The sequence below is a fragment of the Tenggerimyces flavus genome (assembly GCF_016907715.1).
Classification (GTDB): domain Bacteria; phylum Actinomycetota; class Actinomycetes; order Propionibacteriales; family Actinopolymorphaceae; genus Tenggerimyces; species Tenggerimyces flavus.
The window spans coordinates 1-111,464 of the sequence record NZ_JAFBCM010000001.1 but is presented as its reverse complement, the minus strand read 5'-3'; the positions used below and the strand labels follow the sequence as shown (position 1 = coordinate 111,464).

The following is a 111,464-nucleotide window of genomic DNA, read 5'->3' as shown; positions in this document are numbered from 1 at the left end:
CGCGATCCAGCAGCCGCTCGGCTCCACCGTTCAACGCTGGTTGGAGAACGTCGACCTGCTCCGCGGCTGGGACGACAAGCGCCTGCTCGGCGAACGACTCACGCTCCGACCCGAGATCGACCAGGAGCAGCTCGGCCGCCCGGGCGCGCAGGACCCCGAACACCTCGTCCTCCGCCAGCGCGGCGGCATGTGCCGAGCGATCCGCGTCGATACCGCGGAGGCCGGGTTCGTCGGCGCGTGCGACGGCAGCCTGACCGTCGGCCAGATCAGCGACGCGCTGGCCGAGCTGCTGTGGGAGGACGTCGACCCGCTGCGGCACCGCCTGCTCGGACGGGCCCGCGAGCTGATCCTGGACGGCTTCCTCGACCCGGTCAGCTCGGCGGGCTGACCACCGCGTACATCAACGAGGCATCGCCTGCATCACGTCGTCCGTGACGAGCCGGGTCCACTCCTCGAGCCTCTCGTCCGACGGGTTGGGCTTCGTCTCGGTCCAACCGAAGTCCCGCGCGCGCAACTCGACCGAGATGGTGAACGCCCGGTAGGCGGCCAACCCGTTGCCCTCGTGGTCGTCGACGACGACCGCTCCGCCGCCGAGCGTCGAGTCCGGCGAGACCTGCCAGCCGTGGCTGAACTGGCGGGCCGTGGTGCCCGCCCGTTCGGTGCCGCGGAATCCCCACTCGCCGCCGTAGGACTGGATGTCGACCGAGAGGTGGCGCGAGAACCGTTCGCCGGGCTTGTGCCCGATGTTGTCCACGCTGAGGTCCCAGGTGCACTGGGTGTTGCCGAACGAAGGCGTCCCGAGCGGGTGCGCGGTCTCCGGGTCGACGCCGACGATGGCGAGCGTCTCGCCCTTCACCAGCTCACAGGCCTCGGGCGGCTCGGGTCCGTCGCTGCGCTTGGGCATGAACTGGTTGATCGTGACCGGCCGCGCCTCGTCCCAGCGGTCCAGGACCTCGCGACCGAGCCGGACCAGCGTGTCCTCGTACGCCGAGTCCTGCACCGACACCGCCTTGCTGGCTTGCCAGTCCACGGCCCACCAGGTGACCTTCGCGAGCTGGTGCGCGCGGCAGAACTTCAGTACGCCGCCTTTCACCGACAGGTCCAGCACCGCTTTGTCGCCGAGGCCGCTGACCGCCGTCGCCCGCTTGCCCGGCTTGACCTCCGCGCAGGGGTCGCCCTTCCAGGTCTCCGCGTCGATGTGCAGCTGGCGTTCCCGCGGCCGGCGTACGTCGTCGGAAGCCTTGGTGTCCAGGCCGAACGACCAGCTGCAGCTCCCCGTCGTCTTGTCCGGCAGCCCGTACCCGCCGACCGTCAGCGGCAGGCTCGGCCCGACCACGTCGGCGATCGTCGTCGGCGCGACGAGGTCGCACGGGTTCGGACTCGCCGGCGGGGTCGCGGCGTCCTTCGCGGCCTGCCTGTCGGCGCCGCACGCCGCGAGGGCGAGGACGGCGACCACCAGCAGGCTGGCGGACTTCCACGGACTCATTGCTGTGCCCTTTCTACTGCGGGAGCGCCTTGGCGGCGTCCCGTATGACGCTGGTCGCGAACTCCTGGAGCCGTGGATCCGACCCGTCCAGGTCGGTCATGGCGACGTCGAGTTGGAACGCGCCGACCGCGGCCCTGCCGTCGACGTGGAGCGAGTCGCCGAAGTACGCGCCGTCCTTGGTCGGTTCGACCTGCCAGACGTACGCGAACTGCTCGACCGCGACGTTCGCGAACGCACTGCCAGGGCGGCCCTGGCCGTTGCCGTACGGGGTGAAAACGAGCGCGAGCGACCGGTCGCGACCGTCGTTCCAGACGCACTTGGTGGAGACGCCGATGTCGACCGGGTCCTGGGCTCGCGGAACGCGAGCGGCTCGCAGCGTCGCCGGCGCGACCAGGTCGCAGACGTTCTTAACGGGCTTGGGCGTCGCGGTCTGCGTACGGGCCGGGTCCGGCGCGAGCCGCTTGGCCGTCGTCCGGCGCTCGTCCACCTCGCGGACCACGCGCTGCAGGATCAGCTCGACCTGCGCCTTGTCCGGTGCGACGTCCTGCCCGCCGAGGTCGTCGACCGCCTCGTACGTGACGTCGGCCGTGCCGTCGTTCCAACAGAAGCGGAGCGTCGACCCGTTCTGGCTCGGGAGGGGCGTGCTGGTCGCCTCGCCGCAGTCGTTGCTGGCGGTGGTGCGAATCTGCAGGAGGCGGCGGGTGGGCCGGCGTACGACGTCGCTGACGTCGCCGATGTCGACCTCGAGGCGCCAGGAGCAGATGCCGGTGGTGAGGTCGCCGGCCAGTCCGTCCCACGGCGAGGCGAGCGCGGGTCCGACGACGTCGGCGACCGTGGTCGCGGAGACGAGGTCACAGGGGTCGAGGGCGACCGGCTCGGCCGTGGTGTCGGGGGTGGGTTCGCCGGGGCTGCAGGCGACGGCAAGGGCGAGGACGAGCGCGGCCGTCCAGGCCCAGCGATCGGTGCGCACGGCGGTCCTCTACCCCAATATGACTCACTGCCCCGTTTGTCCCCCTGCGAGGCCTCACCCTAGCCGGTCGCTTTCTAGGGCTTTTCGCCTCGGCGGGTTAGACCTGGGACATGCGCCGTCGGGAGTTCGCCGTGGGGCTGGCCGCGCTCGGCGTGGCCGGATGCACGGCGCCCGAGGAGAACGAGCCGGCGAGCCCTACTCCCACGGCCCCGAGTCGTCCGCCTTCCGCCTCGCCGACTCCTTCGGCCTCGCCGACGCCGACGCCCACAGCAACGCCGACGCCTTCGCCGGTCCCGCGGCCGGCCAGGTTCGAGGTCGCGACCGCGGTCGCCGTCATCACCGAGCTCGCCGGTCGAATCGGCCCGCGCGAAGCCTCGTCGGCCGGGTACCGCGAGGCGGCGACGTACGTCGAGGGCCGGTTCACCGCCGCGGGGCTGGACGTCCGGCGGCAGACCGTCCGCGTGCCCGCCGGCGTCTCGTGGGGCGTCCGCGTCCCGAGCGGGCAGGCCGACAACCTGATCGCGACGTCGCCCGGCTTCGACGGCACCCGGCCGCACCTCGTCGTGGGCGCGCACCTCGACACCGTTCCGCAGGCACCGGGTGCGGAGGACAACGCGTCCGGCGTCGCGATCGTGCTCGAGCTCGCCCGGATGGCCGTCCTGCGACCACCGAGGCTGCCGGTGCTGTTCGCGGCCTTCGCGGCCGAGGAGCCACGCGGCGACGGCGACCTCCGGCACCACTACGGCTCGCGGCACTACCTGGCCCAGCTCCCTGCCGAGGAACGTCGCGCAATCCGCGGCATGGTGTCGCTGGACCGGGTCGGAACCGGCCCGAACGTACGCGTCCGGACCGGCGGTCGCGCGGCGCTGACCGTCGCCGACGCGCTGGTCGCGACCGGCCGGCGGGTGCGGATCGCGACGTCGCGCGGGACGAACCGGGGCAGCGACCACTGGTCGTTCGAGAAGGTGGGGATCGCGGCGGCCCGGGTCGGCGGGCACGGGTACGCGGGCTATCACAACGCGAACGACAAGCCGAACCTGATCAGCCGTCCACAGCTGACGCGCACGGCTGCGCTCGTCTGGGCCTATCTTCTGTAGTCGTGCCGACCAAGTCGCGCCCCTTCTTCGCCCGGCAGTACCAGCGCGTCAGCGCCGCGATGGACCGCGCCGGCGTACTCGAGCACCGCCGCGCGCTCGTCGCCGGCCTGTCCGGGCGGGTGATCGAGATCGGCGCCGGCCACGGCCTGAACTTCGCGCATTACCCGCGCCAGGTCACCGAGCTCGTCGCGGTCGAACCCGAACCGAACCTGCACGCCGCCGCGGTGTTGGCCGCCCGTTCCGCGCCGGTGCCCGTGACCGTCGTCGACGGCGTGGCGGACGACCTGCCGTACGACGACGCTGTGTTCGACGCGGCGGTCACCTCGCTGGTGCTGTGCAGCGTCCCCGACCAGGCGAGAGCGCTGGCCGAGATCCGGCGGGTGCTGCGACCTGGTGGCCAGCTGCGGTTCTACGAACACGTCGCCGCGCCGTCCGGCAGCCTGCTCCATGGGGTGCAGCGGTTCTTCGACGCCACGATCTGGCCGTACGTCGCGGGCGGCTGCCACACCGGCCGCGACACCGCGGCCGCGATCGAGGCGGCCGGGTTCGTCCTGGACGAGGTGCACCGCTTCCGCTTCCCCGAGCGCGGCCCCAACCCCGCCTCGCCCCACGTCCGAGGCAGCGCGACCCGGCCGTGACGGCCTCGTTCTGGCAGGCACTCCTGGAGCTGCGGTATACTCGGCGGTATGATTAGCACGACCATCAAGGTGCCCAAGAGCACGCGCGACCGGCTGCATCAGCTCGCCGCAAGGGACGGGCTGACGCTCGCCCAAGAGATCGAGAAGCTGATCGACAAGAACGAGCCTCAGCCCTTGCCCAGGCTTGGCGGGTTCCGCAGCGCCAGGTCGCTCACGGCAGAGGAGATGGACGCCAAGCTGCGGGAGGGTTTCGGTCGCTGATGGCGATCATCGTCGACGCTAGCGCGATCGTCGCCTGGTATGACGAGGGCCAGGCCGAGCACGACGCGATCGTCAGCATTCTTCCTCGCCTGGTCCGCGAAAGACGCGAGAAGCTCATCGTCTCGCCCATGATCGTCGTTGAGGCTGACTACTTGTTGGCGGATGAGCTCGGTCCGAGGGGCGCGCGATATTTCGCCGAGGATCTCGTGAACGGTGCGTTCGAGCTTGCCACCTGGTCGGTGAGTGACCATGCCGTGGCGCTCGGCGTCATCGACAGCTATCACGGGGACTACGTCGGCATCGCCGATGCGTCGAACGTCGTGCTGGCCGATCGTTACCGGACGACCGAGCTGATGACCCTGGACCAGCGGCACTTCCGCATGCTCCGCCCCATCTGGGGCGCCAATCACTTCAGGCTGTTGCCGTACGACGAGGTCAGCGAAGGCTGAACGGTGGGCCGCTCGTCGACCACAGGTCGGAGAGGATCTCCGAGCCGCCGTTCTCCCAGGAGACGAAGCGGGGCGCGAAGTCCGAGTTCGTCGCGATCCGGTACGGGACGAAGCGCATCGACTTCAGCGCCGGGCCCCAGTACGTCAGCTCCAGCACCAGGCCCTCGCGGACCTCGTCCTCCCAGTCCATGTCGAAGACGAAGTTGCCCAGCGAGTGCACGATGAACCGGCCCTTGTAGACCTCCACCCCCTGCACCCAGTGCGGATGGCCGCCGACAACCAGGTCCGCGCCGGCGTCGATGGCCGCGCGGGCGACCGTGCGCTGGTCGGGCACGGGGGAGTGCGTGTACTGCGTGCCCCAGTGCGGCACCACGAGCACCACGTCCACGGAAGGTCGCAGTGAAGCGATGGTCGTACGCAGCCGTGCGACGTCCGAGGCGTTCAACGGCCCGGTCCGCGGCTCCATCCGCACCGAAGCCGCACCCGGCCGCGTCGAAGCCCGTGGCGTCTCGCCGATCGCGTTGAACGCCACGATCCCGAACCGCACCCCGTCCCGTGCGATCACCGCCGGCCTCCACGCGTCGGCCAGCGAGGCGCCGGCCCCGACCGTCGCGAACCCACCGCGATGCAGCAGCCGCTGCGTCACCGTCAGCGACTCCAGGCCGTAGTCGCCGACGTGGTTGTTGCCGAGGGACACCACGTCGAACCCGGCCAGCTTCAGCCCCGCCAGCACCCGCGGGTCCGCGCCGAACGAGTCGTCGCCCTGCGTACGCGGCCCCAGCCGGGACAGCGTGCTCTCCAGGTTGCCGATCGTCAGGTCCGCCGCGGCCAGCCGCGGTGCCGTCGGGCGCAGTGGCCGGGCGAAGTCGCCGCCCAACGACGCACCGACCCGCCGCGCCAGCATGATGTCGCCCACCACCGACACCGTCGTCACCTGAGCGGGCTGCCCCGAGCCCGGCACGCGCAACGGATACCGAGCGGGGTCGCGCAGCGGGTCGACGCCGTCCACCAGCACCGCCGACACCCCCGGGCCGACCCGCGTGGCCGGTGCCACGGCCAGGACCGCACGGGATTTCTGCGCCGCGCTCAAGGCCGCCGAAGACCGGTCCAGCACCAGCCGCCCGGCGACGTCACCCAGAGCACTCCAGTTGGTCGTCTGACCTGCGAGAACGGACTCGGCCACCGCAAGCGAGATCGACAGCGGCCGACGCGTCGCGTGCGTCGCCAGCACCAACGGAACGGTCGACGCGGGGGTCGACGGCGCGGCCGGCCGAGGTGTCACCGACGCTCTCGTGGGAACGCTCGGCGAAGGGGTCACGGACGGTGACGGGGACCCGGAATCGGTCGGCGTGGAACAAGCTGACAGGACCACGGAGAGGACACCGAGTGTGAGAACGGTGGCGGTTCGACGTACTCTCACCTCTCGGATGCTAATGAGCGACCCCCGAAAGGCAGCCGAAGGGAAACCCGCGCAATGTCGCCGGGTACCCGCGAAATCGAGGGGCTGCCCGTACGGTTACGGTCTAGCGGGCCTCGACCGCATGGAGTGAGGCCGAACAGCTCGTTACAGCTCGTTAAGGAGAGTGGAGAAGCGTGCCCGCCAACGACAGGTCGACCGAGGGTGGTCCGCGCCTGGTGATCGTCGAGTCGCCAGCCAAGGCGCGAACGATCGCCGGCTACCTCGGCAACGATTACGTCGTGGAGTCCAGCGTGGGCCACATCCGCGACCTCCCCGGCGGCGCCTCCGAGGTGCCGGCGAAGTACAAGAAGGAGCCCTGGGCCCGCCTCGGCGTGAACGTCGACGACGGCTTCCAGCCGCTCTACGTGGTCCCCGCGCGGCAGCGCCCAACGCTGAAGAAGCTGAAGGACGTCCTCGCCGACGCCGGCAGCGTCTACCTCGCGACAGACGAGGACCGCGAGGGCGAGGCCATCGCGTGGCACCTGCTCGACGAGCTCAAGCCCAAGGTCCCCGTCCACCGGATGGTCTTCCACGAGATCACCCCGGAGGCGATCGAGGCGGCCGTCGCCAACCCGCGCTCGATCGACGACCACCTCGTCGACGCGCAGGAGACCCGGCGCATCCTGGACCGGCTGTACGGCTACGAGGTCAGCCCGGTCCTGTGGAAGAAGGTCATGCCGCGGCTGTCCGCCGGCCGCGTGCAGAGCGTCGCGACGCGCATGGTCGTCGACCGGGAGCGCGAGCGGATGGCGTTCCGCGCCGCCACGTACTGGGACGTCGTCGCCGAGCTCGACTCCGGCGCCGGCCGCGAGCCCGCCGCGTTCATGACCCGGCTGGCCAGCGTCGACGGCAGGCGCGTCGCCACCGGCCGCGACTTCGCCTCCGACGGCACGCTCAAGCAGGCGAGCCAGGGCAACGTCGTCCACCTCGACGAGAGCGCCGCGACCACGCTCGCCGCGGGGCTGCGCACCCAGACCTTCGAGGTCCGCGGCGTCGAGTCCAAGCCGTACAAGCGGTCGCCGTACGCGCCGTTCCGCACCACGACCATGCAGCAGGAGGCGTCCCGCAAGCTCGGGTACGGCGCCGCCCGCACCATGCAGATCGCGCAGCGGCTGTACGAGAACGGCTACATCACCTATATGCGTACGGACTCGATCACGCTGTCGGAGACCGCGATCAACGCGGCCCGCGCGCAGGTCCGTCAGCTGTTCGGCAGCGACTACCTGCCGGACAAGCCGCGCGTCTACACCAGCAAGGTGAAGAACGCGCAGGAGGCGCACGAGGCGATCCGCCCCTCCGGCGACGTCTTCCGGACGCCCGCCGAGACCGGGCTGACCGGCGACGAGTTCCGGCTGTACGAGCTGATCTGGATGCGTACGGTCGCCTCCCAGATGCGCGACGCCGAGGGCCGCAGCGTCACGATCCGCGTCGGCGCCCGTTCGACCGAAGGCCAGGACGCGGAGTTCACCGCGAGCGGCAAGGTCATCACGTTCCACGGCTTCCTCAAGGCGTACGTCGAGGGCGTCGACGACGCGTCGACCGAGTCCGACTCCGCCGAGCGCCGGCTGCCCGACGTCGCCCAGGGCGACCAGCTGTCGGCGAACCGGGTCGACCACGAGGGCCACGAGACCCGCCCGCCGGCACGCTTCACCGAGGCCACGCTGATCCGCGAGCTGGAAGAGCGCGAGATCGGCCGGCCGTCGACGTACGCGACGATCATCGGCACGATCACCGGCCGCGACTACGTCTACAAGAAGGGCCAGGCGCTCGTCCCGACCTGGCTCGCGTTCGCTGTCGTGCGACTGCTCGAGCAGCACTTCGCGCACCTCGTCGACTACAACTTCACCGCCGGCATGGAAGACGCGCTCGACGAGATCGCGAGCGGCCGCGACGACATGCAGACCTGGCTCGCCCGGTTCTACTTCGGCAACGGCGAGGACGGGCTGAAGCAGCTCGTCACCGACCTCGGCGACATCGACGCCCGTGAGATCTCGACGTTCCGGCTGCGCAACGCCGACGGGTCCGAGGACGGCGTGGTCGTGCGCGTCGGCCGGTACGGCCCGTACGTCGAGGACGACGCGGGCAACCGCGCGAACGTGCCGGACGACCTGCCGCCGGACGAGCTGACGCCGGAACGCGCGGCCGAGCTGCTCAGTCAGCCCGCCGGCGCGGAGGTCGCGCTCGGCACCGACCCGGAGAGCGGTCGCGAGGTCGTGGCGAAGGCCGGACGCTTCGGCCCGTACGTCACCGAGGTGCTGCCCGAGGACTCGCCGAAGGATCTCAAGCCGCGCACCGGCTCGCTGTTCAAGTCGATGGCGCTCGACACGGTGACGCTGGACGAGGCGCTGCAGCTGCTGTCGCTGCCGCGGTCGCTCGGCAAGGATCCCGACAACGGCGAGGAGATCACCGCGCAGAACGGGCGGTACGGCCCGTACGTCAAGCGCGGCTCGGACTCCCGTTCGCTCGGCGCCGAAGAGGAGCTCTTCACGGTCACGATCGAGCAGGCGCTGGAGCTGTTCAAGCAGCCGAAGGCCCGCGGCCGCCGCTCCGGTGCCGCGACGCCGCCGCTGCGCGAGTTCGCCGCCGACCCGGTGTCGGGCAAGCCGGTGGTGGTGAAGGACGGCCGGTTCGGTGCGTACGTGACCGACGGGGAGACCAACGCGACGCTGCGCAAGGACGACGACGTCGAGAAGCTCACCTTCGAGCGCGCGATCGAGCTGCTCGCCGAGAAGCGTGCCCGCGGTCCGGTGAAGCGCCCGGCCAAGAAGGCCGCGGCGAAGAAGAGCACCGCCAAGAAGACGGCGAAGAAGACCACGAAGAAGGCCGCTGCCAAGCGTTCGTAGGTTGGCCCGAAGCGCGTAGATCGCCCGAAGTAGACCGAAGGGTGCCGCTTCGGGTGTGATGCCCATATAGTGCTGGAACGTGACGGTTGCATCGCGCTTGGTAGTCGCGCTCACGGTCGGCAGCATCCTCGTCGGCGCCGGGGTGGGTCAGGCCGCGCCAGCGCCGACACTCGCGGTCAAGGTCAAGCTCGTCGACCGCACCGGCAACCTGGCGAAGACGGGCTCGGCGACGTTCCAGAGCACGAACGGCACGTACGTCGTCGCCCAGGCCGGCGAGACCGTCCAGCTCACCGGCGGCCGGTACCTGGTCGTCGCGACTGTCGAGTCCCCGAGCCCCGGCAAGCTCGAGCCGTCCGTCACGATGCTCGCCCAGCCCAACCTCGACGTCCGCCGCAACCAGACCCTGACGCTCGACGCCCGCCGGGCGAACCGCGTGCGCTTCGGCGTCGACCGACCCGACGCGCGGATCTTCCGCGTCGCGATGGTGAGCCGGAAGAACGGGATCCAGGGCGAGGAGGGCGTCGAGCTCGCCGGCACGTTCGACGATCTGTACGCCGGCAACGTCGGGCCGGTGACGGCCGGTTTCGAGTTCTACGTCCGCGCCCAGCTGACCGCGACCGACGTCACCGTCGCCGCGCCGGGGCTGGACCTCGACGTCTGGTGGCTGCCGTACCAGCCGCACCTCGTCGGCAAGGAGGAGCTGAAGCTCGTCGACGTCGGCGCCGGGGCACCCGCCGAGATCGCCAACCGCGGCGTGCGGGGCAAGGCGGTCGTCGTCACGCCGACCGAGGACTCCGACCTCAGTGCCACGATCCGTGCGATCGCGAGGAACGGTGGGCGACTCGCGATCGTCTGGTTCCGTCCGGGGCTGATCAGCGGCGCCGACGGACGGATCCTTCCGACGCTCTACACCACCCGCGCCGGTGGCGCGAAGCTCGTGCAGCTCGCCAAGCAGGGCGGGAAGATCTCCGTCGAAGGCGAGCCGGCGAGCCCGTACCGCTACGACCTCGTCGCCCCCACGGCCGGAACGATCCCCGCGGCGCCCGGAGGGACCTTCCACGACGCCGACCTCGCCCGCGTCGACGCGAGGTACGTGAACGCCTCGCCGTTCGACGCGGTCGGCTACACCTACGACAACCTTGCCATCAGCGGGCGCCAGTACTCCTTCCCCGCGGGCGATCTCTCCTCCGAGGAGTTCGCGCTGCCGCTGGAACGGACGGAGTTCTCGACGCCGGGAACGTGGTACGCCCGCTCCTCCTGGGAGTCGGTCGGCGGGCCCGCGTCGGAGGACACGACCGGCAGCGGGTACGAGGCGATTCGCGCGCTGCAGAAGGGGAAACCGAAGTCGATCACGGTCGGGGCGCCGGTCATCGGGCCGGGCTTCGGCGCACCGTTCGACAAGGTCGTCCATCCGCACTGGGTTTCGCGCGACGGCACCGACGTCGAGGCCGTGATCCCCTTGCTGGCCGACGGATCCGGGCAGGTCGACGACCCCGACATCGACCAGACGCTGACCGTCGACAAGGGCTTCACGAAGCTGTTCCGCAACGGCACGCTGGTCAAGACCATCAACCAGGCCGGGCGCGGCGGCTTCACGATCCCGAACGGTGCGGCGAAGCTTCGCATCGACACCGAGCTCGCCCGGAAGGCGCCCTGGTGGCCGACCTCGACGAAGATCACCGCGAGCTGGACGGTGTCGTCGAACGGTTCGGGCGTGCTCCCGTTGATGGCCGTACGGTTCCATCCCGAGACCGACCTGCGTGGCGAGGTCTCGGCGAAGGACGCCTACGAGCTCCCGATCTGGATCCAGCGCGAACGCGGCGCACCGGCGGCGGAGGTCACCAAGCTCGCCGTACAGATCTCCTACGACGACGGCCTGACCTGGACCGAGGCGCCGGTCACCAAGCACCCGGCGTCGTGGACGGCGCGGATCGCGACGAAACCCCAGTCGTACGTGACGCTGCGCGCTCAGGCGACCGACGCCGCCGGCAACACCGTGCACCAGCGGATCTACCGCGCGTTCCGCGTTCGGGCCGCCGACCCGTCGCCCAGCCCCACTCCCTCCCCGAAACCCAGCCCTACCCCCACGCCCAGCCCCACCAGCTAGGGGCTGACCCGGAACGTTCCCTGACCCGGGAGCGCCAGACCGACCGCGAGACGTTGGGCTAGGCATGCACGAGACCGATCTGCACCTGGAGCCCAACGAGGCCTCTGACCTGTCCCGCGTCTTCAGCCAGCCGACCCTCGACAGGCACGGCTGGGACCGCGCGTTCGTCACGGTGCTCGACGAGGCGGCCGCGGAGGACGCGCTCGCCCTGCTCGTGCACACCAAGGGCGCCGCGCTCGACGACGGGTGGCAGGCGATCCGCGTGCACGCCGACCCCGAGCCACCCGAGGACCGCGGCCGCACCGAGGACGCCGAGGCCTGTGCCAGGCGCGACGGCACCATCTACATTCTCGGCTCGCAGTTCGGCAAGAAGGCTGGCCCGCTGTCGGCCAAGCGGTCCTGGATCGCTCGCGTGAGCGAGGAGGAGCTCGAGCACGCAGCGACCGCGGGCCGTACCAAGCTGGAGATCGCCCGCCGCAGGTTCGGCATCCACCGCGCGGTCAACGACGCCATCGCCAGCCTCGACCTGATCCCGCTCGGTGCCGGAGCCAAACAGGCGTACGTCGACGCCACCATCGCAAAGGCGAACGCGAGGCCAAACGCTGGAACGGCCGACTCCGCCCCGAGGACCACCCGATCAACATCGAGGCCGCCGAGTTCCGCGCCAACGGCAACCTGCTGCTCGGTCTCCGCTATCCCGTCACGGCCGACGGCCACCCGATCCTCGTCGAGCTGCACGACATCGACGCCCTCTTCACCGACCCGGACGCCACCCCGACCCACGGCAACGTCTGGGTCCTCACCGACGTCGGCAGCAGGGAAGCGCCCGCCGGTGTCCGCGGACTCGACAGCGCCGGCGACGACACGTTCGAGGCCGTGATCGGTGATCTGGACGCGACCGGCAAGTCCGCGACCGTGCTCGACGACCACCCGCACGGCGCCATCGCGGCGTCGGAGCACGTTCGCTTCACGCTCCCGGACACCGACGGCGGAGGAGTGGGCAGCAAGGCCCTCCACCACTTCGGCGACCTCCGCCGAGTCGAGGGCGTCGCGCTCGACGACGAGGGCCACGCCCACTACGTCATCGACGAGGAGGGTCGGGTCGCCCTTCGCACATTGATCTTTGACTAGGCCGTGTCTGGCAAAGATCGCCCGGCGCGCGACACCCCACATCCCGTCTGGACGCGGTGCACCTCGTCACCCATATAACCAATATGAGTTCCTCCTGCACCACGCCCATACGGGCGCGGGGCGCCGCGCGCCATCGCGCGGAGCGCGATGACCGGCGCTATTTGCCAGACACGACCTACGCGAACCGCTGCTACCGTGACCCGGCGGGCGAGGGGGAAGCCGGGGAGGAACCGATGGTCGTCAGCGACGCGAACAGGCCGGGGGAGCGCGTACGGCTCGCGGACGTGGCCAGACACGCGGCGGTCAGCCCGACGACGGTCTCGCACGTGCTGTCCGGCAAACGCCTCGTGAACGCCGCGACCCGCGACCGCGTCCAGGACGCCATCCGCGAGCTCGGCTACCGCCCGAACCAGGCCGCGCGCCAGCTGCGTACCAACCTGTCGCGCATGGTCGCGGTGATCGTCCCGGACCTGACCAACTCCTTCTACGGCGTCCTCACCCGAGGCCTCGCCGACCACATCGGCGGCCAGGAGTACGGGACGTACGTCTGCAACACCGACGGCTCGGCCGACCGGGAACGCAAGTTCCTGCACGACGTGCTCGACCGCGGCGTCGACGGCATCGTGATGGCCGCGGTCAACGCCGCGATCGAGCCCGACCTCGCCCAGGCCCGGCTCGCGACGCCGATCGTGTGCGTCGGTACGCCGAAGGACGACCTCGGCGTCGACTGGGTCTCGACCGACGACCGTTCTGGAGCCCGCGACGCGACCGCGCACCTGCTCGAGCGCGGCCGCCAGCGGATCGCGATGATCCAAGGGCCGCCGGGGACGGGAACGCCGAGGACCGAGGGCTACCACGACGCGATGCTGCGCGCGGGCCGCGCGGTCGACGGCCGGATGCTGTTGCAGGGCGACTGGACCCGCGCCGGCGGCCAGGCCGCGATGCGGACGCTGCTCGCGCTCGACGAAAGGCCGGACGCGGTCTTCTGCGCGAACGACCTGTCCGCGATCGGCGCGATCGACGTCCTCCGCGCGGCCGGGCTGACCGTGCCCGATGACATCGCGCTGGTCGGCTTCGACGACATCGACGCGGCGACGATGGTCATGCCGGCGCTGACGACGGTCCGCAACCCCGCGTACGAGATCGGCTCCAACGCGGGCGAGCTGCTGCTCGGCCGGATGAACGGCGACTTCACCGGCCCGGCCCGCACGGTCAAGCTGCCCTGTCCGCTGGTCGAACGCGCCTCGGTCTAGCGCCCCAATGCCCGGATGATCTCGGCGAACAGGTCGAGGTCCGCGACGAAGTCCTCCGGACTGGTCTTCGGGGCGAAGCCCTCGGTGATCGCGCGGTGGAAGTACTCCAGCTCGTGCGTGTACGGATCCTTCAGATGCGGCCGGGTGACCGTGCGGGTGAACGCGTCGCCGTTCGTCTCCTCGATCGTCAACGTGGTCGGGAGATGGCGGACGAACGGCGTGTCGTACTGCACGCGCAGCGACGACGTCGCGCCGTACACCTCGAGGTGGGCGTCGAAGCGGCGCTGGTCGTCGACGCCGGTCTCGTACGTGGCCACGAAGTCGCCGTAGTCGAGCAGCGCCGTGAGGTACGTGCCTCCTCGCCACCCGCGCGCCGCGACGACTCCCTTCGGCCGGCCGACCAGCTCGCGCAGCGCCGACAGGTCGTGGCTGCCAAGCCCGCAGAGCATGCGGTACGTGCGCACGAGCTCGCCGGAGACGTCGCCGAGCGCTTCGGTGACAAGCTCTCGACCGCGCGCCGTGCGTTCGTCAAGCGTGGCTTGCGGGAGGTCCGATGGCCGGTCGACTCGGGCGGTCGGCTCGATGAACAGCCCGTTGCGGCCGATGATGTCGCGGACCCGCACGTAGCGGATGTCTCCCAGCGAGGGGACTTTCTCCTTGGCTGCAAGGAAAGCCGGCGCGAACCGCCGCATGTACCCGACCATGACCGTCGCGCCGCTCGCGTCCCTGGCCGCGATGACGCGTTCGGCCTCGCGCGGGCTGAGGCACATCGGCTTCTCCACCAGCACGTGCACGTCCTGCTGGAGCGCCGCGACGACCGCGTCGGTGTGGTATTCGTCGCTGTTCAGCACCAGCACGCAGTCGAGGTCCTCGCCGGCGAGCAGCTCGTCGACGCTGGTGTAGCGCGCCTTGACGCCGTACCGGTCGCCGACCGCGCCGAGCAGGCCGGGGGAGAGGTCGCAGATGGCGCGGACCTCGAACTGGTCCGGGAGCGTCTGCAGGACGGGGAGGTGGATCACCTGGGCGACCTCGCCGGCCCCGACGATGCCGGTGGAGAGAGTTCTCGCCATGAGTCTGGACCGTATCACCATGCCCTGTTCACGATTCGTCGTCAGCCGAACGCGCAGCGTCGTGGGGCACCGGCAATGGCGAGGGGTTTCCCCGATTCACCACGGCCCGCCCCCGGCCAGGCTTGGTGTACGTACGGACGACTCGTGCACGTCAGGGGGGTGCACGAGCTGTCTCGCCTTCGGGAGGGGAACCACAGGAATGCAACGCAACGTGGCGCGGGCGCTCGCACTCGTCCTGATCACCATCTATCTCCACGTGGTCGCCGTCGTCGCGACCGGCGGCGCGAACGCGGCCGTGACGCTGGAGGACGCGGAGCCGGCCGCGGTGACCGCCGCCGCCGAGCACAGCGTCCAGCTCAAGCCGGTCGGCTCGCTCGGGCCGGTCGACGGCGGCGGACTGATTGCCCACTGCGACACCTGCGTGCCGGACGACCTGTTCGACTGCGGTGGCTGCGAGGTCACGGCCGGCATCAAGATCAAGGCGATCTCGCGGCTGGACTGGGCGAACTCGCAGGTGCCCGTCTTCACCGTCGACCCAGCCGAGGTACGGCAGGGATCGACCGCGACCGTGTTCAACCGGATGGGCCGAGGTGAGGGCGAGGGGCTGAAGCTCGCGTTCGAAGGCACCTACGCGTTCGGCATCTTCGTCTGTGGCGGGGACTTCAAGCCCTGTGGGGACAAGGGCTACGACGACTGGCAGGAGACGAACGAGTACACCCGCACCGCGACGAAGACGATGACCGCCCCGACCGCCTGCACGCCGCAGGCCGGCGCCGTCCTGTGCGACTTCAGCACGAAGATCGACGGGTTCGTCCCGGAGACCTGCTTCCTCCCCGGCTGCCCGGTCGACCTCACCGTCAACCTGCACGCCGACGGCCAGGTGCAGGCGACCAAGGAGGGCATCGTCGTCGCGAGGACGGCGACCTTCAACACCAGCGCGGGAAACGTCGACGCGAAGAAGTCCGTGTGGGCCAAGGCCGAGAACGTTGCGGACGAGGTTCCGGTGCCGTGCACCGCGACGCCCGGCTCGAAGCTGAGGTACAAGGTCGGCGCTCCCGCCCTCTACGCGCCCGACGTCGCCGCCACGGGATCGTTGAAGTTCTACCTGGACATCGACGGCCCCGGGCCGCTGAACTCGCACACCTGGCACACGCTGCGCGAGGGCGTGCTGCTCAAGGGCAGCATGAACATGTTCGACCACGCGACGGCCGCGACGTACGAGGTCGGCACGGTCCTGCCGGACGACGTGAAGCCGCGGATCACCGGCCTCGACCAGACCGGCGCTTTCGTCGAGGGCTCGCCGGTGACGTTCACCGCCGGCGCGGAGGACAACTGCCTCGACGGGCTGACGTACGACTGGACGTTCTCCGACGGCACGACGGCGTCGGGCAAGACCGTAGAGCACGTGTTCGCCGACAACGGGACGTACAACGGCACGCTCGTCGTCAGCGACGCGGGCGGCAACGTGGCGGAGCAGCCGTTCGACCTGCGCCAGCCGATCGAGAACGCGGCGCCGGTCGTCGCGAGGCCCGCGGACGTCAAGCAGGAGTGGGGGCTGCCGGCCAGCTTCCACGCGGAGGCGACCGATCCGGGGCCGGCCGACCAGGCGACGCTGAAGTACCGCTGGGAGTTCGGCGACGGCACCCAGGCGGACGGCGCCGACGCGACGCACACCTACGCCAAGCCCGGCACGTACACCGCGAAGGTCACCGTGACCGACAAAGACGGCGCCTCGGCCTCGGCCGAGGTGGTCGCGACCGTCACCGCGCGGGCCACGAAGACCACGTACACCGGGCCACGGCACTCCCTGCCGCTGCTGCCGATCAACCTGTCGGCGACCGTGGTGGACTCGCAGGGCAAGCCCGTCGCGAACGCGGAGGTGACGTTCAAGATCGGCGGCATCGACGTGCAGGACAGGACGGACTCGCGCGGCCGGGCCGCGGCGCTGCTGATCGCGCCGCTGCTGCTGGGCGACACGACGGTCGCGGCCGTCACCGCGGGCGGCAACCTCTACGCGGGGTCGACGGACGGGCCGTACCCGTACCGGGTCGGCCTCACTCCGCCAGCCATCGCCGCGCCGTAGCGGCACTGGCGGCCATCGGCGGGGGGACCGATGGCCGCCAGTGTTGAGTGCGGTGTCAAAAGCGAGGGGTTTCCCCGATTCGTCCGCGGGACGGGTACGGGATGGTAGGCAGGCGGGCCAGCTGGGGTCTGGTTCGTGCGGGTCAGGGGACGAACGGAAAGGGGGCACCTGATGGGTACGAGAGGTGGATCGATCGCGGCCGGCCTGGCCGCGCTGGCGCTGGGACTCGCGGTCCTGGGAACGGGAACGGCTTTCGCATCGAACGAGGCTCCGTGCGACGACTCGCTGCCGGGCTCGAACTGCGCGCCGAGCTCGCTGCCCGGCTCGGACCTTCAGCCAGCCCCACCTGCCTAGCGCGTCGCGGCGGCGCGGACGGCGAGGGTGTCGTTCATCGCCCGGAAGCCGGGCAGGGTCTCGCCGCGGAGCATGCCGGTGAGGAACGGGACGAGCGCGCCCTTGAACGTCTCCTCCTGGACGAGCCGTACCCGGCCGGGGCCGAGCTCCTCGATCACGAACGAGTGCTCGCCATCGAACAGGCCCGGGACGTACAGCCGGCCGATCCAGCGCAGCTCGCGGCCTGGCGTGACGGCGAGCAGCGTGGGCGTGAACGTACGGTCCGTTCCGCCGCTGCGCATGACGTTCGTGATGGTCGCGCCGACGGCAAGCTCGCCCTCGGAGCGGACGATGAACGGGTTCCACTCAGGGTAGGCGGCCCGGTCGGCGAGGACGTTCCAGACCTGGTCGGCGGAGGCTTCGATCTCGGTCTCGACCCGCAGGACGAGGGGATTCGCGCGCTGCCAGACGATCGCGCCGGCGAGGACGACGACGAGGGCGCCGATGACGATGAGTACCCGAGGCATGGTGGTGGTCCTGTTCAACTGGTGGGTTCGTGGGTACCGAGCACGCTGTCGACCAGCCTGGTCGCGTACTCCGGTGTGAGCGGATCGCCCGTGATGAGCAGGCGGTAGTAGAGCGGGCCGACGAGCTGGTCGACGAGGATCTCCGCGTTCGATGCTCGAGGCAGGTCGCCGCGGTCGCGGGCGGCCCAAAGGATCGTGATCGCCGCTCCGCGCCAGGCCTTGAACAGCTCGCGGATGCCGAGCGCCACGCTCGAGTCGCGGGCGACCGCGGCGGCGAGGTCGGCGACCAGGGCTGCCCCGACCGCGTGCAGCCGGACGGTGATGCCGCGCACGAGCGCGGTCAGGTCGTTGCGCAGGTCGCCGGTCTCCTCGAGCCGTACCTGGCCCTGCAGGTCGGCGACCAGCTCGATCACCAGGTGCGCCTTGCTCGGCCAGCGCCGGTACAGCGTGGTCTTCGCGACGCCGGCGTGCTCGGCCACCCGGTCGACCGCGAGCGCCTCGTAGCCGTCGGTCGCGAGCAGCTGGCGGGCCGCATCCAGGATGCGCCGATCGGCACCGGGGTCGCGGGGGCGGCCGCGCCGGCCGGGCTGCTCGGTCAGCTCTGGGGTCATCTCTGTGGCTCCCACTTTTCGCTACCTCGGTGTCGTAATGCCGACTGTAGGTCGCGTCCGTGGATTACGCAACTGCGGTAGCGGAAGTCGCTCGGGCGCGTCGTTCCCCCACTCGCCAGGCTTTCGGGGGAGGGCGTCGTTACGCTGACAGGGTGTCCGAGCAGGCCCACCCAGAAGGCGACAGCAGCAACGGCGGCGACGCGGCCCGCACTGCCGCGCCGCCGGCGCACGCGCTCGGCGCGGTGCTGAAGATCGCCGCGTTCCGCAAGCTCTGGATCGCGCTCGGCCTGTCCAGCCTCGGTGACTGGCTCGGCCTGCTCGCCCTCACCGCGATGGCGAGCCAGCTCGCCCAGGGCGACTACCGCGCGCAGAACTTCGCGATCGCCGGCGTGCTGCTCCTCCGCCTGCTCCCCGCCGTGGTCGTCGGCCCGCTCGGCGGCTACATCGCCGACCGGCTGGACCGGCGCTGGACGCTGGTGATCGGCGACGTACTGAGGTTCGGCCTGTTCGTCTCGATTCCGATCGTCGGCAACCTGTTCTGGCTGCTGACCGCCACCGTCCTCATCGAGTGCGTGAGCCTGGTCTGGCTCCCCGCCAAGGACGCCGCGGTCCCCAACCTCGTCCCGCGCGAACGCCTCGCGGTCGCCAACCAGCTCTCGCTCGTCACGACGTACGGCTCCGCGCTCCCCGCCGCGCTGCTGTTCACCCTGCTCGCGCTGCTGAACAAGTCGCTGTCCGCGACGCTCAACTGGTTCGCCAGCCCCGTCGACCTCGCGCTCTACTTCAACTCCGCCACGTTCCTCGTCGGCGCGATCGTCGCGAGCCGGCTGCACGAACTGTCCGGGCAGGGCGCAGGCAACGGCTCGGAGGAACGCCAAGGCGTGCTCCGCGCGATCTTCGTCGGCTGGAAGTTCGTCGCTCGCAACAAGCTGGTCCGAGGTCTCGTCATCGGCGTGGTCGGCGCGTTCGGCGTCGGCGGTGTGGTGATCGGGCTGGGTCGTACGTACGTCGCCGACCTCGGCGGCGGCGAGGCCGGCTACGGCGTGCTGTTCGGCGCGGTGTTCCTCGGCCTCGCGGGCGGCATGGCGTTCGGCCCGCGGCTGCTGACCGGCTTCTCCCGCAAGCGCATGTTCGGTCTCGCGCTCACCGGCGCGGGCGGGTCGCTGGTGATGATGGCGCTCGTCCAGAACATCGTGCTGGTCTCCGGATTCACTGTCCTGCTTGGCTTCTGCGCCGGCATCGCGTGGATCACCGGCTACACGATGCTGGGGATGGAGGTCGACGACGCGATCCGCGGCCGCACGTTTGCGTTCGTCCAGTCGCTCACTCGCGTCGTCCTGGCGGCCGTCCTCGCGGCCGCGCCGGGCATCGCCGGCGCGATCGGCGCGCACCAGATCTCCTTGCTGGGCAAGGGAACGATCACGTACAACGGCGCCTCGATCACGTTCCTCATTGCTGGCTTGGCGGCCACGTTCCTCGGCGTCTTCAGCTACCGGCAGATGGACGACCGGCGGAAGGTCTCGCTGATCCGCGACCTGCGCGGGGCGTTCAGCGGGCACGAGCGTGGCGTGTTCTCCGACACGGGGTTGTTCATCGCGTTGGAGGGCGGCGAGGGTTCCGGCAAGTCGACCCAGGTGCGCCGGTTGGAGGCGTGGCTGGTCGAACGTGGGTTGCGGGTCGTCGCGACGCACGAGCCGGGCGCGACGCCGGTCGGTCAGACGATCCGTTCGATCGTGCTGGGCAACGCGACCGGCAGCCTGTCGCCGCGGACCGAGGCGTTGCTGTACGCCGCGGACAAGGCCGAGCACGTCGACACGATGGTCCGCCCGGAGCTCGACGAGGGCGCGATCGTCATCACCGACCGGTACATCGACTCCACCCTCGCCTACCAGGGTGGCGGACGTGATCTCGCGCAGCGCGAGGTGCTGCGGCTGTCGCGGTGGGCGACGAGCGGATTGCGGCCTCATCTCACCGTCCTGCTTGACATTCCGCCCGAGGTCGGGCTGGCGCGGGGTGCGGCGAACGGGCCGGCCGACCGGATCGAGAGCGAGTCGCTGGAGTTCCATCAGCGCGTACGGCAGGGGTTCCTCGACCTCGCGCTGCTCGATCCGGACCGCTACCTGGTGGTCGACGCGACCCAGCAGCCCGCGGAGATCGCGGACCAGATTCGCGCCAGGGTCGAGTCGTTGCTCGAGCCCGTCGCGACCGAGTCCGACGTCCCCGTTCCGGTGGATTCCCCTGAGGAGGCACGGCGATGACGGCGCCGGCAGAGTTGATGGCAGGCGTCTGGGCGGACCTCACCGGGCAGGAGCCGACGGTCGAGACCCTGGCCAACGCGGCCCACGCGGCGGCGGCGCGGTTGGCCGGCGTCGAGGGGATCTCGGGCATGACGCACGCGTGGCTGATCACCGGCCCGCCGGGCTCGGGGCGGTCGAACGCGGCACGCGCCTTCGCGGCGGCGTTGGAGTGCCAGAACGAGGGGTGCGGTGAGTGCAACGCCTGCCGTACGTCGTTGAGCGGAACGCACCCGGACGTGACGCTGGTGCGGACCGAGCAGCTGTCGTTGCGGGTGGACGAGATTCGCGAGCTGGTGTTGAAGTCCGCGATGTCGCCGGTGGGCGCGCGCTGGCAGGTGCTCGTGGTCGAGGACGCGGACCGGCTGACCGAGCAGGCGGCGGACGCGCTGCTGAAGAGCCTGGAGGAACCGGCCGCGCGTACGGTCTGGCTGCTGTGCGCGCCGACCGTCGAGGACGTGGTGCCGACGATCCGGTCGCGGTGCCGGCTGCTGGTGTTGCGTACGCCGTCGACGTCGGCAGTAGCGTCGTTGTTGGAGCGGCGTGGGGTCGAGCGTTCGATGGCGCTCTTCGCGGCGCGGGCGTCGCAGGGGCACATCGGCCGGGCGCGGGCCCTCGCGCTGAAGGAAGAGGTGCGCGACCGGCGTTCTGAGGTGCTCTCGATCCCGTCGCAGGTGGGCACGTTGTCGGGTTGCGTGCACGCGGCCGCGGCCCTGGTCGAGCGGGCCGCGGAGGAGGCGAAGGCGGCGACGACCGAGCTGGACACGCACGAACGTACCGAGCTCGAGAACGCTCTAGGCGTGGGCGGAAAGGGCGCGAAGCCTCGTTCTTTGCAAGCAGCGTTGAAGGATCTGGACGACCAGCAGAAGGTCCGGGCCAAGCGGCTGCAGCGTGACGCGCTGGACCGGGCGCTGCTGGACCTGATGTCGTACTACCGCGACGTCCTGGCGGTCGCGCTGAACACGGGAGCAGAGCTCGTCAACCTCGAGTTGCGCCCCGACATCGCCCGCGCCGCAGCGTCCACCCCGCCCGAAGCCGTGCTGGCCAAGGTCGACGCCATCCTCGCCTGCCGCGAAGCCATCGCCGCCAACGTCGCCCCCTTGCTCGCCGTCGAAGCGATGACCATCAACCTGCGCTGACCTGCGCCGATGGCCGCTACCAGAGTTCGCCGTCGCGCCAGTCGCAGATGAGGTCGCCGGCGAGGTCGAGGTGGGCGGTGGCGGGGAGGACGTAGATGCCGCCGTCTTCGTCGGCTGTGCGCTGGACGCCCGCGGGGGTGAGGGCGAAGGTCGCGCCTTCCCAGTTGCGCCAGCCGCGGCGGGCGTAGAACTCCAGGGCATCCTCGGTGGAGCTGAGCGCGCCGAGGACGTAGGCGGCGCGGATGATGCTTTCGAGCTCGGTCATGATCCGCGCCCCGACGCCGTTGCCGCGCAGGTCGGAGCGGACACCGACGCCCTCGACGTAGCCCGTACGCAGCGCCTTGTCGTCGTGGATGAGCCGCCGCTGGACCACCGCGCCGTGCCCGACCAGCGACGCGCCGTCGAACGCGAGGACGTGCACGCCGCCGAGCGAGTGCTCCCAGTCGTCGTCGGTCCAGTCGCCCTCGAACACGTCGACCAACAGCTGCCGGGCCCGGTCGAGCACCTCGGCGTCGAGCGCGGAGGTGTGCGCGACCTGGATCTTCGCTCCCATGCGGAAAGCCTAGGTCGTGTTTGGCGAATAGCGCCGGTCATCGCGCGTAGCGCGATGGCGCGCGGCGCCCCCGTCCGGACGGGATGTGGGGTGCCTTACCTGGCCAGTGACCGCTCTACCTGGCGTCCACCCCACGTAAAGCGGCCAATGATCAGGTAAACATGATCATTGGCCCCAGGGCGGGCCGGACCGGGCGAACCCACCGCCGGACGAAAGATCGAGGCTAGGGTGCGATGTCGTGATCGAGGTGCCGGAATCGTTCGTCAGTGCGGTGATCTCTCGCGAAGGCGAGGCCGGCCGAACGTGGCTCGCGGCGCTGCCCGAGCTGGTGGCGGACCTGCTCGACCGCTGGCGGTGCATCCCGACCACCCCGATCACCCGCGGCGGCGTGGGAGTCATCCTGCCGGTGAAGCGATTCGACGACTCGCCCGCGGTGCTGAAGGTGTCGTTCCCGCACCCGGGCAACCGCTACGAGGCCGACGCGTTCGCCACCTGGGGCGGCCGCGGCGCGGTGCTGTTGTACGAACGGGACGACGCGAACTTCGCCATGCTGCTCGAACAGGGCGAGTGGGAGACGTTGGACGCTGCCGGCGACGTCGACAACCAGACAGCGCTGATCGGGCAGCTCGCCCGGCGGCTGGCCGTACCCGCGCCGCCGCACCTGCCGCGGCTGGCCGAACGGGCGCCGGAGTGGGAGGACGCGCTGCGCACAGACGATGCCCAGCTGGGCCAGCCGCTCTCGAAGCGGGCCCTGGACGCGGCGCTCGCGACCGTGCGGGAGCTCGGCTCGAAGCAGCCCGACACGATGGTGCACGGCGACCTGCACTTCGGGAACGTCGTCCGCGCGCAGCGCGAGCCCTGGCTCGCGATCGACCCGAAGGGTTGGGCCGGCGATCTCGCGGTCGACGCCTTCAAGGTACTGGTCGGCGGCCGCCACAGCCTGTTCGCGGCGCCCGACCTGCGCGCCGAGTTGCTGCGCCGGCTGGCGATCTTCGCCGATGCCGCGGAGGTCGAGCGCGAGCGGGCGGTCCGGTGGGCTCAGTACGACGCCGTGTCCGGCGCCCACTACAGCCGCCGGGCGGGAGATCCGGCCGAGACCGTCGGCGCCTACGAGGCCGTGGCGGAGCTGCTCAGCTAGCTCGGCCGGCGGTACCCGGTCGTTCCGTCGATCAGCTCGCGGAGACTCGCCTTCTCCGCGTCAGTCACGCGCCTCAGCGACCCAGTCCATGCCGGTCACGCCGTTCTGGCCGAGGAAGAACGTCAGCTGCGACGCGTGCTCCTGCGTGTGCCGCATGCTCATGAGCTGCAACCGCAGGTACGGCGCGCCCCAGGTGGCCGGTGAGTGCACACGTTCGGCGGTCAGCGACCCCATCGCGGACTGGACCTTCTCACGCGTCGCCTGCAAGTAGGCACGGACGGAGTCCCGCGCGTACGGCTCAGTGGGCAGCCCGGTGACGAACGGCTCCGGCAGCGGACAGTCGCCCGCGCTGGCCGAACCCGAGACATAGACGTCGAGCCAGCGGCTGGCGTGGTACGCGATGAACCAGTAGTCGCCGTACCGCTGGTCCTCCTCGTCGTCCCACAGGTGCGCGGTCCACAGCGAGTCCGGGCACAGCGTCAGCGCATCGTCCAGCATGTCGATGGCGCCGCCGAACTGTTCCCACAGATACGTCCTGGTCAGAGCGTCCATCCGCAGAGACTAGAAGCAGCCCTTGTGGATGGCTACGCCCCGAACGCAGGGAGAACGTTTAGGCTGGCCGGCATGGGCATGGTGATGGCTGTCGCGTTCGAGCGCTACGGCCGGCTGTACTACCTCGACCCCGGGCAGCATCAGCCCCGGGTCGGGGACAAGGTGCTCGTGCCCACGGACGACGGACCCGAGGTCGCGGAGTGCATCTGGGCGCCGCAGTACGTCACCGACGACATCGGCGGTCTGCCGACGCTCGCCGGGCTGGCGTCCGACGACGACCTGACCCGCGACGAGGCCAACCGCCGAAGGCGCGCGGAAGCCAAGATGATCGCCCGGCGGATGATCAAGAAGCACGAGCTGCCGATGAAGATCGTCGGCATCGACTTCGTCGACCGGCGGGCCGACGTCGACCAGCTGATCATCATCTACTTCTCCGCCCCGCACCGCGTCGACTTCCGCGCCCTGGTCAGGGAGCTCGCAAGGGAGCTCAGGGCGCGCATCGAGCTCAGGCAGCTCGGCGCCCGCGACGAGGCCCGCCTGCAGGGCGGCATCGGACCGTGCGGCCGCGACCTGTGCTGCGCGACGTTCCTCAAGGACTTCGAGCCGGTCAGCGTCCGCATGGCCAAGGACCAGGACCTGCCGCTCAACCCGCTCAAGATCTCCGGCGCCTGCGGCCGGCTGATGTGCTGCCTGAAGTACGAGCACCCGCTCTACCAGGACTTCAAGTCGACCGCGCCGGCGTACGGCAGCAAGGTCGAGACGCCCGAGGGCGAGGGTACGGTCGTCGGCCACAACGTCCCCGCCGACAAGGTCGTCGTCAGGCTGTCGTCGAACGGGCGGCGCTGCGCCTGCCCGAAGGCCGACGTGTGCGGCTCGCGGCAGGAGTACGAGCAGGCGGTCTCGACCGGGGCGCGTCCCACGGCTGACGTCGAGATCACCACTCGCCCTGCCGACGAAGGCAGCGACGAGTGAGGCTGGCGCACCGAGTCGGAGCCGCGTTCGTCGGTCTCGCGCTCCTCGCGGGCTGCACGCTGGCGCCCTCCGCCGCCGACACGGTCAAAGCGACCGCACGCGGCGGCCCGCCCGACCAGCTCGGCCCCGACAAGCAGTCGCCGAACGATCCGCAGCCGACCCGCGAGCCGGCGCCGGCGCCCTCGGACGCCTCGCCCGCGCTGGCGAAGTTCTACATGCAGAAGCCGAAGTGGTCCGACTGCGGCGCCGGCGGCTTCGAGTGCGCGACGATCCAGGTCCCGCTCGACTACGCCAAGCCCGAGGGCAAGTCGATCGAGCTCGCCGTGCTGCGCCTGCGGGCGCGCAAGCCGTCCCAGCGGATCGGCTCGCTGCTGGTCAACCCGGGCGGGCCGGGCGGCTCCGGCGTCGAGTACGCGCGCTACTCACCGCTGATCCTCGGTCAGCCGGTGCTCGACAGGTACGACATCGTCGGCTTCGACCCGCGCGGCGTGGGGCAGTCCACCCCGGTCGACTGTGTGTCGGACGAGGACCTCGACAAGATCATCGCCGCGGACGGTACGCCGGACTCGCCCGAAGAGATCAACGAGCTGTTCGATCAGACCCGCGCGTTCGGCCAGGGCTGCCAGCAGAAGTCGGGCGACCTGATCGCGCACGTCTCGACGCAGGACGCGGCCCGCGACATGGACGTGCTGCGCGGACTGCTGGGCGACGAGGAGCTGTACTACCTGGGCAAGTCGTACGGGACGTTCCTCGGCGCGACGTACGCCGAGCTGTTCCCGAAGCGCACCGGGCGGCTCGTGCTGGACGGCGCGCTCGACCCGCAGCTCACCGGCGTCCAGCTCGGGCTGGAGCAGGCGAAGGGCTTCGAGGTCGCGCTGCGCGCCTTCCTCGAGGACTGTGTGAAGCGTTCGGACTGCCCGCTGGGCACGTCGGTCGACGCGGCGTACGCCAAGCTCCGGTCGTTCCTCGACGAGCTCGACCAGGACCCGCTGCCGGGGTCGGACGACCGCGAGGTGACGCAGGCGCTCGCGACGGTCGGCGTGGTGATGCCGCTGTACGTGAAGTCGTACTGGCCGCGGTTGCGCGCCGCGCTCAAGGCCGGCCTCGACGGCAGCGGCGAGCGGCTGCTGAGCATGGTCGACGAGTACAACTCGCGTGGCCCGAACGGGTACAAGGACAACTCCGGCGAGGTGATCTACGCGGTCAACTGCCTCGACCGGCCGGACCTCACGTCGGTCGCGGACGCCGAACGGGAGCTTCCGTCGTTCGAGGCCGCGGCGCCGCTGTTCGGCCCGTACATCCTGTGGGGATCGCTCGCCTGCGCGAACTGGCCGGTGAAGCCGACCGGCACGCCGCACGCGATCCGCGCGACGGGCGCGAAGCCGATCCTGGTGGTGGGCACGACCCGCGACCCCGCGACGCCGTACCGCTGGGCGCAGGCGTTGGCCTCGCAGCTCGACTCCGGCGTGCTGCTGAGCCGGGACGGCGACGGCCACACCGCCTACAAGGAGGGCAACAGCTGCGTGGACGAGGCGGTGGAGAAGTACCTGCTGGAGGGCAAGCCGCCGGAGGCGTCGCTGCGCTGCCCACCCGGCTGACCCGATACTCGTTGCCGGTCGCGGGCAACCGTTCGGTATGCTTGCTCGCCGTTGCCGCCTTAGCTCAGTCGGTAGAGCGATTCACTCGTAATGAATAGGTCGTCGGTTCGATTCCGACAGGCGGCTCCACCACGCTGACCAGCCCGTTTGGGCTGGTCAGCGTCGTTTTACCAGTCGGCGCTGAGGCGCTGGACGGTGCTCAGCCAGCCCCGGACGCCGCCGAGCCGGTCGGGCCGGTAGGCCCAGCCGGAGGCCATCGCGAGCCCGTCCAGAACGAGCATCAGCTTGCCTGCCTCGATCGCGTCCAGAGCCTCGTTCCTGGTCAGGCCGTAGCCGTCGAGGAACGCCGCCACCCTGCTGTCCTGGATCGTGGTCGGGGCGGTCTCGAAGATCTTGATCAGCTCCTGGGCGATGCCGATCCCGCTGAACGCGAGGCCCCAGTCGAGCACGGTGATCCGGTCGCCGTCGACCATGACGTTGTCGAGCCGGTTGTCGTAGTGCGTGAGCTGAGGTCGCACGGGCCACGTCCGTGCCGCGCGGACCCTGGCCTCGACGCGGCCGAGGTCGCGTTCGTCGACGAGGTCCTGGGCGAGGAGCTGGTCGAGCGTCTTGGCGTTCTCCGGACCGCGCACGAGGAACAGCTCGAGATAGCGGTCCAGATAGTCGGGCCAGGTGGCGAAGCGGCCGCGGAACCCGTTCGCCTCGTCGGGTGTGAACGTTCCGAAGCCGATGGTCTCGACGTCGTTCGCCTTCCGAATCTCCTGTCCCAGTTGGGCGTACCAGCCGACCGCCCGCTCGCCAACCTCTGCGTGCTTGGACGCCAGCGTGCCTCGGACGGGCTCGATCAGCGCGTACGGGCGCGGCTCGTCGCCGACGGCGAGAATCCGCGGCGTCCGCATCCCCTGGTCGGCCGCTCGGGTGGACATCCACCACGGCGCCGCGTACTTGTTCAACGGGGGAACGACGTCCGGGCCGGGGAGCGTGTGCCCGGTCAGGTCCTCGGTGTACGCGCTGACGTCGGCGTTGCAGAGTAGGACCGCGATCTCGCCGGTGCCGTAGCAGGTGCTCTGCCCGCCCTCGCCGAGCAGCTCCAGCCGCGTCGCGTCGTACCCATGCCGGGCCAGGATCTCCAGCGCTTGGTCGATCACGCCGACGACCCTATCCAGCCGCGCCATCGGTTTGGCTCTATTTAGAGGTGTCAACCGTGCCTTGACAGTGGCGGTTTGGGAAGGCTTCCCGAAACCGATCTCGGACAGATCCGCGCGTCGGTGAGTCCGGACCTGGCCAGCCGTTCTAGGGTGATGCGCAACGTCTCGACCACCATGCGTGCTTACGTCACTGAGTGACGACAGAGGGTAAGCTCATGACCGTACCCGACTCGCCGGCTTTGTCAGAGCTTGCGACAGTCGCTGAACAGATCACCGTCCCTGAGGGCTACCGCGTCGAGATAGTCGGGGAGGTCATCGTCGTGTCGCCGACCCCATCCACGCGACATGCGCGAGTGATCTGGGTCTTGGAGGGTGTCCTTCGATCGACGCCCGTGGATACGGCTGCCGTTCAAATGGTGACCATTGAGCTACCGCTGTCGGGAGAACGGTACGTGCCCGATCTTCTCGTTCTCCCCACCGAGGTACTCACGCGGGAAGATATCACCTGGATTGTGCCAATTTCCGAGGCGCTTCTCGCGGTCGAGGTCACCTCGCGGGCCACGTACGGGCACGACCGCGGCAGGAAACTGCGGGGATACGCCGCTCACGCGGTCCCCTTCTACCTGTTGGTGGACGTCCTGGCCTCTTCGGTGACCCTCTACAGTGAACCGGGGCAGGGCAGATATCACGAGGCGATCAAAGTCTCGATGGGCGAGCAATTGGCGATCCCCGAGCCGTTCGACATCGTGGTCGACACCGCCGCCTTCCTTTGAAATCAAGGAAAGTCCCTCTTCGAGGCGAAACTGTTGGCGACCGCTGCGTGGAGATTCGTCAACCAGTGAAAGAAGAACTCGCGAAGAGAATGTGGATTCCCTGCGTATATTGACGATGCTCGTCAGTTCCGCTTGCGATCCGCCCACGTCCGGCGCTTACCGGCGCTGGCTGTCAGACTGCTCGACGATGAATTCGATGAGCCGCTGGTACCGCGCCGCGCTCGGGCCGTCCTGGTCACCCGTGGGCCTCGACCGCATCCGGGTGGCGGTCGGTGGTCGGGTCGTGCTCGTCACAGGCGCCTCGTCGGGCATCGGCGAGCAGACCGCGGAGCTGCTCGGTGCGGCCGGAGCGACCGTCCTGCTCACCGCACGCCGCGGCGACCTGCTTGCCGCGTTGGCGGAACGGATCGTTTCGCGCGGCGGACGCGCGATCCCGTACGCAGCGGACCTGGCCGATCCCGAGGCGGTCGACGAGCTCGCGACGCGCCTGCTCGCGGACCACGACCGGATCGACGTCGTCGTGAGCAACGCGGGCAAGTCGATCCGCCGTTCACTCACGGACACGGCGGACCGGTTCCACGACGTGACCCGCGGCAACGCCGTCAACTTCCTCGGACCGGTGCGGCTGCTGTCCGCGCTGCTCCCGCGGATGCGCGCGCGGCGCAGCGGCCAGGTCGTCAACGTGAGCAGCCTGAGCGTCGACCTGCCGGCCGCGAACTTCGCGGTCTACAGCGCCACGAAGTCCGCGTTCGAGGCCTGGCTTCGCAGCGTCGCCCCGGAGCTGCGCGCCGACGGCGTCGCGACGACCTCGATCCACTTTCCCTTGGTGCATACGGCGATGAGCGCGCCGACGTACAGCACCCGACTTCCCGGACTGACCGCGCGCCAGGCCGCGGAGGTGGTCGCCCGCACGCTGGTCACCAGGCAGCGCCTGCTGGTGCCGTGGTGGGTGCGGCTCGCCGGCGTCCTCACCAACAACGCGCAGGGACCGTACGAAGCCGCCTCCGCCGCTCTGCTCCGGCGGCGCTCGTGATCCGCGCCGAGGCGGTCGCCGACGTCGCCGTCGGGCTCACCCGGCTGCTCCGTGCGGTACGACCGTGGCGGCCGAGCGTCGCGCGGACGATCCGCCGGTACGGCCTGACGCTCGGCGCCCTCGTCGAGGTCGCCGCCCTGCGTCGCCCTGCCGCGGTCGCGCTGGTCGACGACCGAGGCGCGGTGACGAACGCCGAGCTGCTGTCGGCGGCCGACGAGCTGACGGATCGCCTTGCAGGCAAGGGCAATCGGCTCGGAGTCCTCGCCGCCAACACGCGCGACTTCGTGATCACGGTCGCCGCGGCGGCGCGTGTCGGCGCGGACGTCACGCTGTTCAGCCCCGCGCTGCCGCCCGCCGAGCTGGAGGCGCTGATCGAGGAAGAACGCCTCGACCTGGTCCTGCCTGGCGACGCACCCGCGAGCCGGGCGATCCCTTCGGGGAGGGGCCGCCGGCGGGGGCGGCTGGTGGTGCTGACGTCTGGCACGACCGGTCCGCCGAAGGGCGCGCACCGTACGTTCCGGCTCCTGCAGGCGATCCCGATCAGTACCCTTGTCCATCGAATCCCCATGCCAGCAGGGGAGTCGATGCTGCTGACGCCGCCGCTGAACCGCGGTTTCGGGCTCGGCTTCCTCGCGCTGGGGCTGACGTTCGGCGTGACCGTGCTGCTCGGCCAGACCACGGACGACCAAGCCCGGCTGCTGACCGAGCGCGAGCCCGCGCTGGTCGTCGGCGTCCCGCCCGTCCTCGCCAAGCTCGCCGATGCGGTCGGTCGTCAGCGGGTCCGAGCCGTGGTCAGCGGCGCGATGCCGCTCGACCCCGAGGTCGCCGCCTCGCTCGGGGAGTCGTTCGGCCCGGTGTTCAACCTCTACGGCGCTACCGAGCAGGGCTGGTCCACGCTCGCGACGCCCGCCGACCTCGCCGCCGCTCCCGGCACGGTCGGCCGACCGGCAGCGGGCGTGCGGCTGCACGTCCTCGACGCCGAGCACCGTCCCGTCGCGCCCGGCGTGCGCGGCCAGCTGTGGGTGCGGAGCACGCTCGCGTTCTCGCGCTACTCCAACGGATCGGACCGCCCTCGCCTCGGCCGGCTGATCGCCTCGGGCGACCGCGCGCACCGCGACGCGCAGGGCCGCTACTTCATCCACGACCGCTTGGGTTGACCTCAACCGTGGTTGAGCTTGCAGGCTGGCAAGCATGCACGCGATCAGGCAGCACGAGTTCGGCGCCGCCGAGAACCTCCGCTACGAATCAGCACCTGACCCCGCTCCGGACCCCGATCAGGTAAGGATCGCCGTGCGAGCCGCCGGCGTCCATCTCGTCGACACCGAGATCAGGTCCGGCCGGACGAGCGGACCGTGGCAGCTTCCCCAGCTGCCGATGATCCCCGGCCGCGAGGTCGCCGGTGTGGTCGACCAGCTGGGCGCCGACGTTCCTCAACGCTGGTTGGGCAAACGCGTCGTCGCGCACCTCGGGATGGCGAGCGCCGGGTACGCCGAGCTCGCGGTCGCGAACGTCGACGCGCTGCACCAGCTGCCGGACACCCTCGCGTTCGACCACGCCGTCGCGATGATGGGCACCGGCCGGATGACACAGGGCATCCTCGCGCTCGCCCAGCCGGCCGCGGGCGAGACCGTTCTCGTCACTGCCGCGGCGGGCGGCATCGGCACGCTGCTGGTCCAGGCCGCGCGCAACGCCGGCGCGTTCGTCATCGGCGCCGCGGGCGGCCCGGCCAAGGTCGAACGCGTCGAAGCCGACCTCGCCGTCGACTACGCCGAGCCGGACTGGACCAATCGTCTCGGCGACCGGCAGATCGATCTCCTGCTGGACGGTGTCGGCGGCGCGGAGGCGCGCGCCGCGTTCGAGAGACTCAAGACTGGTGGGCGCATCGTGCTGTTCGGTTGGTCCTCGGGCAAGGAGCTCGCGTTCTCCTCGAGCGAGGTCTACGAGAAGCTGCTGACCGTCACGGTCGCGCTCGGACCGTCGGTCCTGCGACAGCCCGGCGGCCTCCGCGCGCTGGAGGAGCGCTCCCTCGCCGAGGCGGCCGCGGGTCGGCTGGTGCCCGCGGTGCAGACGTTCCCGCTCGCCGAAGCCGCGACCGCCCACCGTGCCCTGGAGAGCAGGGCAACGGTGGGCAAGGTCGTCCTCCTCCCCTAGCTACAGCGTCCAGAGCGCCTCGGTCGGCGACATCCGTGCCGCCCGCAGTGCCGGCAATAGGCCCGCGACCGCACCGACCAGGACGGTCGCGGCCAGCCCGCCGACCCAGGCGATCGTGGGGACGACGATCGTCCAGTCCTTCGTACTCGCGTAGATCGCCGTCGCCGCGATGCCCGCCGCCACCCCGACCGCGCCGCCGAGCACCGCGAGCAGGATCGCCTCGGCGAGAAACTGCACCCTGATGTGCCCCCGTGTCGCACCGAGCGCGCGCCGCAGACCGATCTCCGGTCGGCGTTCCAGCACCGAGATGATCATCGTGTTGGCGACCCCGACCGCACCGACGAGCAACGCGACCGCGCCGAGTCCGAGGAACAGCGAGTCCAGCGCGCTCTGCGCGGCGGCCCGCGCCTCGAGCGCGTCCGACGGGCGGCTGACCTCGACCTCGTCCGGCGCCTCCGGGTTCGCCGTCTGGGCGAGCACGGAGTGCACGGCCTCGACCTGGGCGGTGTCCGACCGTACGTAGATCATGGTCGGGTGCCCGTCGAAGTCGAGGTACTTCTCAGCGGCCGGAAAGCCCACCAGCACCGCGGTGTCGATCTCCGGCGCGAGCACCGCCGGCTCCAGGATCCCGACGATCGAGAACCAGTGCCCGCCGATCCAGATCCGCTGTCCTGGATGGATTTTCGTGATCCCGAGCCGCTTCGCCGCGGTCGCGCCGAGGACGGCGACCGGGACCTGTTCGGTCGCGGCGTTGAGGTAGCGCCCCTGCGCGAGGCTCGTCCCCACGGTCTTGGGCAGGTCCAGCGTGGCCGCCTGGACCGAGAGCCCGTTCGTCCGTACCTCGGGGATCAGCGACGACCGGTACGCGTTGATGTCGGGCACCTTGCCCGTCGCCTGGACCTCGCTGACCGGCCCGATCCGGCCGATCATGCCCGGCGCCTGCGTCGGCAGCGACGCCTCGTCGCCGAACATCGTCTGCCCGTTCGACACCGTGAGCAGGTTCGTGCCCAGCTTGTCGATCTGCGCGAGCAAGCCTGCTTGGGACGACGCGGACAGGCCGAGGACGGCGACGATCGCGGCGACTCCGATCGCGATGCCCAACGCGGACAGGCCGGCTCGCATCTTGCGGGTACGGATGCCGACGCTCGCGACCCGCGCGACATCGCCCGCCCGCATGCGCCCCGACGTCGGAGCGAGCGTGGTGGTCATCGCGACCACCTCGCCTCGTGGTGGGGGATGCTGGTGTCGCCGACGATCTTGCCGTCCAGGATCTCGACCTGGCGGTCCATGTTGGCCGCGACGTCGCGATCGTGGGTGATGACGACGATCGTGGTGCCGCCCTGGTTGAGCTCGTTCAACAGGCCGAGAATCGACTGTCCTGTCGCGTGATCGAGGTTTCCGGTCGGTTCGTCGGCGAGCACGATGGTCGGCTCGCCGATGAGTGCGCGGGCGATGGCGACGCGCTGCCGTTGCCCGCCGGAGAGCTGCGTCGGCCTGGCGTGGTGTCTGGCCGGGAGCCCGACGGCGGCAAGAGCGTTGGCGGCGAGCTTGCGTCGTACGCGCTGCGGGGTGCCCGCGTACAGCAGCCCGTCCGCCACGTTGTCGAGGATCGTCGCGTGCTCGGCGAGGAAGAACTGCTGGAACACGAAGCCGATCCTCGTCGAGCGCAGCCTGGCGACCTGCCGGTCGGTGAGCTTGGAGACGTCGAGCCCGGTGAGGCGTACGACCCCGCTGGTGGGCCGGTCCAGCGTGCCCATGAGGTGGAGCATCGTGGTCTTGCCCGACCCCGAGGGGCCGACGACGGCGACCAGTTCGCCTTGCCTGATGGTGAGATCGACCCCGCGCAGGGCGGTGACGGGCGGCTCGCTCCCGTACGTCTTGGTCACCGCCTCGAACTCGAGGACCGGGCCGCGGAAGCCGTTGTCAACTCCCGCTTGCGGACCGATCGAGTAGGTGGGGCTGGTCGTCGTACTCATGACGAGGGCACCACCACTCGGTCGCCCGGCTTCAGCTCGGTGTCGGTGACCTGGACGACGCTCGCGTCGTCGTCGAACAGCCCGAGGCTGACGCGGATCAGCTTGTGCTCGCCGGTCGCCGACACCCGTTCGACCGCGTAGCCGCCGCCAGCAAGGGAGAGCAGCGCCTCGACGGGGACCACGGTCGCGTCCTTGGCCTGGTCGGTGATGATGTTCACCTCGACGGGCGCCTGGTCGAGGCTGCCGGTCGCCTTCGGATCGGTCGGGGTGATCTGGACCTCGATCGTCGGGGTGTCGTCCTCGGACTGCGGCGTGCTCGCGACCTTGCCGACCGACGTGACCTTGCCTGGCGTGGTTTCTCCATTGGGCAAGGTGATCGTGACCGCGTCGCCCACTTTCAGCTCGGACTGCTGCGAGGTGTCGAGGTTGACAGTGACGAGCCGGCTGGACGAGCTGGCCTGCAGGACGGCGCCGCCGGCCTGCCCGCCGAGCGTCGCCTTGACGTCGGTCACGCGTACGGGGCCGGGTAGGAAGATGACCTGCCCGCGCTCGATCTCGCCGGTGTCGTCGACGCCCAGCGCGTCTTGCAGATCCTCGACCGCCTCCCTGGTCCGCCAGCTGTAGTCGTCGGAGTCGGGGTCGAGCTCGTAGTCCTCGCCGTACCCCATCGCGACCAGGTTCTGGTTGAGCTGCTTGACGTCCTGGCCGCTGACGTCGTCCGCGTCGTCGCCCGCGGCGAGGTCGCGGTAGACGGGCATCGTTCCGTACATGAGGAGCACCGGCTCGCCGTCGACGCGGTAGAGGATCCCGCCCCGCTTGATGATCTGGCCCTCTTCGGGCAACCAGGTCACGGTGCCGTTGAGGCTGCCGAGGACGGGATAGCTGTCCGCGTACCCGAGCGTTCCGTCCACGGTGGTCTGCGCCGACAACGTCTGCTTGCCTACGGTGCTGAGGCTCTCGCTCTTGTCGTTGTTCTGCGGTTGATTCGTCGGCGTGGGCTCGGGAGTCGTGAGGCTCGCGAGGGTGACGCCGAAGACGTTCGTACGGTCCGCCGCGACGATGGCACCGGCCAGGATTCCTACCGTCACGCCGGCGATGATGAGGCGCCGGCCGTGGCGTTTCGGAGTCGCGACGGGCTCCGGGGTGTCGGGAGGTGCGGAGGTCATCCTTCCTCCACGTTCGTCTCGCCGGCGCCACCCTTGGCGCCGCCGGGCATCAACGACTTGCAGGCCTCCTGCGCCTTCTTGAACTTCGGCGACTCCGGGTCGAGGTCGGTGCCCTTCTTCATCCTGAGCAGCATGCCGCCGTCGGGGTTGGGGTCGGGGAACTCCTTGATGCCGTTCTCCCGCATGCACTGCGCGTACTCGAGCCCCTGGGCCTTCATCTGCTGCTTCTGGCCCTCCGACGGCTCGGGTCGCAGCGACTTGCAGGCTTCCTCGGCCTTCTTCCACGCCGGCGAGTTCGGGTCCAGCTTGCTGCCCGGCTTGGCCTTGAGCGTGAGCTTGCCGCCCTCGGGGTCGGGGAACTCGTCGATGCCGTTCTCCCGCATGCACTGCGCGTACTTCAGGCCGCCGTCCTTGCCGCCGCTTGCTTTGCTCTCGGAAGAGGCGGTGGGGGAGGGGGTGTCGCCGAGGCTCGCGACGCCCTGGGCCTGGGGCTGCTGGCCGCCGCACGCCGCGGCGACGAAGGCGAGGCCGATCGCCAGGGTGGCGAGGGTCACCTTGCGGTTGCGTTGACTGAGCTTGCTGTCCTTCATCGTCGTCGTCCTTTGGTCCGGGGATGTGGGACCAGTTCTACGAAGACGGCGGTTTCGGGACGGTATCGCGCGAACGAAACCGTCCCGAAACCGTGCACTCGGCGATACTGGCTCCTGTGCGCGTGTTGGTGATCGAGGACGACGAGGAGCTGGCCGAGACGGTCGCTCTGGGGCTGCGTCGAGCCCAGCTGGCGGTGGACGTGGCGTACGACGGTTCCTCTGGCCTGGAACGTGCTGAGCTGAACTCCTACGACGTGATCGTGCTGGACAGGGATCTACCCGGGGTGCATGGCGACGCGATCTGCGCACAGCTGTCTGCCTCGGGGTCGCGGAGTCGGATGCTGATGCTGACGGCCGCGGGGTCGGTGGACGATCTGGTGGACGGGTTGGCACTGGGGGCCGACGACTATCTGGCCAAGCCGTTCGACTTTCCCGTGCTGTTGGCGCGGATCTTTGCGTTGATGCGTCGCGCGCAGCCGGCGCTGCCGCCGGTGCTGCGGCACGGCGACGTGCTGGTGGACACGGCTAAGCGGGTGGCGCGGCGGGGGTCGCGGGTGTTGGAGCTGGCGCCGAAGGAGTTCGGCGTCTTGGAGCTGCTGTTGGCGTCGCGCGGCCGTACGGTGTCGGCGGAGGAGCTGCTGGACCGGGTGTGGGACGAGTCGGCGGATCCGTTCACGAACGCCGTCAAGATCACGGTCAGCCGGCTGCGGGCCAAGCTGGGGGAGCCGCCGGTCATCGAGACGATCGCGAAGTCGGGCTACCGAATCTAGAGGTGAGTATGGCAATGCGTTGGCGACTTCCTCGGCAGACGGTTCGGTTCCGGCTGACGCTGATCTATGGTGGGCTGTTCCTGGCTTGCGGGATCTTGTTGGTGGGGATGACGTACTTTCTGGTGGCTCACAACACGAAGGGCTTCCTCTATCAGGCGCCGGACGGCAGCAGCCTTGCCATGTTCAACGGGGACGGCAAGCCACCTCCGGGTGAGTCCGGGCGCATGCTGCATCTCAAGCAGACCGTTGAGGGCCTGCCTGTGGAGATCCAGCAGAAGGTGGCCGAGAACGTCAAGCAGGAAACGATGGCGGTCCTGAAGCAGCAGCAGCAGAAACAGATGAACACCTTGCTCGGGATGTCCGGCTTGGCGCTAGCCTTGATGACCATCGTGGCGATGGGCGCGGGCTGGATCGTCGCGGGGCGAGTGTTGCGGCCATTGCGTTCGATGACGTCGACGGTGCAGCGGATCTCGGCTTCGCGATTGCACGATCGGTTGGCACTGCGCGGGCCGGACGATGAGCTGAAGGAGTTGGGGGACACGTTCGACGCCCTGTTGGCGCGGCTGGAGTCCTCGTTCGAGGCCCAGCGGCGGTTTGTGGCGAACGCGTCCCACGAGCTGCGTACCCCGTTGGCCCGTCAACGCGCGGTTGCGCAGGTGGCTTTGGCCGATCCTTCGGCTTCGGTTCTGTCTTTGCGCGATGCGCACGAACGGGTGTTGGCTTCTGGGGCCGAGCAGGGGCGGCTGATCGACTCGCTGTTGACGTTGGCGCGGGGGCAGGCTGGGCCCTCACGGTTGTCGACCTTCGACCTGGCTGCTTTGGCGCGGGACGTGGTGAAGGTGCGCCAGCCGATGGCCTCCGCGCGTTCGTTGCATGTGGACGCCCGGCTGCGACCTGCCGTCCTGTCTGGCGATCGGCGGTTGGTGTCGCAGCTGATTGTGAACCTGGTGGAGAACGCCATCCGCCACAACGTGGAGGGCGGCTGGCTGGAGATCTACACGGGGGCTCATGAGGGGCGCGCTGTTCTGGTGGTCTCGAACGGTGGTCCGGTGGTGCCTCCTGGGGAGGTGGAGCAGCTGTTCGAGCCGTTCCATCGGTTGGGCGCTGATCGTACGAACCGGGCTGACGGGCACGGGTTGGGGTTGTCGATCGTGCAGGCCATTGCGACGAATCATCAAGCCATGTTGACGGCTCGAGCGCATGCCAAGGGTGGGCTGGAGGTGGAGGTGAGGTTTCCACCCGTGACGTGATGGGGTGAGTCGCTGCCCTCTCTCGCTGGTTTCCGAGTCGGGCCAGTCGATCGCGCTTTGGCGCGCTCGTCGCTTGTGTGGTGCTGTGCATCGTCATTCTCGTCCGCCATGGTCCGGCCGCGTCGGAAGGGCGCATGGACGAGAACGACGCCGCGCCTGGTCGACGAGCGTGCTCCGGCCGGTGCGCGGGTGCGGGTTTGTTGTGGTTGCTGGGTTGTGCTTGTGGATGGAATCTGTGGACAGGAAACCCATTTCTCAGTGGCCTTAGGGTCGTGGTCTGCCTACGCTTGTTCTATGGAATCGACCACACGTTCGACACTCGCCGCGGTGAAGGAACAGCTCCTCGCCGCCGCGAACAGCAACGTGCTGTCCACGAATCCAGCTGAACTTGCCGCCACCGTCGGGGTCCTCACCGAGATCCGCAACATCTGCGACGGCCTCGAACTCAAGGTCATCCACCAAGCCGAAGTGTGCGAGGTCGCCAAAGCCGCTGACGCCTCCTCCACGACCGCCTGGCTCGCCGACAAACAGGGCATCGACCCCACCCGCGCCAAGAAGAAACTCACCCTCGCCCGCATGGTCGAACAACACCTGCCGACTGCTGGGGCTGCCCTGTGTGCGGGGGAGATCTCCGTCGACCAGGTCCACGCCATCGCCCACACCGTGGCGAAGCTGCCCAGCGCCGCACCCCTGGCTGAGGTCGACAAGACGTTGACCGACCACGCCCACACGTTGGGACCGACACCGCTGCGGAAACTCGGCAACCACGTCCTCGAACTCGTCGCCCCCGACATCGCCCACCAGATCCTGCAAGCCCAAGTGGAACGCGAAGAACGCGACGCCGACAAGACCGCGTACTTCCACCTCAACCAAGACCCAGACTCCGGCATGTGGCGATTCAACGGCCGCACCGACAAAGACACCGGCGAACGCCTCCACCTCCTGGTCGACGCACGGTCCCGCCCCGTCAAAGGCGCCGACGGCCCCGACCTACGCACCGCCGCCGCACGCCGCGCCGACGCGTTCGGCCAGATCATCGAACTCGCGCACAACCACTCCACCACCCGCCACGGCGGCAACCGCACCCAAATGGTCGTCATGGTCAACCCCGACACCGGCATCGGCACCACCCTGCACACCGGACAAGACCTCTCCCCCGAACTCACAGCCCGGATCATGTGCGAAGCCGAAGTCAGTCACCTCCTCCCCGACCACCTGATGCCCGGGCACCTGCACCTGACCGACCCCGAACGGCTGTTCACCGGCAAACTCCGCCGGCTCCTCGAACTCCGCGACCGCGGCTGCGCCTTCCCCGGCTGCGACCGCCCACCCGGCTGGACCCACGCCCACCACATCAAAGCCTGGTCAAAGGGCGGACCCACCACTCTCAACAACGGCGTCCTGCTCTGCACCCACCACCACCGAGTCATCCACCGCGGCGACTGGGCCATCCGCATGGCCCTCGACGGCAAACCCGAGTTCATCCCACCCCCATGGATCGACCACCACCAAACACCCATCCGCAACCCCATCCACGCCTAGACCCAGCCAACCCGACCGCCGGGGAAACCACCCCGCGGCCGGGTCAGGCTGCCCTCGAACGAATCTGTCGATTCCGGGAGACTCGTTCGTCAACACCGACGAAGGCCCCGACCACGAGAGGACCCCGCATGATCGACGAGGCGTTTCCCATCATCTCCACCCCCGACCTGGGCAAGGCCCTCGCGTTCTACCGCGACCTGCTCGGCGGCACCGTCACCTACCAGTTCCCGCCCGAGGGCGACCCCGGCTACGTCGGCCTCCAGCTCGGCACCTCCCACCTCGGCATCGGCCTCGACCCCGCCGTCCAACCCGGCGCAGGCAACCAGCGCCTGTCCCTCTGGGTCTACACACCAGACTGCGACCAGGCGGTCGACAAGCTCCGCAACGCCGGCATCAAGATCGTCCAAGACCCCACCGACCAGCCCTGGGGCGAACGGATGGCCATCGTCCAGGACCCCGACGGCAACACGATCACCGTCGGCCAGAAGCCCGCTACGTAGCGCCGTACGTAGCCGGCCGCCAGCCAGATCCCAGCATCTCCGGCTACACCAGCACGGTGACCACCACCCACGAGTACCTGCTCGGCCACACCGATCCCGAGCTCGTCCGGCTGGCCCACCAGGCCAAGCTGATCGCCCCCGCCACCAAGGCGATCCTGACCCTCGCTGGCCTCACTCCCGGCATGCGCGTCCTGGACCTCGGCACCGGCATCGGCGACGTCGCCCTGCTCGCGGCCGAGCTCGTAGGTCCCACCGGCAGCGTCGTGGGGATCGACCGGGAGGAACGCGCGATCGCGACCGCCCGGCGCAGGACGACCACCACCAGCAACGTCAGCTTCGAGCGCGGCGACATCCTCGAGTGGCGCGACCCCAGCGAGCAGCCGTTCGATGCCGTCGTCGGCCGCCTGGTCCACATGCACCATCCCGATCCCGCCGCGGTCGTACGGCACCAGCGCCAGGCGCTACGCGAGCACGGCATCTACGTAGCGATGGACTGGGACTACCTCACTACCCGCGCCGATCCGGCCAGCCCGCTGTTGCAGCGCACGCTCGCGATGATGTCCGGCGCCGCGCGGCTCGGCGGCGTCGACGCGGCGTTCGGCGCCCGGCTCGACGAAGTCCTCGCCGGCGGCGGCCTCGAGGACGTCCAAGCGCTCGGAGTTCGCCCGTTCGCCAACGTCGAGGACGGCGCCCGCTCGGTCTGCGACCTGGCCGAGAACTTCCACCCCGGCGCCGTCCGCGGCGGCGTCGTCGGCCCCGACGACCTCGGCATCGACACCCTGCGCCAGCGCATGATCGCCGAGATCGACGCTGCTCAAGGCACGTTCGTCATGCCGACCCTCGTCGGCGCCTGGGGCCGTCAGCCATAAGCGAACGACCCTGCCGAAGTCCGGAGCGCCATGCCAGGTTGAGAGCCATGCGCCAATGGGCAGTGCTCCGATCGCATCGGGACTTCCGCAACCTGTTCGCCGGGACGACCGTCGGTACGTTCGGCGCGAACCTCAACGCGATCGCCCTGCCGCTCACCGCGGTGATCTTCCTCGACGCATCGCCCTCCCAGATGGGCGTTCTCGGTGCCGTCGCGCTCGCTCCGTTCCTCATCTTCGGGCTGCCCGCCGGCGTCTGGGTGGATCGCATCCCGTATCGAACGACGCTGCTCGCCTGCAACATCGCCGCCGCCGTCCTGACCGGCACGGTCCCGCTGCTGGCCGTGCTCGGCGTCCTCGCGATGTGGCAGCTCTACGTCATCGGCTTCCTCACCGGCATCTGCGTGCTGTTCAGCTCGCTCGCGTCGACCACGTTCGTTCCCCTGCTCGTGCCGAAGGACCAGCTCCTGCAGGCGAACGCGGCACTGTCGCAGAGCGGCACGATCATGGGCGTCAGCGGTTCGGCGGCGGGCGGGGCGCTCGTCCAGGTGCTGACGGCGCCGATCGCGCTGGTCGTGGACGCCGTGTCATCGCTCATAGCCGCCGTCCTGCAGGGGCTGATTCGGCAACCCGGCAAGGTGATCGAGAAGACCGTCAGGCGCCAACGGCTGGGCGCGAGCATCGTGGAAGGCTTCCGCACGGTCTACGCGCAGCCGATCCTCCGGGTGATGCTGGTCGCGGCGACGCTGGGAGCGCTGGCCGGTCAGGTCCAGACCGTCGTGCTGATGCTGTTCTTCGCCAACGACCTCGGCCTCGAAGCCGGCGCGATCGGCCTGCTGGTCGCGGTCGCCGGAGTCGCCGGCGTGGTCGGGGCGCTGATCGCCGCACCGTTCACCGAACGGGTAGGCCACGGACCCACGTTCCTCGCCGGCACGCTGATCGCCTCGCTCGCCGGCATCGTGCTCGCGATGGCCGGCGGACCGCCGGCAGCGATCCTCGTGGTCGCCGTCGCCAGCCAGGTCCTGCGTGGGCTCGGTCAACCGCTCTACAGCGTTAACCAGGTGACTGTCAGGCAAGCGTTGACGCCGCCGGACATGCTCGCTCGCGTCAACGCCACCTGGCGATTCCTCGTCTTCGGCATGCAACCCATCGGCGCGCTCGTCGGCGGCGTCCTCGGCGAGACCGTGGGTCTGCGCGCCACGATCCTGCTCAGCGGCGCCGGCATGCTGGTCGCCGTGGCGTTCACCGCACTGTCGCCGATCCGGAGCCTCCGGACGCTGCCGGCTTGACGTGACCGGTCGGCGGACGGTCGCGTTCCAACCCGATGCCGAGGTCCACGAGCGACGCGCGGGGCAGCGAGGGCAGTTGGGCCAACGGGATCCAGGCCGCCTGGTCGGTCGAGCCGCCCACCTCGTCCCGCAGCGAGCCGCCGACGATGCGCACGCTGTAGTAGACGCCGAGGTGGTGTACGTCCTCCTCGTGCCCGTTGAAGCTCTGCCGCCGCGGCCGCGAGTCCACGCCGAGCAACTGCTCGACCTCGACCTGGTACCCGGTCTCCTCGGCCACCTCACGGACGACGGCGTGCGAGGGATCCTCGCCGAAGTCGATCCCACCGCCCGGCAACGTCCAGTGCCGGTCGGCACCATCGGCCGACACGAAGTGCGCGAGCAGCACCTCGTCGGCTCGATGGCAGATGGCGTACGCGGCGACTCGGGTTCGGCGTTCGATCGTCACGACGGTGAACGATAAACCGGCGTGACGGCCAGCGCGAACTCCGCTTAGGCTGACCGATTGTGCCCCAACACGAGCTCGTCGACTTCGTCAACGAGCGAGCTGGTTGTGGACTCGAGCTGATCGGCATCGCCCCGCAAGGACAGTCCGGCGGTGCCGCGTTCGTCCGCTGGCCCGACGGCCACCAGAGCGTCGTCACCACCGCGATGGCCTCGCTCGATCACATGCGCCAGACCGCCGAGATCCTCGCGTACGCCAAGGGCCTCGGGCTCCCCGTGCCACACCACGAGCTCCTGCTCCCGCGCGACGACGGACTGGTCGCCGTCGTCCAGGAACGCCTTCCCGGCAAGCCGATCGCCGCGTCCGACGCGTCGACCATCGACGCGATGGTCGCGTTGAACGAACGGTTCGCCCATCTGCTCGCCGACCGGACCGACGTGCCGATCCCGCCCCTCTGCCTGCGCGAGAGCGGCGACCCCGTACCGAGGCACGAGCCGCTCGAGCAGCACAGCGACCGGAGCCGCCGCCTGCTGAAGCGGATCAAAGAGCTCGGCGCGGCGGACATCCACGAGATGGACGGCGACGACCTCGTGCACGTCGACCTCACCGTGCCCAACATCCTCTTCGACGACGAGGGCAACCTCAGCGGCGTCGTCGACTGGAACTTCGGCGTCGCCCGCGGCGACCGCCGCTTCGGCCTGGTCAAGCTGCTGTTCGACCTCACCTGGGCGGCCGGGTCGCCCGGCGAAGAGCAGGCGCCGCGGCCGGACGCACTCGAACGTGCCGCCGAGGCGGTCGACGCCATCGAGCCGGAGAAGCTGAAGCTGTACTGGGCGCACTGGACGCTCGCGATGCTGTACTGGACGATCCGCTCGGGCTACGAAGAAGTGATCGCCATCCATCTCGACCTCGGTGAGAGCAGGCTATGAGCTGGCAGTGGGATCCGACGCTCTACGAGGGCAGTGCCGAGTACTACGCCGTCGGCAGAATGCCTTACCCACAAGCGATCGCGGACGCCATCCGCGACGCACTGGACCTCGACGGCACCGGCGGCTACCTCGACATCGGCTGCGGTCCGGGCTCGCTCACCACCCTGGTCGCGCCGCTGTTCGAACGCGCCACCGGCGTTGACGCCGACCAGGGCATGATCCGCGTCGCCAAGGCCAACGCGCCCGAGATCGACTGGCGCTGCATGCGCGCCGAGGAGCTCCCCGCAGACCTCGGCGACCAGCGGCTGATCACGTTCGCCCAGTCGTTCCACTGGTTCGACCGCCCGCTCGTCGCCGGCATCGTGCGCGGCATGCTCCAGCCCGGCGGGGCGGTCGTGCACGTCGGCGCCACCACGCACGAGGGCATCGAAGGAAGTACGACGCCGCGCGACGAGATCCGCGGGCTCATCACGGAGTACCTCGGCAGCACGCGCCGCGCCGGCCAGGGCGTCCTCACCGACGGGACCGCGGGCGGCGAGAACGCCATCTTCGCCGCGGCCGGCTTCGACGGCCCGCAGGTCGTCGAGGTCGAACGAGGCGAGCTGCTCGAACGCAGCGAGGACCAGATCGTCGCGTCCGTCTTCTCGCTGTCCGGCGCCGCGCCGCACCTGTTCGGCGACCGGCGCGAGGCGTTCGAACGGGACCTGCGCCAGCTGCTCCGCGACCACAGCCCCGAGGGCACGTTCGTCGAACGCGCCCGCGGCATCACGCTGAGCGTCTGGCGCTGACTCACCAGGGATCGACGCCGAGCAGCTTCCTGCCGAGGTCCGACATCGCCGCGATCTGCAGCTCGTTGTACAACCCCGCCGCGGGCTTGCTGCCCGCGCCGTGCGGGTGGTCGTCGCGGACGTACCGCAGGAACTGCGCCACCCGCGCCGTCGGCCGCCGGTTGTGCGAGGCGCCGTGCGGCATCAGGTGGTGCAGCAGCGCGAAGTCGCCGGCCTCGCCGGTCACCTCGACGCTCTGCAGGTGGTGGATCTGCTTCCAGTCGTTGTGCAGGTGCCGGCCCTGCGGGTCGGCGCGCGACTCCGACTCGACGATCCGGTGGCCGCCGGGCACGACGTGGATGCCGCCGCCGTCAGGCTGGACGTCGGTGAAGTAGAAGCAGCCGCCGAGCTGGACTTCCTTCAAGGTGAACAGGAAGTTGTCGAGGTCGGTCGGTACGGACGCGTCGATGTGCAGCGTCTGGCTGCGGGAATTGTCCCGTTGGTCGTCGTTGCGCACGGTGATGCCGATCGAGCCGTCGAACGAGCGCAGCCGGTGGGACTGGAGCAGCTGGGCGACGACCGCGTACAACTTCTCGTTCTGGAACAACGGGATGAAGTCCGGCGAGTCGTAGGTGTGGTTGCCCGGCGTGAAGTGCGGCTTGATCCGGCCGGAGGCGACATGCCAGTGCTCGGGGATGTCGAGGTTGGGCGGGATCAGGCCGAGGATCAGGTTGCGGTAGTACTCGGCCTCCTCCTTGGAGAACACGCCCTTGACGAGGAAGTAGCCCTGCTCCCAGAACTGCTCGACCTCGGAGTCGCTGAGTACCTGCGGGAGGTTGATCGTGTCGGTCACCACATCATCAGACGAGCACGACGCGGTGCCTGTCAACGAAAGGTGCGCAACCGGTCACGGCCGGCGGCTTACCATCGGGCCATGGACCTGCTGGCCAAGGGCTCGGTGACGGGCGAGGGGATCACCCGGGACGAGCTGCGGCTCGCCGCGCGCAACCACGCGCTGCCGCTCGAGGCGCTGCGGTACCCGATCACGCCGGTGGGCCTGCACTACCTGCTGACCCACTTCGACATCCCGGTGGTCGACGCCGGCACGTACCGGCTCGAGGTCGGCGGGAACGTCGACCAGCCGCTGAGCCTGTCCATGGACGACCTGCGTGCCCGGGAGCGGCTGACGGTGCCCGTGACGTTCGAGTGCGCCGGGAACGGGCGGGCGCTGCTCGAGCCGCGCCCGGTCAGCATGCCGTGGCTGACCGAGGCGGTCGGCACCGCCGAGTGGGGCGGTACGCCGCTGAAGCCGCTGCTCGACGAGGCGGGCGTCCAGGCGAACGCGATCGAGGTGCTGTTCACCGGCCACGACCGTGGCGTGGAGGGCGGGGTCGCCCAGACGTACGAGCGCTCGCTCCGGCTGACCGACGACGCCGTCGAGCAGGCCCTGCTCGTCGACGAGATGAACGGCGCGCCGCTCCCGCCCCAGCACGGCTTCCCGCTGCGGCTCGTCGTGCCCGGCTGGTACGGCATGGCGAACGTCAAGTGGCTCGCGCGCATCACGCTGCTCGCCGAGCCGTTCGACGGCTACCAGAACAAGGTCTCGTACCGCATGTACGACAACGACGGCGTCCCCGGCGAGCCGCTGCACCGGATGCTGCCGCGCTCGCTGATGCTCCCGCCCGGCGTGCCGGAGTACATGACCAGGCGGCGCCACCTGGCGCCCGGCCCGGTGACGCTGACCGGGCGGGCCTGGTCGGGGCGCGGCCCGATCGAGCTCGTCGAGGTGTCCGTCGACGGCGGCGCCACGTTCGCCGCGGCCGAGCTGGACGAGCCGCTCGGCCCGGCCGCCTGGCGCGGCTGGCGCTTCGGCTGGGACGCGTCCGCCGGCGAGCACGTCCTCTGCCCGCGGGCGACCGACGCCGCCGGCAACGTCCAGCCGGTCGAGCCGATCTGGAACCCCAAGGGCTACGTCAACAACGCGGTCCAGCGGCTCGACGTCACCGTCGCCTGAGCCGTTGCCCAGAGCTTTCCCAGAAGTTGCACATCGGGGTAGCTCAGAGTGGTGTTGGCCGAGCGTTCCAGTAGCCCAGGTCCCCAACCGCCCGACTGGAACGCTCGGCTCCCTCTGTCCGCAAGACCCACGCCGGGCTGGCCGGAAATCGCCAGCTCCGGGGGTTTGGTACCGGGCATTGAGTGGGTACGGGGCGGTTTCGGACGAACCGGTACGTCGCCGCTTGGGCTTGCCCAGGTACCCCCTCACCAGGCGAGACGGTAAGGTCCCGTCGAGATCGCATGGGTAGGAGGACGGTAGATGTCCGGCGAACGATCCACCGAGAGTCTGCTGCCGGAGCTCGTCGAGCACCTGAGGCAGAACCGCACGTTCCTGCGCGAGGAGTGGGCGCGCCGGATCACCGACACTCGCCTGCTGACGGCGATGACGCCAGAGGAGATCTTCTCCGAGGCGACGTCGGTGTACGACAACTACGTCGAGGTGCTCGAGACCGGTAGCGTCGAGGCGCTGCAGGACTACGCGCGCGACCTGTCCGAGCGGATCATCCCGCGAGGCGTCGAGACCGACGAGGTCCTCGGCATCGTGCTGCTGCTGCGTGACGTTCTCGCGCGCAGCCTGTTCGAGAAGTACCAGGGCGACTTCGAGCTGCTGAACCGCGTGCTCGACGCGTACGAGCCGGCCGCGAACCGGATCGCGAACACCGTGGGCGTCTCGTTCGTCCAGGAGCGCGAACGCGTCATCCGCCAGCAGCAGGAGGCCATCCGCGAGCTGTCGACGCCGGTCCTCCAGGTCCGCGAACGACTGCTGATCCTCCCGATCATCGGCGTGCTCGACGGCCAGCGCGCCCGGCAGCTCACCGAGCAGCTGCTTCGCGCGATCCGCGGCAACCGCGCGAAGGTCGTCGTCATCGACATCACCGGTGTGCCGGAGATCGACTCCACGGTCGCGAACCACCTGGTGCAGACCGTCGACGCGTCCGGCCTGATGGGCGCGAACGTCATCATCACCGGCCTGTCCTCGGAGATCGCGCTCACGCTGGTGACGATCGGCGTCGACCTGTCGAAGATGAACGCGGTCGGTGACCTGCAGGGTGGCATCGAAGAGGCCGAGCGCCTGCTCGGCTACGAGGTCAGGCACGCCGGGCAGTCCTCGGACTCCCGATGATCACGCTCGGTGGTGTGTGAGCGGCTATGCCGGTACCTATTCTCAAGCAGGGCACGTACCTCATCGCGTCCATTCAGGCGGCGATGTCGGACACCGATGCCCAGCGCCTGCAGGACGACCTGATGGAGCAGGTCGGACGGTTCCGTTCGACCGGCATCATCGTCGACGTCACGGCGATGGACGTGATGGACTCCTTCGCCGCCCGCTCGCTCCGGACCATCTCGCACATGACCAGCCTGCGTGGCGCCGCGACCGTGATCGTCGGGATCCAGCCCGAGGTGGCGTTCGCGATGGTCCAGCTCGGCATCACGTTCGAAGACATCACGACCGCCCTCGACTTGGAAGAAGGTTTAGCGCACCTCAACCGGCGCGGTACTGGCGTAGGCCGCACTGATGGCCGCTGAGATGGTCGTACGAGTCGCGCACCCGGACGACATCGTGGCGGCTCGTCAGGCCGGGCGTGAGCTCGCCTCCCAGCTCGGCTTCTCCCTCACCGACGTGACGATGATCGCGACCGCGATCTCGGAGGTGGCGCGCAACATCACCAGCTACGCCGACCACGGCGAGATCCGGTTGTCGATAGTGCAGCGGGCCGGTCGCAGCATGCTCGAGGTCAAGGCCGTCGACTCCGGCCCCGGCATCGCGAACACCGACCAGGCGCTGCAGGACGGTTACTCCTCCGGCGGTGGCCTGGGCCTCGGACTGCCCGGAGCGCGCCGCGTGATGGACGAGTTCATTATCGACTCGATCGTGGGCCAGGGCACCACCGTGACCATGCGGATGTGGGCACCCCGACATGCGTGACTCGGGGCAGGTCGGCGCGATCGAGTGGGCGATCGCGGGACGGCCGATGCCCGGCCAGGACGTCTCCGGGGACCAGTACGTCGTGGTCGACGCGGGCGACTCCGCGTTGCTCGCCGTGATCGACGGGCTCGGGCACGGCCCGGTCGCGGCGGAGGCGGCGTTCGAGGCGATCAAGGTGCTCAACGCGAACGGCGGCGAGCCGCTCGACGCGCTCATGTACCTGTGTCACCAGTCGCTGGCCGAGACCCGCGGGGTCGCGATGACGCTCGCCAGGTTCTCTCTCGACGACGGTGAGCTCACCTGGCTCGGCGTCGGCAACGTGCTCGGCGCGGTGCTGCGGAACGCGCCGGTGGGCTCGACGAGCCTCGCGGTCGCGCTCGTCGGCGCCGGCATCGTCGGACATCAGTTGCCGCCCACCATGCACATCCGTGGCGTGACCATGCATCCTGGCGATGTGCTGCTACTCGGAACCGACGGCCTGCGCCCGCATTTCATCGAGGATCCGCCGCTCGCCCAGGAGGTGCCGAGTCTGGCGGACGACATCCTGATCCGTTGCCGGAAGGAAACCGACGACGCGCTGGTGCTCGCCGCGCGCTACCGGGGCCTCGCCCGATGACGCTCGAGTCGCTGGCGTTCGAGACCGCGTACGAGACCGCGCTCGCCGTGTACGTACGCGACACCACAGACGGCGCGCACGACGAGGAGAGCCTCGAACGAGCGCACGAGCTCGGCCGGCAGGCGCTGGCCGACAACTTGTCCGTGCTCGACATCTCCGAGCTGCACCACCGGACGATCTCCCGGCTCGTCCGCGAGGCTCCGTCGGGGGCCGACGCCGCGGCGATCTGGGAGGCGGCGCTGCCGTTCCTGCTGCAGAGCCTCGCCGCGCTGGACATGGCGACCCGCGGCTTCGTCGAGGCGGCGGAACGGATCAAGGTCGAGCGGGCGCACGTCAGCCACCTGCACGCGCTCGCGCAGTCGTTCGTCGACGCGTCGGTCGAGGTGCCGGTGGGTGAGCGGCTCCTGCAGCTCGCCAAGAGCGGCGCCCAGCTGCTGTCCGCGGACGGCGCCACCGTGCAGCTGAGCAACCAGGAAGCGACCGTCGGCGACATCCCGCCGCGCACCGAAGGCTTCCCCAAGCTCCCCGGGGCCGACACCGCGCGAGGCATCTGGGACGACCAGGAGCCGTACCTCTACTGGCTGGCGGCGGCCGCGCACGACGGCTTGTTCGCCGTCTGGCGGCGGACTCCGTACACCGCGTTCGAGGAGGCTGTCTTCGCGCAGTTCGGGCAGCTCGCGGCGGCCTCGCTGGGCAACACGCTGCTGTACGAACGCGAGCACAACACCGCGCTGACGCTGCAGCAGTCGCTGATGCCGGCCAAGGTGCCGTCGCCGAACGGGCTCAACATCACGATGGAGTACAAGCCGAGCAGCGCGCACAGCGGCGTCGGCGGCGACTGGTGCGACGTGATCCAACTGCCCGGTGGGCGTACCGGACTGGTGATCGGCGACGTGATGGGGCACGGCGTCGGCGCGGCCGCGTTCATGGGCCAGCTCAAGGTGGCGATGCGCGCGTACGCGACCGAGGGGCACGCGCCGTCGGAGGTGCTCGACCGCACCGACCGGCTGATCCCCGCGATCGGCGGCGAGCGGATCGCGACCGTGATCTACGCGATCCTCGAGCCTGACGGCCGGCTCGTGTACGCGAACGCCGGGCATCCGCCGCCGCTGGTGACCGTGCCGAGCGCGCGGCGGCCGTTCCTGCTGACCGACGGGCTCTCGGTGCCGCTCGGTACGGGCATCGTCGGCGCCGAGATCATCCGGCCGAGCCACGAGACGCGGTTGGAGCACGGGTCGACGTTGCTGCTCTACACCGACGGGCTGATCGAACGGCGAGATCGCTCGATCGACGAGGGGCTGGAAGCGCTGCGGGAGTTGATGGATCGGCCGGAGCTGCCGATCGACCAGCTGTGCGGTCAAGCCTTGAACGCGGCGATCGACCAGCCGAACCAGGACGACATCTGCATCCTGGCCGTGCACCGGCCCTAGCTCGGCTTGCTTCTAGAGGCCCAGGTGTCTGGTCCGGGCCTTGTTCCAATCGGCGGCGCGGACGATCTGCTTCGCCGTGAGCCCGGTCGCGCGTTCGAGCTCCTCGCCCCAGACACCGCCCGGCCAGGCCTGCTGGACCGCGCGCGACACCTTGCCCGCCCAGAGCTCCTCGTCGGCGTACGCCCGTTCCCGAATCGGCGCGGCGAGCTCGTTGAAGTGGTCCTTGTCGCAGGCGACCAACGTGCGAAGGCCGTCTTGGAGTGGATCGGTCGGATGCAGGAACGAAGAGTCCTGCACCACCTCGCGAATCCCGTCCGCAGTCACGCTCCGCCCGCACACGCCACAGCGGTTTTGGGTCGGAGTCGAGCCCCCAGGTAACTCGACCATGGGCGCATGTCTACTCCGGTAACCATCTCTCGGCAAGGCGCAATCGTTCGTCGGAAAGTTCCCGCAGGACGGGATTGATGTGGGATCGGTTCCCTATCGCGCGGTCGTTTCGGCTGTGAGCAGAATTCTCCGTGCTGCTTGACGATTCTTTCCTAGTCTTGCCGCCATGCCCGCCGTAGAGCCCTTGGCCGGAAACGCCGCCGGAGTGCCGTACGTTGCGTTCCCTCCCGCTGGCGGAGCGCGACCAAACGCACCCATGATCGTGGCCTGGCACCCGTTCGATCCGCCGCGTTCGGAGACCGCGCTCGCCGCCGCGTTGCCGTTGGACGGCGTCGACGCGTGGCGGTTCTACGTCGGGCTCCCGCTCTCCGGGAAGCGCCTCCCGAATGGTGGGCTGGACGGCCTGATGGAGCTCATCCTGGACGACGCCGTGTTGCGCGTGCACGGGCCGGTTTCGACGCAGGCGGTGGCGGAGTTCGGGCCGGCGTTGGCCACTGTGCGGTCCGAGTACGGGATCGAGGCGGGTCCGCTCGGGTTGCTCGGCGGCTCGCTCGGCGGGGGCTCGCCGCGCTGGACGGGTCCGCAGACCGCGGACGCGGCGGCGGTGGAGCGGCTCGCGACCGAGTGGTTCGCTCGGCACCTGGACAGTTAGAGCTTCTCGCAGGCGACGTCCTGGCCGTTCTGCACAAACGTGAGCTCGCCGTTCGCGAGGCGCAGCATGGTCTCGGTCTCGTTCGCGCCGAACTGGAACGCGCCGTCCTTGGTGTGGCCGAGCGGGCTGAAGTCCATCGGTGCCTGGCCGGCGAACGTGACGCTCAGCGCGGTGTCGGCGGGCTCGACGGTGAACTCGAAGCCGGCTCGGAGTCGGAACGTGCCGGAGCAGGCGGCGAGCTCGTCGTCGTGCGGCGGGTCCGGCTCGTCGAGCTCGGTGGGGTAGTCGGGCCAGCCCTGGGCGGCGGCGATGGCGACGTACGCGCGCTGGACGACCCAGCCGCCGTTGTCGGAGTTCGTCATCACCGCGGCGCCGAGGCCCTCGTCGCGGTAGGCGAGCAGGTGGCAGCGGAAGCCCTCGTTCCCGCCGCTGTGCCCGAACCTCGGCGCGCCGTCGGTGGTGAGGAACGGCCCGAGCCCGAGCGCGTTCAGCCCACCGATCCGGTCGGACGCGATCACCTGCGGGGTGAGCATCTCGGTGGCCAGCCGCTGGGAGATCAGCGCGCCGTCGGCGCCCGCGTACGCGGCGCGGACGGCCTGGGCGTACTTGCAGAGGTCGACCGGGGTCGTCCAGAGGCCGGCGGTCGCCTGCTCGGGGTAGACGTGCCAGCCGCCCTCGACCGGGTCGCCATCCTGGTGGTGCGCGGTGGCGAGGACGTCGTGGACGTCCTTCGGCGCGGGCTGGGTGTAGTCGCTGTCGGTCATGCCCAGCGGGTCGAGCACGAGCTCGCGCATGAGGTCGGCGAACGGCGTCCTGGTGACGTCCTCGAGCAGGAGCTGCATGGTGAGCGTGCCGCCGCCGGAGTAGCGGAACTGGGTACCGGGGATAGTGTCGACGCGGACGCCGAAGGTGTTGGCGGGGTCGACGCCGGTCAGGATCTGCACGGTGGTGGGGAGCTGGTCGGTGCGCTTGTAGCCGGGGAACCCGGAGGTGGTGAGCCCGGCCGAGTGGCTGGTGAGGTGCCGCAGGGTGACGACGGGCTGCCAGTCGGAGTTGCGGGGGAGCCGCCAGGACGTTAGCTTGGCGTTGATGTCCTCGTCCAGGTCGAGCAACCCGCGGTCGACCAGCCGCAGCATCGCGAGCGCGGCGATCGGCTTGCTGATCGAGCACGCCTGGAACCGGGTCCGGGCGCTGACCGGCGTCGGGTCGCCGTTGGTCTGCACGCCGAGCTGGCCCTGGAGGGCGATCTCGCCGCCGTCGATCACCGCCCAGCTCACGCCCGGGACGCCGAACGCTTTGCGGGACTCTTCGATCGCGGGCACGAAGCTGGGATCGGTCATGCACGGCACTATGACGTCAATACGACGTCAGGTCAAGGTCATACTGACGTCAAAGTCCGGACTCGGTAGCCCGAACGGCTGAGGCTTTCGCCTGCGCTGCGCGAGCCTTCACCCGTTCGGTGGAGTCGGCTTGCCGGCCTTCCGGCCAAGCTCGAGCTATGAAGAACTGGCGGAGTTGGGTGCCGTACGTCGCGGTGGTCTGGGTGGTCGGGTACGGCGCGGTGCGGGCGTGGTGGGCGCTCGGGCACGCGCCGACGTTCCAGGTGATCGACCGGGAGTCGTACTTCGACGCGCCGTGGCTGCCGGTGGGGCTCGCCGTGGGCGCGACGGTGGCGAGCGTCCTCGCGGTCCGTGGTCGGTCGCCGTGGGTCAGCGCGATCCTCGGGTGGCTCGCCGGCGCGGGGCTGGTCGCGTACTCGTTCCTGTTCGCGCTGAACCTCGCCTCCGTGCTGATCCAGTGGGGGACCGACGTCGTCGGGCTGGTCGCCCGCGGTTCTGGTGTGGTCGCCGGGGTGCTCACGATCCTCGTCGCGATCGATGCCCAACGGCAGGCGCGGGGCGCATGCGCCGAGTGCGGCCGGGTGCACGGCCGTTCGCCGGAAAGCCGCATCTCGCCGACGCCGTGGTGGGGGTGGGTCGCCGGGTACGCGGCGATGGCCGGCTGCCTGTCCCGCTTCGGCGCGCAGGCGATCACCGGCTTCCCGGGACAGGACGTCAGCGCGCTGTTCACGCCACTGGTCAACCCGTTCACGGTGTTCGCGTTCCTGATGTTCGTCGCGGGGACGTTGCTGCCGCTCGCGCTCGTGCATCGCTGGGGGCGGATCTGGCCGCGGTGGGTGCTCCCGTTCGCCGGCCGGAACGTGCCGCGCTGGCTGGTCATTGTGCCCGCTCTGCTCGTGGGCGGTGGCATGACTGGCTACTTCGGCCTCGCCGGCATCCATTCGACGATCACCCAGGGCGTCGGCGTGTACCCGGTGTGGTGGGCGTTCGCGGTCATCGGCGGCTACACGGTCTGGGGCGTCGGCCTGCTGGTCGCCGCGCTGTCGTACTACCTGCTCACCAAGCCGGTCCACGCCGTGCCCCAGGACGAGCCGACAGAATGGGCCGATGCAGGGAGGCGTCTCCGGTCTGGTGGCCGGCCCGGTCTTCAACACCGGTGAGCGGCAGCAGCTGTCGCTGGCGGGTTCGATTCCCGTCCGCCTCCGCCACCTCTCGAGGCGAGCGCCATGCAGGTCGTAGCCACCGCCGGGCACGTCGACCACGGCAAGTCCACGCTGGTCCGGGCGCTCACCGGGATGGAGCCGGACCGGTGGGCGGAGGAACGGCGGCGCGGGCTCACCATCGACCTCGGGTTCGCCTGGACCACGCTGTCGACGGGCAAGCAGCTCGCGTTCGTCGACGTTCCGGGGCACGAACGGTTCGTCCCGAACATGCTCGCCGGCGTCGGGCCCGTCCCGGCCTGCGTGTTCGTCGTCGCGGCCGACGAGGGCTGGATGCCGCAGTCCGCTGAGCACCTCGCGGCGCTGGACGCGCTGGCGGTCGGCCACGGGCTGTTGGTGATCTCCCGGTGCGACCTCGCGGAGCCGGACTCCGCACTGGAGCAGGCGAGACGGCACCTCGCTGGGACGTCTCTGGCCGACATTCCCTCGGTCGCGGTGAGCGCGAAGACCGGCGCGGGGATCTCCGACGTTCGGGCTGCGCTCGCTTCGCTCCGGCTGCCCGTTCCCGATGCTGCTGCCGACGTGCGGCTGTGGGTCGACCGGTCGTTCTCGGTACGGGGCGTCGGCACCGTGGTCACCGGCACGCTCGCCGCGGGAACGTTGCGGGTCGGCGACGAGCTCGAGCTGCACGGCGAGCGCGTGATGGTGCGCGGGCTGCAGTCGCTCGAGAGCGAGGTCGACGTGGCGACGGCCGTCGCGCGCGTGGCGGTCAACCTCCGCGGCCTCGAACGTTCGGCGGTCGGCCGTGGTGACGCGCTCCTCACCCCGGACTCCTGGTGGACCACGGACACGATCGACGTTCGGCTGCGGACGTTCGAAGACCTCCCGCGCGAGCTCGTCCTCCACCTCGGCTCCGCGGCCGTGCCGGCGCGGGTACGACCACTCGACGCGACCACCGCGCGGCTTCAGCTCGCCAAGCCGTTGCCGCTGCGGGTCGGTGACCGGGCGCTGCTCCGCGATCCCGGCCGGCATCTCATCGCCGCGGGGCTCGAGGTGCTCGACGTTCACCCACCGGCGCTGCGGCGACGCGGTGCCGCCATCGAACGGGCCGCCGCGCTGGCCGAGTTCGACGCCGCGGCGTCGCAGCTGCGCGACCGGACCTTCGTGCGCGCCGCCGAGCTGCGCGCCATGGGCCTCGAACCCACCGGCCGGCAGCTCGCCGGTGACTGGCTCGTCGATTCCGAGGCGTGGTCGCGACTCTTGGACCGGGCAAGAACGGAATTCGCAAGCTGGCAAGGCGAAAACCCGCTCGCCGGCGGGATCCCGATCGAGGTGCTGCGTCAGCAGCTCGACGTTCCCGCCGAGGTCGTGCCCGAACTCATCGACGAGGCCGGCCTGACCGAGGCGAAGGGTCTCCCGCGCGAACTCGACGTGCTCGTCCGCATCGTCGAGCGCGAGCTCGTCGCGGACCCGTTCGCGGCGCCGACCGCCGATCGGCTGGCCGAGCTCGCGCTCGGGCCACGGGAGCTGGCGGTCGCCGCCCGCGCCGGCCGGCTGGTGCGGCTCGCCGACACCGTCGTGCTGCTGCCCACCGCGCTCGACCGCGCGCTCGAGATGCTCGGCGAGCTGCCGCAACCGTTCACGCTCAGCCAGGCGCGCGAGGCGCTCGGCACCACCCGACGCGTCGCGCTCCCGTTGCTCGAGCTGCTGCACAAGCAGGGCCGGACCGGTCGGCTGCCGGACGGGACGCATCGGGTACGGAACTGGCCGGTTCAGGACGGGATGTCCTGACTCGGCAGCGTTCGGGGTTCATACTGCGGCGTGCCTCAAACGACCCGGTCCGTTGCGTCCGTCGTAGTTGTCCTCGGTGTCCTCCTCGCCGCCCTCGTCGCGGCACCCGTAGCGAACGCGGCCGGATCGGCTGGCTGCGGCAAGGCGGTGACGCCCGGCACGTTCAACCGGAGCATCACGGTGAACGGCGTCAAACGCACGTACCTGATCGCGATCCCCGCGAGCGTCAAGCCGTCCACGCCGGTGCCGGTGATCATGGGGCTGCACGGCGGCAGCGACACTGCGCAGAACGCGAATCGCTATATGGGCTTGACGAACAGCTATCCCGCGCTCTACGTCTACCCGCAGGCGCCGTACTGGCCCGAGGCCGGTGGCGTGGGCTGGAACGTCGACCCGGCGGGCGTCGACTTCCCGTACTTCGACGCGCTGGTCGCCGAGCTCAAGGCGAAGCACTGCGTGGACCCGGCCCGGTTCTTCGCGGCGGGCAAGAGCAACGGCGGGTTCATGGTGAACTCGCTCGCCTGCTACCGGCCGGGCATGTTCCGCGCGATCGCGCCGGTGGCCGGCGGTGGGCCGCAGACGTCCTCGTGCCGGCAGGGCATCGCGGCGATGATCGTGCACGGCTCGGCGGACCAAGTGGTGAAGATCGAGGCCGGGCGGTGGAGCCTGGAGTACTGGCTGCACATGAGCGAGTATCAGGGCACCGACCCGATCGCGACCAAACCGGCGCCGTGCGTCCGCTGGCCGGGCGTGACCCGCCGGGTGTACTGGTGCCAACACAGCGGCGCCCACATCTGGCCCACCTGGGCCGGCGGCGGCATCCGCGGCTTCTTCCTCACGGTCTGAGCGGGTCCACACCCTCCTAGCCGATTGCGGTCGGCGGGGTGTCGCGCGGCCGTTACGACGTGGTAAGCCACGTTGTAATGCGTCCTCCACCCGTGGGAGGTTCATCGTGCGACGGCTCCTTCGCCTGCTCGTTCCGCTCGTGACCCTGGCCAGCCTCACGGTGGCCGTCGAACCTCCAGGAGTGGCCGTGGCCGACTCGCCCGGCAACCTCTTCTACACACCCGAGACGTCCGCGGAGTCCAACGCGTACGCGCGGATGATCCGGCTGCGGCACGCCGGGGCGCAGAACGGGCAGCTGCTGGGGACGTTCGAGCACTGGTTCGAGGACGGCCGGGCGTCGGAGTTCGTCATCCGTTCCAGCAAAGACGACGGCGCGACCTGGTCGACCCTCGCCCGCGTCGGCGACGACGAGACCGGGCCGGGCCACCCGGTCGCGCGGATGTGGCAGCCGTACCTGTTCGAGTTCCCGCGCGCGATCGCCGGCTACCCGGCCGGCACGCTGCTGCTCGTCGGCAACAAGGTCCCGGCGGACGGCTCGTACACCGAGTTCTTCGCCTGGCGCTCCACCGACCACGGCGTCACCTGGACGCCGATCGGGGAGGTGCAGCGGGGCGGGACGTTCGGGCGCGGGATCTGGGAACCGTTCCTCACCCTCGACGACCGTGGCCGGCTGCTCATGTACTTCGCCGACGAGCGCGACGCACCCGACCACAGCCAGATGATCGTGCACACCGTCTCGACCGACGGGGGCGAGACGTGGGGCCCGGTCGTCCGCGACGTCGCGAGCGCCGTGGCCGGCGATCGGCCGGGCATGCCGACCGTGGTCAAGCTCGGCGACAAGCGGCGGTACGTGCTCGCGTTCGAGGTCTGCGGGCGGCCGCACTGCGAGGTGCGGCTGAAGTTCTCGAACGACGGTGCGCGCTGGTCGCCCGCCACCGACCTCGGCCTTCGCCCCGAGTCGTCGGACGGCCGCTACCTCGGCCACAGCCCGTACGTCACCTGGGTGCCGACCGGTGGGGGCCGCGGCCAGCTCGTCCTCGCGGGCCAGCACGTCTTCTCCACGGTCGGCGACGACCTGACCGGCGAGGACTATCGCGCCGTCCTTCTCAACACCGGCGACGGCACCGGCCGGCGGGACTGGGCGCCGGCGCCGTGGCGGATCTCGAACGCCTCGCCCAGCTGTAACGCCAACTACAGCCCGGCGCTGATGCCCGACGGCGCACCGGGCGTGCTCCGGCTCAGCGCCCCGACGAGCACCGGCGCGTCCGGCCCGTGCGGCGAGGCGACCGGGACGGCGAGCGTCGGCGTGCTCCCGTTCACCGACGCGTTCGCCACGAACGGGGACGCCGGCTGGAACACCTACGGCGGGTGCTGGGCCGTCGACGCGGGGACGTACGTCGAGTCCTGCGGCGGCGGGGTCGGCCCGAAGGCGCTGACCGGTTCGACGGGCTGGGCGAACTACACGATCAGCGCGGACGTACGGATCACGTCGGCGGCAGGGAACGCCGGAGTGCTCGCCCGCGTGAGCGATCCGTCCGACGGCGCGGACTCGCACCACGGGTACCACGCGTTCGTCGACCTCGCCTCGCAGCAGCTGACGATCGCGCGGCAGGAGTACGCGTACGTGCCGTTCGTCTCGGTGCCGGTCAGGGGCGGGGTGCGATCCGGCGACTGGTATCGGCTGTCGTTGCGGGTCGACGGGAGTCGGCTGACCGCGACGCTGCGCCCTTCTGCGGGTGGGGAGGCGACGACGGCCACGTTCACCGATCCGTACGACTCGTTCCCCACCGGGATGGCCGGACTCCGCAACCACGCGGGCACGGCGTCGTACCGCAACGTCGAGGTGACCCCGAAGTAGTCCGGCCGGCCCTGGCTTGGGTGGGAGCCAAGGCCGGCCAAGCGCCGCGCCGGGGCGGGATCGTTTTAGGGCACGGACCCCGGCGCGGCGGTCCCTCGACACGTTCAAGAGTGCGCCCCAAGCCAAGGCCCGAGCATCGGCAACACCTGCCCATGTCGGCGAGCCAGCTGCCTACATCTGGTTCGGTGAGACAATCGGGCCCGTGAAGTATCTGATCATGCTCTACTCCAACCAAGCGCTGCGGGACTACTGGATGTCGATCCCGGAGGACCAACGGACCGCGGGCGGGCATCACGAGCTGATCCAGAAGCTCAACGAGACCGGCGCGTTGATCGTGTCCGAGGCGCTGCCCGGGCCCGATGCGGGCAAGCGGGTCTCCGTACGCGACGGTCAGGTCACCGCGACGTCGGCGACCGACGGGCCGTACGCGGAGGTCAAGGAGTTCCTCGCCGGGTTCTACCTGATCGAGTGCGAGAGCGAGCAACGCGCGATCGAGTACGCCGGGATGCTGCCCGAGGCGGAGTGGGGCATGGTCGAGGTTCGCCCGATCCTGGATCTCAGCGCGATCGGGCTGTGACCATCGAGGGTGGGTACGTCGAGGGGCAGCTCCGCGAGCTCGCGCCGCAGGTGCTCGCCGCGGTCGTCCGCCACCATGGCGACTTCGACGCCTGCGAGGACGCGGTGCAGGAGGCGCTACTCGCGGCCGCCACGCAGTGGCCTTCCGAAGGGGTGCCCGCGAATCCCAAAGGCTGGTTGATCACCGTGGCCTCGCGCCGCCGGATCGAGGTCTGGCGGAGTGAGGCCGCTCGGGTGCGCCGCGAGGAGGCGGTCGCGGCGCTCGCGCCCACCGAGGTGGCCAACGTGTCGTCCGTTGACGACACGCTGCTTTTGCTCTTGCTGTGTTGCCATCCCGAGCTCACCAGCCCTTCGCAGGTCGCGCTGACGTTGCGTGCGGTGGGTGGCCTGACGACGGCGGAGATCGCCCGCGCGTATCTCGTGCCCGAGGCGACGATCGCCCAGCGGATCTCGCGCGCGAAGGCGCGGATCAAGGCGAGCGGCGCGGAGTTCCGGCTGCCGCCGAACGCGGAGCTGCCCGAACGGCTGGCGTCGGTGCTGCACGTTCTGTACCTGATCTTCAACGAGGGCCACACCGCCAGCTCCGGCGCCGCGCTCAACCGGGTCGAGCTGAGCGGTGAGGCGATCCGGCTGGCCCGCCAGCTGTGGGCTCAGCTGCCCGACGAGGGCGAGGTCGTCGGTCTGCTCGCGTTGCTGCTGCTCACCGATGCGCGGCGGCCCGCACGCACCACGCCAGAAGGCGATCTGGTCGCGCTCGCCGAGCAGGACCGCGCGTTGTGGGACCGCGCGGCGATCGCCGAGGGCATCGCGCTGATCGAGGCGACGCTGCCGACCGCGATGCCCGGCCCGTACCAGCTGCAGGCCGCGATCGCCGCCGTACATGACGAAGCGGCGACGTACGACGACACCGACTGGGAGCAGATCCTCGGGCTGTACGACATCCTCGACCTGCTCGCGCCCGGTCCGATGGTCACGCTCAACCGCATCGTCGCGCTCGCGATGGTGCAAGGACCCCTTGCGGGGTTGGAGAAACTCGCCGATGTGGAGAACGAGCCCGCGCTCGCCGGGCACCATCGCGTGGAGGCCGTCCGCGCGCATCTGCTCGACCTCGCCGGCGACCACGAGGCCGCGCGGGTGCACTATCGCCTTGCTGCCAAGGCAACACTCTCAGCACCGGAGCAGCGCTACCTCGAGGGCCGCGCGTCACAGTAGGGCCGCGAGCTCCGACCGCGAGCTGATGCCGAGCTTCGGGTACGCCTTGTACAGGTGGTACGCGACCGTTCGCGAGCTGAGGAACAGCTGCGCGGCGATGTCGTTGTTCGACATCCCTTGCGCGGCGAGCTGGCTGATCTGCAGCTCCTGTGGCGTCAACGCCGCGAGTACGTCGGACGCCGCCGTCCGCGTGACCGCCGCACCCGCCGCGCTCAGCTCGCTGCGCGCCCGCGCCGCCCAGGGCCCGGCGCTGAGCTCCTCGAACGCCTGCAACGCCGACGTCAGCTGCTCGCGGGCGTCGGTCCGCCGGCGCGCGCGGCGCAACCATTCGCCGTACAGCAGCTCGGTCCGCGCTCGTTCGAACAACCGCGACTTGTCGTCGTGCAACGTCAACGCACGTTGGAAGTGTGGCTCGGCGTCCTGCTCGGTCAGCGCCAGACAGCGCGCGTACAGGGCCTCGATCCACGGCCGGCGCATGGCCTTCGCGTACCGGCCGTACAGCTCGAGCGACGCCGTCACCTCCTCGACCCGGCCGAGCCGCGTCGCGGCCTCCACCAGGTCGGGAACGGCGCGCAGGTTGGCGTTCTGGTGTCGCGTCGGCCCGGATGCCAAAGCCTGCAAGCGATCGAACGCGCCCTGGATCCGTCCGAGTCCGAGGTCGAGCAACGCCTGCGCGAACTGCGCCCAGGTCGCGCCCGCGGCCGTCACGCCCAACGACAGTCGCAGCCCGGCCTCCTCGGTGTGCCGCTGGCAGGCGACCTCGTCGCCCTGCATCGCTGCGACGTACGCCAGCGCGCCGGACGCGTAGCTCACCCACAGCGGCTGCCCGGTGTCGCGCGCGATCGCGATCCCCTCGGTGGCGGCGATGCGCGCCTCGCGCCGGTTGCCCAGCACCGCGTGCAGCAGCGCGAGGTAGCCGAGCCCGGCCGGTAGCGCGTAGATCACGCCGGTGTTCCGCGCCTCGGCGACCAGCGCCATGGCGGCCTCGATCCCCTCGTCGTCGAGGCCGCAGATGAACGCCCGGCTCGTCACCTCGATGCGCCCGGTCGGACCCTTCGCCGCGGCGGTCGCGCGGGCGACCACGTCCTCCAGCGGCGGGTAGCCGTCGACGTCGCGACCCAGCGGCACGGCCATGCCCCACCGGGCCAGCCAGACCAGCGCGAGCCGTGGGTCGTCGGCGGGGAGCTGAAGGGTGTCGAACGCGTCGAGTGAGTCCGCGAGCAGCCGTTCGTCGGTCGGGGTCGCCCAGGCACAGTGCAGGGCGCGCATCAGCATCCAGAACGCGCGATCGGTGTCCTCGGCGGCGATCGCGCGGGCGCCTGTGGTCAGAAGCGTGTGCGCCCGGCCGAGCTCCCCCTGGGCGAAGTCGGCGCTCGCCTGGACCTCGACGAGCCGGGCGGTCAGCTCCGATTCGGTGGCGTCGCGGCTCGCGCGTTCGGCTCGCGCTCGGGCCCAGTCGAGCTGGCCGCCGTTCGCGCCGGCCTCGCAGGCGAGCGCGAGCCGGCGCACGGCCTGCTCGGTGGACTCGCTGAGCTGGGCGGACCGTTCGTACGCCGTCGCGGCGGCCACGTACCCGCTGCGCCTGAGCGCGCGGTCGGCGGCGTGTTCGAGCCCGGCGGCGACCCGTTCGTCCGGACCGGTCGCGACGAACGCGAGCTGCCAGGCCTCGCGGTCGACGTCGCCGCGATCCCGGTAGGCGGTGGCGAGGGCCTGGTGAGCGGCGATCCTCGGTGCGAGCGGTGCTCCGTGGTACGCGGCGGCGCGGAGCAGCGGGTGGCGGAAGACGAGAGCACCGCTCTCGAGCGAGAGCATCCCGCTGTCCTGGGCCGGTTGGAGATCGGTGATCTCGACCTGGAGCGCTGTCCCGGCCGGCCGGAGCACGGCGAGCTCGCCGGTGTCGTCGGCGGCGGCGAGCAGCAGCCAGGTCTGGGTGGTGGCGGGCAGGTTGCGTACCTGCTGGTGGAAGGCATCGAGCACGCGGTTGGTCAGCGGCATCGGGCCGGGCGGGGCGCCGGAGCTGGCGAGGACGGCCGGCAGCTCGAGCAGCGCGAGCGGGTTGCCGCGGGTGTCGTCGATCAGCCGTTGCCGGACCTCGGCGGGGAGATCGGCGTTCCGTTCGTCGAGCAGTGCTCCGGCGCTAGCCGTGTCGAGGCCGGCGAGGCGAAGCTCCGCGAGAGCACCGCTCGCGAACGTGGTCGCGTGCTCGCGGATCGCGAACAGCAGCACGACGCCCTCGCGATCCAGCCGCCTCGCCGCGAACCGCAAAGCCTCGGCCGACGCCCGGTCCAGCCAGTGCGCGTCGTCGACGAGGCAGACGACGGGTTCGTTCTCCGCCAGCTCGGCCAACAGCGACAGCACGCCCGCGCCGATCATGAACCGGTCGACGGCGCCGACCTCGCCGAGGCCGAACGCGCTCGTCAACGCCTCGCGCTGCCGGGCGGGGAGCGCGTCGAGCCGGTCCAGCGCCGGCCGCAGCAACAGGTGCAGGCCGGCGAAAGGCAGCTCCGACTCGAACTCCGTACCGCTCCCGCGCAACACCCGCAGGCCATCGGCCCGGTCGGCGGCGTACCGCAGCAGGGCGGTCTTGCCGATGCCCGGCTCGCCACGAAGGACCAACGCGCCACTCGTACCCGCGCGCGCTCCGTCGAGTAACGCGTCGATCGCTGCCTGTTCGTTCTCGCGACCGCGCAACACGGGCCGACCCTACCCGGAGCGGCGGAAGTACTGATGCCAGTGCGGATTCGCCCCTCGGCGGACGCGCCTAACGTCGTGGTCATCCGAGACAAGAGAGCTGAGGAACACCAAGATGTCCCTGCAGAACAAGAACGCGATCGTCTACGGCGCCGGCGGCTTCATCGGCGGCGAGGTCGCTCGCAAGTTCGCCCGGGAGGGCGCGCGCGTCTTCCTGGTCGGAAGGACCCAGGAGACGCTGGAGAAGGTGGCGGCGCAGATCGCCGAGGCCGGTGGCCAGGCGTCCGTGGCCGTGGTCGACGCGCTCGACGAGGCCGCGGTCGACCAGCACGCGCAGACCGTCGTCGACCAAGCGGGCAGCATCGACGTCTCGATCAACCTGATCAGCCGCGGCGACGTGCAGGGCATCCCGTTGATCGACATGACGACGGCGGACCTGCTGCGCGCGGTGTCGAACGGGCTGACGACGAACTTCATCACCTCGCGGGCGGCCGCGCGGCAGATGGTCAAGCAGGGTTCGGGGGTGATCCTCGCGCTGAACAGCGGTTCGGCGCACGGCAGCCCGATGATGGGGAGCACCGGTCCCGTCGACGCCGCGACCGACATCCTCGTCCGCAACCTCGCCCACGAGCTCGGCCCGCGCGGCGTCCGCGTGCTGGGGATCTGGACGGCAGGACTGCCCGAGACGTTCACCCTCGAACGGCTGAACGCGGTGAACTCGACCATGCAGCTGGACGAGGCGGGGCTGCAGGCTCTGTACCAGCAGCTCGACTCGATGCGGGCGACGAAGAAGTCACCGCGCCTCGCCGAGGTCGCTGCCACCGCGGCGTTCCTCGCCTCCGACGACGCGGGCGCGATCACGGGCACCTGGCTGAATGTGTCCAGCGGGATGTTTCAAGACTAGTTCTGCGAGCGGCGCCGCCTGTCCGGCCTATGTTGGTCTGGCCGCTGCTCACGCTGTCATACGTTCCCGGTGCTCCGCTGCTCGACAACCTGCACCAGTTCGGGATCTTCATGCTGCGGTGACGTTCGATCGCCGCCCCACTGACGTCACCTGACGTCGGCGAGCGTCAGCGGCTTGGCGATCCGGTCGAACCAGCTGGTGCGGGTGGCCTTCGCGGCGTTCTTGCTGGTCAGACGGGCCTTACGAGCCTTGGCGGCGAGCTCGGCGTTGCGGCAGGTGGCGAGCTTGGTGTGGGTGTACTCGTTCATCTCTGACTCCTTGTGGTCTTGTTGCTTGCTGATGACCACCACTATGACGTCATCATGACGTCATGTCAAGCCACGGATGACGTCAGCTGCGTCGCTTGGCCAGCGCGACCAGGTAGCGGCAGGTCTTCGGGGTGCGGTTGTGGAACACCGTGGGGGCGGGCGGACCGAGCTCGAGGCAGTCGCCGCGCTCCAGGGCGTGCGTGACGTCGCCGTCGGTGAAGTGCAGCTGGCCGTCGAGCATCCAGAGCTGCTGGTGCTTGAACGTGTAGGCGTCGGCCGGGAACGCGATCCGCGTTCCGGCCGGCAGCTCGACCTCGACCAGCTCGAGCGGGCCGGTCGTGGTGGGGGAGAGCGCGCGGCGGATATACCCGGTCTCCGGGTCGGTCCAGACGACCTGCTCCTCGGCGCGGACGAAGCGGCGCTCGCCCTCGGCGCGGGCGATCAGCTCCGACAGCGTCATGCCGAGCGCGGCGGTGAGCCGGCCGAGCAGGACGGCGGTGGGCTGCGCCTCGCCTCGTTCGATCTTGCCGATCATCGCGCGCGAGACGCCGGAACGGTCGGCGAGCGCGTTGGCGGACAGGTCGCGGTCCTGCCTGGCGTCGCGGAGGGCGGTGGCGAGGCTGGCGGAGAGCTCGTCGGGCATCTGTCGATTATAGGAGCAGAAGTCGCTACTATCGGCTACATGCTGCTGAGGGAAGCGGGGCTGGGCGACGCCGAGGCCTGCGCGGCGATCTACGCGCCGTACGTCCGCGAGACCGCGATCTCGTTCGAGACCTCGCCGCCCTCGGCTGCCGAGATGGCGCGCCGGATCGCCCGGGTCATGCACACGCACGCGTGGCTGGTGCTCGAGGACGCCGGCCAGGTCATCGGCTATGCGTACGGCGGACCGATGAAGGAGCGGGCGGCGTACCGCTGGTCCTGCGAGGTCTCGGTCTACCTCGAGCTCGGCCGGCGCCGGACCGGCGGCGGCCGGCTGCTGTACGAGGCACTGCTCGCCCGGCTCGCCGAGCGCGGCTACTGCACCGCGATCGCGGGCATGACATTGCCGAACGAAGCAAGCGAGGGCCTGCACAAGGCGCTGGGCTTCGAGCCCATCGGCGTCTACCGGAGGATCGGCTGGAAGCTCGGCGCCTGGCACGACGTCGCCTGGGTGCAGCGCCCCCTGGCCTGCGGCGACGACCCTCCTACCGAACCGCACTGATTCTGTCGGTGGGCTGTTGTAGGCAGGACTCATGAAATGGAACGACCTGGCCCGAGGCCAACCCACCCTCGCCGCGCTCGCCCACGACAAGCTGGTGAAGCCCGGCGTCCTGCTGGTCGGCACCGTGCGCAAGGACGGCTCCGCCCGCGTGAGCGGCGTCGAACCGCTGGTGCTGGACGGCGAGCTGTACCTGTCGATGATGCAGCGTTCGACGAAGGCGCTCGACCTCTACCGGGACCCGCGGATCACGATCCACAGCATCGTCACCGGACCCGAGGCGGCTGGCGAGGTCAAGCTCCGCGGCACTGTGCGCCTGGTGGAGGACCGCGAGATCCACGAACGCTACGCGACGGCGATGGCCGCCACGGCCGGGTGGCAGCCGGTCGTCGGGCACTTCGCGCTGTTCGCGATCGAGCTCGACTCGCTGACGTACGTCGGTTATGACGAGGCGACCGGCGCGCAGCATGTGGCTCAGTGGCCGTCGAACGAGGAGTACCTGCGGGAGACCATCAGCCCGACGAAGCTCGGCCCGAAGCGGTCCGTGCGTCGACTGACCTCGGCCTGACGTACGTTCCGCTGCGTACGTCGAATGCCGTTGCGTAGCGGACGATTCGCGGGCCGGCTCCCGGCATCGTTGCGGGCATGCCAACCACGACTCGTACCCGCCGCGTGTCGCCCGGCCTGTACAAGCTGCTGCTGACGACGCACGTCGCGGTCAGCGTGAGCTGGCTCGGGGTGGCCGCCTCCAAGCTCGCGATCGGCCTGATGATCGAGGCCGCGGACACCCAGGAGCGCGCGGACGCGCTGTTCCTCGCGATGGACGCGATCAACATCGTGTTCCCCGTCACCGCGGTCTCGACGCTGATCAGCGGCGTGGTGCTGTCGCTGTGCACGAAGTACGGCCTACTGCGCTACTACTGGGTCGCCACCAAGCTGCTGCTCTCGATCGCGGTGATCATCACCTCGGTCCAGATCGGCCCCCGTATCACCGCTCTCATGCAGAACGGCGTGCAGGAGGCGCCTTTGAGAGCACTGCTCGCGTTGACGATCACCCACGTGCTGATGCTGATCGCGGCAACGGTGCTGTCGACCTACAAGCCCTGGTCCCGCACCTGGCTGGGCCGTCGCCAGGCAGCCAAGCTGGTACGCGAGAAGGTCGCGGCCTAACCGGCGAGGCCAGATTGGTAGGCGAAGACGACCAGCTGCGCACGGTCGCGGGCGGAGAGCTTGATCATCGCCCGCGACACGTGCGTACGCGCGGTCGCGGGCGAGACCACCAGGCGTTCGGCGATCTCGTCGTTGCTCAGCCCTTCGCCCACCAGCGCGAGCACTTCGCGTTCCCGGTCCGTCAATGTGTTCAACTGCGGGTGCGGCTTGGGCGAGCGCGGCGACTGGGACACGAACTCCGCCACCAGCTTCCGCGTGATCGACGGCGAGAGCAGTGCTCCGCCTTCGGCCACCAGCCGGATCGCGCGCAGCAGCTCGGCGGGCTTGGTGTCCTTCAGCAGGAAGCCGCTCGCACCGAAGCGCAGTGCGTCGAAGACGTACTCGTCCAGCTCGAACGTCGTCAGCACGATCACCTTGGTGTCCACCAGCTCCGGGTTCGCCGTGATCCGCTGCGTCGCGACCAGCCCGTCGACCCCCGGCATGCGGATGTCCATCAGCATCACGTCCGGCCGGGCCGACTCCGCCAGCGCGACCGCCGCGAGCCCGTCCGCGGCCTCGCCGGCGAACGTCAGGTCGTCCTCGTTCTCCACCAACGTCCGCAGCCCGATGCGTACCAGGTCCTGGTCGTCCACGACGGCGACAGACGTCACGAGTTCCTCCCAGTGGGCAGCGTCGCGGTCACCGCGAAGCCCTCGGCGTCCGGGCCCGCGGCGAACGTTCCGCCCAGGCTGGTCACGCGCTCGCGCATGCCGGGGATACCACTGCCGCTGCCGGGCGACGGGGCACCGTTCACCGGGTTGCTGATCACGATCGTCACGGCACCAGTCTCGTACGTCAGGCCCAGCTTCGCGCGGTCGGCCCCGGAGTGGCGCAGAACGTTCGTCAACGCCTCCTGGACGATCCGGTACCCGGTGAGGTCGACGAGATCGGGCAGCGGGCGCTCGTCACCCGACGTCGAGAGCTCGATGCGTACGCCCGCGTCGTCCATCCGCTTGAGCAGACCGTTCAGCCGGCTGAGGCTCGGCGTGGGGGAGCGGTCGTCGTCACCGGTGCGGCGGACGACGGCCAGCGTGGCGCGGAGCTCCTCGAGCGCGTCCCCGCTCGTGCGGCTGATCGCCTCCAGCGCGGTCTGCGCCTGCTCCGGCTTCTTCGCCAGCACGTGCAGCGCGACGTCCGCCTGCATCTTGATCGCGGCGAGGCCGTGGCCGACGATGTCGTGCACCTCCTGCGCGACCCGGAGCCGTTCGTCGTCGACCCGCTGTCTGAGCGACTCGGCGCGTTCGCGGGTCTGGTTCTCCCGGTAGATGCGGATCGTCGTGCCGAGCGCGAACGGGACGACCACCCAGGCGGTCGCCGGGCCGAGGCCGGCGAAGCTGTTCAGTGCCGCGTCGTTCGTGAACAGGTGCGCCAGCAGCGCGAGCAGTACGAGGAAGCTCGCGGGCGCGGCCTGCGCCAGCGGCAGGTAGCGGGCGGCGGTGTACACGGCGACCACGAACGGCAGGAAGATCAGGCTGTACGGGTAGCCGATGATGAGGTACGTCGCCAGGAACGCCGCGCAGATCGCCAACGAGGGCAGCGGCCAGCGGCGCCGGAAGATCAGGCTGAGCCCGGTCCCGGCCGCCAGGACGAAGCCCACTGCGTCCATCGGGTGGTCCGGGTGGGTCCATCTGCTGAGCGCGCCGGACGATCCCATCGCGACGACCGTCAACAGGAGGGCCACGATCACGTCGAAGACCTGCGACCTCGCGCCCCTCATAGGCATTCGTGACCTCATCATGCTCATGCGCTCAATGCTCGTTGGTCGGCCTCGCCGGAACGTCCGCTGGCAAGCGACGCCTGGCGTACGTCTGCTGACGTAGGCGAGCGTCGTTCGGCCCGCCCGCGAGGCCTTCGACGTACGCCCGTCAACCTAGCAGCAGTGCCGCTTTCCAGCGGATTCACAGAACCCCTGTCCAGACGAGGCTTTTCGCAGTCGAGTTCACGCTTTCGTCGGAGGGTTTGAGAAATGTCTGCCATCACCGTTCAGAACGTTGCCGAGCTGAAGAACAAGGCGACCGAGATCCTGTCGCGCTACAGCATCGACATCATGCGGGTCAGCCTGGGCCTGGTGTTCATCTGCTTCGGGGTCTTGAAATTCATTCCCGGAGCGAGTCCGGCGGCCGCACTGGCCGTGGAGACAATCGAGAAGCTGACGTTCGGCATCGTGTCCGGAGACGCCGCACTGCTGCTGACGGCGGCGATGGAGACGTTCATCGGTCTCACGCTGGTGAGCGGCAAGCTGCTGAAGACCGGGCTGGTCGTGCTGGCCGTGGCACTGGTGGGGATCATGTCGCCGCTGGTGATCTCGTTCGGCGAGCTGTTCCCGACCGGGACGCCGACGCTGGCTGCCCAGTACGTGTTCAAGGACATCGTGCTGGCCGCGGCTGGCCTGGTGATCGGAGCGAAGGCGCTGGGTGCGCGGTTCGTTCCGTCGGCTACCAAGGTGGCCTAGTTGGTTCGGTCGGTCGTGGCCGAGTTCGCGCGCTCCAGGGCGTCGAACTCGGCCACGATCACGTTCCCGTCCCGATCTCGAAACTGTGTGGAAAATCCTGGCCAGCAAGATGTCGAGATCCCCGTTCGAGGTCCGACCCCCTCGTGTAAGCACCCACGAGGAAGGACTCGAGATGACCGCCCAGACAGTCCCGCCGCCCGCCACCCACCCGGTCCCGGCACGAGCCACCAGGCGCGAGTGGATCGGACTCGTCGCGCTCGCCGTACCCTCGGCGCTCGTCTCCGTCGACCTGTTCGTCCTCCTGCTCGCCCTCCCGCAGCTCAGCCGGGACCTCGGCGCCACCAGCAACGAGCAGCTCTGGATCCTGGACAGCTACGGGTTCCTGCTCTCCGGCTTCCTCGTCACGATGGGCAACCTCGGCGACCGCATCGGGAGGCGCAAGCTGCTGCTGATCGGCGGTACGGCGTTCGGCCTCGCCTCGATCCTCGCCGCCTTCGCCCCCACGCCCGAGCTGCTCATCCTCGCCCGCGCCCTGCTCGGCGTCGCCGGCGCCACGCTCGCGCCGTCCACGCTCGCGCTGATCGGCAACATGTTCCGCGACGAGAAGCAGCGCTCCCTCGCCATCGGCGTCTGGCTGGTCAGCATGATCTCCGGCAGCGCCACCGGCCCGCTCGTCGGCGGCATCATGCTCGAGCACTTCTGGTGGGGCTCGGTCTTCCTGCTCGCCGTTCCCGCGATGGTCGTGCTGCTGATCGTCGGCCCGCGGTACCTGCCCGAGTACCGCTCGGAGCACGCCGGCCGCATCGACCTGCCCAGCGTCGTCCTCTCCTTCGTCGCGATCCTCCCGGTCATCTACGGCATCAAGGAGCTGGCCAAGAACGGTGCGCAACCCCTCCCCATCGCCAGCCTGCTCGCCGGCCTCGCCCTCGGCGCCGCGTTCCTCCAACGGCAGCGGCGACTCGAGCACCCGCTGGTCGATCTGAAGCTGTTCGCCGACCGTTCGTTCACCACCGCACTCGTCAGCATGCTCGCCAACACGATGCTCGCCGGCGCGGTGATGGTGTTCATCACGCAGTTCTTCCAACTGGTGTTGGGGTACTCGCCGCTCGAGTCCGGCCTGTGGATGCTGCCCGCCGTCGCCGCCGGCATCGTCAGCTTCCAGGTCTCGCCGCTGCTCGCGCGCCGGATCCGGCCTGCCAGGCTGATCCCCGCGGGCCTCGCCATCTCGACCGCGGGGCTCCTGACCATCACCCAGGCGAACAGCCTGGCGCCGATCGTCATCGGCTTCGTCCTCATCAACCTCGGCGCCGGCCCGCTGGTCACCCTGGGCACCAACCTGGTCATCGGCTCGGCGCCGCCCGAGCGCGCCGGTGCCGCGGCGTCGATCTCGCAGACGTTCAACGAGCTCGGGTTCGCGCTCGGTGTCGCCTTGCTCGGCACGCTGGGGACGGTGGTCTACCGCGCCAACCTGCACGGCGTTCCCGCCGAGAACGGGGTGACGTCGGTGACGGATCCCGAGTACGTCGCGGTGGCTCGGGACGCGTTCGCCAGCGGGGTGCACGTGGTGGCGTGGGTGAGCGCGGCGGTGTTCGTGGCGGTCGCTGTACTGATCGCCCGGCAGCTCCGGCACGTACCACCGATCGGTGCCTAGAACAGCAAGCGGGCAAGAGCTGTTGCGCCCGCGGCGAGCAGGATCACCGCGATCATCGGCAGCCGTAGAAACAGCGCGAGGGCCGCGACGCCGAGGCCGACGAGGCGGAAGTCGAGGTGCAGCTGCCGGTCGTCGCCGGCGAACACCTCGGTGACGATGAGCGCGGCGAGCAGTGCCGGAACGAGCAGCGCGATCAAGGAGCGCAGCCGTTCCGGCAGCTCGCGTTCGCCGAGGACGAGCGGGCCGGCCGCCTTGATGAGGAACGTGCCGACGGCCAGCAGGATGATCGTGATCCAGGTGGCGTTCATCGGTCGGCCCACTTCAGTCCGACCAGCGCGGCGAGGCCGGCGGCGAGGATGGGGAGGCCGGCGGGAAGGACCGGCGTCAGGACGAGGGTGAGGGCGGCACCGAGGAGCGCGATGACCTTGCGTACTGGGGTTTTGAGCTCCGGCCAGAGCAGCGCGAGGTAGAACGCGGGGAAGATCACGTCGAGGCCGAACGCCTCGGGCGCGGGGATGCTGGCGCCGACGAGGACGCCGGTGACGGTGCCCAACCACCAGCCGGCGCCCTGCACGGCGGTGGCGGTGAAGAGGCGCCGGCGGTCGAACGTACCGTCGCCGGCACTCGCGAGCGCGAACGAGGCGTCGACGATCGTCTGGCCCTGGAGCACGCGGGCGAACCGGTTGCCCCTGAAGCTGGAGGCGACCGCGAGGCCCATGGGCAGGAACCTCGCGTTCATCAGCAGCCCGGCCAGCGTCGCCGGCGCGAACCCACCCCCGGCGGCGAGCACGCTGAGCGCGGCGAACTGGGCGGAACCGGCGAACACCACGACGGACATCACGATCGGCGCCCACGGACCCATGACGGGCTCGGCGAGGGCGCCGAACGTGACCCCGATGGCGGCGGTGGGCAGGAACAGCGGGGCGGCCTGGCGCAGGTCCGAACCCAGGCGATCGTCGAGAACCATGCCGATCACGCTAGCCGGGGGCAGCGATTCCTCCACAGCTTCGGATCTTGGCGGGTTGTCCACAGCTGGGCGGCTGGGCCGGGCGTTGGGTTGCGGGTTCGGCGACGCTTGAGTCAGTCGCCTATAGCCGCGGGTCGGGTCGCACCAGCCCGTGGCCGGCTTGGCCCCTCGCTGCGCGTGGTTCGGCCGACCCGGGCGACGCTTGGTTGGGAAAGGCAGGGGAAGGGGCCCTCAACTCAGCGGAGCGACCCTTGGGAAGGGCCCGCCCTGTGCGGGCCGGGCGTACGAACGGCCTTGGTCGATTTTAGCAGGTCAGACGGGTAACGGACGGAGGTGTCAAGGTGAGGTTGACGGACGTGACGCGAGGGGTGGCGGGCCTGCGCCTACCCGTTCGCGAGCAGCTTCCCGATCGCGTCGAGTTGGCCGGCGATGCCGGCCTCGCGACCTGCCGCGGCATCCGGCCCGGGACCGTGGACGCCGTCGAGGTGGACGCCCTGCTCGGTGAACGTGAGCCGAGTCCCCGGGGCGCCGTCGTCAGTCGGTGCGAGCACGATCGTGGCGATCGACGTCGAGGCGTGCGCCCCGTCGAGCCACATGTCGTACGTGTAGACGATCCGCTCGTTCGGCGTGATGTCGGTGTACGTGGCGTGGTACCGGGACAGCGGGCCGCCGTTCCCGTGACGCCCGTCGTCGATCACCACGCCGCCGACCCGGAAGTCGTCGCTGCGCTCGACGCAGTCGAAGGCGTCGCTGCCGAACCACTTGCGCTTGACCTCGGGGTCCGCGAACGCGGCCCACACGCGGTCGACCGGAACCGGGTACTCGCGCTCGAGCACGAACGTGGCGTGGGTCTGGGCGCGGTCGGTCATGTCAGTCCTCCTGTGTCGGTTGACGGTGGGTGAGGTAGTCGCCCAGGCGGTCGAGCTGGCTTTCCCGCGGGCGGCGGTGGGCCACGATCCAGGCGTTGGCTGGGACCAGCGCGTCGGGCACGAGTTGGTACGTGCGTACCCGGCCGACCTTCTCCGACGAGACGATCCGCGCCTCCTCGAGCACCCGGAGGTGCTGGACGACGGTGGGCAGCGCCATGCCGAACGGTTCGGCGAGCTGGCTCACCGACGCCGGCCCGTGGACCAGCCGGGCGACCATCGCCCGGCGGGTGCCGTCGGCCAGTGCGCGAAACATCCGGTCGAGCTCACCGTCGGTCTCGTCCGAATGCTTAGGCATATGACTAAGTATTACGGCCGAGCCGAGGATGTCAACCTCGTCGCCGAGGTGGGGCTACTCCGAGGGGAGGGCGGCGGCGCGTTGGGTGAGGTAGTGCTGCTCGGGTGCGCTGGTCGTCTGGGACGCCGCGCGTTGGTACGACGCCCGGGCTCCCGCGAGGTCTCCCGCCATCTCCAGCAGGTGCGCGCGCACCGCATGCAAGCGGTGGTGGCTGGACAGGCGGTCGTCGGAGTCAAGGGGCGCGAGCAGGTCCAGCCCCGCTCGCGGGCCCTCCACCATCGCCAACGCGACGGCGTGGTTGAGGGTCACGACGGGGTTCGCCGAGAGCTTGGACAGCAACTCGTACAACGCCAGGATCTGCGGCCAGTCCGTCGACTCCGCCGACGCGGCCTCGTCGTGCAGCGCCGCGATCGCGGCCTGCAGTTGGTACGGCCCCAGCGGCGCACGCGCCAGGGTCTCCGACACCAGAGCGACGCCCTCGGCGATGAACGCGCCGTTCCACAGGGACCGGTCCTGCTCCGCCAGCGGCACCAGCTCGCCGTCAGCCGTGGCACGCGCCAGCCGGCGGGCATCCGTCAGCAGCATCAACGCCAACAACCCGGCGACCTCACCGTCAGCAGGCAACAGCCGGTGCACCGCCCGCGTCAGCCGGATCGCCTCCGCCGTCAGGTCGGTCCGCGACAACGACGGCCCCGAGGTCGTCGTGTAACCCTCGTTGAAGATCAGGTACAGAACGTGCAACACCACCGCCAGCCGCTCCGCCCGCTCGGCAGCCGGCGGCAGCTCGAACGAAGACCCAGCAGCCTTGATCGCCTGCTTGGCCCGCGAGATCCGCTGCCCCATCGTCGAGTCCGGTACGAGGAAAGCCCGCGCGATCTGCACGGTCGTCAGACCGCCCACCGCCCGCAACGTCAACGCCACCTGGGACGCCGGCGACAACGCCGGATGGCAACACAGGAACAGCAACGTCAACGTGTCGTCCTCGAACGACGACGATCCGTCCGGCCCCGACTCCACGAACTCGTCCGCCGGAGTCAGCGACGCCATCGTCTCCTCGCGCCGCCGCCGCGCCGAGTCGCTCCGCAACAGGTCCGTCAACCGCCGCGACGCCACCGTCACCAGCCACCCGCGCGGGTTCGACGGCACCCCCTCCGAGGGCCATTGCTGCGAAGCCGCCAGCAGGGCTTCCTGAACGGCGTCCTCACACGCGTCGAAATGCCCGTACCGCCGGATCAACGCGCCGAGGACCTGCGGCGCCAGTGGGCGCAGCAGGTCCTCGATGGCAGGGGGCTCGCCCAAGCTCACATCTCCTGGCCGGACAGGTCCATGATCGGCCGCAGCTCGACGGCACCGTACCGAGCGTCCGGGAACCGCTGCGCGATCTCCATCGCCCGCTCCTCCGTCTCGGTCTCGAGTACGAAGTACCCGGCCAGCTGCTCCTTCGCCTCAGCGTACGGCCCGTCCATCGTCCGCAGCTCGTCGTCCACCAGCCGCGTCGTCTTCGTCGTCGACGGATCGGCCAGCGGCCCCGCCGTCAACAGCTCGCCCGACTCGCGGATCTCCTCCAGCAGCCCGTTCCCCTGCGCCAGCAGGGCGGAACGCTTCTCCGGCGTCAGCCCGTCCTGGTTGTACAGGTAGATCGGGTGCGCCCAGGTGGTCGGGTTCGCGTAGATCAGCAGCAGATACTTCACGTCGTCACTCCCTCGATGTCCGACACCGTCTCGATGCCTCTCGACAGAGACGTCGGAGCCGGGCGACGGATTTCGACAGCGACAGCGACCCTATCCCTCCGCCTGCGGCTGCTCGTGCAGAGGCAGCAACACCTGGAAGCGGGTGTCGCCGGGCTCGGACTCCACCCGCATGTCGCCGCCGTGGCGGCTGACGACGATGCGGTACGAGATGTCCAGCCCGAGGCCCGTCCCCTCGCCGACCGGCTTCGTGGTGAAGAACGGCTCGAAGATGCGCTGCTTGTTCTCCGGCGGAATGCCCTTGCCGGTATCGCAGATCTCCACGACGACGCGGTCGTCCTCCGACATGCGCGTACGAATCGTCAACGTGCCTTGGCCGTCCATCGCCTGGACCGCGTTGTCGATGAGGTTGGTCCACACCTGGTTGAGCTCGCCGGCGTACGCGGGGATTTGCGGCAGCGAACGATCGAACTCCTTCACGACCTGGATGCCCGAGCCGAACTTCCCACCCAGCATGACCAAGGTGGCCTTGAGTCCGTCGTGCACGTCGATCACCTGATGCGGAGCGCGGTCCATCTGCGAGTACTGCTTGGCCGCTCCGATCAACGTCGAGATCCGCGTCGTGCTGTCCTCGATCTCGCCCATCAGCGACTCGGTCTCGACCGCGTACGCGATCCACCGCAGCGCGCCGTCGAGGAAGTCGTCGCCGACGGACTCGTGTACGTCCGCGAGATCGTCGGCCGTCAGGCCAGCCTCGACGAACGTCGGCGCGAGGTTGAAGCCGTTCTGCACGTCGTGGTCGTCCATCCAGTCCGACATCTCGTCCTCGCGCTCGGACTCCTGCATGGCAGTGAGCTTCGGCGCGGACGCGACCTTCTTGACGAGGCGTTCCTGGATCTCGATCAGCTGCTCGAGCAGGTCCGGGTTGATGTCGTGCTTGGCCAGCATCGCGAGCTTCTGCCGCATGCCGGCGACGCGTTCGCGCAGCTGCGCGGTCGCGCGTACGGCCGCGGCGGCGGGGTTGTTGAGCTCGTGCGTCAGGCCGGCCGACAGCGAGCCGAGCGCGAGCAGGCGTTCGCGCTGTCCCACCGTGGCGTCGTTGTTGCGCACGCTCAGCCACATGCCCTGCAGCAGGTGCGTCGCCAGCGGGAACCACTCGCGGAACTGATGGGAGAACTCGGCGTCCGGCAGCGCGAGAACGGTCATCGGCGTCAGCGCGTACACGCTCGCGCCGATCCGGTGCACCTCCTCGTCGAGGAAGATCTGCGTGGTCCCGAAGTAGACGCCGCGCTGGTCGGTGCGGTTGACCTCGACCTCTTCGCCGCGGACCTTGCGGCACATCCGCAACGTGCCGCTCAGCAGGACGTAGAACCAGTCGCCGGTCTTGCCCTCGGACGCGACCGTGTCGCCCTCGTCGTACTCCTTGACCTCGGCGTGCTCCATGATCCAGTCGAGCTGCTCCTCGTCGAGGCTCTCGAACAGGAAGAGGGTGCGCAGGTCTTCGCGGGTCGGCATCTCCGCGCTCATCGGTCCTCCAGGTACCGGTGGACGAGAGTGACCGCCATGGCGCCTTCGCCGACGGCCGAGGCCACTCGTTTCACCGACTGTGAGCGTACGTCGCCGGCGACGAAGACGCCCGGAATCGACGACTCCAGGTAGTACGGGTCGCGGTCTGGCCGCCAGGCCCGCGGCCGCCGGCCGTCGACCAGCAGGTCGGGACCGGTGAGCACGAAGCCGTTCTGGTCGCGGGAGATCGTCCCGTCCAGCCACTCCGTCCGCGGCGCGGCGCCGATGAACACGAACAGGTGGTTGGTCGCCACGGCCTCGGTGAACCCGTCGCCCTCGCAGATCGTGAGGCGCTCCAGGTGCTCCTCGCCGTGCGTCTCCTCGACGGTCGTACGGAGTCGTACGTTCACGTTGTCGATCCCGCGCAGCTGCTCGATCAGGTAGTGCGACATCGACCGTTCGAGCGACTCGCCGCGGACCAACAGCGTGACGGACTTGGCGAAACGGGACAGGTAGACCGCCGCCTGGCCGGCCGAGTTGGCGCCGCCGACGACGTACGCGTCCTGCCCGGAGCAGTTCGGCGCCTCGGTCGAGGCCGCGCCGTAGTAGATGCCGCGCCCGGTCAAGTCCTCCGAACCGCCCGCGGCGAGGGCTCGGTACGAGACGCCGGTCGCGAGGACGACGGAGTGCGCGGCGATCTCCGTGCCGTCGCCGAACTTCACGACCCGGCTCGACCCGCGGGCCTCCAGCCCCATCACGTCGCGGGCGGTGAGGACCTCCGCGCCGAACCGTTGTGCCTGCCGGCGGGCCCGGTCGGTCAGCTGGGTGCCGGAGACGCCGTCGGGGAAGCCGAGGTAGTTCTCGATCCGCGAGCTCTGCCCGGCCTGCCCGCCGGTGGCGTCGCGTTCGACGATCACCGTACGCAGGCCCTCGCTCGCTCCGTAGACGGCCGCGCCGAGGCCGGCGGGCCCGCCGCCGATGACGATCAGGTCGTAGAAGTCCTCGGCCGGCGTGGTGTTCAGGCCGACCGCGGCCGCGACCTCCGGGCCGGACGGGCTGCGCAGCGCCTCGCCGTCCGGCGTGATCACGACGGGCACGTCCTCGGGCGTCGCGCCGGCGGCCTCGAGCAGCCGGGCGCCCTCGGGCTCGTCAGCGGAGTACCAGCGGTACGGAACGGAGTTGCGGGCGAGGAACTCGCGGACCTCGTACGACCGCGCCGACCAGCGGTGGCCGACGATCTTGGTCTCCGCGACCTCCTGCTCGCCGACCGCCTTCCAGGTCTCGACGAGCGCGTCGACGACCGGGTAGAGCTTCTCCTCCGGCGGGTCCCACGGCTTGAGCAGGTAGTGGTCGACGTCGACGACGTTGATCGCCTGGATCGCGGCCTCGGTGTCGGCGTACGCGGTGAGCAGCGCGCGGCGGGCGTGCGGGAACAGGTCCATCGCCTGCTCGAGGAACTGGATGCCGTCCATCTGCGGCATCCGGTAGTCGGCGAGGATCGCGGCGACGGTGCCGCCGCGCAGCTTCACCTCGCGCAGCGCTTCCAGGGCGTCCATCCCGGAGTCGGCGCGCATGATGCGGTAGTGCTCCCCGTACTGGCGCCGCAGATCCCTGGCGACGGTACGGGAGACCGACGGGTCGTCGTCGACGGTCAGGAGGATCGGCAAGCTCATGTCGTCGAGGTTAGCCGGGCATTGCTAGTCCCATGGTCGCGCTCCGCGCTCCGAGCCGGGTGCTTTGAACGCGGTGCCTTCCTCCCCGTCCAATGGCTGCCGTTTATGTCCAGTTCGGTAGCAGGCCGGGGAGGAAAGCACCGCGGCACCCGGCTAGCCCGTCTTGGCCGTGAGCAGCGGGACCAGCTTGTCGATGCCGTATGGGATGCTCAGGACGGAGTTGAACGCGAGCGAGGCGCCGACCTTGTCCTGTTCGTCGTACGGCAGGTAGATCACGCGGCCTTCCTTGGCGACCTTCAGCTGCTGGAAGAGCTGGTTCTTCTTCAGGGCTTCGGCCTGCTTGGGGTTGATCAGCAGCACGAGGCGGTCGACCTCGAGCAGTTGGAGCTGCTCGGGGCTCAGCTCGATGCCGAACTGCTTGCCGATCTTCGCGTCGAGCTCGGTCGACGGCTTGAACCCGAGGTTGGTCATGAACTGGCCGCGTGGGTCAGTGCTGGCGAACGGGTAGTACGACTTCGGCGAGTTCCCCGCGTCGACGACGGCCGCGGTCTGCTCGGCGAACTCGGGGTGCTCCTGGCGGACCTTGGCGAACCTGTCCTCGATGTCCTTGATGAGCTGCTTCGCCTTGTCCTCCTGGCCGGTCGCCTTGCCCGCGACGAGCGTCATCTCCTGCCAGGGCGTGGTGTAGTCGGCGTACTTGGCGTCGTTCAGCACGGTCGGCGCGATCGCGGTGAGCTTGTCGTAGAACGTCTTGTCGACGTCGTCGCCGCCGGAGTACAGGCCGATGATCAGGTCCGGGTCGAGCGCGGCGATCTTCTCCAGGCTGGGCTTCTCGCCGCCGCCTCCGATGATGTCGGGCTGAGTGCCGCCCCAGAGCGGCTTCTCCCACGGCCAGTCGCCGTACGGGCGTTCGCCGAACCAGTCCATGACGCCGACGGGCTTGATGCCGAGCGCGAGCAAGGGCTCCTGGTCGGTGTAGCCGACGGTGACGACCCGTTCCGGCTTGGCCTCGATCGTGGTCTTGCCCTTGGCGTGCTCGATCGTGACCGGGAACCCGCCACCCCCGCCCGCGCTGTCCGTCGTGGCGGTGGGCTTGTCGTCGATGCTGGCCTGGCCTCCGCCGCCACTGCCACAACCCGCGGCGGCCAACGTGAGCGCGGCGATTCCCGCCACGACGGTACGTCTACGCATGTTAAGTGAGGCTAGCCTAAACGTGTCGATGACTAGCGTGGTACCCGTGATCTTGGCCGTCGTTCGCCACTGGAGTCGGGTCGTTCCTTCGCCCACGGTGACCGAGCTGCACTCTGCACTGGGTGCCGTCTGGCGGGTGACGTCGGGCGGTCGGTCCTACGTGCTGAAGCGGCACGAGTCGCTCGACCGGCTCGACCAGGAGCAGCGCGTGCTGAGGCACCTGGCCGAGCGCGAGGTGCCCGTCGCGGTGCCGGTGCCTACCGATGACGGGCGGCTGGTGGGGGATGGCGCGTACACGCTTGCGCCCGCACTCCCGGGTGCTGCGCCGACCATCGGTGACGCCGGTGCGATCGGCCGCGCTCTCGCTCAACTGCACGGCGCTCTCGCCGACTTCCCCGCCCGCATCGAGACCTACTCGATGCCGCACGGCCAGCTGCCGCTCCAGCTGGTTCACGGTGACTTCCACGGCGGCAACGTGTTGGTGTCCGACGGCGCGGTGACGGGTTTCGTCGACTTCGCCAACCTCTGCTACGCGCCGCGCGTCCATGACGTCGCCCGTTACCTGGTCGACCAGGTGCTCTGGGTGGTCGCCAGGCCGGACGAGCGGGAGCAGTCTTTCCGAGCCGCGATGGCGGACCTCGTCGACGGCTACCGGCTCACCGAACGGGAGCGCGCCGAGCTCGTTCCGGCGATGCGCGCGTCGGCGAGGTCGCTGGCCGCGTGGTTGCGCGACACGCCTGGCCTCCCGTCGGACTGGCCCTCGATCGGAGCCGCCGCGGTGAGCTGGATCGACGACCGTCTCTAGTTACTTGGCATCCGACCACCGGTCCACCACGGACACGTCGGCGACGAAGTGGACGCCGCTGCCGGCGGCCCACCAGGCGGTGGTCGTCGCGAGCGAGCCGGTCACGACCGCAGCCGCGGTCTCGGCGTGGACAGCGGGGACGTGGACGAGCAGCTCGTCGTGCAGGCACAGCACGATCCGCCCGCCTAGCGGCACCAGGGCCGCGCGCACGCTGGCGGCCCAGGCCTTGAACAGCTCTGCCGCCGCGCCTTGGATCACCGCGTTACGGGCGAAGCGCCCCGCCCCCGTCACCAGGCCCTGCACCGCGCCCGCGGCGAGCAGCTCCGCGTCCACCCGCAGCGGCGACACCGATGCGGGATCGACCGCCCCCGACCCGAGCCGGATCCGCCGGCCGCCGTACGTACGGATGTCCCGCCCCGCGCGGCCCGCCTCCTCGGCGGCGCGCAGGTAGGCGAGCGCGTGCGGGTACGCGCGTTCCATTCGCTTCAGCGCCGCGCCGGCCGAGCCCGACGTCTGCCCGTACATCGCCGCGAGCACCGCGACCTTGGCCGTCGGACGGTCCGTTCCGATCTGCGCGGCCACCGGTGCGTAGAGGTCGTCCGACTGTGTCGCCGCGGTCAGCCCCGCATCACCCGACACCGCCGCCAGCACGCGCGGCTCGATCTGCCCCAGGTCCGCGCGGACGAGCACATGCCCCGGCTCCGCGCGTACCGCGACGCGATGCGACGAGGGCAGGTTGTGCAGCCCCGCCTGCGCGGTCATCCGCCCCGCGCCGCCGTCCGCCGCGCCCCAACCGCCGCGCAGCCGGCCGTCCGCCCCGACGTGCCGGTCCAGCCAGCGGTACCCGTACGTCGTGAGCACCCGCTCCGCCTTGCGCCAGTCCAGCAGCGCGGCCACGCCGGCGTGGGTGGCGCGGAACGGTTCCAGCCGCCAGGACCGCGTGTCCGGGACGACGATGCCGATCTTGGCGAGCAGCTCGTTGACCTGTGCGGGGTTGCGCAGGTCGGCGGTCGTCCCCTCGCGCCAATGGGCGAGTACCTCCTGGTCGCGCCGTACTCGCAGCGCGGTCTCCTCCGCGGCGTCCGCGGGGCGCGGCCCGACGTAGCCCGCGATGCACTCCTCGGCCGCCGCACGGTCGAGCGGGAGCCCGTCGTGCTCGAGCTCGACGGCGATCAACGCCGCCGCCGACTCCGCGTACGCCGTCAGCAGGCAGAGCTTGGGCGAACGCGGCACCGGCCGCGGATCGCCAAGCCGCGCGAGGATCCGCCGCTGGCTCTCGTGCACCTCCAGCGCGAGCGAAGCCCACTGGGCCGCGTGATCCGGCGACTCGAACTCCTGATCGCACCACTCCGGATGCAGCTGTCCATCGGGCAGAACAGGGGAGTCCGGAGGCGGCGTCGGCTCGTCGAACAAGGTCGGCTCACCACGCCGCCGTGGCTCCGGCTCGGCCAGTTCGTGGGCTGCCGCCCACACCGCGGCCGGATCGGCGCGGTGCCCTCCGTACAGCAGCCGGTGCACGGCGGCGAGGTCCCAACAGCTCGCCAGCCGTACGTCCACCAGCTCCCGCGCCGTCGTCGCGGCGTCCCACCAGACCCAGCGCGGCCGGTGCCTCTCCGTCAGCTGCCGGACGAGCGACGCCGGATCGCCCGCCAACGACCACCGCTGCCCACCGAACGCCAGCCCGATGCCCACCCCGGGCACGACGGCCACCGCGACCGGCGAACCGGCGACGAGGGCTTCTGGGCTCTGTTGTCCAGGAAGGGGCACGGACCCCATCGTTCCGGACACCACCCCCATGACAGCCAAGGCGGCGGTCCTAGCCGCGCGCCTCGATCGCGTCCAGGTCCCGCACGGCGTAGCGGTGGTGCTCCCACTCCTCCTCGAGGATCACGTGCACGCAGGACAGCGTGGTCTCCGCATGCTCGGGGTTGTGCGGATTCTTGCGGGTCTCGGCCAGCACGTCGACGGTGGCGGTGGCGAGGAAATCGCGCACCATCGCGACCCGACCCGCTCGCGCCTCCACCACCTCGGCGTACGTCGGCTCGTCGGTCCGGAAGACCGAGAAGTCGAAGCCCTCGCGAGAACCCCGGTCGATGAGCCCGAGCGGATGGAACGGCTGCTCCTTCTCCAGCACGCCCCGGCCGAACCACATGTCCGTCGCCAGGATCAGGTGCCGCAGCGTCTGCGTGAACGTCCACTCGTCGGCCACCGACACGTCGACCGTGCCGGGAGGCATCGCCGCGACCCGCTCGAGGGTGCCAGCCCAGGTGCGATGCAGCGCGGCGAACGCCTCGCGTAGCTTCTCCGGCTCCCTGGCGAACTTGTCGCCGCGGCCGGGGAAGCGGCGGTCGAGCTCGGCCTCGACGTACGGGACCACGTCGATGCCGTTGACGAAGAAGCTGGCACCGCCGTCGGCGAGCCACGGCGCGTCGATCTCCGCCCCGGTCACGTCGACGCCGCGCACGACGGCTCCGGACAGGTCACACGCGACGAACCGGGCGCCACTGAGGTTGACGCCGCGGAACTCCGCGCCCTGCAGGTCGTCCGACCCGGTGAACTTCGCCATGGCCTCCCCTTTCACGCGGTCCCATGCACGTGCGGACAGCGTAGGGAAGGCCACCGACAAAGGTCAGTTCTCCGCGGCCTTGTCCGCGTGGCTGGTGCTGACCGGAAGGTCGAGCTTCTTCGCGTACGCCTCGTTCAGCTCCGCCCAGCCGTAGTTCATCGCCTCGTGGCCGCGGATCGGGCCGATCGGCTGACCGTCCAGCAACGAATCGGCGACGAGCAGGCACAGGTGCCAGCCGGCGGCCAGCTGCGGGACCGACTCGCGTTCCTTCACGGTGTGCTCGAGCGTCAGCCGGCTGCCGCCAGCGGTCGGCTCGACCGACCAGCGCAGCACGTCGCCGCCCCACTCGTACTCCAACAGGGACGGGGGATTCGCGATCGTCACCTCGCCCGCCAGCGACTCGTCGGAGCCGTCGACCATCGTCAACGTCGCCTTGCCCACGCTGCCGAGGTTGCGGTCGGCGGTGAACGGGGCCCAGGCGCGCAGCTGCTCGGGCTCGGTCAGCGACCCCCACACCTTCGCCGGCGCGTGCCGGAGGTCGCGGGTGAAGACCAGCGTCCACCGGTCTGCGTTCGGGCGGTATCCGACCGAGGCCAACGGCCCTGGATTGAAGCTCATCTAGTCCTCCTCCTGGTTGTCGAGGTGTCGTTCGAGGGCGTCCAGGTGCTGGTCCCACAGCTCGCGATAGGGCTGCAGCCAGGCGTCGAGCTCCACGAGCGGTCGCACCTCGATTCGATAGATGCGTTGCTGTGCCGCGGTCCGGACCGACACGAAGCCGGCGTCGCGCAGCACCTTCAGATGCTTGGACATCGTCGGTTGGCTGACGTTCAGCACCTCGACGAGCTCGTTGACGCTGTGGCTCGACGTACGGAGCTCGTCGAGGATGCGGCGCCGAGTCGGCTCGGCGAGCACGGTGAACGGGTCAGCTAGCACATCGCCGAATATGCCGACGAACGTATATGCCTGTCAAGGCCTACGCCATTTGACAAATGAAACTGTCGAATCGCATCATGGGGTCATGCCAGCCGCCGACCTCACCGTGATCGAGGACCCCGAACGCGTCCGGACGGCGCTGACACCGATCCGCCGCCAGCTGCTCGCGCGGCTCCGCGAGCCCGCCTCGGCGTCGCAGCTCGCCCTCGAGCTGGACCTGCCGAGGCAACGTGTCAACTACCACTTGCGCGCGCTCGAGAAGGCAGATCTGCTCGAGTTGGTTGAGGAAAGGCGACGACGTGGCTGCATCGAACGCATCCTCCGCGCCAAGGCCAACGCGTTCGTCGTCGATCCCGGTGTGATGGGCACTGAGCGCTCGTTCGCCAAGATCCAGGACCAGTACGCCGCCGACCATCTCGTCGAGGTCGCCGCCGACACCGTGACCGACGTCGCGCGCATGCAGGCCAGCGCGGCCGAGGCCGGGACCCGCCTGCTCACGTTCACGATCGAGACCGAGGTGCGCTTCGCCGAGCCGGGCGACGTGCACCGCTTCACCGACGCCCTCGCCGAGGCGATCCGCCGCACGGTCGAGGCCTTCGACGCCCCGACCGGACGCCCGTACCGCCTCGTCGTCGGCGGCCATCCGACACCAAGGCCCACACCGAGACCCGCAGGAGAATGAGCATGGGAGACACCGACCGCCCTGTCATCGAGGTGACGATCGCCGCCCCCGCCGACGCCGTCTGGCACGCGCTCCGGGACAAGGACCAGCTGCGCCGCTGGCACGGCTGGGACTACCCGGAGAACGGCGGCCTCGACGCCGAGATCGACACGATCTTCTTCTCCGAACTGACCGAGGACCCGGTCGCCCGCCGGCTCGCGCTCGGCAGCGGCGACACGTTCACGATCGAGGAGGTTCCGGGCGGCTCCCGGCTCCGGATCACCCGCGGCGCCAAGACCGGTGGCGAGTGGGACGAGTACTACGACGACATCACCCAGGGCTGGACGTCGTTCGCGCAGCAGCTCAGGTTCCTGCTCGAGCGTCACGACGGCGACGAACGCCGCACGCTGTTCTTCACCAGTACCGGCCAGGAGCCGCTCGAGGCGCTCGGCCTGACCGGCGTCGCGGAGAACGAGGTCGGCAAGCGGTACGACGCCGAGCTCGCCGGCAAGGCGATCGGCGGCGAGGTGTGGTTCCGGACCGAGCACCAGCTCGGACTCACCGTCGAGGGCTGGGGCGACGGGCTGCTCGTCGTCGCGTACAACCCGGCGAAGTCCGCGGCGATGGCGATCCTCAGCACGTACGGCCGCTCCGACGCCGAGCTCGCAGCGCTCGGCGAGGGTTGGGGAGCTGCGTGGAGTAACAACTACCAGCTGTAGTACTCCCTGGGGAGTACGTTCGGCGTCTCCCGGCGTGCGATGACTCCTTCCGGGTCGGGCAGCCACTATCGTCGTGGCCGTCATCCGACCTGGAAGGAACGCACCATGCGCAGGGTCTTCTTTGGACTCGCCGTACTACTCCTCGCCGCAGCCGTGGCGCAGTTCTTCTTCGCGGGCTACGGATCCTTCGCCAAGCCGCGGACCGATCACACCTACGACATCCACCGCATCATCGGGATGATGGTGATCCCGGTGCTGTCGATCCTGATGGCGGTCTTCGCCGCGCTGAGCAAGGGCGGCGGCCGGCTGATCGGGCTCTCGCTGCTGCCGCTCGGCCTGGTGATCCTGCAGATCGTGATCGCCGCGATCGCGCGGGCCGTCGCCGGCGACACCGGCACGACGAACACCGCCAGCCTGATCATCTTCGGCCTGCACGCCCTGAACGGGCTCGCGATCGGCGGCGTGGCCGGAGCGTTGTTCAGCGAGGGACGCAAGCTGGCCTCCGGAACCGCCGAGACCGGGGCCGTCGCGCCGGCAACGTCGTGACCGCCGGCGCGCTGCTGATCGTCGACCTGCTGCTGGCAGTGGTCGCGGCGGCGGCGTGGATCGGCGCGGGTGTGACGGCGGCCGTACGGCGGCCGCGGATCGCGCTGCTGGTGTTCGTCGGAGCGTCGATCTGCACGCTCGCTCGGGTGGGAACGACGGTCGCGCTGGCCGGCAACGGCTGGTGGTTCGTGCAGGAGAAGGTGTTGTTCGGGCTCCCGCTCGCGGTGCTGTTCGCCTTGCTGGCTTGGATTGTGGCGTTCCGGCCGTTGCTGCGGGGGCAGGAGTCGCCGGTCGTTCCGCTGGTGCTTCTGACCGCTGGCTACGCCGCCGCGGCGGCGCTGGTCGTGACGTTCCTGTTCGGCTATCCGCTCCGGATCTCGGTCGCGCTGGTGGCGACCGCGCTGGTCGGGGTGGCGGCCTTGGTGACCTGGCGGATGCTCGTTCCCGGCCGGTCCCGCTCGCGGCTGGCGATCGTCGGCGGTGCGGCGGCGGTCGGCGTCGCGGGGATCGCGACCGGCTTCCTCCCGGTGGCGGCGATCGACACCGGCGGCGGGCACGCGCACAGCGCCGGCGGCGAGACGCGTTCGGTCGCGGACCTCGCCGGGCCGGCAGCCGTTCCGCCGGGCGTGCCGGTACGGCGGTACGAGCTGACCGCGCGCAAGTCCACCGCGACGTTGCCGTCCGGCCAGAAGCTCGACGCCTGGCTGTACAACGGCAAGCTGCCGGGGCCTGAACTCACCGCCACAGAAGGCGATCTGATCGAGGTCAAGCTGCGCAACGCCGACATCGACCGCGGCGTGACGCTGCACTGGCACGGCTACGACGTGCCCAACCGCGAGGACGGCGCGCCCGGTGTCACGCAGGACGCGGTCATGCCGGGCGGGGAGTTCGTCTATCGCTTCCGGGCCACGCAGGTCGGGACGTACTGGTACCACACGCACCAGGTCTCCGACACGGGCGTGCGCATGGGCTTGTACGGAACGCTGATCGTGTCGCCGAAGGGCCCGAAGCCCGCGGGCGCCGAGGTCGTCCTTCCGGTGCACACGTTCTCCGGCGCGATGGTGCTGGGCTCGTCGGACGAGGTCCTCGACCACCGCTTCCGGCCGGGGACGCCGGTGCGGGTCCGGCTGATCAACACCGACAGCACACCGCACCGTTTCGCCTTGGCGGGAACGCCGTTCCGGGTCGCCGCGGTGGACGGCCGGGACCTCAACGAGCCGGGCGAGATCTCCGAGCAGTCATTGGTGATCGCGGCCGGCGGGCGGAACGACGTGACGTTCACGATGCCGTCGCGCGGTGTGGCACTGTACGTCGACGGGCTGACCACTCTGGGGCGGACGTTCTCACCGGAGGGCTCCGGGTCCGCATCGTACGTGGGCGTTGACGAAACGGCCGGCTGGAAGCAGCTCGACCTGCTGTCGTACGGCAAGCCTCGCTCGACGGGGATCGACGGGTCGAGCCCGTTCGACCGCCGGTTCACGCTCGTGGTCGACCGCACGCTCGCGGTCGCCGGCGGGCTGCCGAAGTACGCCTACACCGTGGACGGCCGCGCGTACCCCGACGTGCCGGTGCAACAGGTCAAGGAAGGCGACCTCGTGTTGATGACGATCGTCAACCGGGGTTTGGACAACCATCCTTGGCACCTGCACGGACACACGGTGCAGATCATCTCCGGGAACGGTCGGGTGCCGACCGGAAGTCCCTTGCTGCTCGACACGTTCGAGGTACGTCCGGGGGAGGTGTGGCAGGTCGCGTTCCGTGCGACGAACCCCGGGCTCTGGATGAACCACTGCCACAACCTTCCGCACGCGGACCAGGGGATGATGCTGCACCTGGAGTACGAGGGCGTGACCTCTCCTAACCGCCGTTGACGCTGATGACCTGCCCGTTGATGCCGGTGTTCGCGGCCGAGGCGAGGTAGACGATCGACCGCGCGACCTCGTCGGCCGTGAGCAGCCGGGCGATGGGGGAGCGCGCGGCGTACTCCTTGCCGAACGAGTCGGTGATGAACCCGTTCGTGTCGGTCAACGTGAGCCCTGGCATCACGACGTTCGACAGGATGTCGCCGTCCTTGCCGAGGGCGAACGCCACCGAACGGCTGAACCCGTGCAGGGCGGCCTTCGCGGCGACGTAGTACTCCGCGCCCGCCGAGCCGTCGGTCACCAACGAGGTTGACACATGCAGCAGCCGGCCCCAGCGCTGCTGGCGCATGGTCGGCGCCACGGCCCTCGTCAGCGCGATCGTGCCTTCGATGTTGGTACGGAGCGCGTCCTGCCAGTCGTCCACGTTCTCGAAGCCGAGCTCCCACGTGCTCGGGTCCGCGCCCCAGCTGACGGCGTTGTTCACCAGCACGTCGACGCGTCCGGTCCACTCGAGCGTGGCGTCGACGAGGGCGTGCGTGCTCGCTTCGTCGGCGAGGTCGAACCGTACGGGCAGGGCTCGTTCGCCGATCTCCTTGGCGATCAGCTCGGCCTCGTCCTTGTTGTTCCGGTAGCCGAGCACGACGTGGGCGCCCTCGGCGGCGAACGTCCGGGCGAGCCGGCGGCCGATGCCGCCGCCTGCGCCGGTGACGATGACAGTGCGTTCGTTGAGTCCTAGATCCATGTCGTCCACGCTGCTCGCTTCGGCGCTGACCAGGGAGGCCGCGCTCAGAGTGGCCTTCGCAGGGACACCCTCCGGATCGGGCGGCTGGGTAAGCTGGCAGGCATGGACGAGAGCGAGATCGGCGGGTTCCTGCGCTCCCGCCGGGAGGCGATCACGCCCGCGGAGGTCGGTCTGCCGACCGGACCGCGGCGGCGTACGCCTGGGCTGCGCCGCTCCGAGCTCGCCGTGCTGGCGGGGATCAGCGTGGAGTACCTCACCCGCATCGAGCAGGGCCGCGACCGGCATCCGTCGTCGCAGGTGCTCGGGGCGCTGGCCGACGCGTTGCGGATGTCGACCGACGACCGGATGTTGCTGATGCGGATCGTCAAGGCCACGGGTGGAACGGGGATCTGCCCGGGCCCGGTGCCGCCGGGGCAGGCGGTGCGCGCGACCGTTCGGTCGTTGCTGGAGCGGATGGAGCCGTCGCCGGCGTTCGTGCAGAACAGGCTGGGCGACGTTCTCGCCTACACCGAAGGATTTCGGGCCCTCTTCGCGCCGTTGGGGCTACTGGACGGCTCGCACGTGAACCTCCCGGTGTACGTCTTCGCGACTCCGCAGTCGCGTTCGGCCTTCCCCGACTGGGAGTTGGTCGCGGACGACGCGGCCGCTCTGCTGCGATCCCAGGCCGGGTGCGGCGACGAGCACACCGAGCTGCTGGTCGACGAGCTGACGGTCGTGGCAGGTGCTTCCTTCACGTCGCGGATGACTGGTGCGGTGACCCTGCCGCGACGTACGGGCGTGCTGCGGCTGGATCACCCGGCCGTGGGGGAGCTGCGGTTGTCGTTCGAGCACCTCGCTCTGCCGGACGCGGACGACCAGACGCTGGTCGTCTACCTGCCCGCCGACGCCGCCTCGAGCGAGGCGCTGGATCGCGTCGTCGGGCGGCAGCCTCGCTCGTTGCGAGCTCTCACCGGCTGAGGTGTGTATCCGCGCCTGACGCGGGTACGCCGGTCGCATGAGCATCGGTGGAAGCATCTTCTTGATCGTGGTCGGAGCGATCCTCGCGTTCGGCGTGCGAGCTGACATCGTTGGCTGGCTGAACATCAACGTGGTCGGCTGGGTCCTGATCCTTGCCGGGCTCGCGACCCTTGCCCTGACCCTCACCATCTGGTCGAAGCGCCGCCGGGCGCGGACCGTGACTCAGCAGCGGACGTACGAGGACGGCACTCCGACGACCGTCACTGAGGAAGAGGTCTACCGCGACCGCGGCGCGCCGCCGGCTCCCTAGTCCCTGGGACCGCGGTCTGGCCACACGGGGGTTTCGCCTTCCTTGATAGGAGGAAACCCATGGATACCAGCACACTCGTGCTGATCATCGCGATCGTCGTGGTGGCAGCGCTGATCGTCGCCTTCGTCGTCCTGGCGTCGACGCGCAACCAGGCACGACGAGAGCAGGAACGCCGTGAGAACGCCGCGGCCGAACGAGAGAAAGCCGAACGACTGGCCCAGCGCGCCGAGCACCAGGGTGCCCGCGCGGACGAGCTGGCCGCCCAGGCGCGGCAGGCGCAGGCTCAGGCCGAGTCGCAACGCGCGGCCGCCCAGTCCTCGCAGACCAAGGCCGCTGAGCGGGTCCGGGAAGCGGACGAGCTGGACCCGGACGTGACCGACGAAGCCGACGAATCGGACCGCAACCTTCGGCACGGCCGGCACACCAATGGCTCCACCAACGCTGGCCCCACCGACCAGCCGGCCTCGGCCGATCCGTCGCGGACGAACGGTCGGCGCGGCTGGTGAACCTCTTGTGGGGCGTTCGCTACCAGCGGACGCCCCACGAGTACGTCTGCTTCCGCAGCTTGAGATAGACGAACGTCTCGGTGCTGCGTACGCCGGGGATCGCGCGAATCTGGTGTGACAACACCTCGAGCAGGTGGTCGTCGCCCTCGCACAGCACCTCGGCCAGGATGTCGAACGAGCCCGCCGTGATCACGACGTACTCGATTTCCTCCATGTCCGCCAGGCGATCCGCCACCGGCTCGAGCTCGCCCTCGACGCGGATCCCGATCATCGCCTGCCGTGGAAAGCCCAGCTGCAGCGGATCCGTCACCGCGACGATCTGCATCACGCCGTGGTCGAGCAGGCGCTGCACGCGCTGCCGTACCGCGGCCTCGGACAGCCCGACGGCCTTGCCGATCGCCGCGTACGGCCGCCGCCCGTCCTGCTGAAGCTGTTCGATGATCCCCTTCGACACGTCGTCCAGCGGGACGGTCGTGGGTTGCCGATCCGGGCGGGGACGCCGGACTCCGTCGGTTTCGGGCCGTTCAGGGCGCGTCATGCTGCATCCCGGGATGTCGTAGGGATTTCGTCGAAATGAATGATCGCGACAACGGAATCGCTTGTCCAGGCCGAAACTCTCTGTCAGGATCCATGGCGTACGCAGGGAGGAGGGCTCAGCATGAGCGAGCCAGTCGCGCTGAGTGTCGGAGGGTGAGATGACCGACCGCCGACGGTTCTCCAGAAGGCGACTACTTCGTACGACCGGCGCCGCCGCCGCGCTGGCCGCTTTGTCCGGTTGCGGGATCAAGGGCAGCCTGATCGCCGAGGGCAGCTGCGAGAGCACCGACCTGTCCGGCACGGAGAAGCAGGTCGTGTTCTCCAACTGGCCGCAGTACATCGACGTGAGCGAGGACGAGAAGAGCCGTCCGACGCTGGACCGGTTCGTGCAGGAGACCGGGATCCAGGTCAAGTACACCGAGGACGTCAACGACAACTCGCCGTTCTTCAGCAAGATCCGCAACCAGCTCGCCGCCTGCCGGCCGTGTGGGCGGGACCTCTTCGTGCTCACCGACTGGATGGCGGCGCGCGTCGTTCGCTATCGGTGGCTGCAGGAGCTCGACCACGACAAACTGCCGAACGTCAAGGCGCAGTTGATTCCCAGCCTCGAGGCTCCGGGCTGGGATCCCGATCGCAAGTACAGTGTTCCTTGGCAGAGCGGCCTGACTGGCCTTGCGTACAACGCGAAACTCACCAAGGAGATCCGTACGCTCGACGACCTGCTCAACCGGCCGGACCTGAAGGGCCGGGTCACGATGCTCGCCGGCATGCAGGACTCGATGCAGATGGTCCTGATGTCGTTGGGCAAGAACCCGATCGAGGTCTCGCAGGACGACTTCTCCACGGGCATCGAGAAGCTGGAGAAAGCGGTTGCCTCGGGGCAGATCCGGCGTTTCACCGGAAACGACTACACGCAGGATCTCGCGAACGGCGACGTCGCCGCGTGCATGGCCTGGTCCGGCGACGTGATCCAGCTGCAGTTCGAGAACCCGGACATCAAGTTCGTCGTTCCCGAAGAGGGGTTGGGGATCTGGAGCGACAACGCGATGATCCCGAACAAGGCTTCGCACAAGGCGAACGCGGAGCTGTTGCTGAACTACTACTACGAGCCGGAGGTCGCGGCCGAGGTCGCGGCGTGGGTCAACTACATCTGCCCCGTCGAGGGCGCGCGTGCGGCGATGGAGAAGATCGATCCCGAGCTCGTCGACAACCCGCTGATCTTCCCGGACGACGCCTTGCTGAAGAAGGCGGTCGGGCTGATGAATCTGACCGAGACCCAGGAGCGGAACTTCGAGATCCAGTTCCAGCAGGTGATTGGAGCATGACGATGGCTGATCCGGAGCAGGCTGCCGCCGATGACCTTCACCTGGTCGGGGTCACGAAGTCGTTCGGCAGCTTCACCGCCGTTGACAACCTCGACTTGACAGTGCCAGCGGGGTCGTTCTTCGCGCTGCTCGGGCCATCTGGGTGCGGGAAGACGACGACGTTGCGGATGATCGCGGGGTTGGAGGAGCCATCTCGGGGCGAGATTCGGCTCGGGTCGTCGTCGATCACCGGGCTGCGCCCGTACAAGCGGCCGGTCAACACGGTCTTCCAGAACTACGCGCTGTTTCCGCACCTGGACATCTTCGAGAACGTGGCTTTCGGGTTGCGGCGTCGTGGGGTGAAGGACGTCCGCGCGAAGGTCTCGGAGATGCTCGATCTGGTGGAGCTCGGTTCGTTTGCCCGCCGGCGGCCTGCTCAGCTGTCGGGTGGCCAGCAGCAGCGGGTGGCGTTGGCGCGGGCGTTGATCAACCGGCCGCAGGTGTTGCTGCTCGACGAGCCGTTGGGTGCGTTGGATCTGAAGCTGCGGCGGCAGATGCAGATCGAGCTGAAGCGGATCCAGACCGAGGTCGGGATCACGTTCGTGCACGTGACGCACGACCAGGAAGAGGCCATGACGATGGCCGACACGATCGCGGTGATGAACAGCGGTGTGATCGACCAGCTCGGTGCTCCGGCTGGGCTCTACGAGAACCCGCGGACGACGTACGTGGCGAACTTCCTCGGGCAGTCCAACCTCGTGCGGGCTCGGGTGACGCGCCGTACGTCGGATCTGCTGGCGGTGGACGCGCATGGGTCGCGGCTGACGGCGCCTGCCGCGCGGGTGCATACGCGGTCGGACGAGGTGTGGATCGGGGTGCGGCCGGAGAAGGTCTTCCTGTCGCGGGCGGGGACCGAGGCTCGTAGCGGTGCGAACCTGCTTGCTGGCGGGATCGTTCGGGACGTGTGCTTCGTGGGGGTGTCGACGCAGTACTTCGTCGCGATGCCCTGGGGGCAGGAACTGGTGGTCTTCGAGCAGAACACGGGGGCTCGGGACGTACTGACGAGTGGGACTCTGGTGGACCTGCACTGGGCTTCGGCGCACTCGTTCCTGCTCGACGCGGCGCAGGACTCGTCGGCCGGTGTGGAACGCGAGGAGGAGCCCGCTTCCGCTGTGGGGGTTTCGTCGTGAGCGCTCTCGCTCGGCCTGGTGGAGGGCCGCTGACTGCTTCTGCTCCGGTCTCTCCGCCGGGTTTGGAGGGGGCCCGGCGGGGGCGGCGGCGGATCGGGTACCTGTTGCTGTTGCCGGGGGCCTTGTGGCTGCTGGTGTTCTTCGTCGTTCCGATGGTGCAGCTGGCGGGGGCTTCGCTGTACGATCCGGCGGGGTCGTTGGAGCTCGGGTATCGGGTGGCGTTCGCTTTCTCCAACTATGGCGACGTTTTCGGGCAGTACGGGCCGCACCTGTTGCGCTCGTTCCTGTACGGCGGGGTGGCGACGTTGCTGGCGCTGCTGCTCGGGTATCCGTTGGCGTACGCGATCGCGTTCAAGGCCGGGCGGTGGCGGAACATCCTGCTGGTGTTGGTGATCGCACCGTTCTTCACGAGCTTCCTGGTGCGGACGCTGGCGTGGAAGTCGATCCTGTCGGACAACGGCTTCATCGTCTCCGTGCTGCGCGACATCGGTCTGTTGGGGTCGAACGGGCGGCTGCTGGCGACGTCGTTCGCTGTGGTGACGGGTTTGACGTACAACTTCCTGCCGTTCATGACGCTGCCTTTGTATGCCAGCTTGGAGAAGATCGACCGGCGGTTGCTGGAGGCGGCTTCGGACCTGTACGCGAGCGCGTGGACGACGTTCCGGCGAGTGACGCTGCCGCTGTCGATGCCGGGCGTGGTGGCGGGGACGTTGCTGACGTTCATCCCGGCGACGGGCGACTATGTCAATGCGCAGTTGCTGGGGACGCCGAACCAGTACATGGTCGGGAACGTGATCGACGGGCTGCTGTTGCAGGTGCGAGACTACGCGCACGCGCCGGCCCTGTCGTTCGTGCTGATGGCGTCGATTCTCGTGCTGGTGTTGCTGTATGTGCGGCGGGCGGGGACGGAGGAGCTGCTGTGAGATGGCTTCGCTCGCACCTGGTGCTCCTCTTTGCGCTGCTGGTGTTGCTGTATATGTTCCTGCCGATCTTCGTGGTGGTGTTGTTCTCGTTCAACCGGCCGTCGTCGCGGTTGGCGTACGAGTTCAACGCGTTCACGTTGGACAACTGGCTGCACCCGTGCGGGGCGCCGGACATGTGCCAGACGGTCTTGACGTCGTTGCAGATCGGCTTCTTGGCGACGCTGGTGGCGACCGGACTGGGGTCCTTGATGGCCTTCGCGTTGGTGCGGCATCGCTTCCGGGGGCGGTCCGGGACGTCGCTGCTGATCTTCCTGCCGATGGCCACACCGGAAGTCGTCCTGGGCTCGTCTTTGCTCACCCTGTTCGTAGCCTCGGGGGTGTCCCTGGGCTTCTGGACGATCTTCATCACCCACGTGATGTTCTGCCTGTCGTTCGTGGTGGTGACCGTCAAGGCCCGCTTGGCAGGCCTGGACTCGCGGCTGGAACAGGCAGCGATGGACCTCTACGCGAACGAGTGGCAGACGTTCCGCTTGGTCACGTTGCCGTTGGTGTTGCCCGGCATCGTCTCCGCGGCGATGCTCTCGTTCTCACTGTCGTTCGACGACTTCATCATCACGAACTTCAACTCAGGTCAGACCGTGACGTTCCCCATGTTCGTGTGGGGAGCAGCCCAGCGAGGCATCCCACCCCAGGTAAACGTCATCGGCACAGCCATGTTCCTCATAGCCCTGCTCCTAGTAGCCATCCCCGAACTCACCCGCCGCCGACGAGCTATCCAACCCGCGTAAGAGTCGCCACTTTGCCTCGTTCCACTGTCGTGGGCTCGAGGACCTCACTCACCGTCCACGTTGTTCCGGCGAACTCGACGGAGTCTCCCTCGAAGACACTGACGAGCTGAGCGCGACCGCCGTCAGAGATCTGCAGCTGCAGGACCCAACGTCCCTGCTCGTCAACGTAGCTATGGCCAGATATCCCCGCCTCGTCGACGCGCTCGAGCATCCGCTTCATCAGAATCAGACTCGCCGGGAGACCTTCGCTCATCCTTGCTCACTTCTCACTTGAGGGTTGTATAGAAACCGCCGCGGGAGCCATCCGGGTAGATGTTGCGGAAATACTCGCAGAACGTCTTGACGTCCATGGGGTCCGGGCTGAAGTCGTCTCCCCACGGATTCCTCAGCTTGATCTTGCCGTCCGAGACGTCGGTCACCTCGTACACATGCCCGAACTCATGGCCGGCGAAGGGGATCGGCTCGTTTGACTTGTCCCCCCTCGAGCCGACGAGGACGGGCTTTCCATCGTCGAGTTGGTCGCGGAACTCGTCCAGCAATGCTTGCTCGCCGTTGTGAATGCTGGGGATCGGACGTACCTCAGCCTCTTCACCAGTCAGCTCGGTGAGCAGATCGGCCCGCATCAGGGACGTCGACCCGACGTTGAGACGGTCGTAGCCGGTCGGTGGGTCGTTGGGCGCCGGTCCCTCGTGGGCCTTTAGCCGTTGCTTGTCGACACCGTCTCGGGCACCCATCGCCCAGTCCTGGTTCCACAGCATCTGACGGACCGGACCCCAGGTCTGGTCCTGGCCGGCGAGCGCCTTCTCCACCAGGGCGGGCCACGCGCAGATCTCCGGCTTGGCGGCGGCGGGCGGCGCGCCGGAACGATCGAGGCGAACAGGCAACTCGTCGTTGACCCGATACGTGACCGTGTCGCCCGTCGGTCGTGCGACTGGATCCCCGGGTGTCGCGGGTGAGACCCGATGAAGAGTGACCTCATACGTCCGCTCGCCCACCTGGCTGACCGCATCGCGGATCAGCTCCGGCCGATGCCCAGCGACCGCGCCAAGGGTGGCGAGGACGCCGCAGTCGCCGACCGTTCCTTGCCGCACGTCGTCTCGGGATGCCGGACCGTCGAAGAGTGGGATCGGACTCTTCGCGTCTCGGACCAGATAGCGGTCGTAGACCGTGTTGGGCAGGTCTGTGTAGTAGTTCTTCGTGTAGGGCGGCCGCTGGATCTCGTGGACCTCGCGAGGATCGTCGGCCTCGGCCAGCTTCTCGGCGTCGGAGCCGCCGCCGAAGCGGTCGGTGATGGCTTGTTTGATGCGGTTGCCCATGGCCATCAGGCCGGGGCGTTCGAAGGTCTGCGTCTCCGTTGGCAGGTCGCGGCGGGGTGGGGGCGCGTGGTCTGAGGGCTCGTAGGACTTGCGCTCGCCGGTGCGTAGCTCGGCTAGGGACTCGAGCTGCTTGAACTCCGCGGACTCTGGGCGTGGGCGGTCGGCGCCTGGACTGGGGTCGGGCGAGTCCGGATGGCCGCGCAGTTCGCTCACTTGTCCAGAATGGCATGATCCGCGTCCGCGCCGCCGCGGCTGTCCACAGCACTGACAGCCGACAGGGTATGGAATCGGTCGCCCGCAGCGCTGAAGGCGACCGATATCGCGACCCTCGGCGCCGGAAGGCCACGGATTCCCTTGCCGCCCTCGCTCGACCTGAGGCACACTGACCGACATGTCCCACGAAGACCTGCAGCAGTCCGCCCGCGATCACCTCTGGATGCACTTCACCCGCATGGGTCCCTACCAGGACGCCGACATCCCCGTGATCGTCCGCGGCGAGGGTCCGTACATCTGGGACAGCAACGGCAAGCGCTACCTCGACGGGCTCGCCGGCCTGTTCACCGTCCAGGTCGGGCACGGCCGCGCCGAGCTCGCGCAGGCCGCCGCCAAGCAGGCGGCTGAGCTCGCGTACTTCCCGCTCTGGTCGTACGCCCACCCCAGCGCCATCGAGCTCGCCGAGCGCATCGCCGCGTACGCGCCGGGCGACCTCAACCGCGTGTTCTTCACCAGCGGCGGCGGCGAAGCGGTCGAGAGCGCGTGGAAGCTCGCCAAGCAGTACTACAAGCTCACCGGCCGGCCGACGAAGCACAAGGTCATCAGCCGTTCGATCGCCTACCACGGCACCACGCACGGCGCGCTCTCGATCACTGGGCTGCCCGGCCTGAAGGCGCCGTACGAGCCGCTCGTCCCCAGCACGTCCCACGTCGCGAACACCAACCTCTACCGCGCCCCGATCCACGCCGACGACCCCGTCGCGTTCGGGCGCTGGGCCGCAGACCAGATCGGCGTCGCGATCGAGAACGAGGGCGCGGATACTGTAGCCGCTGTATTTTTGGAGCCAGTACAAAATGCGGGTGGCTGTTTCCCGCCGCCGCCCGGGTATTTCGAACGGGTACGCGAGATCTGCGACGAGAACGACGTCCTGCTCGTCTCTGACGAGGTGATCTGCGCGTTCGGCCGGCTGGGCGAGATCTTCGGATCGACGCGGTACGGGTACCAGCCGGACATCATCACCTGCGCGAAGGGCATCACGTCCGGCTACTCGCCGCTCGGCGCGATGATCGCGACCGACCGTCTGATGGAGCCGTTCCTCAAGGGGCACACGAGCTTCGTGCACGGCTACACCTTCGGCGGGCATCCCGTCTCGACCGCGGTGGGGCTGGCGAACCTCGACGTCTTCGAACGCGAGCAGCTGCCGCAGCATGTGCGGGCGAACGAGGACGCGTTCCGTTCGACGCTGGAGAAGCTGTACGACCTGCCGATCGTCGGCGACGTCCGCGGGGCCGGGTACTTCTACGGCATCGAGCTGGTGAAGGACAAGGCGACGAAGGAGACGTTCAACGACGAGGAGTCCGAGCGCCTGCTGCGCGGATACCTGTCGAAGGCCATCTTCGAAGCCGGCCTGTACTGCCGCGCCGACGACCGCGGCGACCCCGTGATCCAGCTGTCCCCGCCGTTGATCTGCGACCAGTCGCACTTCGACGAGATGGAACAGATCCTCCGCGAGGCCCTCACCCAAGCCTGGAAGCAGCTCTGAGGACGACGGCCTCGAGCTGGTTCGGGGCCGGCGCGCCGAGTTGGTCGGTCAGGAACCCCAACCAGCTCGGGCCGAACGACATCAGCGCTCGCAGGTCGGCGTTTGGATCGATGCGTACGCCGGCCTCGGCTTCGTAGCGACGGAGGAACGTGTCGGCCGCGTCCGCTGAGACGAGTACGGCCAGCGAGGCGCGGCACAGCCCGACGTCCGTCTCGCGCCTCCCGCTTCCGGTGTAGGTCCAGTCGACGACGCCGGTGAGATCGTCGTTGCGCCAGAGGGTGTTGAGGAGCTGGTAGTCGCCGTGGACGAGGACCGGCGCTGACTCGTCGAGTTCTGTCGCCAGCGTTTGCTTGACGGTCTCGGCGAGAGCGGGGTCGCGGATCCACCCGTCGACCCGTCGCTCGTCGAACCCATGCGGATCGGTCGCCGCGAGGCCGGTGGGATCGAGGTCGTGAACGTGCGCGAGCGTCGTCGCCAACTCGGCGATGTTCGGGGATCGAAGCAGCTGGCGGCCAGGGAGGGCGGTCATCAACAGGCACGGCTCACCCGCCACCTCACCGGAGTCCGCCGCGACGAGCACTGGCGCCGGAACGCCCCGCCCGGCAAGAGCCCGCAGGCCGGTCGCCTCGCGAGCCACGAGCTCCCGCCCCCACCGACGATCGCCCCACCGCCTGAGCACGACGTCGACAGCGCCAACGGAGAGACGATCGATGTCAGCCGTCAGGCCGCCCGTCAGCCGCTCGACGGCGTGGATCGACCCGACAATCCCCTCAGCCCACGCCCGAACCCGTTCCGACAAGGGCCGCCAAGTACTCTCCACGCCCCAGCCCTATCACCGCTGTCCACAGCCCCGCGACTGCCTTGCCGGCTAGCGAGCGGATCGTGCCATTCTGGGCTTGGTGGACGCGATCCCGGAGCGGGCGACACCGCCGGCGACGGTCATCGGGCACAGCTCTGATCAAGCCTCGATCGTGAGGTTCGCCAGGTCGAAGACGGGCACGACGCCGAGCTTGGTTGCGAGGTGACGTGAGGGCGTGTTGCTGTCGCGGTGGCTGTAGAACGCGATTCTCCCTTCGCCGGTGACCTCCGCGGCCCACGCGCGGGTGGCCAGAGTCGCGTATCCGTGGCCGCGTGAGTCCTCGCTGGTCCGTACCCACAGCTCGGCAGCCTCCTCGTTCGAACGCGACGAACTCGCCCATGACACCTGGCGGCCGCTGACCACGACGGCGTACTGCTCGCGCCCCTGGCGAACCACTGCGGGATCCGGGGCTGACACAACGTGCGGAAACACGTAGGTGCTGTAGATCTCCACCCGCGTCGGGCGACCTCCGCCGATCGTCGCCGCCGCGGACTCCTGATCGTCGAAGGCGTGCGCGGGCTCCAGGCCCACGACGTCGGCGCCGCCGGCAAGGGCCATCGCGTAGCCGTCACGGAACCGGACCACCGTGCAGGTGGCGATGGGATCAGGTTCGTCGCCGTCGATCCTGACCATCCGACCAGTCCTGTCGAGCGCCTTGCATTCCAGCCGAAGCTGCGCCTCCCACAACCGCCGAGCCTCGTCCATAGGCGCAAGCTCTACCAGGGCTGTCCACAGCCGCGCGAAGGGTTTGCGTGGTGAAGAGCGGACCGTGCCATTCTGGGCGGGTGAGCGAGCTGCGGGGGCAGGTGGACAAGTCGGAGACTCCGGCCGAGGGCGAGCCGGCGCGCTCGGAGTCGGCCGAGTTCGGTCGCCTGGAAGCGCTGGCCGAGCTGCGTTCCGGGGACCGAAAGGCTTACGACCCGTCCGAGCAGGTCGGGCCGGGGAGGGTAGAGCGGCCGCAGCCCGAGGTCGTCCAACCCATCCGCCCAGAGCTCGCGGCGCTGAGTGGCCGAGTCGCCGACCAGGCCGCTCGTCGGTTCGGCGGCAAGGACGACGTAGCCGGCAATCCCGCTGGCGGTGCGCCGGATGCCGGGGCGCCGGGCAAGGACGGGCCGCGCGAGGTCCGCGAGGTCCGCGAGCCGCCGCTCACGCAGCGGTACTTCCAGGCGCTTCCCGAGGCCACGTACGAGCGCTACCTCGTCCGCGACCAGGACAAGCCGATCCCCGCCTTCGACGGCGAGCCCACCCGCAAGGACGTCGCGCAGGGACGCATCGGCGACTGCGGCGTGCTCGCCACCTTCGGCGCCGTTGCCGGGCATCGACCGGGCGACATCGAACGCGCGATCAAGCAGGTGGGCGAGGGCGAGTACGAGGTCACCGTGCACGAGATCAAGCCGGCCAGCCACCTCGATCCGGTCGCGAGGCCGACGGGTAACACGAGAACGATCCGCCTGTCCGACGAGCTTCCCGTCCGCGAAGACCACCCCGCCCGAGACCTGGTCGGCGCGAAGGCCGAAGTCGTGGCCTGGCCGGCCCTGCTGGAGAAGGCCATCGCCGCGCAAGATCAAACCTGGGACGCCAGCCAGAAGGCGCGCTGGGATCACACCTGGCGCACCGACCGGAAGGGCGACATCGACGCCCAGCGAGCGAAGCAGAACATCGACCCCACCCCCGACGACGGACCCACCGGCTACGACCGCCTCCAGGCGGGCTCCACGCCCCGCGACCGAGCGGACCTCCTCGCGACGCTCACCGGGCAGGAGGCCGAGGTACGGAAGCTGCCGAGCGACAATCACACGCTCCTCACCGAGCTCCGCACGAAACTCGAAGAGGGCAAGCCGATTCTCGTCAACACCCGAAGTCCGCTGGAGCATGAGCCGGCGCCATTCAGCCCGTCGGTGTTCGCGTTCCGGCACGTCTATGAGGTCACGAGCGTCGATGGCGACAAGATCCGCCTGCGGAACCCGTGGGGTGAGGGTCACGACCCGCCGGCGATGGAGGCGCGGACCTTCCTCGAGCTCGTCCAGCGGTATAACCCTGATGGCACACGCAACGGCTCCTACACGACTTTGAGGTAGACGACCATGACCGAGCTTCCGCAGACCATCGAGATCGTCCACGGGGTTCTCGAGCACGTCGGCGATGCGTACGTCGCGGGCCATCGCTATGTCGACGAGAGCGGGCGTCGGGTTCTTCAGCTCGGGCTGGGGGATGAGTCAGGCGATCGCGACGTGTCGGTCGTGGAGGGCGACACCTTCGAGTTCGCGGGTGCGACGTGGAAGGTGTCGAGCGTGTACGAGCCGGCCGCTGGCGACCGTTTGGCCAGGGTCGTCAGGGTCTAGCTCAGGGGATGCGGATGGTGCCTCGGGCTATGGGGACTACTTGGCCGGTGACTGTGGTGCGGGTGGCCAGGCCGTTCTCTGCTTCTACTGTGCAGCAGAGCAGGGAGGGGCGGCCCATTTCGGCTCCTTGGTCGATGCCGTACGGCGTTTCGCCGGACGGGGGCACGAGGCCGGAGGCGACCAGGTAGACGCCGAAGGCTAGGGCGCTGGAGCCGGTGGCGGGGTCTTCGAGGACGCCGTGGCCGGGGTCGAACATGCGGGCGTGGGAGCGGCGGGCTTCGGCGTTCCAGGAGAAGACCGTCACCCGCGGGACGTCGTGCTCACGCGAGGCCGCCAGATCGAGAACAGCGCGCGAGACGGACGACGGCGATACGGACAGGAAGGTGTGGGGGATTCCCGCCGAGGTCGTACGTGGCGCTGGCCCCACGAAGTCCGATTCCATAAGCCCCACGACGGAAAGCAGTGGCGAAGGTGAGAGTTCAGGCCCCACGGACACCGGGCCACCGCTCAACGTCGCCTGGTTCCCCAACACCTCCATGGGAATCAGTCCCGCCCCGCACTCCTGCACCCGCGTCCCGTGCTCGAGAAGGCCCAGCCGCGCCAACGTCACGGCGCAACCCACGCACGGGTGCCCCGCGAACGGCAACTCCGCGGCAGGCGTGAAGATCCGCACCCGATAGTCAGCGCCCGCCACAGTAGGACGCAGCGGAAAGACCGTCTCGGACAGGTTGAACTCCCGCGCCAATGTCTGGAGCTGCGAGCCAGACAGGGAGTCAGCACCCAACACCACAGCGAGCGGATTGCCCGCAAATGCCTGATCTGTAAAGACATCCACGATCTCGTACGTCAACTCGGCCATGCCGCAGAGCGTACGGACTGGTCACTACGCGCTCGGACGCGCACCTGTGAGAAGCGCATGCGGGAGCCGCCCACCAAGAGGCACCACCGACACGTCCAGCAACCCCGCCAGGTGCAGCCACCGCCGGTACGCCGCCACCGGATGCAGTCGGCCCCCGGCAGTCCGCACGGCCAACGACAGCTCGTACAAAGCCAGAGACATCGGCGGAGCGGACGAAGAAGAAGGCAGCACATCCACGATCGCCAACCGCCCACCAAGCCGCAGAGCGGGAGCCAACCGTGCCACCAACCGCAGGTTCTCCGGCTCCGTCTGCAGGTGACACACGTTGTCGACCAGGATCAGATCGTACGAATCAGGCGCGGCGGCGACCGAAGGGGTGGACACCTCCAGCAACCGGTCGCCCGGACGGGCAAGCAGGCCCCGCGCGCGAGTGACGGCTCCCGAGTCCAAAGAGGCGAAGTCGTACGGGTCCGTGGGCAACCCGTTCTGCCCCAACTGCCGCGGCAACCGCCGCCACACGTCGAGCAGCCGGTGCACGGCGGGCATCCCCGCCACCGCCGGGCGGAACCGGTCCGGCGGTACGTGCACCACCACCCCGATCGACACCAGCGCCACCACCAACGCATGGGCCTGCCGCTCAGGAAGCTCACACGAAAGCGCGACCTCGGCAGGCGTCGCCGCGCCCTCCGCCAGCCGGGCCAGAACGCCGAGCTGGACCGCGCTGTCCAGCACCGCGGCCGTCCCCACGGCGTCGTGCAGAGCTGCGAACGTCTCGGGATGCGGCTCACTCATAAGGCGCATCATCGGTGCGCGAACGGGCCAAGCGGCATCGGTGGAATTGCGTACAACAGCCCCCGGACACCCTCCGTGATTACGTAGAACCGCCGATGGCGACCAACCACACGACCTACGATCCTGAGGGGAGTCGACCAAGAGGGGGAACGCGAAACCATGACTGTCAAAGAAGAAGAGCTGCGCGCAGCCGCGAACGGGTTCGCCGGAGAGCTGGTCTTCGCCAGCGATCCCGCGTACGACGAGGTCCGCAAGGTCTGGAACGGAGCCATCGACCGGCGCCCCGCGCTCATCGCCCGCTGCACCACGCCCGACGACGTCGCCGCGGCCCTCCGCCTCGCCAGGGCAAACGACCTGCCGATCGCCATCCGCGGCGGCGGACACAGCATCCCCGGCCTGTCCGTGGTCGACGACGGCGTCGTGGTCGACCTCAGCCTGATGCGCAAGGTCGTCGTCGACGCCGAGCGCAAGATCGCCGTCGCCGAAGGCGGCGCGCTGCTCGCCGACCTCGACGGCGCCACGGCGGCGCACGGCCTGCAGACCACCGGCGGCCTGGTCTCCCACACCGGCATCGCCGGCCTGACGCTCGGCGGCGGCATGGGCTGGCTCGCCCGCAAGCATGGCCTGGCCTGCGACAACCTGCTCGAGGTCGAGCTCGTCACCGCCGAGGGCAAGCTCGTCACGGCCAACAAGGACGAGAACCCCGACCTGTTCTGGGCCGTCCGCGGCGGCGGGGGCAACTTCGGCGTCGTCACGAAGTTCACCTACCAGCTGCACGAGCTCGGCCCCGTGGTCTTCGCGGGCTCGGCGATGTACGACGGCAAGGACGCGCCCGCGCTGTTCCGGCACTACCTCGAGTTCGGCAAGACCGCTCCGGACGAGGTCGGCCAGGTCCTGGTCTTCAGCACCGCGCCGCCCGCGCCGTTCGTCCCCGAGCACCTCCAGGGCAAGCCGATCGTGATCCTCGCCGCCTGCTACGCCGGTCCCGCCGACGAGGGCGAGCGCGTGCTGGCGCCGCTGCGCGAGAACGGCGTCACGCCGTTCATGGACATGTTCCAGGCGATGCCGTACCCGGTCCTGCAGCAGACGATCGACCCGATGTCCGAGCACGGCGTCGGGCGCTACCTCAAGGCCTCGCTGCACGAGACCATCGACGACGCGACGATCGACATGCTGATCGACCACAAGCTGACCGCGCCCACGCCGTTCGCCATGGTGATGCTCACCGCGGTCGGCGGCGCGATCTCGCGCGTCCCGGTCGAAGCGACGGCGTACGCGCCGCGGTCGGCGAGCTGGGCGATCGAGTTCCACGCCGACTGGCACCCCGGCCAGGACCCCACCCCCGCCCGCGACTGGGCGAGAGGCGGCGCGGAGAAGCTGCCGGCGCCGGTCGTCGGGACGTACGTCAACTTCCTCACCGACGAGGGCGCGCAGACCGCGTACCCGACCGAGACCTACGTGCGGCTGCAGCAGGTCAAGAAGGCGTGGGACCCCGACAACGTCTTCCGCCTGAACCAGAACGTCGTGCCCGCGTAGGCCCCCGCTACTGTCTCTGGGTGAGCAACGACCCGAACGTTGACATCCGGCACGTCGACGCGGAGGAGTGGCATTCGCTGTCGGTCCTCCTGCACGGCTACGCATTCGGCGAATCGCCAACCGCACCGGATCAATCGGACAGTTGGCGCGAAGGCGAGAAGTACCGCGAGGACAACACGAGGCTCGCGGCCTTCGTGAAGGGCGAGCCGGCGGCAGCTGTCGTCGGCATGCCCATGCGGCAGAACCTCCGCGGCCTCGTCGTGCCGATGCTCGGCGTCAGCGGCGTCGCGACGCATCCGGCCGCGCGGCGCCAGGGGCACGTACGGAAGTTGCTCACCCAACTGCACGGCGAGCTGCGCGACTCGGGCCACGTGACGAGCACGCTGTACCCGTTCAGCGAGTCGTTCTACGAGCGGTTCGGGTACGTCGGCTTCCCAAAGGCGCGCTCGATCCGGCTCCGGACGGACGGCCTGCAGCCGTTGCTGAAGCGCGAGCTGCCGGGCGAGATCACGTTCCACCGGATCGGGGCGGCGTTCGACGAGTACTACGCGGCGACCGAGCTGCTGCTCGGCGAACGACATGGCTTCGGTCGGCGCGGCCGCAAGAGCGCCCAGCAGCTCGGCGACGACGACAAGGAATGGCTCGTGTTCGCCCGGCACGAGGGCGAGGTCGTCGGGGTGTTCCGGTACCGCACGCTCGGGCACGGCGCCACGATCGCGGGCCGCGAGTTCCTGTACCGCACCCCGGTCGGGCGAGCCCTGCTGCTGCAGTGGCTGGCGCGGCACCTGGAGTTCGACTCGTTCACGTTCACGCTGCCGCCGGACGACCGACCCGACGTCTGGTACACCGACCTCGCGTACGCCGACGAGACCCGGATCCAGGCGCCGTCGATGAGCGCGCCGATGGGGCGGGTGCTCTCGGTGCCGGGACTGTCCGGGATGTCGGCGGGCTCGGCCTCGATCACGGTCAAGATCGACGACGACCCGTTCGTCGGAGGGACGTGGACGCTGTCCGGGACTGGCGGCGTGCTCGACGTCAAGGAAGGCGGTACGCCGAGCGCGCAGCTGACCTCGCACGGGCTCGCGGCGCTGGTGTACGGCGTCCTCGACCCGGTCGACCTGCCGCTGCGCGGGTACGGCGAGGTTTCGAACGAGGCCGCCGCCACGCTACGGACGCTGTTCCCGGCGGCGACCCCGTTCCTGTTCGAGCAGTTCTAGCCGGCTCAGGACGACGCGGCGGCACGAGGCGGGCCCCAGTTCCGCCAGCGGTTGCGCCGGCCGCGGATGGCGGCGTGGACCAGCAGGCTCACGCCCATCCAGAACATCGGGAAGATCGGCCAGAAGAACGGCACGTCCATCGCCGACCAGCGGACGATCAGCAGCACCGACCACACCGCGACGATCGCGCCGTGGATGGCGAGGCCGAGCGGGACGCGGCCGATCATGCGCGGCGGTTTGCGGTCCGCCGACTGCGGCGCTTCCGGCGTGGGTGCTTCGGACGGGAGATCCGACGTGAGCTGAGCCAGCTCGTGGCGGAACTTGGTGGCGAACAGCTGCTCGAGGCGTTCGTCGGCCTCCTCCATGGTCAGCCGGCCCTCGGCCGTCGCGGCCTGGATGGCGGACGCGACCTTGTCTCGTTCGCTGTCCGATGCCCGGATCCCGGGCTGGTCTGGTGTGGTCATGTCCGTCATCGTGCCGCCGCGGCGGCGCCGGGACGTCGGCCAGAGAACGGCACCTGTCGTACGTCAGCGGACGTACGGCTCACCTGGTCGTCTGCGCGCCGCCGTTCACGTTCAGCACCTGCGCGCTGAGGTGCCGGCCGCCGGGAGAGGCGAGGAAGAAGATCGTCTCCGCGACGTCGTCGGGCTCGCCGGCGCGGCCGTTCTTGGTCGCCGCGATCAGCGTCTCGCGGCGCTGGGCGGTCATCCGGTCGCGGAAGAACTCCGTCTCGCCGATGTAGCCCGGAGAGACGACGTTCGCGGTGATGCCGCGCTCGCCGAGGACGCCGGCGACGTAGACGTTCCAGGAGGCGAGCGCGGCCTTGGCCGCCCCGTACGAACCGGCGCCCTTGTCCGCGGCGATCGAGCCGATCGAGACCACCGCGCCGTTGTCGGCGAGCTTGTCCGCGAGTGCCTCGGTGGTGAGGACGGCGGTGAGAACGTTCGCTCGGAAGTTCGTCAGCCAGGTCTCCGCGAGTGCCTCGAGCCCCTCGCCGTCAGCGGCGTCGAAGTCGGTGTTGCCGCCCGCGTTGTTGACCAGAACGTCTACCGTGTCGGGCAGCTGGGCGACCAGGGCCCGCAGCTGCTCGGCCGACGACGAGTCGCAGAGCACCGACTCGACGGTCCCCGTCGCGCCCGCCTTGAGCGCGAGCGCGACGGTCTCCGCCAATGGCTCCGGCCGCCGCCCGGTCACGTAGACGTCGTCTCCAGCCGCCGCGAAGCGCAGAGCCGTCGCGCGCCCGATCCCGGTCCCACCGCCGGTCACCACCACAGTCCTCGTCATGCGCCCCACCCTACGGGCGGCTTTACACTCCGGCCCGGAGTGCCGCGATGGGCTCGGTGGCCGACGCCTTCCACGCGGGGTACGTGCCCGCGAGCAGCCCGATCGCGGCGCCCAGCAGCGGCGCGGCGATCGCCAGCCGCGGATCGAGCAGCGGCGTCCAGTCGCGGAACGCCGACACCGTCACGGTGACGAGCACCCCCGCCGCCGTACCGATCAGCCCACCCAGCAAGCCCATCAGCACCGACTCGACCAGGAACTGTGCCGCGATGTGTCTTCGCGCCGCTCCGATCGCCCGGCGCAGACCGATCTCGCCGACGCGTTCCAGCACCGACAACAACGTGACGTTCGCGATCCCCAGCCCGCCGACTACCAGGGCCACCGCGCCGAGCACGAGGAACAGCGCGTTCACGTCCGCCTTCACGTCGTCGCGCACCGCGCCGGGCTTCGGCGGCGCGTCGACCTCCAACGAGGCGGGCTTGTTCGGGTCGACCGCGATCGCCGCCTGCCGCGCGATCAGCTGGGCCGCGCCGATCGCCGTACGAACCTCCAACGACGTAGGGGTTTCCAGCCCGTACAGCTTCTGCGCCGTCCCGTTCGGCACGATGATCGAGTCGAGCAGGTCGGTGCGTCCGCTCACCGAGTCGATGATGCCGATCACCGCGAACGGCTGGTCCCCGACGAAGATCGTCGGCTGGTTGTCCACGCGGGTGATCCCGAGCTGTTTGGCCGCGTACTTGCCCAGCAGCGCGACCGGGTCGCCGCGCTTGTCGTGCCCCTCGTCGAAGAACCGGCCGCCCTGCAGCTTCGCGTGCACGGCGTCGAACGTCCCACCCGACGAGGCGAGCATCGGTACGTCCTGCTTGTCGTCGCTCTTCGGGTCGACGAACGGCAGGCTCCGCGTCAGCTCGCCGTCGAGATTGACCTCACTCACCGTGCCGGACGCGGCCACGCCGTTCAGCCGCTTCACCCGCTCCGGCGCGTCCCATGGCAGCTTGCCGGCCGCCTGCGTCTGACCGTCCGGCCCGCTCTGCTCACCCGGCTTCACCACGATCCGCGTCGCCGCGGCCGCGTCGAACCGGCCCTGGATCTGCCCCGCCGCGGTCTGCCCGACGGCCATCGTCGCCACCAGCGCGGCGATGCCGAGCACCGTGCCGACCGTGGTGAGGATGAGCCGCGCCGGCCTGGCCGCGATGCCCGACAGCGCCTCGTCGAACAGGTCCCGCATCGACAGCCGGCTGGACTTCGTCCCGCTTGCGTTGGCGAACCTCGCTCGCAGCCAGCCGAACGGCCGCGGCAACCGGCGCTTGCGTTCGCCCCCGACCTTGAACCCGAACTGGCTCATCCGACTGCCCCTCCGACCGCTTCGGTGAGTTGACCGTCGACGATCCGCACCCGACGGCGGGCGTGGTTGCTCACCCCGACGTCGTGGGTGATGACCGCGATCGTGATGCCGTCGCGATGCAGCTCGTCGAACACGGCGAGGATCGCCTCCGCGTTCTGGCTGTCCAGGTTGCCGGTCGGCTCGTCGGCGAGCAGCAGGCTGGGTCGCGAGACGAGCGCACGAGCGATCGCCACCCGCTGCCGTTCGCCACCGGACAACGTGGTCGGCTCGAAGTCCATCCGATGCCCCAGCCCGACCCGTTCCAGCGCGGTCCGGGCGCGGTCCAGCCGCTCCTTCCGCCCGACGCGCGAGTAGAGCATCGAGAGCGCGACGTTCTCCAACACCGTGCGATGCGCGAGCAGGTGAAAGGCCTGGAAGACAAAGCCGATCCGCTCGCCGCGCAGCGAGGCGCGCTGCCGTTCGGACAGCGTGCTCACGTCGACGCCGTCGAGCCGGTACGTCCCCGAGGACGGGCGATCCAGCAGCCCCAACAGGTGCAGCAACGTGGACTTGCCGGAGCCGGAGGGACCGACGATCGAGATGTAGTCACCGCTCTCGATCGTCAGGTCCACCGCGCGTACGGCCTGGACCTCGGGTGGGCCGGGGAACGACCTGCTGACCTCGACCATCTCCACGACCGCCGATTGCCGTGGACCGGTCTTCTCGCGGATCAGCAGGTCGCTCCCCGCGCCCTGGTACGCGACCTCGTCGTGTGTGCTCATCGACCCACCACGACGAGGTCGCCCTCTTTCAGGCTCCCTTGCAGCGGCCTGATCTCGGCATACCCGTCGGCCGCGAGGCCCACGGACACGCGGAGCTCCTCGGCCGTTCCGTCCGCGCGCTTGACCTGCACGCGCGACCCCCCGTCCGGCCGCGCGGACAGTGCCGCGACCGGAACGACCAGGACGTCACCCTTGGTGCTGTTCACCGGGATCGTCACCTTGACGTTGGCCTGGCGCAGCAGCTCCACCTGCGTCGGGTTGAGCTTGCCGGGCTTGAGCACGACGTCGAACCCGGACGCCTCGCCGTCCCCTCCGTCGCCGCCATCGCCCCCGTCACCGCCGTCCCCACCATCGCCCTCGTCGCCGCTGTCGCCGTTGTCGGTGCTCTCGGCTTCCCTGATGGTCGAGATGGTCGCGGGGAGGTCCTCGTCGCCGAGCCCGAGCGTCGCCTTCATGCCGACCTTCAACAACGCGCGGGTCTCCGCGTCGACGTTCGCGGTGAGAACGAGCGTCGCCCCGCTGACCGACATGAGCGACTCGCCGACCGCCTGGCCGACCTTCGCGGTCACCTTGTCGACCCGACGGGGCAGGCTCGGAACGAAGACGACTTCCGCGGCAGGCAACGGAGTTCCCGCCGCTTCCTCGGCCCCGTCAAGCGCGTCTTGCGCCTCCTCCAACGCGTCGGTGGCGGAGTTGTACGCGGCCCGTTCGCTCGAGACGTCCTTCGGCTTCAGCAGGTCCCGCAGCTGGGCTTTCGCCAACCGCAGCGCGTCTTCGGCGTCGGCGATCGCGGTGGCGTCCCCGGCCCTCTTCGCCGCGCTCAGGGCCCGCTTCGCCTGGTCGACCGCGTTCTGGGCTTGCACCTTCTCGCCCTCGGTCGGCCCCTTCTGCGCCGCCCGGAGTGCCGAACGCGCGCCGTTCACCGCTTCCTGCGCGCCCTTCACGGTCTGCTTGGCGGTGTCGACGGCGGCCGTGGTCTGCTCGTCCGCGGCGGGCGGCTCGTACCCCGCCCGCCGGAACAGCTCGGCGACCGCGCGTCCCGTGGCGGCGGTGTACTTCTTGTCGACCGTGCCCGGATCCCGCCCGAGCTGGTCGAGCAGTTTCTCCAGCTGCTGAACGTCCGGCCCCGACATGCCCGGCCGCAGCGACCGGTACATCGGCAGCGCTCCGACCAACGCGAGTACCGGACGGCCGGTCACCTCGAGCACGACCTGACCGGTCCTGATCTCCGAGCCCACCGCGGGAACGCGACCGGTGACGATCGGCTGGCTCGCGCCCTCGCCGCCACCGGCCTCGATCTTCAGGTCGACGCTGCCGGCGTACGAGGCGTCCGCCCGGGTGACGACCTGGCTCTTCAGCGTGCGTTTCTCCACGGGGACGGTGATGTCCGACGCCTTCGGCGGCGCGGTCTTCGCCGCCGCGTCGGCGGGGGACTCCATGCGCGAGCCGGCGAACAGGCCGACTCCGAGCGACGCTACCGCTGCCCCCGCGGTGATGAGCAACGTACGTCTACGTGTCCGCATCGGTCAGCCGACTCCGCCCGTGACGTTCATGCCCATCTCCGCCATCATGTCGCGGTACTGTTCGAGCTGAGTCTTGTGCTGCTCGAGGAACTCCTTCTCGAGCTCGATCTGTACTTCCTTGGCAGCCTTGACGAACGTCTTCTGCTGGCACTCGTAGTCGATCGGAGCGAGCTTCAGCTCGAGCTCGCGAATCTCCTTGCGCTTGGCGGCATCGAGCTTCATCGGCATCGGCTTCGCCGCGGGCGCGCTGCTCTCGCCCTCGCCGCCACCGTCGGCCGGCTTGGAGGCGTCGGAGAACTTGTCCCACACCGAGGACTGGGCGTCCTGGGGCTTCTTGAAGTCCGGGTAGCCCTGGTCGGCCATGCAGTCCGACCACGCCGTCGTCGCGTCCTTGACGCGCTGGTCGTTCTCCATCCGCTTCCGCAGCGCCTCGAGGTCCTTGAACAGCGAGTCGAACTTCTTCCACGCGTTCTCGTCGAACTGCTTCTGCTTGCCGTACACCTTCTCCGAGGCCTTGCCGTAGCAGCCGGGGTCCGCCTCCATGTCCTTGCGGCTCGGCTTGCTCGACTTGGTCGTCGAGCCGCTTCCGGAGTCCACCACGACGCCGGCAGCGGCCGCGCCGTACAGCGCCTTGTCGTACGCCTTCTGCGCCTGCGAGCTCAGCTTCTCGCGGATCTTCTGGTTCGGGTCCGTCGACGCCTCGTCGCTCGGCATCAGGTGGTCGAGGGTGGCGACCCCGTAGCCGTACTTCTTCGCGAACTCGTCCGGCGGCAGGGAGTACGCCTCTTCGAACGCCTTGCCGACGTCGTCCTTCGGGATGTTCGCGACGTAGTCGAAGCCGGCGTCCTTCATGCAGGCAACGACTTCCGCCTCGACCTTGCGCTGCTTGGCCTTTTGTTCGGCCTCGTTGTCCTCGTTGCCGCCGGCGCGGACGGCGCGCATCATCGTGCCGCCACTCCCGAGGCCGCTCCCGCCCGGCCCGAGGTACGGCTCCAGCGGGGTCTTCTCGGCGGCCTCGCCGTTCTTGGCGCCGGATCCGGAGTCGGAGCCGCTGCCGTCCGGGCTCTGACCGCCACAGGAGCTGAGAACGAGGGCGGCGCCGACGATGGCACTGATCCCCCATAGACAAGCGCGCAGTGATGCCGTGGGTCGACGTGTGATCATGGCAGGCATCGTGGTGGAACCCGTGTCAAGATCTGATGAAGATCCGGTCAGGTCACCGTTCTGGCTCTTTCGTTGCCGTTTCGGTACGTAGCGGCGCAGGTCACCGGCGGTTGTCTTCATCGCTTCTTGACCGGATCAAGGCATACTCCCGAGATGTGGGAGCGCGCATTCTGGTCGCGGAGGACGACGTCAAGCAGGCGGAGCTCGTCCGGCGATACCTCGAACGAGAGGGCCACTCGACCGTGGTCGTGCACGACGGTCGTGCCGCGATCGACGAGTCGCGCCGGCGCCGGCCGGACCTGCTCGTGCTCGACATCATGATGCCCGGCGTCGACGGCCTCGACGTGTGCCGCGTGCTCCGGGCGGACAGCGACGTACCGATCATCATGCTCACCGCGCGTTCGACCGAGGACGACCTGTTGCTGGGGCTGGACCTCGGCGCGGACGACTACCTCACCAAGCCGTACAGCCCGCGCGAGCTCGTCGCCCGGGTGCGGTCGGTGCTGCGCCGCAGCGCGGCCCGCAGTCGGACGAACGGCGACGTCTATCGCGTGGGTGGATTGGTGATCGACTCGATCCAGCACGAGGTCAAGCTGGACGGGGAACTCGTCGAGACCACGCCCGCGGAGTTCAAGATCCTCGCCTGCCTCGCGGCCTCGCCCGGCCGGGCGTTCACCCGGCAGCACCTGCTGGAGGAGGCGTTCGGGTTCGAGCACTACGCGCTGGATCGGACGGTGGACGTGCACGTTCTCAACCTGCGCAAGAAGTTGGAGGTGCTGCCGTCCCGGCCGCGGTACCTCCTCACGGTGTACGGCGTCGGCTACAAGCTGGCGCCCACGTTCCAGGAGGCCGCCGACGATGCGTCGTAGCCTGTTGCTCCGGTTGCTCGGACTGTCCCTCGCGGTCGCGGCCTGCGCGGTCGCGGCCACGGCGTGGCTCACCACGCAGAGTACGAGCAGCGCGCTGCGCGGCGAGTTCGCGCGCACGATCGACGCGGACACGTTCGTCTACAGCTCGCTGCTCGACTACGCCGGCGAGCACAAGTCCTGGGGCGAGGTCGACAAGACGATCGAGGAACTCGCCCGGCGTACCGACC

115 protein-coding genes and 2 tRNA genes (1 of these 117 running past the window's edge) are annotated in these 111,464 nt (G+C 69.7%); 69 read left to right on the top strand and 48 right to left on the bottom strand.

What is annotated here, in order from left to right; translation table 11 throughout:
- Positions 1–388, top strand: partial view of a DUF7059 domain-containing protein gene (locus JOD67_RS00585; RefSeq protein ID WP_205122806.1) — the 3' portion only. The gene continues 1,106 nt to the left of window position 1, outside the view; 388 of the gene's 1,494 nt are visible here — the last part of the coding sequence; its start codon lies off the left edge, out of view; its stop codon occupies positions 386–388.
- Between the two features lie 12 nt (positions 389–400).
- On the opposite strand, the gene JOD67_RS00580 is transcribed toward JOD67_RS00585, so the two are convergent.
- Complete coding sequence (locus JOD67_RS00580) at positions 401–1,486, bottom strand: hypothetical protein (RefSeq protein ID WP_205113844.1); 1,086 nt, start codon at positions 1,484–1,486, stop codon at positions 401–403.
- Between the two features lie 13 nt (positions 1,487–1,499).
- Positions 1,500–2,456 carry a hypothetical protein gene (locus tag JOD67_RS00575; RefSeq protein WP_205113841.1) on the bottom strand — a complete coding sequence of 319 codons (957 nt, stop codon included), beginning with the start codon at positions 2,454–2,456 and terminating at the stop codon, positions 1,500–1,502.
- A 110-nt stretch (positions 2,457–2,566) separates the two neighbouring features.
- Between JOD67_RS00575 and JOD67_RS00570 the strand changes: the two genes are divergently transcribed.
- From JOD67_RS00570 to JOD67_RS00555, 4 genes are read left to right on the top strand one after another with little or no spacing between them, the layout of a single operon-like run.
- A complete protein-coding gene (locus JOD67_RS00570) occupies positions 2,567–3,553 on the top strand; it encodes a M28 family metallopeptidase (RefSeq protein WP_205113839.1) in 987 nt (328 codons plus the stop codon).
- 2 nt (positions 3,554–3,555) lie between these two features.
- Positions 3,556–4,191: a class I SAM-dependent methyltransferase gene (locus tag JOD67_RS00565; protein ID WP_205113837.1), complete on the top strand. Its 636-nt coding sequence runs from the start codon at positions 3,556–3,558 to the stop codon at positions 4,189–4,191.
- A 48-nt stretch (positions 4,192–4,239) separates the two neighbouring features.
- Positions 4,240–4,452, top strand: a complete 213-nt coding sequence (locus tag JOD67_RS00560) for a hypothetical protein (RefSeq protein ID WP_205113835.1) — start codon at positions 4,240–4,242, stop codon at positions 4,450–4,452.
- Positions 4,452–4,901 carry a PIN domain-containing protein gene (locus tag JOD67_RS00555; RefSeq protein WP_205113833.1) on the top strand — a complete coding sequence of 150 codons (450 nt, stop codon included), beginning with the start codon at positions 4,452–4,454 and terminating at the stop codon, positions 4,899–4,901. Before JOD67_RS00560 ends, JOD67_RS00555 begins: the two co-directional genes overlap by 1 nt.
- Here JOD67_RS00555 and JOD67_RS00550 read toward each other — a convergent pair.
- On the bottom strand, positions 4,888–6,183 hold the full coding sequence (locus JOD67_RS00550; protein WP_205113831.1) for a CapA family protein: 1,296 nt from the start codon (positions 6,181–6,183) through the stop codon (positions 4,888–4,890). The two genes, JOD67_RS00555 and JOD67_RS00550, sit on opposite strands and share 14 nt — an antisense overlap.
- 311 nt (positions 6,184–6,494) lie before the next feature.
- Between JOD67_RS00550 and topA the strand changes: the two genes are divergently transcribed.
- The 5 genes from topA to JOD67_RS00525 all read left to right on the top strand — a co-directional run bounded on the left by topA (position 6,495) and on the right by JOD67_RS00525 (position 13,694).
- Entirely contained in the window at positions 6,495–9,203 is a 2,709-nt protein-coding gene (topA, locus tag JOD67_RS00545; RefSeq protein ID WP_307782219.1) for a type I DNA topoisomerase, read from the top strand.
- A gap of 79 nt (positions 9,204–9,282) precedes the next feature.
- Positions 9,283–11,310 (top strand): protease-associated domain-containing protein, encoded by a 2,028-nt coding sequence (locus JOD67_RS00540; protein WP_205113828.1) that lies wholly within the window; start codon positions 9,283–9,285, stop codon positions 11,308–11,310.
- A 64-nt stretch (positions 11,311–11,374) separates the two neighbouring features.
- Complete coding sequence (locus JOD67_RS00535; protein ID WP_205113826.1) at positions 11,375–12,190, top strand: hypothetical protein; 816 nt, start codon at positions 11,375–11,377, stop codon at positions 12,188–12,190.
- A complete protein-coding gene (locus tag JOD67_RS00530) occupies positions 12,187–12,441 on the top strand; it encodes a hypothetical protein (protein WP_205113824.1) in 255 nt (84 codons plus the stop codon). The genes JOD67_RS00535 and JOD67_RS00530 overlap by 4 nt, the downstream gene beginning before the upstream one ends.
- 233 nt (positions 12,442–12,674) lie before the next feature.
- Positions 12,675–13,694 carry a LacI family DNA-binding transcriptional regulator gene (locus tag JOD67_RS00525; RefSeq protein WP_205113822.1) on the top strand — a complete coding sequence of 340 codons (1,020 nt, stop codon included), beginning with the start codon at positions 12,675–12,677 and terminating at the stop codon, positions 13,692–13,694.
- Here JOD67_RS00525 and JOD67_RS00520 read toward each other — a convergent pair.
- Complete coding sequence (locus tag JOD67_RS00520) at positions 13,691–14,764, bottom strand: Gfo/Idh/MocA family protein (RefSeq protein ID WP_205113820.1); 1,074 nt, start codon at positions 14,762–14,764, stop codon at positions 13,691–13,693. The two genes, JOD67_RS00525 and JOD67_RS00520, sit on opposite strands and share 4 nt — an antisense overlap.
- A 199-nt stretch (positions 14,765–14,963) precedes the next feature.
- Between JOD67_RS00520 and JOD67_RS39715 the strand changes: the two genes are divergently transcribed.
- Both JOD67_RS39715 and JOD67_RS00510 read left to right on the top strand, forming a co-directional pair.
- Positions 14,964–16,847: a PKD domain-containing protein gene (locus JOD67_RS39715; RefSeq protein ID WP_239553677.1), complete on the top strand. Its 1,884-nt coding sequence runs from the start codon at positions 14,964–14,966 to the stop codon at positions 16,845–16,847.
- Positions 16,848–17,018: 171 nt separating this feature from the next.
- The gene (locus JOD67_RS00510) at positions 17,019–17,201 is read left to right on the top strand and encodes a hypothetical protein (protein WP_205113818.1); all 183 of its coding nucleotides are present in this window, start codon (positions 17,019–17,021) and stop codon (positions 17,199–17,201) included.
- Here JOD67_RS00510 and JOD67_RS00505 read toward each other — a convergent pair.
- Positions 17,198–17,707, bottom strand: coding sequence for an SRPBCC domain-containing protein (locus JOD67_RS00505; RefSeq protein ID WP_205113816.1), 510 nt, complete (start codon positions 17,705–17,707; stop codon positions 17,198–17,200). The two genes, JOD67_RS00510 and JOD67_RS00505, sit on opposite strands and share 4 nt — an antisense overlap.
- Before the next feature lie 14 nt (positions 17,708–17,721).
- Entirely contained in the window at positions 17,722–18,318 is a 597-nt protein-coding gene (locus tag JOD67_RS00500; RefSeq protein ID WP_205113814.1) for a TetR/AcrR family transcriptional regulator, read from the bottom strand.
- A 152-nt stretch (positions 18,319–18,470) separates the two neighbouring features.
- Here JOD67_RS00500 and tmk point away from each other — a divergent pair, with 152 nt between their 5' ends.
- Both tmk and JOD67_RS00490 read left to right on the top strand, forming a co-directional pair.
- On the top strand, positions 18,471–20,576 hold the full coding sequence (gene tmk / locus JOD67_RS00495) for a dTMP kinase (RefSeq protein WP_205113812.1): 2,106 nt from the start codon (positions 18,471–18,473) through the stop codon (positions 20,574–20,576).
- Complete coding sequence (locus JOD67_RS00490; protein ID WP_205113810.1) at positions 20,573–21,751, top strand: DNA polymerase III subunit delta'; 1,179 nt, start codon at positions 20,573–20,575, stop codon at positions 21,749–21,751. Before tmk ends, JOD67_RS00490 begins: the two co-directional genes overlap by 4 nt.
- Positions 21,752–21,767: 16 nt before the next feature.
- Here JOD67_RS00490 and JOD67_RS00485 read toward each other — a convergent pair whose 3' ends face one another.
- Entirely contained in the window at positions 21,768–22,304 is a 537-nt protein-coding gene (locus JOD67_RS00485) for a GNAT family N-acetyltransferase (protein WP_205113808.1), read from the bottom strand.
- 238 nt (positions 22,305–22,542) lie between these two features.
- Here JOD67_RS00485 and JOD67_RS00480 point away from each other — a divergent pair, with 238 nt between their 5' ends.
- Positions 22,543–23,442 (top strand): aminoglycoside phosphotransferase family protein, encoded by a 900-nt coding sequence (locus tag JOD67_RS00480; protein WP_205113805.1) that lies wholly within the window; start codon positions 22,543–22,545, stop codon positions 23,440–23,442.
- Between the two features lie 60 nt (positions 23,443–23,502).
- Here JOD67_RS00480 and JOD67_RS00475 read toward each other — a convergent pair whose 3' ends face one another.
- Positions 23,503–23,994, bottom strand: coding sequence for a DinB family protein (locus JOD67_RS00475; RefSeq protein ID WP_205113803.1), 492 nt, complete (start codon positions 23,992–23,994; stop codon positions 23,503–23,505).
- A 72-nt stretch (positions 23,995–24,066) separates the two neighbouring features.
- Here JOD67_RS00475 and JOD67_RS00470 point away from each other — a divergent pair, with 72 nt between their 5' ends.
- The 3 genes from JOD67_RS00470 to JOD67_RS00460 all read left to right on the top strand — a co-directional run bounded on the left by JOD67_RS00470 (position 24,067) and on the right by JOD67_RS00460 (position 26,693).
- On the top strand, positions 24,067–24,966 hold the full coding sequence (locus JOD67_RS00470) for a PSP1 domain-containing protein (RefSeq protein WP_239553676.1): 900 nt from the start codon (positions 24,067–24,069) through the stop codon (positions 24,964–24,966).
- Entirely contained in the window at positions 24,963–26,564 is a 1,602-nt protein-coding gene (locus JOD67_RS00465; protein WP_307782218.1) for an alpha/beta hydrolase, read from the top strand. Before JOD67_RS00470 ends, JOD67_RS00465 begins: the two co-directional genes overlap by 4 nt.
- A gap of 53 nt (positions 26,565–26,617) precedes the next feature.
- Positions 26,618–26,693, top strand: a tRNA-Thr gene (locus JOD67_RS00460).
- 38 nt (positions 26,694–26,731) lie between these two features.
- Here the strand turns inward: JOD67_RS00460 and JOD67_RS00455 are convergent.
- Positions 26,732–27,712, bottom strand: coding sequence for a phosphotransferase family protein (locus JOD67_RS00455; protein ID WP_205113801.1), 981 nt, complete (start codon positions 27,710–27,712; stop codon positions 26,732–26,734).
- A 215-nt stretch (positions 27,713–27,927) separates the two neighbouring features.
- On the opposite strand from JOD67_RS00455, the gene JOD67_RS00450 reads away from it, so the two are divergent.
- From JOD67_RS00450 to JOD67_RS00435, 4 genes are all read left to right on the top strand, one after another.
- A complete protein-coding gene (locus JOD67_RS00450; protein WP_205113799.1) occupies positions 27,928–28,485 on the top strand; it encodes a Uma2 family endonuclease in 558 nt (185 codons plus the stop codon).
- Positions 28,486–28,681: 196 nt separating this feature from the next.
- Entirely contained in the window at positions 28,682–29,518 is an 837-nt protein-coding gene (locus tag JOD67_RS00445; protein WP_205113797.1) for an SDR family NAD(P)-dependent oxidoreductase, read from the top strand.
- Complete coding sequence (locus JOD67_RS00440) at positions 29,515–30,675, top strand: AMP-binding protein (protein ID WP_205113795.1); 1,161 nt, start codon at positions 29,515–29,517, stop codon at positions 30,673–30,675. Before JOD67_RS00445 ends, JOD67_RS00440 begins: the two co-directional genes overlap by 4 nt.
- Positions 30,676–30,709: 34 nt before the next feature.
- Positions 30,710–31,669, top strand: coding sequence for a zinc-binding dehydrogenase (locus JOD67_RS00435; RefSeq protein WP_205113793.1), 960 nt, complete (start codon positions 30,710–30,712; stop codon positions 31,667–31,669).
- Here JOD67_RS00435 and JOD67_RS00430 read toward each other — a convergent pair whose 3' ends face one another.
- The 4 genes from JOD67_RS00430 to JOD67_RS00415 all read right to left on the bottom strand — a co-directional run bounded on the left by JOD67_RS00430 (position 31,670) and on the right by JOD67_RS00415 (position 35,401).
- Positions 31,670–32,878, bottom strand: coding sequence for an ABC transporter permease (locus JOD67_RS00430; protein ID WP_205113791.1), 1,209 nt, complete (start codon positions 32,876–32,878; stop codon positions 31,670–31,672). It abuts the gene before it with no gap.
- Entirely contained in the window at positions 32,875–33,645 is a 771-nt protein-coding gene (locus JOD67_RS00425) for an ABC transporter ATP-binding protein (protein WP_205113789.1), read from the bottom strand. Before JOD67_RS00425 ends, JOD67_RS00430 begins: the two co-directional genes overlap by 4 nt.
- Positions 33,642–34,733, bottom strand: coding sequence for a peptidoglycan-binding protein (locus tag JOD67_RS39710; protein WP_205113787.1), 1,092 nt, complete (start codon positions 34,731–34,733; stop codon positions 33,642–33,644). The genes JOD67_RS00425 and JOD67_RS39710 overlap by 4 nt, the downstream gene beginning before the upstream one ends.
- Positions 34,734–34,807: 74 nt before the next feature.
- Entirely contained in the window at positions 34,808–35,401 is a 594-nt protein-coding gene (locus JOD67_RS00415) for a hypothetical protein (protein ID WP_205113785.1), read from the bottom strand.
- Positions 35,402–35,517: 116 nt separating this feature from the next.
- Between JOD67_RS00415 and JOD67_RS00410 the strand changes: the two genes are divergently transcribed.
- The 6 genes from JOD67_RS00410 (at position 35,518) to JOD67_RS00385 (ending at position 41,618) form a co-directional block, all read left to right on the top strand.
- Positions 35,518–36,171: a response regulator transcription factor gene (locus JOD67_RS00410; RefSeq protein WP_205113783.1), complete on the top strand. Its 654-nt coding sequence runs from the start codon at positions 35,518–35,520 to the stop codon at positions 36,169–36,171.
- A gap of 14 nt (positions 36,172–36,185) precedes the next feature.
- Entirely contained in the window at positions 36,186–37,421 is a 1,236-nt protein-coding gene (locus JOD67_RS00405; protein WP_205113781.1) for a sensor histidine kinase, read from the top strand.
- Between the two features lie 294 nt (positions 37,422–37,715).
- The gene (locus tag JOD67_RS00400) at positions 37,716–38,963 is read left to right on the top strand and encodes an HNH endonuclease signature motif containing protein (protein WP_205113779.1); all 1,248 of its coding nucleotides are present in this window, start codon (positions 37,716–37,718) and stop codon (positions 38,961–38,963) included.
- A 128-nt stretch (positions 38,964–39,091) separates the two neighbouring features.
- Complete coding sequence (locus tag JOD67_RS00395; RefSeq protein ID WP_205113777.1) at positions 39,092–39,463, top strand: VOC family protein; 372 nt, start codon at positions 39,092–39,094, stop codon at positions 39,461–39,463.
- Positions 39,464–39,519: 56 nt separating this feature from the next.
- A complete protein-coding gene (locus JOD67_RS00390; protein WP_205113775.1) occupies positions 39,520–40,332 on the top strand; it encodes a methyltransferase domain-containing protein in 813 nt (270 codons plus the stop codon).
- Positions 40,333–40,379: 47 nt separating this feature from the next.
- Positions 40,380–41,618, top strand: a complete 1,239-nt coding sequence (locus JOD67_RS00385; RefSeq protein WP_205113773.1) for an MFS transporter — start codon at positions 40,380–40,382, stop codon at positions 41,616–41,618.
- Here the strand turns inward: JOD67_RS00385 and JOD67_RS00380 are convergent.
- Positions 41,572–42,063, bottom strand: coding sequence for an NUDIX hydrolase (locus JOD67_RS00380; protein WP_205113771.1), 492 nt, complete (start codon positions 42,061–42,063; stop codon positions 41,572–41,574). The genes JOD67_RS00385 and JOD67_RS00380 overlap by 47 nt on opposite strands.
- A gap of 59 nt (positions 42,064–42,122) precedes the next feature.
- On the opposite strand from JOD67_RS00380, the gene JOD67_RS00375 reads away from it, so the two are divergent.
- Both JOD67_RS00375 and JOD67_RS00370 read left to right on the top strand, forming a co-directional pair.
- Positions 42,123–42,989, top strand: a complete 867-nt coding sequence (locus JOD67_RS00375; protein ID WP_307782217.1) for an aminoglycoside phosphotransferase family protein — start codon at positions 42,123–42,125, stop codon at positions 42,987–42,989.
- On the top strand, positions 42,986–43,777 hold the full coding sequence (locus tag JOD67_RS00370) for a class I SAM-dependent methyltransferase (protein WP_205113768.1): 792 nt from the start codon (positions 42,986–42,988) through the stop codon (positions 43,775–43,777). Before JOD67_RS00375 ends, JOD67_RS00370 begins: the two co-directional genes overlap by 4 nt.
- 1 nt (position 43,778) lies before the next feature.
- On the opposite strand, the gene JOD67_RS00365 is transcribed toward JOD67_RS00370, so the two are convergent.
- A complete protein-coding gene (locus JOD67_RS00365; RefSeq protein ID WP_205113766.1) occupies positions 43,779–44,609 on the bottom strand; it encodes a phytanoyl-CoA dioxygenase family protein in 831 nt (276 codons plus the stop codon).
- Positions 44,610–44,690: 81 nt separating this feature from the next.
- Between JOD67_RS00365 and JOD67_RS00360 the strand changes: the two genes are divergently transcribed.
- The 6 genes from JOD67_RS00360 to JOD67_RS00335 all read left to right on the top strand — a co-directional run bounded on the left by JOD67_RS00360 (position 44,691) and on the right by JOD67_RS00335 (position 49,784).
- Positions 44,691–45,770, top strand: coding sequence for a sulfite oxidase (locus JOD67_RS00360; RefSeq protein ID WP_205113764.1), 1,080 nt, complete (start codon positions 44,691–44,693; stop codon positions 45,768–45,770).
- 300 nt (positions 45,771–46,070) lie between these two features.
- Positions 46,071–46,934 (top strand): STAS domain-containing protein, encoded by an 864-nt coding sequence (locus JOD67_RS00355; RefSeq protein WP_205113762.1) that lies wholly within the window; start codon positions 46,071–46,073, stop codon positions 46,932–46,934.
- Between the two features lie 26 nt (positions 46,935–46,960).
- Positions 46,961–47,338: an STAS domain-containing protein gene (locus tag JOD67_RS00350; protein ID WP_205113759.1), complete on the top strand. Its 378-nt coding sequence runs from the start codon at positions 46,961–46,963 to the stop codon at positions 47,336–47,338.
- A complete protein-coding gene (locus tag JOD67_RS00345) occupies positions 47,328–47,738 on the top strand; it encodes an anti-sigma regulatory factor (RefSeq protein WP_205113757.1) in 411 nt (136 codons plus the stop codon). The genes JOD67_RS00350 and JOD67_RS00345 overlap by 11 nt, the downstream gene beginning before the upstream one ends.
- Positions 47,731–48,354 carry a SpoIIE family protein phosphatase gene (locus JOD67_RS00340; RefSeq protein ID WP_205113755.1) on the top strand — a complete coding sequence of 208 codons (624 nt, stop codon included), beginning with the start codon at positions 47,731–47,733 and terminating at the stop codon, positions 48,352–48,354. Before JOD67_RS00345 ends, JOD67_RS00340 begins: the two co-directional genes overlap by 8 nt.
- Positions 48,351–49,784, top strand: a complete 1,434-nt coding sequence (locus tag JOD67_RS00335) for a PP2C family protein-serine/threonine phosphatase (RefSeq protein ID WP_205113753.1) — start codon at positions 48,351–48,353, stop codon at positions 49,782–49,784. The genes JOD67_RS00340 and JOD67_RS00335 overlap by 4 nt, the downstream gene beginning before the upstream one ends.
- Positions 49,785–49,796: 12 nt before the next feature.
- On the opposite strand, the gene JOD67_RS00330 is transcribed toward JOD67_RS00335, so the two are convergent.
- The gene (locus JOD67_RS00330; RefSeq protein WP_205113751.1) at positions 49,797–50,108 is read right to left on the bottom strand and encodes a hypothetical protein; all 312 of its coding nucleotides are present in this window, start codon (positions 50,106–50,108) and stop codon (positions 49,797–49,799) included.
- A 229-nt stretch (positions 50,109–50,337) separates the two neighbouring features.
- Here JOD67_RS00330 and JOD67_RS00325 point away from each other — a divergent pair, with 229 nt between their 5' ends.
- Complete coding sequence (locus JOD67_RS00325) at positions 50,338–50,823, top strand: hypothetical protein (protein ID WP_205113749.1); 486 nt, start codon at positions 50,338–50,340, stop codon at positions 50,821–50,823.
- Here the strand turns inward: JOD67_RS00325 and JOD67_RS00320 are convergent.
- On the bottom strand, positions 50,820–52,163 hold the full coding sequence (locus tag JOD67_RS00320) for a serine hydrolase domain-containing protein (protein WP_205113747.1): 1,344 nt from the start codon (positions 52,161–52,163) through the stop codon (positions 50,820–50,822). The two genes, JOD67_RS00325 and JOD67_RS00320, sit on opposite strands and share 4 nt — an antisense overlap.
- A gap of 158 nt (positions 52,164–52,321) precedes the next feature.
- On the opposite strand from JOD67_RS00320, the gene JOD67_RS00315 reads away from it, so the two are divergent.
- The 7 genes from JOD67_RS00315 (at position 52,322) to JOD67_RS00285 (ending at position 59,606) form a co-directional block, all read left to right on the top strand.
- Entirely contained in the window at positions 52,322–53,323 is a 1,002-nt protein-coding gene (locus JOD67_RS00315) for a hypothetical protein (protein WP_205113745.1), read from the top strand.
- Positions 53,277–53,371, top strand: a tRNA-Sec gene (locus JOD67_RS00310). The genes JOD67_RS00315 and JOD67_RS00310 overlap by 47 nt, the downstream gene beginning before the upstream one ends.
- A gap of 18 nt (positions 53,372–53,389) precedes the next feature.
- Positions 53,390–55,114: a selenocysteine-specific translation elongation factor gene (gene selB / locus JOD67_RS00305; RefSeq protein WP_205113743.1), complete on the top strand. Its 1,725-nt coding sequence runs from the start codon at positions 53,390–53,392 to the stop codon at positions 55,112–55,114.
- A 30-nt stretch (positions 55,115–55,144) separates the two neighbouring features.
- Complete coding sequence (locus JOD67_RS00300; protein WP_205113740.1) at positions 55,145–55,960, top strand: CE1 family esterase; 816 nt, start codon at positions 55,145–55,147, stop codon at positions 55,958–55,960.
- Between the two features lie 106 nt (positions 55,961–56,066).
- Positions 56,067–57,818: an exo-alpha-sialidase gene (locus JOD67_RS00295; RefSeq protein ID WP_205113738.1), complete on the top strand. Its 1,752-nt coding sequence runs from the start codon at positions 56,067–56,069 to the stop codon at positions 57,816–57,818.
- A gap of 202 nt (positions 57,819–58,020) precedes the next feature.
- On the top strand, positions 58,021–58,395 hold the full coding sequence (locus tag JOD67_RS00290) for a YciI family protein (RefSeq protein WP_205113736.1): 375 nt from the start codon (positions 58,021–58,023) through the stop codon (positions 58,393–58,395).
- On the top strand, positions 58,392–59,606 hold the full coding sequence (locus JOD67_RS00285) for an RNA polymerase sigma factor (protein ID WP_372442317.1): 1,215 nt from the start codon (positions 58,392–58,394) through the stop codon (positions 59,604–59,606). The genes JOD67_RS00290 and JOD67_RS00285 overlap by 4 nt, the downstream gene beginning before the upstream one ends.
- Here the strand turns inward: JOD67_RS00285 and JOD67_RS00280 are convergent.
- On the bottom strand, positions 59,598–62,300 hold the full coding sequence (locus JOD67_RS00280; protein WP_205113734.1) for a helix-turn-helix transcriptional regulator: 2,703 nt from the start codon (positions 62,298–62,300) through the stop codon (positions 59,598–59,600). The genes JOD67_RS00285 and JOD67_RS00280 overlap by 9 nt on opposite strands.
- 112 nt (positions 62,301–62,412) lie before the next feature.
- Between JOD67_RS00280 and JOD67_RS00275 the strand changes: the two genes are divergently transcribed.
- Positions 62,413–63,201 (top strand): SDR family NAD(P)-dependent oxidoreductase, encoded by a 789-nt coding sequence (locus JOD67_RS00275; protein WP_205113731.1) that lies wholly within the window; start codon positions 62,413–62,415, stop codon positions 63,199–63,201.
- A gap of 146 nt (positions 63,202–63,347) precedes the next feature.
- Here the strand turns inward: JOD67_RS00275 and JOD67_RS00270 are convergent, their stop codons facing one another.
- Together JOD67_RS00270 and JOD67_RS00265 are read right to left on the bottom strand one after the other, a co-directional pair.
- Complete coding sequence (locus JOD67_RS00270) at positions 63,348–63,509, bottom strand: hypothetical protein (protein WP_205113729.1); 162 nt, start codon at positions 63,507–63,509, stop codon at positions 63,348–63,350.
- 82 nt (positions 63,510–63,591) lie between these two features.
- On the bottom strand, positions 63,592–64,152 hold the full coding sequence (locus tag JOD67_RS00265; RefSeq protein ID WP_205113727.1) for a helix-turn-helix domain-containing protein: 561 nt from the start codon (positions 64,150–64,152) through the stop codon (positions 63,592–63,594).
- Positions 64,153–64,191: 39 nt separating this feature from the next.
- Here JOD67_RS00265 and JOD67_RS00260 point away from each other — a divergent pair, with 39 nt between their 5' ends.
- The 3 genes from JOD67_RS00260 (at position 64,192) to JOD67_RS00250 (ending at position 65,877) form a co-directional block, all read left to right on the top strand.
- Positions 64,192–64,710, top strand: a complete 519-nt coding sequence (locus tag JOD67_RS00260) for a GNAT family N-acetyltransferase (RefSeq protein ID WP_205113724.1) — start codon at positions 64,192–64,194, stop codon at positions 64,708–64,710.
- Positions 64,711–64,741: 31 nt separating this feature from the next.
- Entirely contained in the window at positions 64,742–65,275 is a 534-nt protein-coding gene (locus JOD67_RS00255) for a pyridoxamine 5'-phosphate oxidase family protein (protein WP_205113722.1), read from the top strand.
- Between the two features lie 77 nt (positions 65,276–65,352).
- The gene (locus JOD67_RS00250) at positions 65,353–65,877 is read left to right on the top strand and encodes a hypothetical protein (protein ID WP_205113720.1); all 525 of its coding nucleotides are present in this window, start codon (positions 65,353–65,355) and stop codon (positions 65,875–65,877) included.
- Here JOD67_RS00250 and JOD67_RS00245 read toward each other — a convergent pair.
- Both JOD67_RS00245 and JOD67_RS00240 read right to left on the bottom strand, forming a co-directional pair.
- The gene (locus tag JOD67_RS00245) at positions 65,874–66,527 is read right to left on the bottom strand and encodes a response regulator (RefSeq protein WP_205113718.1); all 654 of its coding nucleotides are present in this window, start codon (positions 66,525–66,527) and stop codon (positions 65,874–65,876) included. The two genes, JOD67_RS00250 and JOD67_RS00245, sit on opposite strands and share 4 nt — an antisense overlap.
- On the bottom strand, positions 66,524–67,639 hold the full coding sequence (locus JOD67_RS00240) for a sensor histidine kinase (protein WP_205113716.1): 1,116 nt from the start codon (positions 67,637–67,639) through the stop codon (positions 66,524–66,526). The genes JOD67_RS00245 and JOD67_RS00240 overlap by 4 nt, the downstream gene beginning before the upstream one ends.
- A 243-nt stretch (positions 67,640–67,882) precedes the next feature.
- Between JOD67_RS00240 and JOD67_RS00235 the strand changes: the two genes are divergently transcribed.
- Both JOD67_RS00235 and JOD67_RS00230 read left to right on the top strand, forming a co-directional pair.
- Positions 67,883–68,368 (top strand): DoxX family protein, encoded by a 486-nt coding sequence (locus JOD67_RS00235; protein ID WP_205113714.1) that lies wholly within the window; start codon positions 67,883–67,885, stop codon positions 68,366–68,368.
- 172 nt (positions 68,369–68,540) lie between these two features.
- The gene (locus JOD67_RS00230; RefSeq protein ID WP_205113712.1) at positions 68,541–70,019 is read left to right on the top strand and encodes an MFS transporter; all 1,479 of its coding nucleotides are present in this window, start codon (positions 68,541–68,543) and stop codon (positions 70,017–70,019) included.
- On the opposite strand, the gene JOD67_RS00225 is transcribed toward JOD67_RS00230, so the two are convergent.
- The 9 genes from JOD67_RS00225 to JOD67_RS00185 all read right to left on the bottom strand — a co-directional run bounded on the left by JOD67_RS00225 (position 70,016) and on the right by JOD67_RS00185 (position 78,268).
- Positions 70,016–70,327 (bottom strand): AzlD domain-containing protein, encoded by a 312-nt coding sequence (locus tag JOD67_RS00225; protein WP_205113710.1) that lies wholly within the window; start codon positions 70,325–70,327, stop codon positions 70,016–70,018. The two genes, JOD67_RS00230 and JOD67_RS00225, sit on opposite strands and share 4 nt — an antisense overlap.
- A complete protein-coding gene (locus JOD67_RS00220; RefSeq protein WP_205113708.1) occupies positions 70,324–70,986 on the bottom strand; it encodes an AzlC family ABC transporter permease in 663 nt (220 codons plus the stop codon). The genes JOD67_RS00225 and JOD67_RS00220 overlap by 4 nt, the downstream gene beginning before the upstream one ends.
- A gap of 383 nt (positions 70,987–71,369) precedes the next feature.
- Positions 71,370–71,855: an SRPBCC domain-containing protein gene (locus tag JOD67_RS00215; protein ID WP_205113706.1), complete on the bottom strand. Its 486-nt coding sequence runs from the start codon at positions 71,853–71,855 to the stop codon at positions 71,370–71,372.
- Between the two features lies 1 nt (position 71,856).
- Complete coding sequence (locus JOD67_RS00210) at positions 71,857–72,210, bottom strand: ArsR/SmtB family transcription factor (RefSeq protein WP_205113704.1); 354 nt, start codon at positions 72,208–72,210, stop codon at positions 71,857–71,859.
- Between the two features lie 54 nt (positions 72,211–72,264).
- Positions 72,265–73,515, bottom strand: coding sequence for an RNA polymerase sigma factor (locus JOD67_RS00205; RefSeq protein WP_205113702.1), 1,251 nt, complete (start codon positions 73,513–73,515; stop codon positions 72,265–72,267).
- On the bottom strand, positions 73,512–73,901 hold the full coding sequence (locus JOD67_RS00200; protein WP_205113700.1) for a YciI family protein: 390 nt from the start codon (positions 73,899–73,901) through the stop codon (positions 73,512–73,514). The genes JOD67_RS00205 and JOD67_RS00200 overlap by 4 nt, the downstream gene beginning before the upstream one ends.
- 90 nt (positions 73,902–73,991) lie before the next feature.
- The gene (locus tag JOD67_RS00195; RefSeq protein ID WP_239553673.1) at positions 73,992–75,413 is read right to left on the bottom strand and encodes an ATP-binding protein; all 1,422 of its coding nucleotides are present in this window, start codon (positions 75,411–75,413) and stop codon (positions 73,992–73,994) included.
- 8 nt (positions 75,414–75,421) lie between these two features.
- Positions 75,422–77,077 (bottom strand): NAD(P)/FAD-dependent oxidoreductase, encoded by a 1,656-nt coding sequence (locus tag JOD67_RS00190; protein WP_205113696.1) that lies wholly within the window; start codon positions 77,075–77,077, stop codon positions 75,422–75,424.
- A 153-nt stretch (positions 77,078–77,230) separates the two neighbouring features.
- Complete coding sequence (locus JOD67_RS00185; protein ID WP_205113694.1) at positions 77,231–78,268, bottom strand: iron-siderophore ABC transporter substrate-binding protein; 1,038 nt, start codon at positions 78,266–78,268, stop codon at positions 77,231–77,233.
- 46 nt (positions 78,269–78,314) lie between these two features.
- On the opposite strand from JOD67_RS00185, the gene JOD67_RS00180 reads away from it, so the two are divergent.
- Entirely contained in the window at positions 78,315–79,073 is a 759-nt protein-coding gene (locus tag JOD67_RS00180) for a phosphotransferase (protein ID WP_205113692.1), read from the top strand.
- Here JOD67_RS00180 and JOD67_RS00175 read toward each other — a convergent pair whose 3' ends face one another.
- The 4 genes from JOD67_RS00175 to JOD67_RS00160 all read right to left on the bottom strand — a co-directional run bounded on the left by JOD67_RS00175 (position 79,074) and on the right by JOD67_RS00160 (position 82,572).
- Positions 79,074–80,840 (bottom strand): DNA polymerase, encoded by a 1,767-nt coding sequence (locus JOD67_RS00175; RefSeq protein WP_205113690.1) that lies wholly within the window; start codon positions 80,838–80,840, stop codon positions 79,074–79,076.
- A gap of 49 nt (positions 80,841–80,889) precedes the next feature.
- On the bottom strand, positions 80,890–81,639 hold the full coding sequence (locus JOD67_RS00170; RefSeq protein WP_205113689.1) for a DinB family protein: 750 nt from the start codon (positions 81,637–81,639) through the stop codon (positions 80,890–80,892).
- 63 nt (positions 81,640–81,702) lie between these two features.
- Positions 81,703–82,257 carry an SRPBCC family protein gene (locus JOD67_RS00165; RefSeq protein WP_205113687.1) on the bottom strand — a complete coding sequence of 185 codons (555 nt, stop codon included), beginning with the start codon at positions 82,255–82,257 and terminating at the stop codon, positions 81,703–81,705.
- Positions 82,258–82,572: an ArsR/SmtB family transcription factor gene (locus JOD67_RS00160; protein WP_205113685.1), complete on the bottom strand. Its 315-nt coding sequence runs from the start codon at positions 82,570–82,572 to the stop codon at positions 82,258–82,260.
- 85 nt (positions 82,573–82,657) lie between these two features.
- Between JOD67_RS00160 and JOD67_RS00155 the strand changes: the two genes are divergently transcribed.
- The 4 genes from JOD67_RS00155 (at position 82,658) to JOD67_RS00140 (ending at position 86,369) form a co-directional block, all read left to right on the top strand.
- On the top strand, positions 82,658–83,254 hold the full coding sequence (locus JOD67_RS00155; protein ID WP_205113683.1) for an ArsR/SmtB family transcription factor: 597 nt from the start codon (positions 82,658–82,660) through the stop codon (positions 83,252–83,254).
- Positions 83,255–83,256: 2 nt separating this feature from the next.
- Entirely contained in the window at positions 83,257–83,952 is a 696-nt protein-coding gene (locus JOD67_RS00150) for an SRPBCC family protein (RefSeq protein WP_205113681.1), read from the top strand.
- A 105-nt stretch (positions 83,953–84,057) separates the two neighbouring features.
- The gene (locus JOD67_RS00145) at positions 84,058–84,498 is read left to right on the top strand and encodes a DUF6220 domain-containing protein (RefSeq protein ID WP_205113679.1); all 441 of its coding nucleotides are present in this window, start codon (positions 84,058–84,060) and stop codon (positions 84,496–84,498) included.
- On the top strand, positions 84,495–86,369 hold the full coding sequence (locus JOD67_RS00140) for a multicopper oxidase family protein (RefSeq protein WP_205113677.1): 1,875 nt from the start codon (positions 84,495–84,497) through the stop codon (positions 86,367–86,369). Before JOD67_RS00145 ends, JOD67_RS00140 begins: the two co-directional genes overlap by 4 nt.
- Here JOD67_RS00140 and JOD67_RS00135 read toward each other — a convergent pair.
- Complete coding sequence (locus JOD67_RS00135) at positions 86,356–87,102, bottom strand: SDR family NAD(P)-dependent oxidoreductase (protein ID WP_205113675.1); 747 nt, start codon at positions 87,100–87,102, stop codon at positions 86,356–86,358. The two genes, JOD67_RS00140 and JOD67_RS00135, sit on opposite strands and share 14 nt — an antisense overlap.
- A gap of 102 nt (positions 87,103–87,204) precedes the next feature.
- Here JOD67_RS00135 and JOD67_RS00130 point away from each other — a divergent pair, with 102 nt between their 5' ends.
- The 3 genes from JOD67_RS00130 to JOD67_RS00120 are packed head-to-tail and all read left to right on the top strand — an operon-like array spanning position 87,205 to position 88,875.
- The gene (locus JOD67_RS00130; protein ID WP_205113673.1) at positions 87,205–88,059 is read left to right on the top strand and encodes a helix-turn-helix domain-containing protein; all 855 of its coding nucleotides are present in this window, start codon (positions 87,205–87,207) and stop codon (positions 88,057–88,059) included.
- Between the two features lie 37 nt (positions 88,060–88,096).
- A complete protein-coding gene (locus tag JOD67_RS00125; protein ID WP_205113670.1) occupies positions 88,097–88,369 on the top strand; it encodes a DUF6458 family protein in 273 nt (90 codons plus the stop codon).
- Between the two features lie 59 nt (positions 88,370–88,428).
- Positions 88,429–88,875, top strand: a complete 447-nt coding sequence (locus tag JOD67_RS00120; RefSeq protein WP_205113668.1) for a LapA family protein — start codon at positions 88,429–88,431, stop codon at positions 88,873–88,875.
- 19 nt (positions 88,876–88,894) lie between these two features.
- Here the strand turns inward: JOD67_RS00120 and JOD67_RS00115 are convergent, their stop codons facing one another.
- Positions 88,895–89,413 (bottom strand): Lrp/AsnC family transcriptional regulator, encoded by a 519-nt coding sequence (locus JOD67_RS00115; RefSeq protein WP_205113666.1) that lies wholly within the window; start codon positions 89,411–89,413, stop codon positions 88,895–88,897.
- Between the two features lie 157 nt (positions 89,414–89,570).
- Here JOD67_RS00115 and JOD67_RS00110 point away from each other — a divergent pair, with 157 nt between their 5' ends.
- The 4 genes from JOD67_RS00110 to JOD67_RS00095 are packed head-to-tail and all read left to right on the top strand — an operon-like array spanning position 89,571 to position 93,617.
- Complete coding sequence (locus JOD67_RS00110) at positions 89,571–90,737, top strand: polyamine ABC transporter substrate-binding protein (RefSeq protein ID WP_205113664.1); 1,167 nt, start codon at positions 89,571–89,573, stop codon at positions 90,735–90,737.
- Positions 90,738–90,739: 2 nt separating this feature from the next.
- Positions 90,740–91,906, top strand: coding sequence for an ABC transporter ATP-binding protein (locus JOD67_RS00105; protein ID WP_205113662.1), 1,167 nt, complete (start codon positions 90,740–90,742; stop codon positions 91,904–91,906).
- Positions 91,903–92,829, top strand: a complete 927-nt coding sequence (locus tag JOD67_RS00100; RefSeq protein ID WP_307782216.1) for an ABC transporter permease — start codon at positions 91,903–91,905, stop codon at positions 92,827–92,829. The genes JOD67_RS00105 and JOD67_RS00100 overlap by 4 nt, the downstream gene beginning before the upstream one ends.
- Positions 92,826–93,617: an ABC transporter permease gene (locus JOD67_RS00095; protein ID WP_307782215.1), complete on the top strand. Its 792-nt coding sequence runs from the start codon at positions 92,826–92,828 to the stop codon at positions 93,615–93,617. Before JOD67_RS00100 ends, JOD67_RS00095 begins: the two co-directional genes overlap by 4 nt.
- 266 nt (positions 93,618–93,883) lie before the next feature.
- On the opposite strand, the gene JOD67_RS00090 is transcribed toward JOD67_RS00095, so the two are convergent.
- The gene (locus JOD67_RS00090; RefSeq protein WP_205113660.1) at positions 93,884–95,146 is read right to left on the bottom strand and encodes a calpain family cysteine peptidase; all 1,263 of its coding nucleotides are present in this window, start codon (positions 95,144–95,146) and stop codon (positions 93,884–93,886) included.
- A gap of 178 nt (positions 95,147–95,324) precedes the next feature.
- Here JOD67_RS00090 and JOD67_RS00085 point away from each other — a divergent pair, with 178 nt between their 5' ends.
- Positions 95,325–96,689, top strand: coding sequence for an aspartate aminotransferase family protein (locus JOD67_RS00085; RefSeq protein WP_205113658.1), 1,365 nt, complete (start codon positions 95,325–95,327; stop codon positions 96,687–96,689).
- Here the strand turns inward: JOD67_RS00085 and JOD67_RS00080 are convergent.
- Entirely contained in the window at positions 96,664–97,509 is an 846-nt protein-coding gene (locus JOD67_RS00080; protein WP_205113655.1) for a phosphotransferase family protein, read from the bottom strand. The genes JOD67_RS00085 and JOD67_RS00080 overlap by 26 nt on opposite strands.
- A 138-nt stretch (positions 97,510–97,647) precedes the next feature.
- Positions 97,648–98,253, bottom strand: a complete 606-nt coding sequence (locus JOD67_RS00075) for a GNAT family N-acetyltransferase (protein ID WP_205113653.1) — start codon at positions 98,251–98,253, stop codon at positions 97,648–97,650.
- 80 nt (positions 98,254–98,333) lie between these two features.
- Between JOD67_RS00075 and JOD67_RS00070 the strand changes: the two genes are divergently transcribed.
- Positions 98,334–99,626, top strand: a complete 1,293-nt coding sequence (locus JOD67_RS00070; protein ID WP_205113651.1) for a calpain family cysteine peptidase — start codon at positions 98,334–98,336, stop codon at positions 99,624–99,626.
- 6 nt (positions 99,627–99,632) lie between these two features.
- Positions 99,633–99,890 carry a hypothetical protein gene (locus tag JOD67_RS00065; protein ID WP_205113648.1) on the top strand — a complete coding sequence of 86 codons (258 nt, stop codon included), beginning with the start codon at positions 99,633–99,635 and terminating at the stop codon, positions 99,888–99,890.
- Between the two features lies 1 nt (position 99,891).
- Here JOD67_RS00065 and JOD67_RS00060 read toward each other — a convergent pair whose 3' ends face one another.
- Positions 99,892–100,749, bottom strand: a complete 858-nt coding sequence (locus tag JOD67_RS00060) for a PhzF family phenazine biosynthesis protein (protein WP_205113646.1) — start codon at positions 100,747–100,749, stop codon at positions 99,892–99,894.
- 24 nt (positions 100,750–100,773) lie between these two features.
- Positions 100,774–101,541, bottom strand: a complete 768-nt coding sequence (locus JOD67_RS00055; protein WP_205113644.1) for a hypothetical protein — start codon at positions 101,539–101,541, stop codon at positions 100,774–100,776.
- 159 nt (positions 101,542–101,700) lie between these two features.
- On the opposite strand from JOD67_RS00055, the gene JOD67_RS00050 reads away from it, so the two are divergent.
- Positions 101,701–103,077, top strand: coding sequence for an FAD-binding oxidoreductase (locus tag JOD67_RS00050; RefSeq protein ID WP_205113642.1), 1,377 nt, complete (start codon positions 101,701–101,703; stop codon positions 103,075–103,077).
- Positions 103,078–103,097: 20 nt separating this feature from the next.
- Entirely contained in the window at positions 103,098–104,294 is a 1,197-nt protein-coding gene (locus tag JOD67_RS00045; RefSeq protein WP_205113640.1) for a GNAT family N-acetyltransferase, read from the top strand.
- Positions 104,295–104,299: 5 nt separating this feature from the next.
- Here JOD67_RS00045 and JOD67_RS00040 read toward each other — a convergent pair whose 3' ends face one another.
- The 6 genes from JOD67_RS00040 to JOD67_RS00015 form a co-directional block, all read right to left on the bottom strand.
- The gene (locus tag JOD67_RS00040; protein WP_205113638.1) at positions 104,300–104,758 is read right to left on the bottom strand and encodes a DUF1707 SHOCT-like domain-containing protein; all 459 of its coding nucleotides are present in this window, start codon (positions 104,756–104,758) and stop codon (positions 104,300–104,302) included.
- A gap of 79 nt (positions 104,759–104,837) precedes the next feature.
- Complete coding sequence (locus tag JOD67_RS00035; RefSeq protein ID WP_205113636.1) at positions 104,838–105,578, bottom strand: SDR family NAD(P)-dependent oxidoreductase; 741 nt, start codon at positions 105,576–105,578, stop codon at positions 104,838–104,840.
- A gap of 22 nt (positions 105,579–105,600) precedes the next feature.
- Positions 105,601–106,920: an ABC transporter permease gene (locus JOD67_RS00030; RefSeq protein WP_205113633.1), complete on the bottom strand. Its 1,320-nt coding sequence runs from the start codon at positions 106,918–106,920 to the stop codon at positions 105,601–105,603.
- A complete protein-coding gene (locus JOD67_RS00025) occupies positions 106,917–107,588 on the bottom strand; it encodes an ABC transporter ATP-binding protein (protein ID WP_239554271.1) in 672 nt (223 codons plus the stop codon). Before JOD67_RS00025 ends, JOD67_RS00030 begins: the two co-directional genes overlap by 4 nt.
- Before the next feature lie 89 nt (positions 107,589–107,677).
- On the bottom strand, positions 107,678–109,204 hold the full coding sequence (locus tag JOD67_RS00020) for a peptidoglycan-binding protein (protein ID WP_205113629.1): 1,527 nt from the start codon (positions 109,202–109,204) through the stop codon (positions 107,678–107,680).
- 3 nt (positions 109,205–109,207) lie between these two features.
- Positions 109,208–110,368 (bottom strand): hypothetical protein, encoded by a 1,161-nt coding sequence (locus tag JOD67_RS00015; protein WP_205113627.1) that lies wholly within the window; start codon positions 110,366–110,368, stop codon positions 109,208–109,210.
- 155 nt (positions 110,369–110,523) lie between these two features.
- Between JOD67_RS00015 and JOD67_RS00010 the strand changes: the two genes are divergently transcribed.
- Both JOD67_RS00010 and JOD67_RS00005 read left to right on the top strand, forming a co-directional pair.
- Complete coding sequence (locus tag JOD67_RS00010) at positions 110,524–111,237, top strand: response regulator (protein ID WP_307782214.1); 714 nt, start codon at positions 110,524–110,526, stop codon at positions 111,235–111,237.
- On the top strand, positions 111,227–111,464 hold a 238-nt coding region (locus JOD67_RS00005; protein ID WP_443734239.1), incomplete at its 3' end, for a hypothetical protein. The genes JOD67_RS00010 and JOD67_RS00005, both read left to right, overlap by 11 nt.

What these genes read in the sequence shown, in the direction of transcription:
- JOD67_RS00580 (WP_205113844.1), bottom strand. Translation starts at nt 1,486, where the DNA reads ATGAGTCCGTGGAAGTCCGCCAGCCTGCTGGTGGTCGCCGTCCTCGCC.
- JOD67_RS00570 (WP_205113839.1), top strand. Translation starts at nt 2,567, where the DNA reads ATGCGCCGTCGGGAGTTCGCCGTGGGGCTGGCCGCGCTCGGCGTGGCC.
- JOD67_RS00560 (WP_205113835.1), top strand. Translation starts at nt 4,240, where the DNA reads ATGATTAGCACGACCATCAAGGTGCCCAAGAGCACGCGCGACCGGCTG.
- JOD67_RS00555 (WP_205113833.1), top strand. Translation starts at nt 4,452, where the DNA reads ATGGCGATCATCGTCGACGCTAGCGCGATCGTCGCCTGGTATGACGAG.
- JOD67_RS00535 (WP_205113826.1), top strand. Translation starts at nt 11,375, where the DNA reads ATGCACGAGACCGATCTGCACCTGGAGCCCAACGAGGCCTCTGACCTG.
- JOD67_RS00525 (WP_205113822.1), top strand. Translation starts at nt 12,675, where the DNA reads ATGGTCGTCAGCGACGCGAACAGGCCGGGGGAGCGCGTACGGCTCGCG.
- JOD67_RS00520 (WP_205113820.1), bottom strand. Translation starts at nt 14,764, where the DNA reads ATGGCGAGAACTCTCTCCACCGGCATCGTCGGGGCCGGCGAGGTCGCC.
- JOD67_RS39715 (WP_239553677.1), top strand. Translation starts at nt 14,964, where the DNA reads ATGCAACGCAACGTGGCGCGGGCGCTCGCACTCGTCCTGATCACCATC.
- JOD67_RS00510 (WP_205113818.1), top strand. Translation starts at nt 17,019, where the DNA reads ATGGGTACGAGAGGTGGATCGATCGCGGCCGGCCTGGCCGCGCTGGCG.
- JOD67_RS00505 (WP_205113816.1), bottom strand. Translation starts at nt 17,707, where the DNA reads ATGCCTCGGGTACTCATCGTCATCGGCGCCCTCGTCGTCGTCCTCGCC.
- JOD67_RS00500 (WP_205113814.1), bottom strand. Translation starts at nt 18,318, where the DNA reads ATGACCCCAGAGCTGACCGAGCAGCCCGGCCGGCGCGGCCGCCCCCGC.
- JOD67_RS00490 (WP_205113810.1), top strand. Translation starts at nt 20,573, where the DNA reads ATGACGGCGCCGGCAGAGTTGATGGCAGGCGTCTGGGCGGACCTCACC.
- JOD67_RS00485 (WP_205113808.1), bottom strand. Translation starts at nt 22,304, where the DNA reads ATGGGAGCGAAGATCCAGGTCGCGCACACCTCCGCGCTCGACGCCGAG.
- JOD67_RS00475 (WP_205113803.1), bottom strand. Translation starts at nt 23,994, where the DNA reads ATGGACGCTCTGACCAGGACGTATCTGTGGGAACAGTTCGGCGGCGCC.
- JOD67_RS00470 (WP_239553676.1), top strand. Translation starts at nt 24,067, where the DNA reads ATGGGCATGGTGATGGCTGTCGCGTTCGAGCGCTACGGCCGGCTGTAC.
- JOD67_RS00450 (WP_205113799.1), top strand. Translation starts at nt 27,928, where the DNA reads ATGACCGTACCCGACTCGCCGGCTTTGTCAGAGCTTGCGACAGTCGCT.
- JOD67_RS00445 (WP_205113797.1), top strand. Translation starts at nt 28,682, where the DNA reads ATGAGCCGCTGGTACCGCGCCGCGCTCGGGCCGTCCTGGTCACCCGTG.
- JOD67_RS00435 (WP_205113793.1), top strand. Translation starts at nt 30,710, where the DNA reads ATGCACGCGATCAGGCAGCACGAGTTCGGCGCCGCCGAGAACCTCCGC.
- JOD67_RS00430 (WP_205113791.1), bottom strand. Translation starts at nt 32,878, where the DNA reads ATGACCACCACGCTCGCTCCGACGTCGGGGCGCATGCGGGCGGGCGAT.
- JOD67_RS00425 (WP_205113789.1), bottom strand. Translation starts at nt 33,645, where the DNA reads ATGAGTACGACGACCAGCCCCACCTACTCGATCGGTCCGCAAGCGGGA.
- JOD67_RS00415 (WP_205113785.1), bottom strand. Translation starts at nt 35,401, where the DNA reads ATGAAGGACAGCAAGCTCAGTCAACGCAACCGCAAGGTGACCCTCGCC.
- JOD67_RS00405 (WP_205113781.1), top strand. Translation starts at nt 36,186, where the DNA reads ATGCGTTGGCGACTTCCTCGGCAGACGGTTCGGTTCCGGCTGACGCTG.
- JOD67_RS00400 (WP_205113779.1), top strand. Translation starts at nt 37,716, where the DNA reads ATGGAATCGACCACACGTTCGACACTCGCCGCGGTGAAGGAACAGCTC.
- JOD67_RS00395 (WP_205113777.1), top strand. Translation starts at nt 39,092, where the DNA reads ATGATCGACGAGGCGTTTCCCATCATCTCCACCCCCGACCTGGGCAAG.
- JOD67_RS00385 (WP_205113773.1), top strand. Translation starts at nt 40,380, where the DNA reads ATGCGCCAATGGGCAGTGCTCCGATCGCATCGGGACTTCCGCAACCTG.
- JOD67_RS00370 (WP_205113768.1), top strand. Translation starts at nt 42,986, where the DNA reads ATGAGCTGGCAGTGGGATCCGACGCTCTACGAGGGCAGTGCCGAGTAC.
- JOD67_RS00360 (WP_205113764.1), top strand. Translation starts at nt 44,691, where the DNA reads ATGGACCTGCTGGCCAAGGGCTCGGTGACGGGCGAGGGGATCACCCGG.
- JOD67_RS00355 (WP_205113762.1), top strand. Translation starts at nt 46,071, where the DNA reads ATGTCCGGCGAACGATCCACCGAGAGTCTGCTGCCGGAGCTCGTCGAG.
- JOD67_RS00350 (WP_205113759.1), top strand. Translation starts at nt 46,961, where the DNA reads ATGCCGGTACCTATTCTCAAGCAGGGCACGTACCTCATCGCGTCCATT.
- JOD67_RS00345 (WP_205113757.1), top strand. Translation starts at nt 47,328, where the DNA reads ATGGCCGCTGAGATGGTCGTACGAGTCGCGCACCCGGACGACATCGTG.
- JOD67_RS00340 (WP_205113755.1), top strand. Translation starts at nt 47,731, where the DNA reads ATGCGTGACTCGGGGCAGGTCGGCGCGATCGAGTGGGCGATCGCGGGA.
- JOD67_RS00335 (WP_205113753.1), top strand. Translation starts at nt 48,351, where the DNA reads ATGACGCTCGAGTCGCTGGCGTTCGAGACCGCGTACGAGACCGCGCTC.
- JOD67_RS00325 (WP_205113749.1), top strand. Translation starts at nt 50,338, where the DNA reads ATGCCCGCCGTAGAGCCCTTGGCCGGAAACGCCGCCGGAGTGCCGTAC.
- JOD67_RS00320 (WP_205113747.1), bottom strand. Translation starts at nt 52,163, where the DNA reads ATGACCGATCCCAGCTTCGTGCCCGCGATCGAAGAGTCCCGCAAAGCG.
- JOD67_RS00315 (WP_205113745.1), top strand. Translation starts at nt 52,322, where the DNA reads ATGAAGAACTGGCGGAGTTGGGTGCCGTACGTCGCGGTGGTCTGGGTG.
- selB (WP_205113743.1), top strand. Translation starts at nt 53,390, where the DNA reads ATGCAGGTCGTAGCCACCGCCGGGCACGTCGACCACGGCAAGTCCACG.
- JOD67_RS00275 (WP_205113731.1), top strand. Translation starts at nt 62,413, where the DNA reads ATGTCCCTGCAGAACAAGAACGCGATCGTCTACGGCGCCGGCGGCTTC.
- JOD67_RS00270 (WP_205113729.1), bottom strand. Translation starts at nt 63,509, where the DNA reads ATGAACGAGTACACCCACACCAAGCTCGCCACCTGCCGCAACGCCGAG.
- JOD67_RS00265 (WP_205113727.1), bottom strand. Translation starts at nt 64,152, where the DNA reads ATGCCCGACGAGCTCTCCGCCAGCCTCGCCACCGCCCTCCGCGACGCC.
- JOD67_RS00260 (WP_205113724.1), top strand. Translation starts at nt 64,192, where the DNA reads ATGCTGCTGAGGGAAGCGGGGCTGGGCGACGCCGAGGCCTGCGCGGCG.
- JOD67_RS00255 (WP_205113722.1), top strand. Translation starts at nt 64,742, where the DNA reads ATGAAATGGAACGACCTGGCCCGAGGCCAACCCACCCTCGCCGCGCTC.
- JOD67_RS00250 (WP_205113720.1), top strand. Translation starts at nt 65,353, where the DNA reads ATGCCAACCACGACTCGTACCCGCCGCGTGTCGCCCGGCCTGTACAAG.
- JOD67_RS00240 (WP_205113716.1), bottom strand. Translation starts at nt 67,639, where the DNA reads ATGCCTATGAGGGGCGCGAGGTCGCAGGTCTTCGACGTGATCGTGGCC.
- JOD67_RS00235 (WP_205113714.1), top strand. Translation starts at nt 67,883, where the DNA reads ATGTCTGCCATCACCGTTCAGAACGTTGCCGAGCTGAAGAACAAGGCG.
- JOD67_RS00230 (WP_205113712.1), top strand. Translation starts at nt 68,541, where the DNA reads ATGACCGCCCAGACAGTCCCGCCGCCCGCCACCCACCCGGTCCCGGCA.
- JOD67_RS00225 (WP_205113710.1), bottom strand. Translation starts at nt 70,327, where the DNA reads ATGAACGCCACCTGGATCACGATCATCCTGCTGGCCGTCGGCACGTTC.
- JOD67_RS00220 (WP_205113708.1), bottom strand. Translation starts at nt 70,986, where the DNA reads ATGGTTCTCGACGATCGCCTGGGTTCGGACCTGCGCCAGGCCGCCCCG.
- JOD67_RS00215 (WP_205113706.1), bottom strand. Translation starts at nt 71,855, where the DNA reads ATGACCGACCGCGCCCAGACCCACGCCACGTTCGTGCTCGAGCGCGAG.
- JOD67_RS00210 (WP_205113704.1), bottom strand. Translation starts at nt 72,210, where the DNA reads ATGCCTAAGCATTCGGACGAGACCGACGGTGAGCTCGACCGGATGTTT.
- JOD67_RS00195 (WP_239553673.1), bottom strand. Translation starts at nt 75,413, where the DNA reads ATGCCGACCCGCGAAGACCTGCGCACCCTCTTCCTGTTCGAGAGCCTC.
- JOD67_RS00190 (WP_205113696.1), bottom strand. Translation starts at nt 77,077, where the DNA reads ATGAGCTTGCCGATCCTCCTGACCGTCGACGACGACCCGTCGGTCTCC.
- JOD67_RS00185 (WP_205113694.1), bottom strand. Translation starts at nt 78,268, where the DNA reads ATGCGTAGACGTACCGTCGTGGCGGGAATCGCCGCGCTCACGTTGGCC.
- JOD67_RS00170 (WP_205113689.1), bottom strand. Translation starts at nt 81,639, where the DNA reads ATGGCGAAGTTCACCGGGTCGGACGACCTGCAGGGCGCGGAGTTCCGC.
- JOD67_RS00165 (WP_205113687.1), bottom strand. Translation starts at nt 82,257, where the DNA reads ATGAGCTTCAATCCAGGGCCGTTGGCCTCGGTCGGATACCGCCCGAAC.
- JOD67_RS00155 (WP_205113683.1), top strand. Translation starts at nt 82,658, where the DNA reads ATGCCAGCCGCCGACCTCACCGTGATCGAGGACCCCGAACGCGTCCGG.
- JOD67_RS00150 (WP_205113681.1), top strand. Translation starts at nt 83,257, where the DNA reads ATGGGAGACACCGACCGCCCTGTCATCGAGGTGACGATCGCCGCCCCC.
- JOD67_RS00145 (WP_205113679.1), top strand. Translation starts at nt 84,058, where the DNA reads ATGCGCAGGGTCTTCTTTGGACTCGCCGTACTACTCCTCGCCGCAGCC.
- JOD67_RS00135 (WP_205113675.1), bottom strand. Translation starts at nt 87,102, where the DNA reads ATGGATCTAGGACTCAACGAACGCACTGTCATCGTCACCGGCGCAGGC.
- JOD67_RS00130 (WP_205113673.1), top strand. Translation starts at nt 87,205, where the DNA reads ATGGACGAGAGCGAGATCGGCGGGTTCCTGCGCTCCCGCCGGGAGGCG.
- JOD67_RS00125 (WP_205113670.1), top strand. Translation starts at nt 88,097, where the DNA reads ATGAGCATCGGTGGAAGCATCTTCTTGATCGTGGTCGGAGCGATCCTC.
- JOD67_RS00120 (WP_205113668.1), top strand. Translation starts at nt 88,429, where the DNA reads ATGGATACCAGCACACTCGTGCTGATCATCGCGATCGTCGTGGTGGCA.
- JOD67_RS00115 (WP_205113666.1), bottom strand. Translation starts at nt 89,413, where the DNA reads ATGACGCGCCCTGAACGGCCCGAAACCGACGGAGTCCGGCGTCCCCGC.
- JOD67_RS00110 (WP_205113664.1), top strand. Translation starts at nt 89,571, where the DNA reads ATGACCGACCGCCGACGGTTCTCCAGAAGGCGACTACTTCGTACGACC.
- JOD67_RS00105 (WP_205113662.1), top strand. Translation starts at nt 90,740, where the DNA reads ATGGCTGATCCGGAGCAGGCTGCCGCCGATGACCTTCACCTGGTCGGG.
- JOD67_RS00085 (WP_205113658.1), top strand. Translation starts at nt 95,325, where the DNA reads ATGTCCCACGAAGACCTGCAGCAGTCCGCCCGCGATCACCTCTGGATG.
- JOD67_RS00075 (WP_205113653.1), bottom strand. Translation starts at nt 98,253, where the DNA reads ATGGACGAGGCTCGGCGGTTGTGGGAGGCGCAGCTTCGGCTGGAATGC.
- JOD67_RS00065 (WP_205113648.1), top strand. Translation starts at nt 99,633, where the DNA reads ATGACCGAGCTTCCGCAGACCATCGAGATCGTCCACGGGGTTCTCGAG.
- JOD67_RS00060 (WP_205113646.1), bottom strand. Translation starts at nt 100,749, where the DNA reads ATGGCCGAGTTGACGTACGAGATCGTGGATGTCTTTACAGATCAGGCA.
- JOD67_RS00055 (WP_205113644.1), bottom strand. Translation starts at nt 101,541, where the DNA reads ATGAGTGAGCCGCATCCCGAGACGTTCGCAGCTCTGCACGACGCCGTG.
- JOD67_RS00050 (WP_205113642.1), top strand. Translation starts at nt 101,701, where the DNA reads ATGACTGTCAAAGAAGAAGAGCTGCGCGCAGCCGCGAACGGGTTCGCC.
- JOD67_RS00040 (WP_205113638.1), bottom strand. Translation starts at nt 104,758, where the DNA reads ATGACCACACCAGACCAGCCCGGGATCCGGGCATCGGACAGCGAACGA.
- JOD67_RS00035 (WP_205113636.1), bottom strand. Translation starts at nt 105,578, where the DNA reads ATGACGAGGACTGTGGTGGTGACCGGCGGTGGGACCGGGATCGGGCGC.
- JOD67_RS00030 (WP_205113633.1), bottom strand. Translation starts at nt 106,920, where the DNA reads ATGAGCCAGTTCGGGTTCAAGGTCGGGGGCGAACGCAAGCGCCGGTTG.
- JOD67_RS00025 (WP_239554271.1), bottom strand. Translation starts at nt 107,588, where the DNA reads ATGGTCGAGGTCAGCAGGTCGTTCCCCGGCCCACCCGAGGTCCAGGCC.
- JOD67_RS00020 (WP_205113629.1), bottom strand. Translation starts at nt 109,204, where the DNA reads ATGCGGACACGTAGACGTACGTTGCTCATCACCGCGGGGGCAGCGGTA.
- JOD67_RS00015 (WP_205113627.1), bottom strand. Translation starts at nt 110,368, where the DNA reads ATGATCACACGTCGACCCACGGCATCACTGCGCGCTTGTCTATGGGGG.